General features: G+C 57.2%; 89 protein-coding genes and 1 pseudogene (1 of these 90 running past the window's edge). 19 read left to right on the top strand and 71 right to left on the bottom strand.

All coding sequences use genetic code 11. The features are described 5' to 3' along the window. From IDH41_RS01965 to IDH41_RS01930, 8 genes are all read right to left on the bottom strand, one after another. On the bottom strand, positions 1 to 1,280 hold the 5' portion of the coding sequence (locus IDH41_RS01965; protein ID WP_223829370.1) for an extracellular solute-binding protein. It extends 391 nt beyond the left edge of the window; 1,280 of the gene's 1,671 nt are visible here — the first part of the coding sequence; its start codon is at positions 1,278 to 1,280; the stop codon falls past the left edge of the window. Between the two features lie 91 nt (positions 1,281 to 1,371). Beyond that, positions 1,372 to 2,256: a carbohydrate ABC transporter permease gene (locus IDH41_RS01960; RefSeq protein ID WP_190857806.1), complete on the bottom strand. Its 885-nt coding sequence runs from the start codon at positions 2,254 to 2,256 to the stop codon at positions 1,372 to 1,374. Between the two features lie 12 nt (positions 2,257 to 2,268). Continuing rightward, positions 2,269 to 3,231, bottom strand: a complete 963-nt coding sequence (locus IDH41_RS01955; RefSeq protein ID WP_190857804.1) for an ABC transporter permease — start codon at positions 3,229 to 3,231, stop codon at positions 2,269 to 2,271. A gap of 170 nt (positions 3,232 to 3,401) precedes the next feature. Next, a complete protein-coding gene (locus IDH41_RS01950; protein WP_190857803.1) occupies positions 3,402 to 4,943 on the bottom strand; it encodes a response regulator transcription factor in 1,542 nt (513 codons plus the stop codon). Continuing rightward, positions 4,940 to 6,715 (bottom strand): cache domain-containing sensor histidine kinase, encoded by a 1,776-nt coding sequence (locus IDH41_RS01945; protein WP_190857802.1) that lies wholly within the window; start codon positions 6,713 to 6,715, stop codon positions 4,940 to 4,942. Before IDH41_RS01945 ends, IDH41_RS01950 begins: the two co-directional genes overlap by 4 nt. A 165-nt stretch (positions 6,716 to 6,880) precedes the next feature. Continuing rightward, the gene (locus tag IDH41_RS31885) at positions 6,881 to 8,869 is read right to left on the bottom strand and encodes a beta-galactosidase (RefSeq protein WP_190857801.1); all 1,989 of its coding nucleotides are present in this window, start codon (positions 8,867 to 8,869) and stop codon (positions 6,881 to 6,883) included. A gap of 16 nt (positions 8,870 to 8,885) precedes the next feature. Next, complete coding sequence (locus IDH41_RS01935; RefSeq protein WP_190857800.1) at positions 8,886 to 9,764, bottom strand: carbohydrate ABC transporter permease; 879 nt, start codon at positions 9,762 to 9,764, stop codon at positions 8,886 to 8,888. Positions 9,765 to 9,782: 18 nt separating this feature from the next. Next, complete coding sequence (locus tag IDH41_RS01930) at positions 9,783 to 10,742, bottom strand: ABC transporter permease (RefSeq protein WP_190857799.1); 960 nt, start codon at positions 10,740 to 10,742, stop codon at positions 9,783 to 9,785. A 156-nt stretch (positions 10,743 to 10,898) separates the two neighbouring features. On the opposite strand from IDH41_RS01930, the gene IDH41_RS01925 reads away from it, so the two are divergent. Both IDH41_RS01925 and IDH41_RS01920 read left to right on the top strand, forming a co-directional pair. After that, the gene (locus tag IDH41_RS01925) at positions 10,899 to 12,632 is read left to right on the top strand and encodes a sensor histidine kinase (RefSeq protein ID WP_190857797.1); all 1,734 of its coding nucleotides are present in this window, start codon (positions 10,899 to 10,901) and stop codon (positions 12,630 to 12,632) included. Then, positions 12,629 to 14,242, top strand: coding sequence for a response regulator transcription factor (locus IDH41_RS01920; RefSeq protein ID WP_190857796.1), 1,614 nt, complete (start codon positions 12,629 to 12,631; stop codon positions 14,240 to 14,242). The genes IDH41_RS01925 and IDH41_RS01920 overlap by 4 nt, the downstream gene beginning before the upstream one ends. 661 nt (positions 14,243 to 14,903) lie before the next feature. On the opposite strand, the gene IDH41_RS01915 is transcribed toward IDH41_RS01920, so the two are convergent. Beyond that, positions 14,904 to 16,586 (bottom strand): extracellular solute-binding protein, encoded by a 1,683-nt coding sequence (locus IDH41_RS01915; protein WP_190857795.1) that lies wholly within the window; start codon positions 16,584 to 16,586, stop codon positions 14,904 to 14,906. A 267-nt stretch (positions 16,587 to 16,853) separates the two neighbouring features. On the opposite strand from IDH41_RS01915, the gene IDH41_RS01910 reads away from it, so the two are divergent. Beyond that, positions 16,854 to 18,014 (top strand): acyl-CoA dehydrogenase family protein, encoded by a 1,161-nt coding sequence (locus IDH41_RS01910; RefSeq protein ID WP_190857794.1) that lies wholly within the window; start codon positions 16,854 to 16,856, stop codon positions 18,012 to 18,014. Here IDH41_RS01910 and IDH41_RS01905 read toward each other — a convergent pair. From IDH41_RS01905 to IDH41_RS01875, 7 genes and pseudogenes are all read right to left on the bottom strand, one after another. Beyond that, a complete protein-coding gene (locus IDH41_RS01905) occupies positions 17,994 to 18,746 on the bottom strand; it encodes a GNAT family N-acetyltransferase (RefSeq protein ID WP_223829369.1) in 753 nt (250 codons plus the stop codon). The two genes, IDH41_RS01910 and IDH41_RS01905, sit on opposite strands and share 21 nt — an antisense overlap. A 65-nt stretch (positions 18,747 to 18,811) precedes the next feature. Next, entirely contained in the window at positions 18,812 to 19,174 is a 363-nt protein-coding gene (locus tag IDH41_RS01900) for a cupin domain-containing protein (protein WP_190857792.1), read from the bottom strand. A gap of 36 nt (positions 19,175 to 19,210) precedes the next feature. Further along, positions 19,211 to 19,972: a sugar phosphate isomerase/epimerase family protein gene (locus IDH41_RS01895; protein WP_190857790.1), complete on the bottom strand. Its 762-nt coding sequence runs from the start codon at positions 19,970 to 19,972 to the stop codon at positions 19,211 to 19,213. Continuing rightward, entirely contained in the window at positions 19,963 to 20,964 is a 1,002-nt protein-coding gene (locus IDH41_RS01890; RefSeq protein WP_190857789.1) for a Gfo/Idh/MocA family protein, read from the bottom strand. The genes IDH41_RS01895 and IDH41_RS01890 overlap by 10 nt, the downstream gene beginning before the upstream one ends. A gap of 144 nt (positions 20,965 to 21,108) precedes the next feature. Then, a pseudogene (locus IDH41_RS01885) lies at positions 21,109 to 21,843 on the bottom strand (glycoside hydrolase family 88/105 protein); the annotation flags it as partial. Between the two features lie 10 nt (positions 21,844 to 21,853). After that, positions 21,854 to 22,750 (bottom strand): pectinesterase family protein, encoded by an 897-nt coding sequence (locus tag IDH41_RS01880; protein WP_190857787.1) that lies wholly within the window; start codon positions 22,748 to 22,750, stop codon positions 21,854 to 21,856. Next, a complete protein-coding gene (locus tag IDH41_RS01875; RefSeq protein WP_190857786.1) occupies positions 22,744 to 24,369 on the bottom strand; it encodes a glycoside hydrolase family 43 protein in 1,626 nt (541 codons plus the stop codon). The genes IDH41_RS01880 and IDH41_RS01875 overlap by 7 nt, the downstream gene beginning before the upstream one ends. A 195-nt stretch (positions 24,370 to 24,564) precedes the next feature. On the opposite strand from IDH41_RS01875, the gene IDH41_RS01870 reads away from it, so the two are divergent. The 5 genes from IDH41_RS01870 (at position 24,565) to IDH41_RS01850 (ending at position 31,598) form a co-directional block, all read left to right on the top strand. Then, positions 24,565 to 26,826: a helix-turn-helix domain-containing protein gene (locus IDH41_RS01870; RefSeq protein WP_190857785.1), complete on the top strand. Its 2,262-nt coding sequence runs from the start codon at positions 24,565 to 24,567 to the stop codon at positions 26,824 to 26,826. Positions 26,827 to 27,165: 339 nt separating this feature from the next. Beyond that, positions 27,166 to 28,122 carry an ABC transporter permease gene (locus IDH41_RS01865; protein ID WP_190857783.1) on the top strand — a complete coding sequence of 319 codons (957 nt, stop codon included), beginning with the start codon at positions 27,166 to 27,168 and terminating at the stop codon, positions 28,120 to 28,122. Between the two features lie 12 nt (positions 28,123 to 28,134). Then, positions 28,135 to 29,019, top strand: a complete 885-nt coding sequence (locus IDH41_RS01860; protein WP_190857781.1) for a carbohydrate ABC transporter permease — start codon at positions 28,135 to 28,137, stop codon at positions 29,017 to 29,019. Between the two features lie 118 nt (positions 29,020 to 29,137). Next, the gene (locus tag IDH41_RS01855) at positions 29,138 to 30,643 is read left to right on the top strand and encodes a DUF3502 domain-containing protein (protein ID WP_190857779.1); all 1,506 of its coding nucleotides are present in this window, start codon (positions 29,138 to 29,140) and stop codon (positions 30,641 to 30,643) included. A gap of 112 nt (positions 30,644 to 30,755) precedes the next feature. After that, positions 30,756 to 31,598 (top strand): helix-turn-helix transcriptional regulator, encoded by an 843-nt coding sequence (locus IDH41_RS01850; protein WP_190857778.1) that lies wholly within the window; start codon positions 30,756 to 30,758, stop codon positions 31,596 to 31,598. On the opposite strand, the gene IDH41_RS01845 is transcribed toward IDH41_RS01850, so the two are convergent. The 5 genes from IDH41_RS01845 to IDH41_RS01825 all read right to left on the bottom strand — a co-directional run bounded on the left by IDH41_RS01845 (position 31,595) and on the right by IDH41_RS01825 (position 39,155). Then, positions 31,595 to 33,187 (bottom strand): glycoside hydrolase family 28 protein, encoded by a 1,593-nt coding sequence (locus IDH41_RS01845; RefSeq protein WP_190857776.1) that lies wholly within the window; start codon positions 33,185 to 33,187, stop codon positions 31,595 to 31,597. The two genes, IDH41_RS01850 and IDH41_RS01845, sit on opposite strands and share 4 nt — an antisense overlap. A gap of 141 nt (positions 33,188 to 33,328) precedes the next feature. Next, a complete protein-coding gene (locus IDH41_RS01840; RefSeq protein ID WP_190857774.1) occupies positions 33,329 to 35,605 on the bottom strand; it encodes a helix-turn-helix domain-containing protein in 2,277 nt (758 codons plus the stop codon). Positions 35,606 to 35,687: 82 nt separating this feature from the next. Next, the gene (locus tag IDH41_RS01835; protein WP_317890668.1) at positions 35,688 to 37,280 is read right to left on the bottom strand and encodes an extracellular solute-binding protein; all 1,593 of its coding nucleotides are present in this window, start codon (positions 37,278 to 37,280) and stop codon (positions 35,688 to 35,690) included. Positions 37,281 to 37,357: 77 nt separating this feature from the next. Beyond that, the gene (locus IDH41_RS01830) at positions 37,358 to 38,233 is read right to left on the bottom strand and encodes a carbohydrate ABC transporter permease (RefSeq protein WP_190857772.1); all 876 of its coding nucleotides are present in this window, start codon (positions 38,231 to 38,233) and stop codon (positions 37,358 to 37,360) included. A 19-nt stretch (positions 38,234 to 38,252) separates the two neighbouring features. Further along, a complete protein-coding gene (locus tag IDH41_RS01825) occupies positions 38,253 to 39,155 on the bottom strand; it encodes an ABC transporter permease (protein WP_223829389.1) in 903 nt (300 codons plus the stop codon). A 354-nt stretch (positions 39,156 to 39,509) separates the two neighbouring features. Between IDH41_RS01825 and IDH41_RS01820 the strand changes: the two genes are divergently transcribed. Then, on the top strand, positions 39,510 to 41,543 hold the full coding sequence (locus tag IDH41_RS01820; protein WP_190857768.1) for a GDSL-type esterase/lipase family protein: 2,034 nt from the start codon (positions 39,510 to 39,512) through the stop codon (positions 41,541 to 41,543). A gap of 488 nt (positions 41,544 to 42,031) precedes the next feature. On the opposite strand, the gene IDH41_RS01815 is transcribed toward IDH41_RS01820, so the two are convergent. From IDH41_RS01815 to IDH41_RS01750, 14 genes are all read right to left on the bottom strand, one after another. Continuing rightward, positions 42,032 to 42,631: an ABC transporter ATP-binding protein gene (locus tag IDH41_RS01815; RefSeq protein WP_190857766.1), complete on the bottom strand. Its 600-nt coding sequence runs from the start codon at positions 42,629 to 42,631 to the stop codon at positions 42,032 to 42,034. After that, complete coding sequence (locus tag IDH41_RS01810) at positions 42,628 to 43,476, bottom strand: ATP-binding cassette domain-containing protein (protein WP_190857764.1); 849 nt, start codon at positions 43,474 to 43,476, stop codon at positions 42,628 to 42,630. Before IDH41_RS01810 ends, IDH41_RS01815 begins: the two co-directional genes overlap by 4 nt. 11 nt (positions 43,477 to 43,487) lie before the next feature. Continuing rightward, on the bottom strand, positions 43,488 to 44,303 hold the full coding sequence (locus tag IDH41_RS01805) for an ABC transporter permease (protein ID WP_190857762.1): 816 nt from the start codon (positions 44,301 to 44,303) through the stop codon (positions 43,488 to 43,490). Further along, complete coding sequence (locus tag IDH41_RS01800) at positions 44,300 to 45,334, bottom strand: ABC transporter permease (RefSeq protein WP_190857756.1); 1,035 nt, start codon at positions 45,332 to 45,334, stop codon at positions 44,300 to 44,302. Before IDH41_RS01800 ends, IDH41_RS01805 begins: the two co-directional genes overlap by 4 nt. Before the next feature lies 1 nt (position 45,335). Beyond that, positions 45,336 to 46,946 carry an ABC transporter substrate-binding protein gene (locus tag IDH41_RS01795; RefSeq protein ID WP_190857755.1) on the bottom strand — a complete coding sequence of 537 codons (1,611 nt, stop codon included), beginning with the start codon at positions 46,944 to 46,946 and terminating at the stop codon, positions 45,336 to 45,338. 310 nt (positions 46,947 to 47,256) lie between these two features. Then, positions 47,257 to 48,642, bottom strand: a complete 1,386-nt coding sequence (locus IDH41_RS01790) for an MATE family efflux transporter (RefSeq protein WP_190858181.1) — start codon at positions 48,640 to 48,642, stop codon at positions 47,257 to 47,259. Between the two features lie 75 nt (positions 48,643 to 48,717). Beyond that, positions 48,718 to 50,253: an AMP-binding protein gene (locus tag IDH41_RS01785; RefSeq protein ID WP_223829368.1), complete on the bottom strand. Its 1,536-nt coding sequence runs from the start codon at positions 50,251 to 50,253 to the stop codon at positions 48,718 to 48,720. Beyond that, positions 50,250 to 51,101, bottom strand: coding sequence for an SDR family NAD(P)-dependent oxidoreductase (locus IDH41_RS01780; RefSeq protein ID WP_190857753.1), 852 nt, complete (start codon positions 51,099 to 51,101; stop codon positions 50,250 to 50,252). The genes IDH41_RS01785 and IDH41_RS01780 overlap by 4 nt, the downstream gene beginning before the upstream one ends. Before the next feature lie 607 nt (positions 51,102 to 51,708). Further along, complete coding sequence (locus IDH41_RS01775; protein ID WP_190857751.1) at positions 51,709 to 52,974, bottom strand: FAD-binding protein; 1,266 nt, start codon at positions 52,972 to 52,974, stop codon at positions 51,709 to 51,711. Positions 52,975 to 53,034: 60 nt separating this feature from the next. Continuing rightward, positions 53,035 to 53,949, bottom strand: coding sequence for an NAD(P)-dependent alcohol dehydrogenase (locus tag IDH41_RS01770; protein WP_190857748.1), 915 nt, complete (start codon positions 53,947 to 53,949; stop codon positions 53,035 to 53,037). Between the two features lie 94 nt (positions 53,950 to 54,043). Next, on the bottom strand, positions 54,044 to 56,719 hold the full coding sequence (locus IDH41_RS01765; RefSeq protein ID WP_190857746.1) for a LuxR C-terminal-related transcriptional regulator: 2,676 nt from the start codon (positions 56,717 to 56,719) through the stop codon (positions 54,044 to 54,046). 197 nt (positions 56,720 to 56,916) lie between these two features. Then, positions 56,917 to 57,546 (bottom strand): hypothetical protein, encoded by a 630-nt coding sequence (locus IDH41_RS01760; RefSeq protein ID WP_190857744.1) that lies wholly within the window; start codon positions 57,544 to 57,546, stop codon positions 56,917 to 56,919. 127 nt (positions 57,547 to 57,673) lie between these two features. Then, the gene (locus IDH41_RS01755) at positions 57,674 to 58,267 is read right to left on the bottom strand and encodes a GNAT family N-acetyltransferase (RefSeq protein ID WP_190857743.1); all 594 of its coding nucleotides are present in this window, start codon (positions 58,265 to 58,267) and stop codon (positions 57,674 to 57,676) included. A 4-nt stretch (positions 58,268 to 58,271) separates the two neighbouring features. Beyond that, a complete protein-coding gene (locus IDH41_RS01750; protein WP_190857741.1) occupies positions 58,272 to 58,874 on the bottom strand; it encodes a TetR/AcrR family transcriptional regulator in 603 nt (200 codons plus the stop codon). 277 nt (positions 58,875 to 59,151) lie between these two features. Here IDH41_RS01750 and IDH41_RS01745 point away from each other — a divergent pair, with 277 nt between their 5' ends. Continuing rightward, entirely contained in the window at positions 59,152 to 59,799 is a 648-nt protein-coding gene (locus tag IDH41_RS01745; protein WP_190857739.1) for a transcriptional regulator, read from the top strand. An 882-nt stretch (positions 59,800 to 60,681) separates the two neighbouring features. Here IDH41_RS01745 and IDH41_RS01740 read toward each other — a convergent pair. The 9 genes from IDH41_RS01740 to IDH41_RS01700 all read right to left on the bottom strand — a co-directional run bounded on the left by IDH41_RS01740 (position 60,682) and on the right by IDH41_RS01700 (position 70,948). Continuing rightward, positions 60,682 to 62,124, bottom strand: coding sequence for a sulfatase-like hydrolase/transferase (locus tag IDH41_RS01740; protein WP_190857738.1), 1,443 nt, complete (start codon positions 62,122 to 62,124; stop codon positions 60,682 to 60,684). A gap of 51 nt (positions 62,125 to 62,175) precedes the next feature. After that, entirely contained in the window at positions 62,176 to 63,054 is an 879-nt protein-coding gene (locus tag IDH41_RS01735) for an AraC family transcriptional regulator (protein WP_190857736.1), read from the bottom strand. A 125-nt stretch (positions 63,055 to 63,179) separates the two neighbouring features. Continuing rightward, positions 63,180 to 64,592, bottom strand: a complete 1,413-nt coding sequence (locus IDH41_RS01730; protein ID WP_190857735.1) for a sulfatase family protein — start codon at positions 64,590 to 64,592, stop codon at positions 63,180 to 63,182. Beyond that, positions 64,589 to 65,152: an adenylyl-sulfate kinase gene (cysC, locus tag IDH41_RS01725; RefSeq protein ID WP_190857733.1), complete on the bottom strand. Its 564-nt coding sequence runs from the start codon at positions 65,150 to 65,152 to the stop codon at positions 64,589 to 64,591. The genes IDH41_RS01730 and cysC overlap by 4 nt, the downstream gene beginning before the upstream one ends. A 22-nt stretch (positions 65,153 to 65,174) precedes the next feature. After that, on the bottom strand, positions 65,175 to 66,176 hold the full coding sequence (locus IDH41_RS01720) for a Gfo/Idh/MocA family protein (protein WP_190857732.1): 1,002 nt from the start codon (positions 66,174 to 66,176) through the stop codon (positions 65,175 to 65,177). Further along, complete coding sequence (locus IDH41_RS01715) at positions 66,173 to 67,570, bottom strand: sulfatase family protein (RefSeq protein WP_190857730.1); 1,398 nt, start codon at positions 67,568 to 67,570, stop codon at positions 66,173 to 66,175. Before IDH41_RS01715 ends, IDH41_RS01720 begins: the two co-directional genes overlap by 4 nt. Before the next feature lie 35 nt (positions 67,571 to 67,605). After that, positions 67,606 to 68,409 carry a sugar phosphate isomerase/epimerase family protein gene (locus tag IDH41_RS01710; RefSeq protein WP_190857728.1) on the bottom strand — a complete coding sequence of 268 codons (804 nt, stop codon included), beginning with the start codon at positions 68,407 to 68,409 and terminating at the stop codon, positions 67,606 to 67,608. Between the two features lie 53 nt (positions 68,410 to 68,462). Next, on the bottom strand, positions 68,463 to 69,569 hold the full coding sequence (locus tag IDH41_RS01705) for a Gfo/Idh/MocA family protein (RefSeq protein ID WP_190857726.1): 1,107 nt from the start codon (positions 69,567 to 69,569) through the stop codon (positions 68,463 to 68,465). A 392-nt stretch (positions 69,570 to 69,961) separates the two neighbouring features. Further along, on the bottom strand, positions 69,962 to 70,948 hold the full coding sequence (locus tag IDH41_RS01700; protein WP_190857724.1) for a glycoside hydrolase family 43 protein: 987 nt from the start codon (positions 70,946 to 70,948) through the stop codon (positions 69,962 to 69,964). A gap of 166 nt (positions 70,949 to 71,114) precedes the next feature. Here IDH41_RS01700 and IDH41_RS01695 point away from each other — a divergent pair, with 166 nt between their 5' ends. Beyond that, positions 71,115 to 71,285, top strand: coding sequence for a MerR family transcriptional regulator (locus IDH41_RS01695; protein WP_190857723.1), 171 nt, complete (start codon positions 71,115 to 71,117; stop codon positions 71,283 to 71,285). An 83-nt stretch (positions 71,286 to 71,368) separates the two neighbouring features. Here IDH41_RS01695 and garD read toward each other — a convergent pair whose 3' ends face one another. From garD to IDH41_RS01645, 10 genes are all read right to left on the bottom strand, one after another. After that, a complete protein-coding gene (gene garD / locus IDH41_RS01690) occupies positions 71,369 to 72,937 on the bottom strand; it encodes a galactarate dehydratase (protein WP_223829367.1) in 1,569 nt (522 codons plus the stop codon). Between the two features lie 19 nt (positions 72,938 to 72,956). Next, positions 72,957 to 74,072, bottom strand: coding sequence for a glycoside hydrolase family 88/105 protein (locus IDH41_RS01685; protein ID WP_190857719.1), 1,116 nt, complete (start codon positions 74,070 to 74,072; stop codon positions 72,957 to 72,959). Between the two features lie 34 nt (positions 74,073 to 74,106). Next, on the bottom strand, positions 74,107 to 76,356 hold the full coding sequence (locus tag IDH41_RS01680) for a helix-turn-helix domain-containing protein (protein ID WP_190857717.1): 2,250 nt from the start codon (positions 76,354 to 76,356) through the stop codon (positions 74,107 to 74,109). Between the two features lie 98 nt (positions 76,357 to 76,454). After that, the gene (locus IDH41_RS01675; protein ID WP_223829366.1) at positions 76,455 to 77,978 is read right to left on the bottom strand and encodes an extracellular solute-binding protein; all 1,524 of its coding nucleotides are present in this window, start codon (positions 77,976 to 77,978) and stop codon (positions 76,455 to 76,457) included. 53 nt (positions 77,979 to 78,031) lie between these two features. After that, positions 78,032 to 78,913 carry a carbohydrate ABC transporter permease gene (locus tag IDH41_RS01670; RefSeq protein ID WP_190857715.1) on the bottom strand — a complete coding sequence of 294 codons (882 nt, stop codon included), beginning with the start codon at positions 78,911 to 78,913 and terminating at the stop codon, positions 78,032 to 78,034. 20 nt (positions 78,914 to 78,933) lie between these two features. Next, complete coding sequence (locus IDH41_RS01665; RefSeq protein WP_223829388.1) at positions 78,934 to 79,845, bottom strand: ABC transporter permease; 912 nt, start codon at positions 79,843 to 79,845, stop codon at positions 78,934 to 78,936. 309 nt (positions 79,846 to 80,154) lie between these two features. Further along, positions 80,155 to 81,426 carry an acyltransferase gene (locus IDH41_RS01660; RefSeq protein ID WP_190857711.1) on the bottom strand — a complete coding sequence of 424 codons (1,272 nt, stop codon included), beginning with the start codon at positions 81,424 to 81,426 and terminating at the stop codon, positions 80,155 to 80,157. Positions 81,427 to 81,529: 103 nt separating this feature from the next. Then, the gene (locus tag IDH41_RS01655) at positions 81,530 to 82,810 is read right to left on the bottom strand and encodes a glycoside hydrolase family 27 protein (protein WP_190857709.1); all 1,281 of its coding nucleotides are present in this window, start codon (positions 82,808 to 82,810) and stop codon (positions 81,530 to 81,532) included. Positions 82,811 to 82,937: 127 nt separating this feature from the next. Next, positions 82,938 to 83,819: a helix-turn-helix domain-containing protein gene (locus IDH41_RS01650; protein WP_223829365.1), complete on the bottom strand. Its 882-nt coding sequence runs from the start codon at positions 83,817 to 83,819 to the stop codon at positions 82,938 to 82,940. Between the two features lie 206 nt (positions 83,820 to 84,025). Beyond that, entirely contained in the window at positions 84,026 to 85,039 is a 1,014-nt protein-coding gene (locus tag IDH41_RS01645) for a DUF3231 family protein (RefSeq protein ID WP_190857707.1), read from the bottom strand. Between the two features lie 271 nt (positions 85,040 to 85,310). Between IDH41_RS01645 and IDH41_RS01640 the strand changes: the two genes are divergently transcribed. Further along, on the top strand, positions 85,311 to 86,612 hold the full coding sequence (locus IDH41_RS01640) for a hemolysin family protein (RefSeq protein ID WP_190857705.1): 1,302 nt from the start codon (positions 85,311 to 85,313) through the stop codon (positions 86,610 to 86,612). Positions 86,613 to 86,778: 166 nt separating this feature from the next. On the opposite strand, the gene IDH41_RS01635 is transcribed toward IDH41_RS01640, so the two are convergent. The 13 genes from IDH41_RS01635 to IDH41_RS01575 form a co-directional block, all read right to left on the bottom strand. Further along, entirely contained in the window at positions 86,779 to 88,779 is a 2,001-nt protein-coding gene (locus tag IDH41_RS01635) for a YjhG/YagF family D-xylonate dehydratase (protein WP_190857703.1), read from the bottom strand. A gap of 17 nt (positions 88,780 to 88,796) precedes the next feature. Further along, on the bottom strand, positions 88,797 to 90,269 hold the full coding sequence (gene gucD / locus IDH41_RS01630) for an alpha-ketoglutaric semialdehyde dehydrogenase GucD (protein ID WP_190857701.1): 1,473 nt from the start codon (positions 90,267 to 90,269) through the stop codon (positions 88,797 to 88,799). A 13-nt stretch (positions 90,270 to 90,282) separates the two neighbouring features. Beyond that, positions 90,283 to 91,194 (bottom strand): fumarylacetoacetate hydrolase family protein, encoded by a 912-nt coding sequence (locus tag IDH41_RS01625; protein WP_190857699.1) that lies wholly within the window; start codon positions 91,192 to 91,194, stop codon positions 90,283 to 90,285. A gap of 235 nt (positions 91,195 to 91,429) precedes the next feature. After that, positions 91,430 to 92,581, bottom strand: coding sequence for an MFS transporter (locus IDH41_RS01620; RefSeq protein ID WP_190857697.1), 1,152 nt, complete (start codon positions 92,579 to 92,581; stop codon positions 91,430 to 91,432). 19 nt (positions 92,582 to 92,600) lie between these two features. After that, positions 92,601 to 93,152 (bottom strand): PadR family transcriptional regulator, encoded by a 552-nt coding sequence (locus tag IDH41_RS01615; protein ID WP_190857695.1) that lies wholly within the window; start codon positions 93,150 to 93,152, stop codon positions 92,601 to 92,603. A 218-nt stretch (positions 93,153 to 93,370) separates the two neighbouring features. After that, positions 93,371 to 94,273 (bottom strand): carbohydrate ABC transporter permease, encoded by a 903-nt coding sequence (locus tag IDH41_RS01610; protein ID WP_223829363.1) that lies wholly within the window; start codon positions 94,271 to 94,273, stop codon positions 93,371 to 93,373. A 17-nt stretch (positions 94,274 to 94,290) separates the two neighbouring features. Next, entirely contained in the window at positions 94,291 to 95,262 is a 972-nt protein-coding gene (locus tag IDH41_RS01605; RefSeq protein WP_190857691.1) for an ABC transporter permease, read from the bottom strand. 66 nt (positions 95,263 to 95,328) lie between these two features. Beyond that, positions 95,329 to 97,080, bottom strand: a complete 1,752-nt coding sequence (locus IDH41_RS01600) for a type 2 periplasmic-binding domain-containing protein (RefSeq protein WP_190857690.1) — start codon at positions 97,078 to 97,080, stop codon at positions 95,329 to 95,331. Between the two features lie 97 nt (positions 97,081 to 97,177). Continuing rightward, a complete protein-coding gene (locus IDH41_RS01595; protein WP_190857689.1) occupies positions 97,178 to 98,131 on the bottom strand; it encodes a glycoside hydrolase family 43 protein in 954 nt (317 codons plus the stop codon). Between the two features lie 178 nt (positions 98,132 to 98,309). Beyond that, a complete protein-coding gene (locus IDH41_RS01590; RefSeq protein ID WP_190857688.1) occupies positions 98,310 to 99,074 on the bottom strand; it encodes an AraC family transcriptional regulator in 765 nt (254 codons plus the stop codon). Positions 99,075 to 99,391: 317 nt separating this feature from the next. Beyond that, positions 99,392 to 99,760: a DUF4180 domain-containing protein gene (locus IDH41_RS01585; RefSeq protein ID WP_190857687.1), complete on the bottom strand. Its 369-nt coding sequence runs from the start codon at positions 99,758 to 99,760 to the stop codon at positions 99,392 to 99,394. Between the two features lie 141 nt (positions 99,761 to 99,901). Next, entirely contained in the window at positions 99,902 to 101,233 is a 1,332-nt protein-coding gene (locus tag IDH41_RS01580; RefSeq protein ID WP_190857686.1) for a sensor histidine kinase, read from the bottom strand. After that, positions 101,230 to 101,922 (bottom strand): response regulator transcription factor, encoded by a 693-nt coding sequence (locus IDH41_RS01575; RefSeq protein ID WP_190857685.1) that lies wholly within the window; start codon positions 101,920 to 101,922, stop codon positions 101,230 to 101,232. The genes IDH41_RS01580 and IDH41_RS01575 overlap by 4 nt, the downstream gene beginning before the upstream one ends. A 219-nt stretch (positions 101,923 to 102,141) precedes the next feature. Here IDH41_RS01575 and IDH41_RS01570 point away from each other — a divergent pair, with 219 nt between their 5' ends. Both IDH41_RS01570 and IDH41_RS01565 read left to right on the top strand, forming a co-directional pair. Beyond that, positions 102,142 to 103,149, top strand: a complete 1,008-nt coding sequence (locus tag IDH41_RS01570; protein ID WP_190857683.1) for a DJ-1/PfpI family protein — start codon at positions 102,142 to 102,144, stop codon at positions 103,147 to 103,149. Position 103,150: 1 nt separating this feature from the next. After that, positions 103,151 to 103,795, top strand: a complete 645-nt coding sequence (locus IDH41_RS01565) for a DUF2306 domain-containing protein (RefSeq protein WP_190857682.1) — start codon at positions 103,151 to 103,153, stop codon at positions 103,793 to 103,795. A 92-nt stretch (positions 103,796 to 103,887) separates the two neighbouring features. On the opposite strand, the gene IDH41_RS01560 is transcribed toward IDH41_RS01565, so the two are convergent. Next, a complete protein-coding gene (locus IDH41_RS01560) occupies positions 103,888 to 104,466 on the bottom strand; it encodes a TetR/AcrR family transcriptional regulator (RefSeq protein WP_190857680.1) in 579 nt (192 codons plus the stop codon). 187 nt (positions 104,467 to 104,653) lie between these two features. On the opposite strand from IDH41_RS01560, the gene IDH41_RS01555 reads away from it, so the two are divergent. Next, positions 104,654 to 105,877: an MFS transporter gene (locus IDH41_RS01555; RefSeq protein ID WP_190857678.1), complete on the top strand. Its 1,224-nt coding sequence runs from the start codon at positions 104,654 to 104,656 to the stop codon at positions 105,875 to 105,877. Here the strand turns inward: IDH41_RS01555 and IDH41_RS01550 are convergent. Next, positions 105,825 to 106,130, bottom strand: coding sequence for a hypothetical protein (locus tag IDH41_RS01550; protein ID WP_190857677.1), 306 nt, complete (start codon positions 106,128 to 106,130; stop codon positions 105,825 to 105,827). The genes IDH41_RS01555 and IDH41_RS01550 overlap by 53 nt on opposite strands. Before the next feature lie 169 nt (positions 106,131 to 106,299). Between IDH41_RS01550 and IDH41_RS01545 the strand changes: the two genes are divergently transcribed. From IDH41_RS01545 to IDH41_RS01535, 3 genes are read left to right on the top strand one after another with little or no spacing between them, the layout of a single operon-like run. After that, positions 106,300 to 107,847, top strand: a complete 1,548-nt coding sequence (locus IDH41_RS01545; RefSeq protein ID WP_190857675.1) for a spore germination protein — start codon at positions 106,300 to 106,302, stop codon at positions 107,845 to 107,847. Continuing rightward, complete coding sequence (locus IDH41_RS01540) at positions 107,847 to 109,025, top strand: Ger(x)C family spore germination protein (protein ID WP_190857674.1); 1,179 nt, start codon at positions 107,847 to 107,849, stop codon at positions 109,023 to 109,025. Before IDH41_RS01545 ends, IDH41_RS01540 begins: the two co-directional genes overlap by 1 nt. Continuing rightward, the gene (locus IDH41_RS01535; RefSeq protein ID WP_190857672.1) at positions 109,022 to 110,107 is read left to right on the top strand and encodes a GerAB/ArcD/ProY family transporter; all 1,086 of its coding nucleotides are present in this window, start codon (positions 109,022 to 109,024) and stop codon (positions 110,105 to 110,107) included. The genes IDH41_RS01540 and IDH41_RS01535 overlap by 4 nt, the downstream gene beginning before the upstream one ends. Positions 110,108 to 110,152: 45 nt before the next feature. Here the strand turns inward: IDH41_RS01535 and IDH41_RS01530 are convergent, their stop codons facing one another. Together IDH41_RS01530 and IDH41_RS01525 are read right to left on the bottom strand one after the other, a co-directional pair. Further along, on the bottom strand, positions 110,153 to 112,237 hold the full coding sequence (locus tag IDH41_RS01530) for an alpha-amylase family protein (protein ID WP_190857671.1): 2,085 nt from the start codon (positions 112,235 to 112,237) through the stop codon (positions 110,153 to 110,155). A 209-nt stretch (positions 112,238 to 112,446) separates the two neighbouring features. Continuing rightward, the gene (locus tag IDH41_RS01525) at positions 112,447 to 112,737 is read right to left on the bottom strand and encodes a TFIIB-type zinc ribbon-containing protein (RefSeq protein ID WP_190857669.1); all 291 of its coding nucleotides are present in this window, start codon (positions 112,735 to 112,737) and stop codon (positions 112,447 to 112,449) included. 151 nt (positions 112,738 to 112,888) lie between these two features. On the opposite strand from IDH41_RS01525, the gene IDH41_RS01520 reads away from it, so the two are divergent. Next, on the top strand, positions 112,889 to 114,976 hold the full coding sequence (locus IDH41_RS01520) for a hypothetical protein (protein WP_190857668.1): 2,088 nt from the start codon (positions 112,889 to 112,891) through the stop codon (positions 114,974 to 114,976). Positions 114,977 to 115,343: the final 367 nt, after the last annotated feature.

The following is a 115,343-nucleotide window of genomic DNA, read 5'->3' as shown; positions in this document are numbered from 1 at the left end:
TCCGCATCGAGAATGGCGCTGCTCAGCATCTGGAAGTCGCCGTTCCATGCCACCTCTTCCTTGCGCTTATCCATGCTCGCCGGTTCCGGACAGCCATTGGCCCCAGCCTTCCAATGCTCGCCCTCGATCCCGTTTTTCAGCGTGTTCACCGTCTCCGGCTTCACCAGGAAGTCGACGTATTTCATGACCGCGTCGGGGTTTTTCGCGTCGGCGTTGACGACGGCCGTCGCTTGAACCGGATTCGAGAAGGCGGGATTGAACTGGCCGGCCGGGCTTTTCGGATAAGGAATCGGCGTCACGACGGCGTCCGGCACGTTCTTTTTGAGCGAGGTCAGTTCATTCTGGGCAAAGCCGACCCAGTTGATCTGAAGCGGATAAATGCCGACCTTGCCGTTCACGAAATCCTGCTTCGCCTTCGCGCCGTTCTTGTCGTTCAAGAAATCTTTGTCGATTATGCCTGCATCGAACAACCGCTTCTTGAAGTCGGTCACGGCCGTGAAGTTATCCCAGTTGCGGGTTACGGTTCCGTCCTTCACCACCCAGCGGGTCGCTTGAAAGATCTGATCGACCACCTGGCCGGATTGGAAGCTGATCGCGATCCCGTACGTATCGTTCTCGCCGTTGCCGTCCGGATCGTTCTCGGCGAACGCTTTGGCGACCTCGTACAGCTCCTCCGTCGTTTGGGGAATTTGCAGATTCAGCTTCTTCAGCCAATCCTCGCGGATCAGAAGGGCATGGATCGGATAGACCTCGGCCAGACGAGCGAACTCGTAAATTTTGCCGTCCGCCTTCGTGCCGACCTTCTTCAGCGCCGGATATTGCTCAAGCATCTGCTTATACGCCGTGCTATGCTCCTCGATCAGCTCGTCGAGCGGCATGAGCAGCCCTTGATCGATCAACGGGTTCTTAATATGAGGCGCATATTCGAAGATCAAATCGGGAGCGCTCGAGGAAGCGAACAGCACGTTCAGCTTCTGCTGCGATTCGAATCGCGGAACCGCGACGAACTTAACATTCGCCGGCCCCTGCTCGTTCAGCCACTTGGTCCAGCGGTTGTCTTCGATCGTTCCTTCCGCGGCGGGAACGGAACCGCGGTCGTAGACGGTTACGGAAATATCTTTTTTCGCTTCGGGCGTCGCCGCGTCCGTCGCCGCAGGCGCGTCCGTTCCGTCCTCCGGTTCGGGCCCGGCCGGCGTCCGGGAGCAGGCGGAGAGCAGCAGAACGAATGCGACGAGGAGCGCCGCGCATCTCGCAATCCATGGATTACCCGTGTTTTTCATCTTCATTCCCCTTTTTCGTTAGGATGGAAAACCATTCCGTCTTACGTATTCCTCCTTTTAAACGCTCATTCGCATCCCCCCTGTAACGACTTCACCCTTTTACCGAGCCCAGCAGCGCGCCTTGCACGAAATATTTCTGCACGAACGGATAGACGATGACCATCGGCGCCATTAACGTAATAATGCCCGCGGCTTTAATCCCTTCCGGCGTAATTTGGGCGGTGTCGTCGGCCTGCATCATTTGGGAGGCGACGACCTCCTGGAGCACGGATTGGCTTTGAATCATGTTTTGCACGAGCACCGTCAGGTTGTATAGATGCGTATCGTTAATATAGATCAGAACGGACAGGAACGAGTTCCAGAACCCGACCGCGTTAAACAGCGTCAAGGTAGCCAGCACGGGCAGCGACAGCGGAAGAACGATCGAGCCGAGCAGCCTCCACTCGCCGCAGCCGTCGATTCGGGCCGCATCCTCCACTTCCTCGGGCAGCCCGACGAAGAACGTCCGCAGAATGAGGAGATTGTACGTATTCACCAAAGCCGGCAGCCAGAGCGCCCAATAGGTGTTAATGATGCCGAGCGACTTCATGACAAGGTAACTCGGAATCGTGCCCCCGCCGAACATCATCGTGAACAGGAAGGCCAGCAGGAAGAAGCGTCTCCCGATAAAATATTTTCTGGCGAGCGGGTATGCGGTCAGCACCGTGACGATCATCGCGAGCGCCGTTCCTACGACCGTAATGACGACGCTGTTTTTGAACGAATCCATCATCCGCGTTCCTTGAAACAAGGATTGGAACGATTCCATCGTGAAGCCTACGGGCAGCAGCGATACTTTGCCGGACAGGATCGAATGCGCGTCGCTCATCGATAACGCCAGAATGTGCACCAAAGGCAGCAGGCAGCTTAATCCGAGCAGGAGCAGGACGATATAGTTCATGCCGTAGAACAGCTTTTCACCCGTGGTCGGTTTCATCCGCGCGCCTCCTTACCATAAGCCCTGATTGAATTTGCGGGCGAAATAGTTCGCCGACAAGACGAGCACGAGGCCGACGAGATTTTCGAATATGCCCATCGCCGCCGTCAGGCTGTATTGCCCTCGAAGAATGCCGATTTGGTAAATGTATAGACTGATGACGTTCGCGATGTCGGAGACGACGGCGTTCTGCAAATTGTAAATTTGGTCGAAGCCGACATCCATCACTTTGCCGACGGACAGGATCAGCAGCAGGATGATGGTCGTGCCGATGCCGGGAATCGTGATGTGCCGTATTTGCTGCCATTTGTTCGCGCCGTCGATGCTGCCCGCTTCGTACAAGTGCGGGTCGATGCCCGCCAAGGCCGCCAAGTAAATGATCGCCGCGAAGCCCATTTCCTTCCATATGCCGGAGCCCAAATAAATGATCAGCCAGGATACCTTCTCGTACATGAACGGATAGGGCTCGCTGAGCACGCCTTCCAGCCAGCGGTTGACCGTTCCCGACTCTAACGCGAACAAGGATAGGACGATTCCGCCGACGATGACCCAAGACAGGAAATGCGGCAAATAGACAAGCGTCTGCACGACCCGTTTGAACGCCATCTTGCGGACTTCGTTCAACAGGATGGCCAGCAGAATCGGCATCGGAAAACCGACGACGAGACTGAGAATGCTGATAATAAACGAATTGCGGATAATTTGGAGAGACTGCGCCTGGTTGAACAGCTGCACGAAATTGTCCATCCCGACCCAAGGGCTTCCGAATACGCCGTCGCGAAGATTAAAATCCTTGAAGGCAATGATGATGCCGCCCATAGGCGCGTACTTGAATATGACGTAGAACAAAAGTCCCGGCAAAAACATGATCATAAGCGGAATGTTTTGCTTGATAAGCTTGACGGTGCCGGCTTTAAGCCGTTTGCCCGTCCGGGGCGCCGAATCCGTCAGGCTTGACCGAACAGCCACCTGCATCACCTCGTCTGCGTATTTGAACCGCCGCCGTAGCGCTTATGCCTTTATGTTACCGGTATTTTGAAAGCGCTGCCTTGAATTACCTGACCAAAACCTGTAATTTTTTGAACCGGCCGATTTTTATGCAAAAATGCCGCTTCAAGGACGCCCTCGAAACGGCATGACGGTTACTAACGCTTGAACTGCTTGCGGTAATCGCTCGGCGACATTCGGTGGAGCAGGCGGAACACGTTCGAGAAGTAATTCGGGTCGTCGTAACCGACGGAAGCGGCGACGGCGGACACCTTCATGTCCGTATTCATCAGCAGAAACACGGCCTTTTGCATGCGGATTTTGGTCAAATAAGCGCTGTAATTGTCGCCGGTTACCTTCTTGAACAATTTACTGTAATACGCCGGGCTGACGTTAAACCGCTCGGCCATTTCCGTCAACGGGCATGTTTCCTGGTAATGCTCGTCGAGGTAATCGAGCGAAAGGCTGACGATGCTCTCGTTGTTGCGCTGTCTCCAATGCTCGAATTCCGAGAGGAATTTCCCCGCTTCGGCCAGCGCCCATTCCGCCGCGGCATGCCCCGACCGCAAACGCTGCAGCCGCTCGATCTGCTCGGCGAAGCCCGGCGCTTCGGCGGGCCGGTCCAGCTGCTGCCTGGCCGCGTTATTCATCGCGAAAGCAAGCGCCAGCGCCTCCATCTTGGCATCCTCGGCCGAAAGCGCGCCGATGCCGGACGCAAGCTCGCCTAATTGCTGCTCCAGCCTATCCGGCTGCCCGAGAAGGATCGTTCCGATTAGCAGCGTCTGGAGCTCCTTCACCCGATGCCTGCTTGCCGTCCCGCCGGACAAGGAGGCCGATTCCGTGCCTTTCCGTTTCGACGCCGGCGCTTCGCTCCTAATGAACGATTCGTAGAACGAAGGCGGATCGGTGAGACCCGCAGCCGGAGGGCTCAAGCTGACCGTAAGACCGATGCCGAGACAGGCCAGCACCGCTTCCTTCATTAAACCGCCGAGCGCGCTCGCCTCCCCGCCATCCTCGACAAGGAAGCAAAATCGGTCGGATTCGAGCGAAACGAACGGTCCGGTTAGCTGCCGCCGCTGCATCAGCTCCGTCAAAATATTGAACAAGGCGAATTGCAGCAGACCCAGATCGCCCGGCCCGTAATTTTTATGCTCGGGAAAATAATCGTTCACCGCAATGAGCAGCAGCCTGTTCCCGATTACCAATTCCTTCATTCTCCGCTCCTCTCCGCGGGTGGCGGGAAGCCGGAGAATTAACGCCCGCAGCAGCGCTTCCTCCTTCAAGCGAAGAGCCGCCTCCCTCTCCTCCCTTTTGCGAAAATCGGATTCCAGCCGCTGATGGGCCTTCTGCAGCACCTCCATCAACGCCCGATCGTCGCACGGCTTCAGCAGAAAATCGATGACGCCGAACCGGATGGCCATCTGCGCATATTTGAAATCGTCGTATCCGGTCAAAATGATCACGTCCGTATCCGCATGCATGGCTTGGATACGCTCCGCCAGCTCGATGCCGTCCATGCCCGGCATTCGAATATCCGTCAGCACCAGATTCGGCCGCAGCGCTTCGATCAGCTCGAGCGCGGCTTGCCCGTTCTCGGCCTCGCCGACGACCGTCCAGCCGAGGGCATGATCCTCGATCATTTTGCGGAGCCCTTTCCGGAACAACGCCTGATCCTCCACGAGCAGCAGTTTTCCGATCATCGCCCTTCCTCACCTCTCAGGGGCAAATATAAATGCACCGTCGTTCCTTGATCGGCGACGCTTGCGATTTCGAGCCGGTAAGGCTGTCCATACACCAAATTAATTCGACGCAGGACGCTTTGCACGCCAAGCGAGTCGCGTTCCCCGGCCATGCCGGGTGCGAGAATCGCGTCCACCTGCTCCTTGCTCATGCCGCAGCCGTTATCCTCGATTTCGATTTTCAGAAAATCGTCGATCCGGCAAGCGCGAATTTCCAGCACCTTGGACGAAGTCCGGTCCTTGAAGGCATGGACGAACGCATTCTCTACGAGCGGCTGCAGCAGCAGACGCTGAATTTCGCAATCGCAGACGTCCTCGTCCGCGCGAATGCGGGCATCGAAGCCGTTTTCCAGAAAAGCCTCCTGAATGCGCAAATAGTTTTCGACCTGCTCCAGCTCCTCGCGAAGCGTCGTTCTGTGGTGGATGCGCTCCAACGAATACTTGAGCAGCCTCGACAACGAGAACACGAGATTGGCCGTGTCCATGTCGTTCTGCAAATACAGCTTCCAATAGAGACCGTTCAAGGTGTTGTACAGAAAATGCGGGTTCAGCTGCGCCTGCAAAGCCTTTAGCTCGGCTTCCCTTTCGCTGATCTGGCTGACGTATACTTTTTGAATCATGTCCTGGACGCTCGCGGCCATGGCGTTGAAGCTTTCTCCCAAATAGCCGAGCTCGTCGTTCGAACGGGACCGGATCCGGATTTCGAAATCCCCTTCCCTCATCGTCCGCATCGCGCGTACCAGCTCCTTGAGAGGGGACAGCAGCCGGCCGCTGAGCAGCACAATGAGCAGGCTGCTTAAGCAAATACTGAGAAGCCCGAGCCATAGGCTTATATTCAGGATCAATCGGCTGTCTTGAAAAATATACGACAGCGACACCCGGCTGACGAGCGTGAACAAGATTTCTTTCGAGTAGGCGGAGGTATAAAAATAAGTCGTATCCCCCTGATCTTTCATTTTACTGCCGGTCGTGCCGATTAATAACCGTTCGGGTCCCTCCGCCTCTTCCGCAGACCCGTCGGTATAGAGCAGCGCGGCCCGCTGATCGAATAAATAGACGCGCCCGTCGCCGCCGCTTCCGATTTCCCGGAACGAGCGCGTCAGGAACGGTTCGTCGATGACCATGACGAGCAATCCGTAGGTTTTGCCATGACCGGCCTTCATCCACCGGGACGCGATAATGACGTCCCGGTACCCGCTTTTCTCGATTTGGCTCGGAATGGCTCTTCGCATCCATACCAATTCCCCGTTGGAAGAAGCCAGGGCGCCGTACACGTCGCAGAAAGCGGCTTCGCCGAGCGGCTCGACCGCTTCCTTCATCAGGCTGTAATAATAGTTCGTACCGGTCAAATCGTATAAATATAGCGAGAGCAGCTGCGGGGCGTCGAACTTGACCTGCCGGAGCTGCTCGGCGATCCGCTCCTGATCGAAGTGGCGATCCGCGAGCGATACCTCCTCCCCCGGGGAGGACAGTCTCGTCATGATTTTCTCGATTGTCGGATTGAACGCGATATAGTTCGAAATCCGGTACATCTCCATAATGCGAAGCTCCAGCTGCATCATCGCCTGTTCGCTGGCCTTGACATACTGTTCCGTAACCTCCTCCTCGAACAGCCGCAGGTGGGTGAGATAGGAGATAAGGCCGGACAGGTTGACCGTGAAGAAAATGATCGAGGAGATCCCGATCAGCAGCTTGCTTTTAAAACTGACCTTCTTCCTCCAGCCGGTCCACATGAAGGCAGCCCTCCCTTTCGCGCGGAGCAGGTCCGATACTATTCTTATATGCGGGCTGCGATCGTTTTTTTACAACGGAAGCCTGGCAGGGGATGGAATGGACGGCAAAAAGCCGGCGCGGCGGCCGGCTGATCGATCACGTATTTTTATTGCATCCATGCTCATTCAAAAGCCCGTCTTCGGAATCTCGGCCGGGCAATCGCGATACGGCTCCAGCTTGCCGATGCGGATCTCGTACATCCGCCCGTGCGCAAGCTTCATCGCCTCGACGAACGGCCGGTACGGTTGTTGGCACGCGTCGACGGCCCCGATCTGGTAGTTCTCGCCGTCGAAGCGGCCGAGTACCGGCTGATCGTTCAGCTGGAAGTAATGGACGCCGATCAGCTCCGGGATGGAAGCGGCCTGCTCGACGAAATGCCGGTAGGCCGCTCCGCGGTCCGCCTGCGTGGCCACGGCGCGAATGCCGTAAGCCGGCAGCCCGGCGTCCGCCGCGCCGAAATGAAATTCGCCGATCATGAGCGGTTTGTTCAGCCGTTCGGCGACATGGCGGATAAGCTCCCGCGACGGCTCGAATTGATAACAGTTGATGGAGAATACGTCGAAGTGCTCGCACCCCTCCAGCACGTCGTCGCTTCCGACCCATGCGTAGCGCATCCCCAAATTCAAATGGTTCGGATCCGCCTGCTTGCAATGCGTCGCCGGCACTTCCACGTAGCGCCGGATCATCAGCCGGTTGAACGCGGCGAAGTCCGCCTTCCGTCCCGGACTGTCCGGACACTTCTCGAGCCGCCCCCCGTCAAGCAAATCCTCGTACCGCTCCAGAGCGCTTCCCCAAGCGGCATTTAAACCGGCGACGTCGCCGTGCCTCTCCTTCAGCCATTCGACGAATCGCGCCTTGCTGGCGAATCGGACCGGCGAACGAAGCATCTGCTCCGTCAAGTCCAGGCCGTCGACGAACGCCCAATGCGGCTCGTTCCGCATAAAATAGCCGATCAGGCGGCGATCGTCCCGCAACGCGCGCAGCTGCTCCGCGAATTCGGCGGCGCCGCGCTCGTACGCCGGACTGAACACGTCGGGGAAGTCCCGGAAGATCGTCTGTTCCGTCGCCGGAAAGCCTTCCATCGGATACACGTACGGCAGGTCCGAATGGCGGATGAACGCCGGGCTCGACCAGTTGCCGATCGTGTTCATTCCCCACGACTTCATCCGGTATTCGGTAAGCTCCGCCCACTTCCCGTGCCATTCGTCGCCGAAGGCACGGATCAGGTTGGCGATGCCGAAGCTGTAGCCGCGGGCCAGCCAGGCGTCTCCGTATTCCCCGCCCTTGTCCGGAAGCGGCGGAATCAGATGCTCCATGCCGCCCGTACGCATCGCTTCGGCGGGATGGACGCAGTCCATGCCGGCGCTGAACAAGGCGCAGCCTTCCGGATCGACGAACCACCACCGCAGCCCGTCATGCTCCGTCCGGAAGTAACCGGTGGAGGCGAACCTGAGCCCCTTCCAGCCGCCGTAACGTCCGTATTCGGCTCGTACGGCGCCGTCCTCCCGCGAGCGCCGCCACTCCTCTGTCAAGGAGAGGACCAGCTCTTCGGGCGAGCCCGTCTTGCCCTCCCACTCCTTGTCCGCCCACTGCCCAAGCTCATCGATATAAGGCGTCTTATCGTACGGAAAGGACGGGACGGAGCGGCTCAATACCAGCTCCGAGACGTTCAGGCTTCTCGGCGCGACCGACGGGATGGTCTCGACCGAGAACCGCGCGATATCGCCCCGGTCCACGAACGCGTCCCCGCGCAGCACGGATTGCAGGACGCCGGGAAAGCGGTCCAGAAACAGCTTCTCTCCGTTCAGCGCCCGCAGCGGAAGGCAGATTCTTGTCTTTGCCCGCGGCAATACGCCGTAATGGACCGTGATCGAACGGCCGTCCCGATCGGCGAATGAGAACAAAACGACGAGCACGTCATGCGACTCATGGTAGACGTCTGCGGATAAGTAGCCGTACTCCGCCCATACGCCCGCCGGCAACGCTTCCGCATCAAGCCGAACGCTTCCGCCTTCCGGCGGCGTTTCCATGCGAAATCCGTGATCGCCCGGCAGCTGCAGCCTCGTACCGTCTCCGCAATGAAACCGTCCAAGCGGCAATTCGAAAGTTTCCACGCTCTATCACTCCCTATTATTCTTTGACCGCGCCAAGCACGATCCCTTTGACGAAATACTTTTGCAGGAACGGATACACGAGCAGGATCGGCAGCGCTCCGATAAAAATTTGCGCCGCTTTGACCGTCCGCTGCGACAAGTTTTCCATATCCTCGGGATTGATGCTCATCTTGCTGAAATCCTGCTGGACGACGACGGTTTGCAGAAACGTGGCGAGCGGATATTTTTTCGTATCCATCATGTAGATCAGCCCGTCGAACCAGGAATTCCAATGCCCGACCAGGGTGAACAGCGTAATCGTCGCGAGCGCGGGCGTGGAGACCGGCAGATGGACGCTGAACAGGATGCGGAACAGCCCCGCGCCGTCGATCAGCGCCGCTTCCTCCAGCTCCGCCGGAATCGTGCGGAAGAAGTTCATGAGCAGAATCATATTGTAGACGCTGAGCGCCCCCGGCAGGACGAGCGCCCATATCGTATTGATGAGCTGCAGCTCGGTAATGAGAATGTAGCCCGGCACCAGGCCGCCCGAGAACAGCATCGTGAAGACGAAGAACCACATATAGACGTTGCGGGACTTGAATGCCGCATTCCGCTTGGATAGCGCGTATCCGGCAAAAATAATGACGGCCATGCCGATCGCCGTTCCGAGTACGGTCCGGTATACGGAGTAGAACAGCGCCCTGACGAACGCGGGATTGTCGATCGTTTTCTCGTACGATTCCCACGTGAAGTCGACCGGCCACAGGTTGACGATATTGGCGGTCGCCGCGGACTTGCCGCTGAACGACACCGCAAGCACGTGCATGAGCGGCAAAATGCAAAGCAAGGACAAAATAATAAGAAACGTGTGGTTAAAAAGGCTGAATACTTTGTAGCCCGTTGATTTGTGATACATGCTCCATCCCCCCCGTGGTTAAAAAATCCGATAGTTGCCGAACCGGTACGCCAGCCGGTACGAGACGATGATCAGCGCGAAGCTGATGATCGATTTGAACAGTCCGACCGCCGTAGCGAAGCTGAAGTCGCCCTTAAGCATCGCCGAACGGTACACGAACGTGTCGATGACGTCCCCTTTGTTGTAGACGAGAGGGTTGTACAGGTTGAAAATTTGGTCGAAGCCGGCGTTCAGCACGTTGCCGAGCTGCAGCGTCGCCACGACGACGATGATCGGCAGCATGGCCGGCAGCGTCACGTTGATCGTCTGCTGCAGGCGCGTCGCGCCGTCGACCTCGGCCGCCTCGTACAGCGACGGATTCACCCCCGCGATCGCCGCGAGATAAATAATCATCGCGAACCCGAATTCCTTCCAAATATCGCTGACGACTACGACGAACCGGAACCAGTCCCCGTCGCCGAGGAAGAAGATCGGCTGGATGCCGAACCAGTCCGTCAGCATCCGATTGACGATGCCGCCCTTCACCGACAGGAGATCGATCAGTATGCCGCCCAGAATAACCCACGACAGAAAATGCGGCAAATAGACGAGCGTCTGGATGCCGCGTTTGATGCCGGTTTTGCGGATTTCGTTGAGCAGCAGCGCGATCGCGATCGGCACGAGGAGCCCGCATACGATTTTCAGCACCGATATGATCAGCGTGTTCCAAATGACCTGAACCGACTCGTCGAACAGGAACAACGACTCGAAATGCTTCAGGCCGACCCATTCCGATCGGAAAAATCCGAGCCAAGGCTTGTAGTCCTGAAAGGCCATGACGAGGCCGAAGATAGGCAAGTAATTGAAAATGATCGCGATCAGCGTCGCCGGCAAAATAAGCAGGTGAAGCGGCCATGTTTTCCTGATGCCCCTCCTCCAATTCGACTCCGGTTTGAGCGCGGCCGGCTGAACGACCGATGGTTGCGGTCCGCTTTCCATACGAAATTCCCCTCTCTACGATTGCCGTAATTGCACTTTCATCAGATCCTGCTACTATTATAGCAACGAGTTTTGACCCCACCTATGTTAAGGTCTTAACATCTATATCCCCTCTCATAACCTATTTCGGCAATCTCTCATAAGGAGGCGGAGCGCATGGTAAAATATAAAGTGTTTCAAAGACTGCTCATTATGCTGGCCTTTCTGCTCATTCCGGCGACCGTCCTGTTCGCGTACGCCAACCACGCCAGCAAGGATGTCGTGAAGAAGACGCTGGAAAGCTCGGCCTCGAAGCAGATGGAATTTACGATCCAGCAGATGGAGCAATCGCTGAGGCAGCTTGAGAAGCAGACGCTGCTGCTGGCGAGCGACGCTTCCATCCAATCGTATGCCAGCTCGTGGGAATTTCCCGAATATTTGAACCACCTGCTTATGCGCAAGACGATCGAGGAGAAGCTGGAGCTGCAAAGCCAGGCCGAGCCGCTCATTCATGAATTGACCGTCTACTGGCCGTCGATCGAAGAAGTCATCTCCACGTCCCGGCAGGCGCAATACGACTTGGAGGAGCTCGCGCGCAAGCCGGCAAACGAGTGGTTCGCCCAGGAGCGCGACGGGGTGCTTACGTTCCGTCTGCTGCTTACGAACCCGTCGATCGTCGCCCCCGATTGGAGCAATATCGTCTCGGTCGCGGAGACGGCCATCTCCGGCGACTACTTGCTGTCCGTGCTGAAAGGGCTGGATAAAACCGGCAACGGCAAATCGTTTTTTTACTTTGCGGGCCGCGGCCTGATCGCGAATGCCGATATCGACCGGAGCTTGCAGGACGCGCTGATGAAGGAGAACGTGCTCCAAGCCGGCGCATCGGCGCATCCGAACGTGACGGTGTTCGATATCGACGGCGTCGAATATTTGGTTCAAACAATGCACTCCCCGTCGTTCGGAGCGATGCTGGTCAGCTACATCGAATTGGACGAGTTCCTCGCCCCGCTGCAGAAGGTGAACTGGCTCGTCAACGGAAGCTTGCTCTTCCTGTTTATCGCCGGCGTTGCGATCTCGCTGCTGTTCTACCGGAATTTCCGTATGCCGTTCGGCTATTTGGTGCGCAAGATCGAAAATTTGGGCACGGGCGACTACGGCAGCAGGGCGACGCTTAAGACCAATACCGAATTCGATTATTTATTCGAGCGGTTCAACGACATGGCTTCCCGGACGCAGACGCTGATCGAGAACGTGTACGAGGAGAAGGTCCGAACGAGGGAAGCGGAATATAAGCATCTGCAGTCGCAGATCAATCCGCATTTTCTGTACAACTGCTTGTTCTATATCGTCAGCATGGCGAACAAATCGCCGGGGGCCGTCATTTCGATGGCCAAAAATTTGTCCGGCTTCTACCGCTACATTACCCGCAAGGCGGGGGAAACGACGACGCTCGCGGAGGAAATCCGCCTGATCGAAAGCTACCTCGAGGTGCAGTCGCTCCGTAACACGCGATTGTCCTACGCGATCGATATCCCGTCCGCCATGCACGGGCTGCCCGTGCCCAGCCTTCTGCTGCAGCCGATCGTCGAGAATGCCGTCGTTCACGGCATCGAGCAGAAGCGGGACGCCGGCAAAATCCTTATCCGCGGCGCGGCGAGCGGGAGCCTGTACGTCATTACCGTCGACGACGACGGGACCGGCCTTAGCGAGGAGGAGCTCAAAGCGCTGGGAGACCGCGTGCATGCCAGCTATCGGACGACCGACGAAATGGGCTGCGGACTGCGAAACGTTCACCACCGTCTGGCCAACCGGTACGGCAATCATTCCGGATTGTCGTTCTCGGGTAACGTTTGGGGAGGCTTCCGCGTTACGCTTCACATCACGAATACCAAGCAGGAGGAATCGGAATGAACGTGTTGCTGGTGGATGACGAGGATTACGTCCTCGATTATTTGGAGACCGAAATTCCGTGGGCGGCCCTCGGCGTATCCAACGTCTACCGCGCCGGCTCGGCGAAGGAGGCGCTCGACGTCGCAAGCAACGTCCCGCTTGCGGTCGTCATGACGGATATCCGCATGCCGGAGCGAAGCGGACTCGAGCTGATCTCGTCGCTTCAGCGGCATTGGCCGGAGACGAAGGTCATCCTGCTGTCCGGTTACTCCGACTTTTCGTACGCCGTGAAGGCGCTGCAGCTCGGCGCAGCCGACTATTTACTGAAACCCGTTACAGAAGACGAGGTGCTCGTCAGCCTGAAGAAGGTATTCGTCAAAATCGAGGAGGAGAAGCGGCGCCAAAAAAACCTGGAGGCGGCGAGCGACGTATTGAAGCTTGGGATCATCCGGATGCGGGAGCATCTGCTGCTCGATCTGCTGCTCGGCAAAAAATTCGGCGCGGATGAGCTGAAGCGCCATCTTCAGGCGCTTCAGCTGCCCCTCGAGCCGGATACGAATTGCGTGCTGGCTTTAATTCGGATCGAGACGGGCACGGAAGAGATGACGCGCGAGGATTACGGGCTGCTCAGCTACGCCCTGCTGAACATGGCGGAGGAAATCTATTTCGGGGAAATCGGCGAGATGCCTTCACTCTGGACATGCAAGGACGACCATCCATTCGTCATTGCCTTGCTGCCGGAAGGCGCGGCGGGCGACCGCCGGGAGCTTGTCGATCGAACCGGCAAGCTGCGGCAAGCCGTTCAAACGTATATGAAGCGGACCGTCTCCATCTTGCTGACGGAACCGTTCGTCTTCCAGCACGGGCTTCACCGTCAATATTTGCAGGCGATCAACGCGTTCTGGCGGTCGGTCGGGACGCGCTGCGGCGTCGTGCTCGACATGACCGGCGCCGGGAACGGGGAACGCGCGGAGCCCGCGATCAAGCCGCTCACCAGGCTTTACCAATCGCCGACGATGCAGCAGCTGATGGATGCCGGACGCTGGGAGGAAGTCGCAAGCAGGCTCGGCCATATTCTCGAAGAGCTCGATCAGCCGGATTACCGCACGCAGCAGCATTTGATGGAGGTTGTCTATTATTTGCTCAGCAGCTTCTCCTATATCGCTCACAAGCAGGGAGATTCGTTCGCCGAGATGGTCGACTCCCCTTCGCTGCAGCGCAAATCGTACCATTTTCAAACGACGGATCAAATGATGGAATGGGCGCTTCCGCTTATCGAGCAGTTCAAGCGGTCGCTGCAGGAGGTAGCGCCGAACCGCAGCCACATCATTCGGCAAATTCACGATTTCATCGAGCGCCATCTGCGGGAGGACGTATCGCTGACCCGGGTCGGCGAGCATGTGTACCTTCACCCGGTTTACCTCTCCCGCCTGTATAAGAAAGAAACCGGCGAGAGCTTGTCCGCCTATATTACGAGAACCCGGATGGAGAAGGCCGCCCGGCTGCTGAGCTCGACCAACATGAAGGTCGCCGACGTCGCCCGTGAGGTCGGCTACCAGAAGACGCAATACTTCATTCATATTTTCAAGGAGTTTTACGACTGCACGCCTCAAATTTACCGCAACCGATGATTCGATGGAAAGCGTGGGATTTGCGACTGTGCGGCAACCGCTGAATCTTCGCGCAAGGCTAGGTGAGTTGGCGTGTGGGCGTGGCGTCGCGCAACGGTGAGGTTGCATGGCGTGTGAGGGTGGCGTCGTGCAACGGTTAGGTTGATTGGCGTGTAAGCGTGGCGTCGTGCAACGGTGAGGTTGGTTGGCGTGTGGGCGTGGCGTCGTGCAACGGTGAGGTTGATTGGCGTGTGGATTTAGCGAATAGTGAGGCTGCCTCACTAATTTATGAGCTTAAGCTCACTAATTTAGTTCGATACTGGCACTTTACTCGAAATAATGAGGCAAACCTCATTCCCCATGAAGCCAGCCTCACGGGGAGTGAGGTTTGCCTCACTATTTCCTCAAGCTCAACGAATGACAACGAAAGAGTGAGGTTTGCCTCACTAATTAGAGAGGCTGCTTCACTACCAGCCGCACAACTTCCGTATCCGCGAAATCGTCGCACAAAAGTGAAGTTGGTTGGCGTGTGGGCGTCTCGTCGCGCAAGGTGAGGTGAGGTGGTGTGCGGATTTAGCGTATAGTGAGGCTGCTTCACTACCAGCCGCACAACTTCCGCAACAGCTAGACGAAGAGGCGGCCGCGAGCGCATAAGCACTCGCGGCCGCCTTTTGTCCGTCCGTTACGGATTTACGCTCTTATACCATTCGTTCACTTCCAGCTCGATTTGGTCGCCGCCCTTGCTCTTCCAATCCGAGACGAAGGCGTCGTATTTATCGAGCGGCTCGTTGCCGTAGATGATTTTGGCGAACGTCTCCAGCTCCATCGTTTTCAGGTTGTCGCCCTTGCTGCGCATCGTTTCGGTCGGCGCTCCGAGAAATTCGGTCGGCGCATTGATTCCGCTCATCTGATAGTTGAGCGACCCTGCGCGGACCATCTCCGGATCCTGGATCGAGATTTCCTTGTGCGCCCTGGTCTTCACTTCTCCGCCGTTGAAGATGTAATCGTAATCGGCGGAACCTTTGAACGGAATCGCCGGAACGTTCCAGAACAGGTTGTATTTGCCGGGCGAAGCGACTTTCTCAAGCGGCGTCGGAAATTTCGTCGAATCATAGACCGGCTCGCCGTCAACGATCGCATAATCGTAGCCTTCGAAGAAGCCGTCCTTGAAGTCGCCCGTTTCGAACGGATAATCGTAAATTTTATCGAAATAAGCGAAGAATGCATCCATATGCTTGAAATCTTTGTTGAACATCATCACTTTGCCTTCGTTTACGTAGCCGGTGTAGCGGGCGGACTTGCCGTCCGGGCCGGTCGGAAGCTTGTACGCCCTGAGCTTCGCGTCCGGGTTCGAGCCGGTCACGTCGCCGAGCGGCCAGCCGAACGCCCAGAACGGGGCGGCGATCATGCCGGACTTGCCTTGAATGAAGCTTTCCGTCGCCTTCACTTCATCGATCGCGGCCATCTCCGGATCCAGATACCCCTTCGCGTACCACTCCTGCAGCTTGCCGAGGCCGTCCTTGATCCCCGGCTGCACGGACCCGTATTTCAACGTGCCGTCCTCCGCCTTCTGCCACGTGCCCGGAATGTACTTGCCGGTATAGGCGCCGAATACGAAGCTGACGTCGGACATCCAGTTCGAGAAGCCGTTTCGGCCCGAGAGGCTGAAGCCGAACGTATCCTTCTTGCCGTTGCCGTCCGGATCCCCGTTCGTGAACGCGTCCATGACGGCTTCGAACTCCTCGATCGTCGTCGGCTCTTTCAAGTTCAGCTTCTCGAGCCAGTCCTGACGCACCCATAGAACCGGGTTCGTGCCGTCGCCGCCGGCGAAGATCGGGAGGCCGAGCAGCTGATCGCCCTTCTTCACCTGATTCATGGCCGCGCTGTTATTCGCATAAATGTCCTTGATCCGGCCGCTGGCGTATTTTTCGTAATCGTCGCCAATATCCTTCACCTTGCCGGATTGGATCAGGTCGGCGATCAAATTGGCGTCCTGCACGATGAAGACGTCGGGCAGCTGGTCCTGCGTCGTTAACGACAGCCTGAGCTTCGTATGGTAAGCGCCGTTGTCGGCCGTGTTCCACAAATCCTTGATCTCGATGCCAAGCTTCTCTTTCGCCCATTTATTATGGACGTTATTATTGATATCTTCCCCGTTAATGAACGTATAATCGGTTCCTACCGGGCGAGCGGTCGTAATCGTAACCGGCGGATCGAACTTGCCGTCGGCGTTTTGCGCGGATGGCGCGGCATCGTCCGGCGCGTTCGACGCGTCGCCGGCATTCGAACCTCCTCCGGATGAGCAACCGACAGCGCTTGCCAGGACAAGCGCAAGCATCAGTGAAACCCATTTCAGTCGTTTCATGTTTTTTCCCCTCTCTTCGACTATGCTACGGCTCTATCGTAACAAACGGCGCGAATTAGCGTACATGCCCCGATCTGAACAATCATAACCTCAAAACGATCGAACTTGCCAGGCATGCGATGCCATTTCCTTCGCTTTCCAGATCCATTGTGCCACGATATTAACGTCAAGCCGGCGTTCCGATCCCAGCACCCGCCCGCTTCGGACGGGATGGAGCCGTATCTGCTCAAAGTTGCTATAATGGAAGAAGAAAGGGGTGGCTTTGCAATGAGTCGACTTATCGATGACTATATACGCAGCGAGGATGAGAGAGCGAGGGCAGACCAAATCGATGAGCTGGCCGCCCGCTTCGCGGAGAGGGCGGCGCGGCACGACCGGGAAGGCTCGTTCCCGTTCGACAACTTCGCCGACCTGCGCGAGGCCGGCTATTTAAAGCTGACCGTCCCGAAGCAGTACGGCGGAGACGGACTGTCGCTGTACGAGCTCGTCCTGCTGCAGGAGAGGCTGGCCTGCGGAGACGGCTCGACCGCGCTGGCCGTCGGCTGGCATATCGGCCAGATTCTTCACCTCCGGACTTCCCGCAAGTGGCCCGAGCCCATGTTTGCCGATTTATGCCGTTCCGTCGTGAAGGACGGGACGATGATCAACACGTTCGCAAGCGAAGCGGGAACCGGCAGTCCCAGCAGGGGCGGCAAGCCGGAGACGGTCGCCGTCCCCTCGGAGGGGGGATGGCGGATTACCGGGCGGAAGACGTTCAGTACGCTGTCTCCGATTCTTGACCGGTTCGTCGTGACGGCTTATATTCCCGGCGAAGACTGCACGGGCGAGTTTCTCGTGCGCCGCACGGATAAGGTGAGCTTGATCGAAACCTGGGATACGCTTGGCATGCGCGCGACCGGAAGCCACGACGTGGTGCTGGATGACGTGTTCGTAAGCGAAGAGATGCGAATAACGGGGAAAGGCGAGGACGACGGAGGCGGCTGGCTGCTACATATTCCGGCCTGTTACATGGGCATTGCCGTTGCTGCCCGGGATTACGCTCTATCCTTCGCCCGTTCCTACCGGCCAAATACGCTGGAAGCGCCGATCGCCTCCCTCCCGTCCGTCCGGCATGCGATCGGCGAGATGGAGATCGAGCTGCGGACCGCCCGTTCGCTTCTGTACGCGTCGGCGGACCGGTGGGACCGGGAGAAGGACGCCCGGCCTTCGTTAAAGCCCGTGCTTGGCCTGGCGAAGTACGTGGCTACGAACAACGCCATTAGAGTAGTGGATCTGGCGATGCGGATCGTCGGCGGCGGAAGCTTGTCCCGCCATGCGCCGCTCGAGCGTTATTACCGGGATGTCCGCGCCGGACTGCATAATCCGCCGATGGATAACGCGGTCATTCAGACGCTCGCGGGCGCCGCTTTAGCGGAGACGGCCCTGTAACACAAATCCGCAAATACGGAAGCCAGCCTTCAGGAGAGTGGCCCGCGACGCCGCGTTCGAGATGCCGCAGCGCGCCGCGGGGACCCTTCCCGCCGAATAGCAGCGCTCCTTCAACCGCTGCACGAAATAGCTCCCGAACCCTTGAAGCCTGGCATTCTCTTTGACCTCCATGTACAGATCGGCGTAAGGCTTGTTGTAATGCTGGAGATACCCGCCGGTAGCGACGATCTCGCCCCGCGACGCGAGCACGAACTCGCCGACGGGCTCCAGCTTATGCTCGAATACGGCGTCGTCCTCCCTCCTTGGCCGAAATTCGGCATCCGGGATTCGCAGCCCGGCGGCCGCATCGTCTTCGAACAGGATCGCTTCCGCGCGGATATCGCGGCCGAACTGATAGAGCATGGAAGTGAGCAGCCGTTCGTTGCTCTGGCACTGGATGAAGGCCGCGCCGGAGGCTTCGAGCAGCTTCGGGAAGAACAGATGCGCCTTCGACCGGTAGGGAGGAAGAACATAAAACTCGAATATGGCGTCCCGATCCGATAATTGCTCCGCGCCTTTGACGGAGCCGTATCCGATGGGAGCGCCTTCCGCGGCGATCAGGTAAGAATCCGACATCTTCCGTTCATGGCACGCGTTGAAGCGAATCTGGAAGCGGTTCTCGCTCAAAAACAGCTCGCGAAGCGGCAAAATATGCTGCAGCTCGACTTGACGAACCATTATTTCGTTAACCATCCCATCCCTCCCAAAATGACTCGGGGCAACGCGGCGCTCGCCGGCGCCGCGTTGCCCCGAGGTCGTTATTCCCCGATCGTCTGCCGGTCCGGGGCGGAATACGCGATAATCATCCGGCAGGGCTCCCAGCTCGTCACCTTCGCGTTATGCGGAACGCCCCGCGGGATGCGCAGCATCATGCCCGGCTCCAGATGGATCGTTTCGTCGCCCAGCGAATGGTCGCATTCGCCCGACAGGACGAAGATCAATTCCTCGCAATTGGGATGAATATGCCGGTCGTTCGCTTTGCCCGCCTCGATGTAAACCATGCCGAACGTCATTTCCGCTTCCGGGTCGATCTCCTTGCCGCACAGCCACTGGATTTTTCCCCAGTCCATCGGCAAGACCCGTCCTTCCTCTTGTTTGCGCAAATCCGTGACCGTAGCCATCTGCTTTCACCTCGTTAAGCGTAATGATGAATCAATTTATAGACTCGCCCCGAACCCCCGCTTCATGAAAGCGAGGCATTCGGCCATCCCTTCCTCGATGCCGCCGCCGCTCTCCTCGTCCGCCGATACCCAGCCGCCGTAGCCGCTGCGGGCAATGGCCTCGAAGATCGGCCCGAAATCGATCCGCCCTCTTCCGAGCACCTGCCATTCCCCGTCCGCAAAATCTTTCAAATGATAGTTGTCGATGACGGTTTTGAAGCTGCGGATCACCTCCGCGCAATCCTCGATGCCCGATTTGACCAAGTGGGCCGTATCGATTGTAAGGCCTACCGTCCCTTCGCGGACGCGGTCGTAAAACCGGTCGAAGTCTTCCCGGTGCATAACCGGCTGGTCGTAATGATGGTGAAGCGAAAGCTTCAGGCCGTAATTCTGCGCTTCTTCGCCCGTATCTGACAACACGTCCGCGTAATTCCGGATATCGTCCGCCGTGACGCGGCTTCTCGGAACGCCGTGGCAGAATACGATCAGCTCCGTGCCGATCGCCCGGCCGAACCGGAACAGCTCGCGCAGCCGCCCCAGGCTTTCCTTGTCCAGGCTGCCGCCTGCAATAAGGGCGGATCCCGCTCCCTTCAGGCGCCCCCACTTCTCCAGAAACCGTTCGGGCTCCTTGACGTAAGGCGCGTATTGGCCCGCCTTCAGCTGCAAGCCGCCGTATCCCGCCTCGACGTAGCCGTTAAAAAGCCTGACCGCTTCGTCCTCCGACGCCGTCGGCCTGGAGAACGCGAACTTCACAGGCATGCCGAGCCTGCTTTCTTCAGCTGCACCGTTCTTTTTTCGCCCGCCGATACGTATGCGGCGTCAAGCATGGCGACGACGTTCAAATTGTCCTCGGCGCTGTTCGGCGCCGGCACGCCCGTCTCGATCCAGTCCAGCAGCTGTCCTACGTTTTCCAGGCTGTTCGTCTCCCTGGAGACGTCGACGATCCACCGCTCGGACGGCTCCCGGTCGCCGACGCGATGCAATTGAACCGAATGATGATTGCAGATTAAGGTGCCCCTCTCGCCGATGACGATCATCTCCGTCCGGTTCACCGCGGACGAGAAGCTTTGCGTATACGTGACGAACGCGCCGTTCTCGAATTGGATCTGCACCGTCGCGTCCGTTTCTCCCCGGCAGCCGATCGCGTCCGAAGAGCTCATCAAGCTCGTGACCGATTCCGCTTCGCAGCCGAGCGTTTGCCTGAAGCCGTCGAACCAGTGGATGCCCATGACGGAAAGCGCATGCCGCTCGCAATCGAGCCGCCAGCCGGCATCCTCCCGGAAAAACATTTGGTTGAATTGAATCGAAGTCACCTTGCCGATGGCATCGCCATCCACGAGTCGTCTTGCGACATCGAACGGAAAATGGCGCCTGAAGTTCTGGTTGACGGCAACCGGTATGCCGAGCCGCTTCGCCTTCTCCGTTATTTCAACGGCATCGGCAAGCGTGTCGGAGAACGGCTTCTCCACGAATACCGGAATGCCCGCATCGAGCAGCGGCATAACGACCTGCTTGCGGATCGAGGTCGGCGTGCAGACGACGGCGACGTCGATGCCGCTGTCCCGTATGAATGCGTCAAGGTCCGTAAACGTATTCGGAATGCCGTACTTTTCGGCGCGATAGCGAAGATTGTCCTCGTTCGGATCGCAAATCGCGACAACCTCGATCCGGTCCGGCTTGCCTTTGTAGCCTTCCAGGTGCAGCTCGGTAACGCCACCGGCGCCTACGAGTCCGACTTTAAATTTCTTCAAGCTTATCCCCTCCGTTCAACTACATACATTTAAATTCAACCGTGTTGAATTCATTGTACTCCACTCCCCATTATTCGGCAAGCGTTTTCATAAATTTGAAAGGGAAATAGAAGGCATGGGGGAGCGCCGGCGTTATTTTGCGGACTACTTCTGCTCCAAATTCCGCTCCACCTCTAGCGCCGCGAGAAGCAGCGGACCGACGCCCATATAATGATCCGAGACGACCGCTTCGGAAATGTAATAATCGAACGAGCCGTTGCGGTCATGGCTGAGGCCGGCTCCGTGGCAAATCTGGTGAAGATGAACGCCCTGCTCATCCTCGGTGACCAGCCGCCCGATAATGCCTTGATAGCCCTTCAGCATCACGGAACGCAAGCCGGAGTTCAAATACCCGAGCCGCTGTCCCTTCGCCATCGCATAAACGAACATGATCGAGCCCGTAGCCTCCAAATAATTGCCCTTCCGCTCGCCCTGATCGAGCACCTGATACCATAAGCCGGTTGCCGGCTCCTGTACACGCGCCAGAGCATGGCACATCCGCTCGAAGATGCCCATGATCGTTCCCCGTTTCGGATGCGTAACCGGATAATGCTCGAGGCAGTCGACGACCGCCATCGAATACCAGCCCATCGCCCGGCTCCAGAAATGCGAGGACAGTCCGGTCAGCGAGTCGGCCCATTCCTGCTCCTTCGATTCGTCCCAGCCATGATAGAGCAGGCCGGTGCGCTTATCGCGGGTTTTTCGCTCGATGAGCAGAATCTGATGCGCCGCCTCATCCATCAGCTCCGGCCGCTCGAACACTTTCGCATATTCCGCCAGGAACGGAGATGCCATATACAAGCCGTCCAGCCACATTTGGAACGGATATCTTTTTTTGTGCCTTCAAGATTTAGTAGCCCTCGGGATGCCAGCCGTCAAAAATGTGAATCACCCGGTAATCCGACGCTTCTTCCTCGGTCAGCTGACGCGACCAGGAAACCCGCCGACCCGGCGCGGCTCCCGCTCCTGTGCTTGCAAATTCCTCGTAGCGGCTGGTCGTCTCCCGGTCCGGCTGCCCCCAGTTATGCCAGCCCTCCGGCGTGATCGAGCCGTCAATGGCAGTGCGAATGAACGCCACATGGGCATAAGGCCGCCACGGCCTGCCCAAATAGACGTCGCGCACGCCTTCGCCGCCTGTAATCTCGCAATCCAGAAACACATAACCAAAAGCCGTGCCTTCCGGTGTCGACGCAGCCGTAATATAACCCCTCGACCGCTTGTTATGCAGTCTGCATCTGTCGAATACCGCAGTCGCTGCGCCAAAAATATAATCGACATCGCCTTCGATCCAGCATTCGTTGTAATACTGCTTTCCTTTGCCCGTATACAGCGTATCCTGGTCGCCTAGAAGGCTGACGCGGCGGAACACCGCCTGCCCGGCGTCGACGAAGGCAGCCACCGCTTGTCCCGTTCCCGGACCGGAGGTGTTGCGGATCGTCACGTTTTCTGCCGTGAACGATTCGGCGAAGATGTTCAGCGTTCCCGAGCGGAACGTTCCGAGCGGCTTGCCGTCCTCCCCCAGCGTATGGGCGTTGTCCGACCAGGTCAAAATCGTCTTGACCCGGTCCTCTCCAAGCAGAAGAATCGGCGGCGCGGAGGCTGGAACCGTCACCTTCTCCTCATAGATGCCTGGGCGTATGCGAATCGTAACCGGCTCCTCATACCCTTCCGGGATCGAGTCGATCGCCTCCTGCAATCGCACGAAATCGGGCTTATCTTCTGTATGTACAGATACGGCAATCAACATAAGGTCGAACTCCTTTCCAGTGTGGACGGAGCGGAATCGGCAGCTTCTTCTTCATGATCGAGAGATTCATAGCTGAACCAGTCGAAATCCGCATAATGCGTCCGGCCGGCCTCGCTGCATGCGGCGTACATGCCCATATAGGCGCCGGTGAAGCCTCCGGCAACATCCGTGCTCAAAATCGTGCCGTCGGCTTCCTCGGCCAAAGCCTTCCACGGCTCCGATTCATTCGTGCGCCAGTAAAAGGCGTATCTCTGGCCATGCGCCTCCGCTTTCAGCAGCAGGCTGTCGCCGCCATACGGAGCCGCCCCCAGCACCGACTCTTCTCCGCCCCTCCGCTCTGTAAGCCGAATTTCCGTAACGCCGTCAAAGCTTCCGTATTCCAGGCGGAATTGGTAACTAGCGTTTTGCAGCAGTACCAGCCCCGCCTTGTCACCCGATTGCTCCGGCGCGAAGCGCATCGAGGTTTCGGCGCGGAAGCTCATATGCTGCTGTCTCCGGCCCACGAAGGAAGAGTTCCCGTCGGCAGTGATGGACGCCTGCTTCAGCATAAGGCGCAGCGAGCCGGGATTGTCCGTCAAGCTCCAGAAATCACCGTGCGGCGTACGGATAAAGTTCCAGACCGGCGCCAGCTCCGCACGGTCGAAGTCGTCACGCGCAGGCTGCTCCGGCCACTTCGTCTCGGGCAGATCCGGCGCATCCGCGATCTGCTCCACGACCCCTTTTCCCGGACTGACGACCGGCCACTCCTGCTCCCATATTACAGGCACAAGGAAGGTTTCGCGGCCGAGGTTCCGGTAGTAACCGCCATATGGCCGCGAAGCGAGACAAATCATCCACCAGTCTCCCTTCTGCGTCTCGATCAGCTCGCCGTGGCCGACGTTGACGATCGGATAGCTGCGTCCCAGATGACGGTGAGTGAGAATCGGATTGCCCTTATAACCCTCGTAAGGTCCCGCCGGCGACTCGCTGCGCGCGATCGTAATCGCATGCGTATGTCCTGTGCCGCCTTCGGCGATCATCAAATAATACCATTTGCCGATTTTGTACAGATGCGGCCCTTCCTGGGCGTGTCCGACCTTGAGCGCTCCTTGCCAGACGCTCGTCTTCGGTCCGACGAGCCGGCCGCTCGCCAAATCCAGCTCCTGCTGCCAGATGTCCATATGCTTTGGATACAGCTGCCCTCCCGGGGGAACCCGGTTGCCCGTGTAATAGACTTTGCCGTCGTCATCGAAGAATAGCGAAGGATCGATACCCGGCGCATCCTCCAGCCACACCGGATCGGACCAGCTGCCGGCCGGGTCGGTTGCCGTGACATAAAAGTTATGGCACTCCTTCTCGTTATCGACGAAGGTTGTAATCAAATAATAGACGCCGTTATGGTAGCGAAGCGTCGGGGCCCAAATTCCCCTTGAAGGGAGAATGCCGTCCAGATTGAGCTGAGACGGGCGGTCCAGCACATGGCCGATCTGACGCCAATGCACGAGGTCTTTGCTGTGGAAAATCGGAACTCCCGGAAAAAATTCAAAGCTGGACGTGACCAGATAATAGTCTTCTCCGACGCGTACAGCGGACGGATCGGGATAAAAGCCCGGCAGCACCGGATTTTGAAACTTTCGCATGCTTCTGCCTCCCGTATAATCTGAAATGTAAGCTATTACAAGTATAGTTCAAGAAAACATCATAATCTTGAATCATTCATGCTTATTTTCTTGTTTCTTATATATCCATGCTTTTTCTCAATTCCACACTTCTGTGGGACAGTTAACTTCCCTTGCAATTATGTGTATAGTTAATACCGTAAAGGAGCGATAGCCATGAGGGGAGAAAGACAGCTGAAATTCCGTTTTTTTATGAGCCTGACTTTAATATCGGTCTGTTCGGTGCTTGTGCTGGCCAGCGCCTTGTTCTTCTGGTTCAGGGAAAAAACGGTCGATCATGTCAATCAGGTAAATGAAAGCGTTCTCCTAAATACAGAGACCGTGTTTACGAAGTATATGGACATGGTCCAGAACTATACGATGGATTTCTACCGCAATCCGAACATTAATACGGTCATGCAAAACGGGGACAACGGCTGGAGCGATCAGCTGTACAGCGCGCTCAGCCAAATGCGCGGCACAATTACGGTTAATGCGTTTCTGGAAAACGCCTATATTATGGGACAGGACGGTCCGGCGCTTATGTTTGAGAACAATCCGCTCAGCCCTTCGGCGAAGCGGGAGCTGTTCGAGCTCGTCCGCGACGGGGAGATCAAGCAGTCGCCGTTCGTCTGGAACGCGACGCTGAACAGCGGCGAGCAGGAGAGGCTGATGACTCTCTTCTACAACGACCGCGCCTTCGGCAGCAGCGAGTACCACGGCGCGATCGCCATGACCGTCAATTTGCGGAAGCTTCAGGAAAATATATTCGGAAGCAGCGAAGACGGCGATACGCGCTACGCTGTTCTGGATGCCGGGGGGCTTCTCCTGATGCAAAGCGGGCTGCCAAGCGCCTCCTTCGACGAAGCCATGCTGCGGCAAATCGCAAGCGGAGCAAGCAAAGCAGGCACGTTGATCTGGAAGGACGGCAGCGGCGCCAGGAAGCTGGTCGCTTACCGCCAGGCGCGGCAGGGCGGGCTTTGGTTTCTTTCGGAAACGTCCTACAAGGATAGCGTACGCGACATTGCCAATGCCTTGAAGCTCATGATCGGCCTTTGTCTGGCGCTGATCGCCGCAGCAGCAGCCGTTGCCGCTTTCGTCTCGCACCGCATGTACAAGCCGATCGGCACCCTGTTCGGCAACATCCGCAGCCTGTCCGGCGACCGCCTCGCCTTCGCGAAAGACGGAGGCTTCGACGAGGCGAACCGGGAGCTGGAGCGGATCGCCGGAGAATTCGGGGAGCTGAAGCGCGAGAAGGAGGACAGCGCCTTGCTGCGCTGGCTGACCTCACCGTATCGCTCCGGCGATCAGCTCCCGTCCGCCCTGCCTCCCCTGCAGGATTCTTCCGGCAGCGCGGCATTTTGCGTGGCGGTGCTGCGGTTGAACCGCACCGGCGCGGACAACGGAGTGATCGATGAGGAGAAAATAGAGAGAATCAGAAGCTTGCCTCAGCTGAACGAGCGGCTTTTTGACGGCAAGGCGGCCTGCCGCGGATTTTTCCCGCATCCGGATGCCGCCGTGCTCATTGTGAGCGAGACGGAATCGGGCAGCTTCGGCGATAACGGTCTCGTCCGCGAACGGTGGGAGCAGCTCAGCGAGGAGATCCGGTCTTGGCCAGGCACGGTCTGCTCGATCGGCGTCAGCCGCCTGTCCGCCGATGCCGGACTGCTGAAGCAGCTGTACGACGAGGCGAACGACAGCCTGCAGTACAGAAAGCTCCGGCCACAAGCTGCCGTCATCTATGCGGACGATACGTTTCACCTGAACGGCAGTCCGATGCCGGACAGCTCGCTCGAAGCCGTGCTGCAAATCGTGAGAAACCGGGAGTATAAGCTGATTCCCGGGGCAATCGAGCGTCTGCTGGCGGCGGCCGGCAGCTACCGGGCGGAGCAGGCGACGATCGCCTTGTCCAGGCTCGCTCTGGAGCTGGACAAAATAGGCGATACCGGTCTTGCGAACGGCATCGCTCGGCACTCGGACTTTCTCATGCATTATCAGCGGATTTGGCGGATAACCGATTATGTGGAGCTTGGAGTATGGCTGGAGCAGCTTTGCCTGAACGCCTGCGAGAAGCTGGACGAGCTGAATACGGTGCAGACCCGCAGCGCAGCGGACGAAGCGATCGCCTATATCCGCAAGCATTATAACGATCCGACGCTCTCCTTGAACGGCCTGGCGGACAAGCTGGCGATCAGCCCTCCCTATCTGAGCCGCATGATTACGGAAGCGACGGGCAGCAGCTTCCCGGACTTCGTCCATCTGGTCAGACTCGAGCATGCGCGCGCCCTGCTCATAAGCGATCCGGAGCTGGATATTCGTGAAATCGCGGAGATGTCGGGCTACAGCAGCAGCACCTACTTCACCACGCTGTTCAAAAAACGCTACGGCGTGACGCCGTCCAAATGGCGGTTGAACCATATTTTGCAGCAAGGTGACTAAATCAGGGTACCTGTCAGGAGAGATGATGGATCAGGCAGTTAATCTTAATGTCGTTAAATTGAATAAATCAGTCAGTCCCGATGCCAAGCTTCGGGATCTTTTTTTTGTAGATGTGCTGGCCTTTAGGCTGCAAATACAGCTAAAAGCCAGTTTTTTTATGCGATTTCACTTTTTTTAAGCCGGCTTTGAGCCCTTCATTTAAGCGTTTTCACTTCTTTGTGATAGCGCCTTCATTCCCAGTGGAGATATGCTGAGTGCAAGCAAAAGCTTCCTCCTCCCGCACCCTGCGACCGGCGGAAGTCCCCATTATACAGAGATCCTTAAAGGAGTGAATCACCTATGTCAGACGAAGCCTTACAGCGGTCCATAACGGCCGGCCGCAAGAGCCGGCTCCAAGCCTTGCGCAATGACAGCCCGCTGCTGCTGCTGGCCCTGCCCGGCGTTATCGTGCTTGTGCTGTTCGCCTACCTGCCCATGAGCGGACTCATACTCGTATTCAAAAACTACAATTACAACGGCGGCATCTTCGGCAGCCCTTGGGCCGGCTTCGATAATTTCGACTTTTTCTTCTCCAGCATGGACAGCGCAATCCGCGCCACTCGCAACACGGTCATGCTGAACGTGCTGTACATGCTAACCGGCACCTTCTTCTCGGTGGCGATCGCCATTATTCTGAACGAGCTGAGAAGCAGATCCTTCATTAAAATCACGCAAAGCGTCATGTTTTTTCCTTATTTTATTTCCTGGATCGTCATCGGCGCCATTCTGTTCTCTCTGCTCGACTTCGACAAAGGGCTGCTGAACCGCTTGTTCGAAACGGTCGGCATGCAGCCCGTCGACTGGTATTCGAATCCGTGGTTGTTCGTCGTCATTCTGGTCGCCGCGAATATATGGAAGAGCGCGGGCTACGGCGCGATCATTTATTATGCGGTGCTGCAGGGCATCGACACCTCTTATTATGAAGCGGCCCGAATTGACGGCGCTTCCAGAGTGCAGCTGATGACGCGGATTACGCTGCCGCTGCTCATCCCGTCAATTATTATGCTTACCCTGCTCGGCATCGGCGGCATGCTCAAGGGCGATCTTAGCATGATTATGGGGGTTACGTTCCTGAATCCGCTGCTGCTTCCGACGACCGATATTATCGACGTCTATGTGTACCGCACGGCGATCCGCTCCGGCGAATTCGGCTTTGCTTCGGCGATTACGCTGTACCAGTCCGTATTCGGCTTCCTGCTCGTCCTGATCGCGAACAAGCTCGCCGGCTGGTACGACAAGGAAAGTAAACTATTCTAGGAGACATGTGATATGGCTAATCAAGAAAATCGGACGCTTATCGTAATTTTCTATTTATGCATCGGCGTTTTTGCTCTTATCTGCCTGGCGCCGTTCGTGCTCGCCGTCTCCGGCTCGCTGTCGACGGAGGCGAAGCTTGCGGCGGAGGGCTACTCCTTCCTGCCCCGCAGCATCACCTTGGACACGTACAAATTTATGTTCGACTCGAAGGCGGAGCAAATTATCCAGGCTTATGTGGTGTCCGTCGCCGTGACGGTCATCGGCACGGCCAGCGCCGTTCTCGTCACGACGGCCTACGCTTATGTCATCACCGCAAAAGGCTTCCGCTACCGCAATTTCTTCGCCTTTCTGGCGTATTTCACGATGCTGTTCAGCGGGGGCACGCTGCCTTGGTATATTTTGAGCACCAAATATTATCATCTCGACGATACGCTGGCGGGGCTGTTCGTTCCTTACCTGCTCAATGTGTTTCTCATGTATTTGCAGGCCAACTATTTCAAAAGCATCCCGCATGAGGTCATCGAGTCCGCGCAAATCGACGGCGCCGGCCATTTCCGTATTTTCTTCCGAATTATGCTGCCGCTCGGCCAGGTCGGTCTCGTCACCATCTCGCTGTTCTATGCGCTGCAATTCTGGAACGACTTCTACCTGTCGCTGATGCTGATCTCCGACGAGAGACTATATACGATCCAGTACATGATGTACTTCATGATGGCGAACATCCAGTATCTCGCATCGGGCAACAGCGCGCAGATCGGCGGCGCCGTGGTCGCCCCGCCTCTCGAGACGGCCAAGATGGCGATGACCTGCCTGACCGTTCTTCCTATCGCCATTTTGTATCCGTTCCTTCAGCGTTATTTTGTCAGAGGCATTATCGTCGGCTCGGTTAAAGGCTGAGCCCCTGCTATCGCAGGTTGTACATGGTATGATGGAAGCGTGCGTTTCTGCAGAGTATCGGGCTTCCATCCGGCCATTGAACAATAAATAAACAGATCCATCACAGGAGGGTATACGCATGTCAAAGAAAAGGGTATGGGCAGTTTTGTTCCTCGCAACGACGCTTCTCCTCTCCGCCTGCAGCAAAGGCGAGTCCGGAGCCGCCACGGAGAATGCCACGGGCGAAAATAATGAAAGCGCTGGCAGCGGGCTTAAGCCGGCCAAGCTGAAGATCGTTCTCTACGGGGACGAATCGGCGCGGATGAAGGAGCTTGCGAAGACGGAGTTCAAGGATATCGTCAAGAAGGAGATCAACGCCGAGGTGGAGTTTCAATTCATCCCCTGGACCGAATACGGCGGCGGCAAAACCGACCTGATGCTGTCGACCGGCGAGGATTTCGCCACCTACACCGATACCAACTATATGGTCAAATCGGTGGCCAAAGGGCTGTACGCGGACTTGACCCCGTATATGGACAGCGCTGCGGCGGATATGAAAAAAACGGTGGATGAGCATTCGTTCAAAGCGTTCCAGCTCGGCGGCAAGCAGTATGCCGTCCCGGTCGGCAATAAGCCGAATTCCGGCGAATTCTACAGCGTGCTGGTACGCCAGGATCTGCTGGAGGAGGTTGGCATGAGCGGCGTTTCCTCTCTGACGGAGCTGGAGCAATTTTACGAAAAGGCGCTTGCCGCCCATCCGGAGCTTGTCGGCTACGCCAGCACGGACGCCCGCAGGCTGCTGATGTACGAATATACGGACAAAAACCTGTACTGGCAGAACGACTTCCTCGCGCTCGACGAGTCCGCCCAGGACGATAAAATCATCAGCTGGTTTGAAAGCGAGGAATTCAAGGCCTATACTCAAATAATGAGAAGCTGGTACGAGAGGGCCATCATTCCGAAATACGCCGCGACCAATACGCCGCAGCTGCAATCCGACTGGAACTCGGGCAAGGCCATGTTCTGGGCGGGAACCGCCGCGCGTCCGTTCGAAGGCGCCGCTACGATCTCGCAGGCCGTTCCGGACGCCAAGCTGACGAATTATTTTCTGAGCAAAGACCTGCCCAAGATCAGCCGCGGCACGTACAGCACCGCCTGGTTCGTATCGGCGAGCGCCGCGGATCCGGAGCGCTATGTGATGTTCTTCAACCTGCTGCAAAAAAACCAGGAGCTGTACGATCTGTTCGCATACGGCATTCAGGATAAAGACTATACGGTCGATGAGAACGGCCGCCTGACGCGCCTCACGACCGATGCGCTCATCCCCGATTGGCTGATGATGAACAAAAACTTTATGCGCTTCGACAAATCCGTGCCCGACGATTTCATTGAGCAGTATAAAGCCTGGGACGACGAAGCGGTCATTTCTAAAGGCGCGGGCTTCAACTTCGACAATACGCCGGTCAAAAACGAGGAAACGAAGATGGGCGGCGTCTTCTCCGAGTTTCTGGCCCCGATCGCCAGCGGCTTCCTCGACTACGACGAGAATTTCCCGCGGGCGCTGGAGAAGCTGAAGGCTGCGGGCTTCGACAAATATATCGCGGAATATCAGAAGCAATTTTCAGAATGGTACGCGGCGAAATAGCGTCGTAACGACAATGAGGCGAAACAGCAGCTTCCTCAAGCTCTGTTTCGCCTCTTGCCGCCCCGTAACCGATGCATGCTTCACAGCCGGATGACCAAGGAGGTCCTGCCAGATGAACGACCTGATCGGAAAAAAACATTCTCTCGAAAACGACGCCTTCGCCATCCAGCACATGCGCCGCTCCAGCTCCTCGGCGATGCCGCGCGCCCACTCGCATTCCTTTTATGAGCTGTACTGCCTGCTCGAAGGAGAGCGGGTCTATCTGATGAACGGCAAGGTATATACCGCGCAAAAAGGCGACGTCGTCGTCGTGATCCCCTACGACCTCCACTCCACTGCAAGCTCGCAGGTGGAGTTCTTCGAGCGGGTGCTTATTCATTTCACTCCGTCCTTTCTTCGCGGAGAAGACGAACGCCTTCTTCAGCTTCCTCCCTTTCAGGAATCCACCCTGCTCCGGATTCCCGGCAAAGAGCAGCCCGAGATCGAACGCCTCCTTGTGCAAATGGTCGCGGAATGCAAGGAGGAGCAGCCATTCAGCAAGCAATATGTGCGCCATCTGCTCGCCGAGCTGCTGATCCGGCTGAACCGGATGCATGCGGTCAGCCCCGCTGCGCCCGGCTCGAATCATCCGATGCATCAGAAGGTGTCGGAAATTACGACCTATATCCATTCGCATTACCGCGAAGCTCTGACGCTGGAGCAGATGGCCAAGCAGTTCTATATCAGCCCGGCTTACTTAAGCCGCGTCTTCCTGAAGCTGACGGGCATTCACATCGGCGAATATGTGCGGGTGGTCCGCATCCGCGAAGCGCAGAAGCTGCTTCGTACGACCCGCTTGAAGGTTCACGTCATTGCCGAGCAGGTCGGCTTCGAGCATATTTCGCATTTTAACAAGACGTTCAAGAAAGTGGCAGGCATCACGCCCGTCCGCTACAGGCAGACTCACAGCTATTAGCTCAACCGGACCGCTTTGACGTCTGCGCCTGCGGCCGCCGTTACGTTCCGGAGCGAAGGCGCCGTCTGCGGGTCGCGGCATTCGATGCGCGCGGATAAATCGCCGGACACCGCCAGCATCGTACCGGCCGGCTCCCCGCTCTCTCCGCCTAAGCGAACGAGCTCTGCATCCCGGCTTTGATGCAGCTTCACAAGCGGCCCTTCGGCTGTGTTCAGCCGGACATCCTCCAGCGTCAGCCGCTTCACATGATGACAGATGACGCCCTGCCGCGACGCAGCGGTGAAGCCCCGAACCGTCACTCCTTCCAGCGGCATCTCCGCCAGGCCGTTCACGAGAAACGCCTTTTCCGCGCCGTCGCATGCGACATCCTCGATGTGAATGCCGCGGAACACCGGCGTCTCGACCGTGACCGGATAACGCTCGTCGCGTGCCGATCCCGAGCCTTCCACTCCTTCATAGAACAAGTGAAAGGAAATCGCCTCGCCGGCGATGTCCGTCATGCGGATGCGTTCAATGACGATATCCTCGACGACGCCTCCCCGTCCTCTGGCGCTCTTGAACCGCAGCCCGATATCGGTGCCCATGAACGTGCAGTCGGCAACGTGCACGCGCCGGACGCCTCCGGACATCTCGCTGCCGATAACGAAGCCCCCGTGCCCATGGTAGACGGTGCAGTGCTTGACCGTAATATATTCGCTCGGCATGCCGAGCGCGCGTCCCGCCTCGTCCTTCCCCGACTTCACACAGATCGCGTCGTCGCCCACGTCGAACGAGCAGCCTTCCACGACGGCATAGCGGCAGGAATCGAGATCGAGCCCGTCGCCGTTCTGCCCGAACCACGGATTGCGCACCGTCACGTTCCGGATCGTAATATGCTCCGACGCCCACGGATGCAAATTCCACGCCGCCGAGTTCTGGAAGGTCGGCCCGTCCAGCAATATGCGGCTGCATCTCCGGAAGCTCAGCAGGTTCGGACGCAGGTAATCGCGGCAGGGCAGGAAATCCGAAGCCTCGCGCTTCCCTTCGCCAAGCAGCCGCTCGACCCGGCCGGCTCCTTCCATCGCTGCCGCAGACGGCCACCACATGCCCTCCGCCTCATCGACGATTCCGCCGGAGCTGCGCAGGCTCTCCCACTGCTTCTCCGTCATTTTCCAGCGCTTCACGGGACGCCATGCTTCTCCGCCGCCGTCGAACACGCCTTTCCCCGTAATCGCCAGATGCTCCGCGTCTTCGGCGTCCAGCGGCGACTGGCAGCGGATCGACGGCTTCCCTTCGAACTGGGAAGCGATCAACGGATAGTCCTCGAACCGCTTGCTGAACCGCACAACCGACCCGGCCTGCGTATGCAATTCCAGCCGGCTCGTCAGCTTCAGCGGTCCGGTCAGCCAGATGCCCGCTGGGATAACCACCCGGCCTCCGCCGGCGCTGGCGACCGCTTCGATCGCTTGACGGAAGGCTTCCGTATTGTCAGCCAGACCGCCCTCCACTGCGCCAAAATCCGTTATACTCACCGAATGCGGCGGAATTTCCGGAAGCAGCGCCTCCGGCATTGTCCAATGCAAGCCTGTTATCGATCCCTGCGATTTCATGGCCTTCCCTTCCCATCTTCCTGAGTCTTATGATTGCTTTTTTATTATAAACAAGATCAAATTTGCTGACTTGGCACATGCTTGTCTAATTCAGGCAGGATTGAACATAATTGACCGATTGCAATAAAGCTTCTATCGCTTTTATTGCCGCCCGGGCAAGCCGCCCTCCTTCGAGCCGGCGCGATATTCGCCCGGCGTCATGCCCGTCAGCTGCTTGAACCGGCGGATAAAGCTGCACACATTGTTATAGCCGACATCCTCTGCAATCGCTTTCAAGGTATGCGGCGTGGAAACCAGAAGCTCCTTAGCATCCGCCATCCTTAACGATGTTGTATATTCCAGCGGCGTCAGCCCGTTATTTTCCTTAAAGTAAGAGCTTAGATTCGGCAATGCCATTCCGTAGTGGTCGGACATGTCCTGCAGCGAAAACCCGCTGTTCCTGTAATTCCTTTGAATATATTGAAGCATATCTTCCGCCGAACGGGCCCCGGAGGGCTCCTCCGCTGCCGGACCGCAGTCGAAGGCGCGGCTTAGATCGGCGCTGACCGAGAGCATCAGACGCTCAAATTCGTCAATCGTTTCGAGACGCTCCAAATCGAAAATATCGGGATATTCGGACGGACTTTGTTCGTTCAGACCCATTTCGCGCCAGCCTCCGTCGACGATACGGATCATGTCAAAGCACAGCCCCCGCACAACAGCCAGGGGCGGCTGCCTCTCGCGAATAAACCCGATAATTCCGGAGATGGAGCCGTTGATCTTGCCGGTGTTCCCGGACTTTATCGCCAGCTTGAGAACTTTGAGATTCTTATGCGGATACTCCTCAGCCACCTCCGACCGGACCGGAATGTCCTCGTAAAAGATCGTCCGATTCACTCCCTGAATAAACCGGTAGCCGATCGCCGTCTTGGCTTCCAGGTAAGAGCGCGGGGCTCCGGTAATATCCGAGATGCTGCCCGCCCCTACAGTAACGACGCCGCCGGCGGACGCGCACAGAGCATCTCTGAACTGGTTCAAGGAGCTTCGGAATTGTTCCGGCGACAGATCCCGCTTATCCGTCATGAACACCAGCACATAACGGTTCATTTCAAAATGCTCCATTCCGTAAGCCCGAAACGGAGCAGCGGCCAGCTTTTCCATCTCTTCCGCGGACGGATACGCCCCGGGGCTCGCGCCGGCCGGGAATTCGACGATTGCCGTCGCAAGCGGAGAGCCGGATATCGGGAAGCCGTTCTCTTCCCCATAGACGCGAAGCTCGTCCTCCGTATCGAATTCCCCTTTCAATAAGGCCAGAAGCAGCTGCCTCTTCACGGCTTGGGACTGGGATTTGACCCGTTCGCCGAGCAGACGGTTTTGGCTGGACAACGTATCCAGAGCGTATTGCACCGTTTCGAGCTCGTTCAAGCCTTTCGTTCGTGCCGGAAGCACCCGGTCGCTGGCCAGCCTCAGCCGGTGAATCGGCCAATAGTTCCAACGCAGGCTAAAGAAAATAATAGCCCCTCCGAAGGCAAGAATACATACGACTCCGTACAAGTAGAACTGTCGTGCCTGTTCCACCTTCTGCATCGCTTCATTGACCGGCAGCACCGTCACGTATTTCCACCCGGTAAGCTCCGATTGCACTAGAAAAAAGTAGTATGATTTGCCGTCTATGGTCCATTCCTGGTTTGGATCGTCCCCTTGCAAAGCCGCATGCTCGGCTACGGAGGCTCCCGCCGGACCTAGCTCCGCTCCGATACCGGTAAGCGGCCGGCCGTTCTGGTCGAGTATCCATACGGCTCCGCTGGAGGGGGTGTAGGTCTCCATCAGGCTGTGCAGGGAGGCTTCGTTAATGAGAAAAACCATCGTGGCATCGGTATAATTCTGATAAGGAAACAGCGGGACGATCATACGCATATAACGCTCGCCGGAATTCAGATCGGTCGCGGGCGGAAGAATCGTCGTACGGGTTTCGGCGTTCAAATCCTGAAGCAGCTTCTCCTTCGGCCAGTCCTCGAACCGGTAGATCCGGTCAGCCAGCATCGACCGGGAGTACACGCTGCTGCTGGTGTACACCACTTCCTCTCCCCTGTAGGAGAGCCAAATTTCTCGGACAAACGGGGTGTGCATCCGGAAACGTTTTAATTCCCGGACGATGCCGAACGATTTGTAACCCCAGTTGTCCGAAATCCGGTACGGATACAAGCTGTTGTCCTCCACGACCAGCTGATTGGTCATTTGCTGAACCTGCTTCAGCTGCTCATCCATCGAATAACGCACTTTATCGAGCGTATTCAGATTGCCGGCGATCAGCTCCTCCTGAAGTCTGTCGACAAAGAAACCGAATACTACGAACGTCGTAATCGTAATGGGAACGAGCAGCAGGACGAGATGGGAAATCAGATATTTAAGAAAGATCCGGTACGTAATCGTTTGCAATGCAAGACCCCCTGTTTCGTAAAAAGGGTGAAGGGCCGGATACCCTGCAACGATACCCAACCCCTTTTGTGCCGCCGCTTCTTTATTTGGCCTGATAGCGGTCATAAGCCGCTTGATAGATTTTGATCGCTTCCTCGATGTTCATCTTGTTCAGCGTCTCGGTATATTTGCCGAACTGCTCGATCGGCTCGTTGCCCATGACGAATTTGAGGCGCATTTCCTGCACATAGGTATCCACCTCGCTCATAATGCTGCTGATCTGCTGGCTTTCATCCCCTTTGAACAGCAGAGGAGGCAGGAGCAGCGTCGAGTCCGCATTAAACCACAATTCGTTGGCTACCTTTTGAGCCGGCTGCTTCAGTTCGAAGGCCGCCCACGCATCGAAATCGAAATTTTGCGCCATGCCGTTCGTCGGATGCGCGTATTTGTATACGGCTTCCCAAGGGAGGAGGCCATCGGGATTATTCATAATTTCATCCGTAAATTTCTTTTTGCCGTCGACGACCGTATAGCTCTTCCCTTCAATCCCCCAGTTTTGCAGCAGGCTGCCTTCCGGACCGATCATAAAATCAAGCAGCTTGACGGCCGCGACCGGATCCTTTGCCTGCGAGCTGACAACGACGCCGTCCAAAGGCACATTTTGCACAAGCCGCGTGCTTTGGCTGTAAGGCTTGCCCGCCGGCCCGACAGGAGGGCTGACGCCGATCAGATTAAAGTCCGGAACGGTGCTTGCCAAAAGCTCTTTATAGGTGTTGATGCCCGTAATCGTGCCGCCGTACGCCCCTATCGTATTGTTGGAAAATTTGGCTTCAAACGCCTTTTTGTCAATGGCCGCGAATTCGGGGTCGATGAGACCTTCCTCATACCATTTGCGCATCGCCGTCAGGTAGTCCTTGTAGGCTGCTTCGTACGGTCCGAACGTAATTTTGCCGGTCGCGGGATGTACCTGGAAGCCGTTCAGCAATCCAAATGCCCCTGTAAAAGAGTTCAGGCTGCCGGCCCCCGTCTGGTCGCCAAGCGGGATTTCATCCGCCGCGCCGTTGCCGTTCGGATCCTTTTCCTTAAACGCCTTGAGCGCCGTATACCAGTCGTCGATTGTAACCGGCGCCGGCAGGCCTACCTTATCCAGCCAATCCTGGCGGATCAGATGGCCGCTCCACGCGTTCCGGCGCAGATCCAGCGCGAGCTCGGGGAATTTGGCGATCGTCCCGTCGTCCAGGGCAATTTGCCTTTTGACCTCCGGGTTCTCCTCAAGGATTTTTTTGAAGTTCGGTGCGTGTTGATCAATAAGCTCGTTCAGCCTGATTACCACTCCATCCTCCACCAGCTTGGCAATCCCGCCGGGGTAGGAGCCGCGCACGTACATCACATCGGGATAGGTACCCGACGCCAGCATAATATTAAACTGCTTGTCATCCGCCGCCTCCATGAAGTTGATCTTCGTGCCCGTCCTTTTTTCGATTTCCTTAAACGATTCCATATCGGAATAGCTTTTGATCACCTTGGAATTCACCTTGCCGTTCGTAAAAAAGGAGATTTCCACCGGCTTATCGCCGCTTTCTCCGCCTGCTCCCTGAGTATCGTTTGTGGTGCCGGACCCTCCCGAGCAGCCCACCAATACAGCCGCGCCGATCGCCGCCGTCAAAGAAGCCTTCATCCATGCCGTTCTCTTCACGTGATTTCCTCCCTGAATCGTTTATTAACTTCCTTTACTTTTAAGGGCATGACGCATGTGTACCGCTAAAATGGCCATCAGCCCTTCAGCGCTCCGACCATCACGCCTTTGGCGAAATACTTCTGGATAAACGGATAAATAACGAGAATCGGAAGCGTAGCGACGATGATCGTCGCGTATTTGACCACTTCTCCGAGAAACGGGTCGCTGCTGGCCGAAGACAACGTCGTCTCCGACGTCTGATTGTTGATCAGGATCTCGCGAAGGATCAGCTGCAGAGGAAACAGATCCCGATCCTGCAAATAAATGAGCGCCCCGGACCACGCATTCCAATGTCCGACTCCGTAGAACAAGAACATGACGGCGAGCAGCGGAACGGATAAAGGGAGAATGACCTGCGCGAATACTCTGAAATCCGTCGCCCCGTCCATCTTGGCCGCTTCCTCCAGCTCATATGGAATGGACTGGAAGGAGGTCCTCATAATAATCAGATTCCACGTCGCAATGAGCCCGGGAATAATAAGCGCCCACCTCGTATCGAGCATCCCCAGCTCCTTCACCAGGATATAGCCCGGGATCATGCCTCCGCTGAAAAACATCGTAATGACGACCATGATCATCATATGCTTTTTCCAGTACAGGTCCTTGCGGGACAGCACGAAGGCAAACAGCGAGGTAAAAAATACATTGAGCACCGATCCGACCACGACGTAAAAAACCGTATTTTTGTATCCGCTTACAATCATGGCGTTCTTTAGAACGAGCCTGTATCCTTCCAGGAAGAAGCCCTGCGGCTTCCATAGAATACCGGAGTGCTTCACAAGCTCGGACGGCACGCTTAATGAGGCAAAAACGACATACATAAATGGATATAAGGTGACCAGCATGAGGCCGCACAAAAAGATCGTATTGCAGGCATCGAATATTTTGTCGCCCAGGCTTCGCTTAATCATCTGTACAGAACCTTCTTTCTTACCAAAGGCTGGTATCGTTGATTTTTCGGCTTAACCGGTTTGCCATAATCAGCAGCAGGAAGTTGACGATGGAATTGAACAAGCTCACGGCCGTGCTGTAGCTGTAATTGGCCTCCAGAAGCCCCCTCCTGTATACGAAGCTGGAGATCACATCCGCCGTTTCGTACGTTTGCGAATTATAGAGCAAAATGATTTTCTCGAAGCCTACGTTCATCATGCCGCCAAACTGCAAGATCAGTAAAATGACGATCGTCGGCATAATACCCGGCAGCGTAACGTGCCACATCTGCTTCCACCGGTTGGCCCCGTCCACGGTAGCCGCATCGTACAGCTGCGTATCGATCGACGTCAGCGCCGCGAGATAAATGATGGAGCCCCATCCCACCCCCTGCCAAATGCCGGATGCCACAAAAATCGTCCGGAACAGGGACGGATCCAGCAGCAAATTGGCCGCTTCTCCCCCGAACAGACCGATGATCTGGTTGAACAAGCCTGTAAGTCTGGAAAAATCGACGATCATCCCGCATATGACGACGATGGAGACGAAATGCGGAAGATAAGTAACCGTTTGCACCATTCTTTTGAAAAAAGCTTTTCTTACTTCGTTCAGCAGCAGAGCCAGAATAATCGGAGCCGGAAACGCGAAAATCAGTTCATATACATTGATCAACAGCGTATTCCGGAGCAATCTCCAAAAGTAAAAGCTCTGGAAGAAGCCGGTAAAATGATCCAATCCGACCCACGGACTGCCCATGATTCCCTTGGTAGGCGCATAATTTTTGAAAGCGATAATGACGCCGTACATCGGAACGTAGCAAAAGATGAGATAGTACGCCAATCCGAACAAAGCGAGGACATATAAATATTTATTTTTGAAAAAGTCTTTTTTCAGCATGGCCATGTAACCGGACAGGCCCGAGCCCCGCTTGGCCGGCGCTTGCTTCCCCTGTAAAGATACGGTTGTTTCTGACATGCATTCACCCCCTGTCGTATTGAAGTTAGAAGCAGCCTGACTATAGCATCGTTGGCAGAAGGCCCGCAATTTCCAAAAATTATATATACAAGTTTTATATACGTCCCCATTATAAAACAGGCATTTTGAGGCCCACTGCCATATTCCTTGTCCTATTCCGGCCAGATTGTACATTCTTGTTCAATTCCGGTTGGCAACGCTTTCTTTCTTGACTTCGATGCTGCCGTCATGAAAAATGGGAACGTATAGCGGTACTAGATTGAGAGAGGGGATAGCGTTCATATGAACAAGCATGAGCCAGGGAATACAGCAGGCTATAAATTCAACTTTTCTTGCACGCCAAAAACCGGTTATACGCAGGTTTGCAGCGACGCCGGCGGCCGCGTTCCTTTGTACGATGAAGCTTCGGGCTTAGGATTTGTGGAAGAAACCTGCGCCGTCCCTCCAAGAGCCGTTCATGCGGACAGCATTCGGATGACCGAAGAGGGCTGCGTCGTTTGCGAAGCGGAATTTATGGAGGAGCCCGGCTTTGAGAGCGAGCACTACAATCGTTTCGGCATGGCGTTTCGGATGAAGGCTCCGGCGGGAGCTTATGAGATCCGCGTCAAAACCGCAGGAGCCGGGGATGCGGACATATCGGTGTCCGGCATGCATGGCGGCAAAATTCTTGCCGGCGGCTATTGGGACGTGGCGGGTCTCGTGCCGATCCGCTCCGTCGCCTCCGCAAGCGGCCGGGACTGGACGTATACGTATGTGAACGGCAGAGCGTTTATCGATATTGAAATCGAACCGAAGCAGATCGGCCTGGATGTGGGGCTTGCCGAAATCGAGCTTGTGCCTCTGCCGCCGAAGAGTCGCCCTGCGGGCGCTTTGCCGACGATTTTCACGCTGGGGGATTCTACGGTCAAATCTTATACCTTCGAAGAAGCGCCGATGAGCGGCTGGGGGCAGGTGTTTGACGATCTGTTCGATCCGGAGCGCGTTAACGTCGTTAATTATTCGATGGGCGGACGCTCCTTCAAAAACGCCTATTGGGAAGGCCGCTTGAACGATATATTGCTGACGGCCAATGCCGGAGATTATTTGCTCATCCAATTCGGGCATAACGACGAGAAGGAGGACGAGCTGCACCGGTTTGGCAGAGGGTCGCTGGAGGCGTCTTACGAGGCCTGGATCAAAGAAGCGTATATTCCCGCTATCCGCGCCAGAGGCGTTCACCCCGTGCTGGTCACGCCGATTTCGAGAATTAACGGGGAAATGAAGGTGACGGATGAATTCGTTAACTCCTTTAACCATCGAAAATTCCCGGACATTATGAAGCGCGTCGCCGCCGAGCTCGGTGTGGATACGATTGACTTGAACGCGGAGAGCCTTCGCTACTATCGGGAAATCGGCGCGGAAGCCGCGCTCGCCATCGTGATGTCCATCGAAGCCGGAGAAACGCCGGGCAAAACGAATGATGGCAGCTATGCCAACGGGCATCCGGCCAATAAGATCGACGGGACTCATTACAAAGAAGCGCTGGCCAAGCCTTTTGCCCGGATCGTGGCCGAAGGACTTGTTCTCCTTGAAGCCTCAGGCAGCTCTGCGGCAGCCGAAATGGCGGCCTGCTTGAAGGCTTCTGTCAAAGAGGCCATCGCTTCCGGCGACTGGTCGCACATTTATCCGGAGATGGCCGCTGATATCACGACTGGCCGCGGCTCCTATTACCGCAATCAGATCGAGAAGCTGCTGCAGCTCGGTGTGATGACCAAGGATGCAAACGGACTCTTTCATCCGGAGAGGGTCATGACCGTGCAGGAGTTTGTCTCCGCGCTGGCCCGCCTGATGAGGCTCGAGCAGCGGCTGTTCGCCGGCTTTGCGCCGGGCGGTCTGACTCGCGAGGTTATGGGCGCTATTCTCTTGGCAGCGTACGAAGCGGCCTTCAAAGCCCCTCCGAAATACATGACCGACTACAACGGCAGCACGGCCGTTCCCGGCAGTCCCGGCTACGATCCGAATCTCGATTCCGGAGCCCAAGGAGCCATGTACGATCCTCTTGTACCTTTTGACCGGCTGACGGATACGGACACGGTCGATCCGGCATTGGCTGTGCGCGTGAAAGCCGCGTACGAGCTCGGCTTGATCCGGTCGGAGGCCGGCATTGCAAGAGGACGCATGGTGAACGGCACCGAGCTGGAACCGAAGAAGCTGGTAACCCGGGAAAAAGCGGCCAAAGCCCTTTACTATATGTGGGTACTTGTACACCCCGTCCGTATTGAAAATGACTCGTCGCGGTTGGACGACGCTCTAGAAATTCCCCGTACGGTTACATAACTACGATTTCTGGGATTTGCGACCTCATTAGGCCGGCAAGTTCGAGCGGTTCGAGCAATGAGCCGATTATTCGGGACCTGGCCATTGGCCGGATTGCGACATGCTGCCGCTCGGGCGAATCGGAATCGACGGAGAGTATATGAAAAAACCTCCTACGAGAGTAGGAGGATGTGAATTTGGATGGTACGAGGAAAGCCTTGTCTCATCAGCCTCAGCGAATCCCGAGAGGCTATATATTTTCAAAAAATGAAACTAATTCTTCCCCATCTCCCCACACTTCCGATTTAACTTCAGTCTTTGAAATTAAATGGAAACATTCGGGTTATTCCATTTGGAACCAGCTGCTTTTATTTCAAAATTTGAAACAAATTCGCCAAAATCGTTCCTGCTTTTGCTCATTGTTTCAGTTTTTGATATTAAATCCCACTTGACACCACGAATCGATTTTCAGCAGCCCGTGCTTGTATAAAAAACGGACAACCTCGCCCTTATTGCATAAAAACCTTTCTCGTACAGATGGCGCCCGCCAAATGCTCGTTGTGGGTAATCGCCAAAATGCCGATCCCGTATTGCTTGGCATAGTCCAGGACGACATGCCAAATTTGGGACTGCGTAATGACATCGAGCATCGTGCTGATTTCGTCGGCGATAAGGAAGCGCGTTTCCGGCCGGAGCGCCCGCATGACGCATATTCGCTGAAGCTCGCCGCCGGAGAGCTCATTTGGATAACGGTCCAAAAAATGCGTCTTGACCCCAAGCTCCCTCCTTAGGCCGTCGTCGTATTCCCCTGCTTCCGCGAGTGTCTTGCCAAGCTTCCATCTCGGATTGACGGCAAGCTCGGGATGCTGGTAGATGAGTTGAACGGGCGAGTAGATCCCTTTCGGGACTGGCTTTCCGCCGAGCAGGACGTCGCCTTTGTACCCGCCGATTTGACCGGCCAATATTTTGCCGAGCGTGCTCTTCCCGCGGCCGCTTGTGCCGATCAGACCGACGACCTCGCCGGCTCGAATGTCCAGCGAGATATCCTCCAATAGCCATTCCGCGCTTCCGCCGTATTTGAAGTAAATATGATTCGCCTCGAGCTTCATGCGTCGTCCTCCTCTCCCGCATCGCAGCCGGCGTCGATTTCCTCCCCGTAGTCTTTGCCCCGGACGGAATGGAACCCGTTCTGCGGCAGCGCATGCCATAACGCTTTGCTGTAAGGATGCTTCACGTTGTCCGGGGAAGCCTCGAACGCCTTCGCGTCCGCCACCTCGACCGTCAACCCTTTATTGAATACCGCGATCCTGTCGGCAACGACAAAGGCCAGGTCGATGTCATGGGTGATCATCAGTACGCCTCGGCCGAGAGCGGCAAGCTCCTTCAAGGAGCCTAGCGTCTCGTCCACCATCGATTTATGGAGGCCGGGCGTCGGTTCGTCCGCGATAACGAGCTCGGCGCCCGAGGTGAGCGCGGTACCGATGAGCACTCTTCGCGCCATGCCGCCGGACAGCTGGAACGGGTATTTGTTCTTCGCGTCATCCCCGAGCTGAAACCGGTTCATGACGCTTTTTACGGCGTTTGCCGCCTTTCTGAGCGGACTTTCGATTTGCTTGCCCGTTGTCATCAGCGGGTCCAGATAGCTTACCGATTGCGGAATGAGCGAAATTTCCTTGCCGCGCAGCCGTTCCTTCAGGCTCTGGCTAAGCTCCTCCCCTTTGAATTTTAGGCTTCCGCCGGTTGCGGCATTGGATGGAAGGATGCCGAGAATGGCATGCGCGAGCAAGCTTTTGCCCGAGCCGCTTGCGCCGACGACCGCTACGATCTCGCCCGCATGCACATCGAGCGTAAAACCCGATATAACCCGCGTCTCGATCTGCTTCAAGCCTCGGCCGTATTGCTTGAACTGAAGCGTGAAGTCCTTCACTTCGAGCAGAGGTATTCGTTGTCCCATGCTTGCATCTCCTATTCGTGAGACTTGTATGGATTGTAGAGCGATTGAATGCTGTCTCCGAGAAGGTCGAACAGCCTGACGATGACGAGCAGGGATAGTCCCGGCATGAGGGCGGTCCACCACTGCCCCGCGCTCAAATAATTAAGCGATTCCGACAAAATGACGCCGATGCCCGGCTGATGGGGCGACAAGCCGAAGCCGAGAAAGGTCAAGGACGCCTCGTGCAAAATCGTATGCGGGAACATCAGGATGAGCCCGACCAGAAATTGCGGATACGCATGGGGAAGAATATGACGCAGGGCGATATAAGCATTGCTTTTCCCCATGCTTCTGGCGGCGATCACGTATTGGCTTGACTTCAGCTGCAGCACTTCCGCCCGGACGACGCGCGCCAGGTACGTCCAATGCGTCAGGATCATGCCGACGATAATGCCCTGGGGCCCTTTGCCGACGATAAAAGAAACAAGGATCAGAAAAATAAGCATCGGCACGCCCATGACGACGTCGATCAGCCAATTGACGCAGGCGTCGACCCTTCTTCCCCCGATCGCGGCCGCCGTTCCCATCATGAGAGCGATCAATCCGCTCCCGATCGTCGACAGCGCCCCGATTACGATGCTAAGCGACAGGCCTTTGACCGTTCGGATAAACATATCGCGCCCGAACCAGTCCGTTCCGTAAATATGGCCAAGCGAAGGCAGAAGGTTTTTGCGGGCGAAGTCGACCCGCGTCGCCTCCTCGGTCAAGAAGCTCCCGGCCGCCATGACGGCGATAAGGAGAAACGCGGAGAACGATGCATAGATTAACGTTTTTTGGCGCCTGTTCATATCCGTCGAGCCCCCTCCCTTATGCGGGGATCGACCGCGGCATATAACAGATTGGCAATAAAATTGCCAGCAAAAACGAAGGCGGACGCGAACAAGGCGATGCCGACGAGAAGCGGCAGATCGGCCCTGATCCCCGCTTCGACGACGGCTTTGCCGAGCCCCGGATAGGAGAAGATGCCTTCGGCGAGCGTTGAACCCCCGAATAATTCGGCGATCGTTCCGAATTGAAGCGTAATGGCCGGCAGCAAAATATTTTTGAAGCCATGCCTTTTGAAGAGCAGCCATTTGCCCGCTCCCCTCGCCTTGGCGAATAGGGCGTAATCGCTGTCCAGCACGTCGATCAATTTCTGCCTTGTATGCAGCGCGATACTCGCGACGCCGGTCAAGCTGAGCGTCAGGGCGGGCAGAATCAAATGGTATAGCCGGTCGCCCCAGGTCGCTTCGGCGGCCGTCGCGTCGATCGGCGCGCTCAGTCCGATCGGGAACCAGCCCAGCCAGACGGAAAAGACGATCAATAACAGGATGCCGACCCAGAAGATCGGCGCGGATGCGAGCGTCAGGCAGTACAGCTTGATGAATTTATCGACGAGCTTCCCTCTGTTCAGCGCCCCGATAATGCCCATGGAGAAGCCCAGAATGCCCGATAACGCCCACGACGTCCCCATGAGCAGCAGCGAGGCCGAGAACTTCTCCGCGATGACATCCGCCACCGGTTGATTGTAAACGATGCTCGTTCCCATATTTCCTTCGAGCAAGCCTCTGATCCATTTGACGTAGCGAACGGCAAAGCCGTCGTTAAGCCCCCAATATTCCCGCAAATGCTCGATTTGCTCCGGAGGCAGCGAGGCGTGCTCGCCGCCGATGTAGGCTTCGATCGGATCGATCGGCGAAAACTTCATGAGCACGAAGCATACGACCGAAACGGCAAACATCAGCAGCAGCAGCCTGAGCGCCTTCTTCCCCGAATAGCGAAGCAGGATGACGAAGCGCGGGAGGGCAAGCGGCGGGTTTGGCTTCAGCGGAATCGTCATCTTAACGCTTCACCCAATCTTTAATGTTTTCGACGGTGATCCAATAGGCGCCCCGGTGCGGAGCAGGCCGGAAGTCGCCGATTTCCACGCCGTCTTTGATATAGAACGTATGATGGAAGGCGACGATCGGCACGAACGGGCTGTCCCCCAAGGCGTTCGCGCCGTGCTCGCCGTCCCACTGCGCTTTCTGCCAGTAAGCCATCGCCTCGTCCTGATCCGTCGTCTGTATCGCCTTATTCAAATAGTCGTCCACGATTTCATTCTTGTAGCTGGGCGAATTGGTCGTGCCCTTCGCAATCCGGTCCGAGCTGAAGTTCGTGTAAATTTCAAACGGGCTGTCGGCGCCTTTGCCGAACAGGTAGGCTTCCTTGTAGATCAGCTTCTGCTTGCTGATTTCGTCCCATACCTTCGCCTCGAGGTTCACCTGGATCCCGATCTTCCGGGCGCTCTCCTGAACGCCGAGCACGACGGCCTGCCTCTCCACTTCGCCTGGCGTGTAGAGCAGCGTGAACTCCGCCATTATCCCGTCCTTCTCGACGATGCCGTCGCCATCGGAATCCGACCAGCCGCCTTCCTCCAAAATTCGCTTCGCCGTATCGATATCCGCGTTCGGGATGACGTTCGCTTCGTTATCCCAAGGCATGCCCGGGTTATGGGAATAGACCGGGCGCGTTCCGCCACTCAGCGCGTCCCTGCTTATCCCTTCCCGGTCCATCCCGTAGGACAGCGCCCTGCGGATCGCGCGATCCGCGGTTACGTCGTTGCCGATCGGCATGCCGTCCATCTCGTAAGTCCCCGTCCTGACGGTGGGTAGGCTGAGCGAGACAATATCCATCGTCTCGATGCTTCGCTGCGTGTAGCCTGGAATTTCCTTCCCTATGTAGTCCATGCTTACGCGCGCGATGTCGATCTCGCCCCGCTTCGCGCCCGCGAAGCTGGCGTCCATGTCCAGATACAGGAACGTGACTTTGCCGATGTTCGGCTTTTTGCCGTAATAGAGCGGATTCGCTTCGACAACCAGCTTTTGCCCCTTCTGCCACTCCACGAATTTATACGGGCCCGAGCCGATCGGATGCTGGGCGTAATCCGGGCCGTAGGCGTGCTCGGGGATAATCGCGATCCGGGTCAGCGTATATTCGAAGGTGGAATCCGGATGCTCCAGCACGAATTTGACGGTGTGATCGTCCACGGCAACGACCTCTTTGACATTGGACAGATCGATGTACGAGGTCGTCTCCCTCACCTTCCCGAACGTGAAGACGACGTCGCTTGCGGTGAACTTGACCCCGTCCGAGTACAGCACGTCGTCCCTCAGCTTCACCGTTAATTCCTTTCCATCCTCGCTAACGGCGCGCTCGACCGCCAGATCGTTGACCAGATACATCTCCTTGTCGAAGACGACCAGCTTGCTTTGAAACAGCGCTTCCCCGAGCCCGGGCCAGTCGAAAGCGGGATCGAAGCCTTTGGCCGGCTCCCCCTTGATCGAGACGACGATTCCGTCGGAAGCTTCTCCGGACGCCGTCTTCGCCGGCTCCGGCTTCGCCCCGTTCGAACAAGCGCTTATCGCGGCAGCCAGCGTCAATAGCAAAAATAGTTGCAGCTTTCTTCTCATCTTGCCCTCCTGAATATGGATTGGTCGGATATAATGTCCGAGATAATAGTAATTATTACGATTAAATTTGTCAATAGTAATCATTACGAATAATCCCGTCAGCAGGCTTAATTCTGCGTAAATTCGGCCATCGCTCGCGAAATCGGATGCCGTTCGCATCTCGTGCGCGCGCTTGCCGCATTGGGCGAATCGCAGCACAAACAGGCTGCCGAGCAAAATTCTCGGCAGCCTGATATTGTGCAACGCAGCCGGAGCCGGTCGCCTCAACCTTCTCATGAGATGGACCATCAGCACTCTCCATTGACCAAAACTAGATCAGCTTATGCCTGTACCATTTGTCCCCTCTGAAGCGCCAGAGGAAGATCGCCCCGCGCACGCCCCATTCGGCGACCATCGCCAGCCAGACGCCCATGATGCCAAGCCCGAGCGTTATGCCCAAAATATAGCCGAGAATGATGCGGAAGAGCCACATGGTGAGCAAGGAAGCGATCGAAGTGAACTTTGAATCGCCGGCCGCGCGCAGCGCAGACGGCATGATGAAGCTCATCGACCATAAAATCGGCTGCGCGACCGATATAAGCACGATTAACGCAAAAATATCCGGCACGATCTCTTTCGGCGGCGCGTACAGGCTTACGAGCAGCGGGAACAAAAGCAGCAGAATTACCGTAATCAGCACGAAAAACACCGTGGACAGCCATAGGAACGATTTGATGAACAGCCTGGCGTCCTCGATGTTTTTGCGGCCGATGCACTGTCCGACGACCGTCACGACGGCGACGCTCAGCGCGGTTCCGCCGATTTGAAACAGCATGGACAGCGAGCCGCTGATCGCGTTGACCGTAATCGCCAGCGTTCCGAGCTGGACGATGAACGTCTGCGTGAGCAGCTTGCCTCCGTTGAAGAACATTTGCTCCGCCGCAAACGGGATGCCGATGAACATAATCTTCTTGAGCAGCGACAGATGGAGCTTGAACGCGTCCCGCAGCTGGAAGCGGAGCGATTGGTTGTATCTCGTCAAATAAAAGACGGCCGCCGCCATGCCGAGCACCCGCGCAGCGATCAGGGCGACGGATAGCCCGACGACGCCGAGGTCGGCGAACTTGACGAGCGCGACGTTGAGCAAGAAGTAGGACGCGTTCAGGATGACCGACAGGACGAGGCTCGCCTTCGTGTCGGCCACTCCCCGGAGCACGCCGGTAACCGCTTGGTACACCGCAATGAACGGATAGGAGATGCAGCTTCCGATCAGGAAGATTTTAGCGTTATGCATGACGTCCGCTTCCGCCCCGCCGAACAGAAGGTCCAGCGCGGACGCGTGAAAAATAATGACGAGCGCGCTCATCAGGACCGAGGCGACCGCCACCGCGGATATCGCCTGCGACGCGGCCTTCGATACCATCTCCTGGTTGCCGCTGCCCTTGTATTGCGCCACGATGACCGTTCCGCCCGTCGCGATGGCGGCGAACAGGTTGATGATGAAAATATTGATCGAGTCCACCATGCTGACCGCGCTGACGGCGGCGACGCCGGAGGAGCTGATCATCGCCGTATTGAGCAGGGCCATCAGGACGATGAACGCCGAATCCACGAAAATCGGGACGATGATCGCGAAAACTTGTTTGTAGTCCATCGTGCTGCCGCTGAAATAACGGCTTAATACCGATACGCTTTTTTGTTGCATTCTGGCTCGCATTTGCTGCACTTCATCATCACTTCTTTTCTTGTTCTTCAGGTGTAATCGGCAGGATCGATGTGCCCTTCGGGCCCGTTAATCGAGCTGCTTCTTATCCTGTTTCCCCAGCCGGGTATAGGGGATTTCCCGTACGAATACGATTTCCCGCGGCATTTGATACCTCGCGGCCCGCGGGCGCAGCCAGTCCATTAACGCTTCCTCGGACAGGCCGGCAAGCTCGGCCGGCTGAACGTACGCCTTCAGCCTCTGGCCGAACATTTCGTCGCGCACGCCCTTCACGGCGACATCCTCCACGTCCGGGTGCCGGATGAGCAGCTGTTCGACCTCGATCGGATAGACGTTCTCGCCGGCCGATACGACCAGGTCATCCGCCCTGCCGCACAAGTAGTAATAGCCGTGCCGGTCCCGGTATCCGATATCGCCCGTCTTGATCCAGCCGCCTCCAACGCCCTTCGCCGACCATTTGTTTTTGACGCAAATTTGTCCGGCTATCCCGGCTTTCTCTTCCGTCCCGTCGGCATTCGCGATTCGAATCCGTGTCCCGACAATCGGACGGCCGACCGTCCTCGCGTCATGCGCCAAATCCTGCGGCGTCGCAACGAGGTTGAGACCGGCTTCGGAGGTGCCGTACAGGTTGTACAGAACCGGGCCCAATTTATCCAAAGCCTCCTCCGCAAGCTTCGGATTCAGCTCCGCGCCTCCCGACGCGACGCAAGCGAGCGTTTTCAGATCGCCGGCGCCGAGCTTCAGCATTTTGCTCAGCATGAGCGGCACGACGGTTACGACGTCGACGCCGTGACGCCGAATGAGGGTGCATGCCCTCCCGGCTTCGAAGCCGCTCGTCAGCACGATCTTCTTGCCGAGCGCGACGAACAGCAGCAGAATCGCGATGCCGTACCCGTGAAAGATCGGCGTTGCGATATAGGCCGTGCTGCAGTGTAGCAGCTTCAGCTTCGACAGCAGCTCCCCGAACGGTTGCAAGTAATTGAACAACGACGGCTTGTGCGCGATTTTTTTCGGTTTGCCCGTCGTACCGCCCGTCAGCAGCATGATTTTGCCGGAAGAAGCCCGCCTGCGCGGCCGATTCGTCTGTCTCGCTGCGCGCAGCAGGTTATCGACGGCGGGCAGCCGGTCATGGTAGCTGAGCAGCGCAGCTTTCGCATACGCCGATTGCTCGACGGCCGGCGTCAGCTCGGCATCGTGGATAAGCAGGTCGAAATCATAGTCGGCCGTCAGCTGCTTCAGCTGGCCGGCGCTCATCTCGGCGCTGAGCAAATAAAGATCCGCTCCCGTCATGGAAGCGGCGAATACGGACTTCACCAAAGAAGCATGGTTGCGGCACATCAACCCGACCTTCCGGCCTTGGCCGATGCCGTAGTTGTCCGCCAGCAGCCCGGCAAGACGTTCCGACTCGGCAGCCAATTGCCGGAAACTCAAACTTTCGCGGTCATCAGTCAGGGCGGTCTTCCCGCCATGCGTTCTCTCCGCAAGCCCCAGCAGCGCCATCGGATTGACGCCGTATCGATAGACGGCCGCGGCCAAGCCGTACAAGCCCTTTGGGGACAGCATGCCAATCCGGTACATGACGCGAGCCAGCGTAACGATGCTCAAGCGTCGGTTCCCCTCTTGCGCAGCCGGCCCGCGATGGCCGCTTCCAGAGGGCTCCGGAATGCGACGGAAGCGAGCTCGCCGAACGGCAGCCACCACGGCATCGCCCTTCTCCGCCTCGTATACATGCATCTTGCGATAAGCCGCGCCGCCTGCTCCGCGCTCATCGCGGGCATGCTCCGGTAGGCGGCCGTCGGAGCGATCATCGGCGTCCTGACCAGCGGCAAATAAACGGATGTCGCCGCGATGCCCCTCGCATGCAGCTCGGGCGCGGCGGACCGGAGCCATGTGTCGAACGCCTGCTTCGAAGCCTGATAGGCGGCGAAATAAGGGAACGGAACGAGCGACGTGTTAATCGTGGAGACGTTGATGATCTGCCCCTGTTTTTGTTCAAGCAGCGGAACGAGCGACAGAACCAGCCGGACGGGCGCGAAATAATTGATCGCCATCGTCCGGGTGAAGTCGTGATAGCGGTCCAGGGAATCCCCGATCGAACGCTTGATCGACAGGCCGGCGTTGCTGACGACCGCATCCACCCCGTCCGGCAGGCGACTAAGGAACGTCAAGAACGCGCCCAGTTCGTCCTCGTTCCGAAGGTCCGCGGCATATACGCTCACCCGCGCCGCCCCCTGCTCGATCTCCCGCTTCATCGCATCCAGCCGTTCCGCTCTTCGGGCCGCCAATAGGAGATGAACCGGCAGGCGGCCGAGCAAATAAGCGAGCCGCTCCCCGATCCCGGAGCTCGCCCCCGTAATGACGACCGTTTTCCCATTCAGGGCGTGAGCCAGCTTCTTCTCGTCCAACTGCACCCGCGGGAACAGCACGCTTTCCAACCAGTCAAGCTTGCGCATCGGCAGTATCCTTTTCCGTAAGGTTATGCTTCTATTGTCCTCCAATTGGTTGCGGGGCACAAGACAAAAAAAAGCCAGCAAGAAAGTATTCATTCTCTGCTGCCGTTCTAACGTCCAAATGATGCGTGATGGCCTTGCAGTTGAGCAGTCGATCAGATATTGGCGCCTCTGCGCGGGAGGTTATTTCAATAATTGAAACTAAGCGCGAAAGAAGGCAGCAAATAGAGATTTTGTTTCAAATTTTGAAATAAAAACGGTTAATAGCAAAGTGAAAGGCTCGAAAGGTACCGTTTAAGTTCAAATACTGAAACTACATCGTGAATAATTGGGAATAAGACCGATTTAGTTTCATTTTTTGAATTTATCATCGCCATCTCGTGGCTAAACGTCGTCGAAGAAGGTGGGCGTGTTTGGGAAGCGCGAAAAAGAGGGGCTGAACAAGAGAACGGGAATTTTTTCTCAGAAAATCAAATAGAGCTGTCCCTAAGGTCGCTTTTTATGACCTCCCGAGACAGCTCCATCGGCCGAAGCCTCCCGTCCGATTCACGTTACGTTGATCGGGATCGGCCCCGGTATTGGTATATTTGGTTTTGTTTTTTTTGGGCTATTAGGCGTTGCCCAGAATATAGGTGTCCAAATAATCGTTGCGGAACTTTCCTTGCGGATCGCAGCGCTTGATCAGCTGCCGGAACGCCGGCAGCTTCTCGTACAGCGATTGCAGCCGTGCCGGAGCCATCGCGAACAGCTTGCTCCAATGCGGACGGGCATCGAAAGGCGCCATCCGTTCTTCGATCAGCGGAAGCAGCTGCCGAACGGCCTCACCGTCCGCTTTCCACGTGAAATGGAACGCAACCGAATCCTGCTTATAGCACGGACTCATCCAATGATCGTCCGCCGCTATCGTGCGTACTTCGGATACATATAGAAGCGGCGCGATGCGCTCCTTTAACCGGTCGATCTCGCACAGCGCTTCGTAGGCGTCTTCGCGGCGCACGAAATATTCGCTTTGCAGCTCTTCGCCGGCGCTCGGGGTGAAATCCATGCGGAAGTGAGGCATCCGCTCGTACCAGGGACCGGGAACGCCAAGCTGACGGCTGCAGTTGTCCGCGCCTAAGCCCGGCACCGGATGCCGGTGCTCCGCAGCGGGCACCGCGGCGAAGAACGGGCTTTCCGGCTGAGCCGCCTTCGGATCGTCCGTCCTCCGTTTCACCCAAACTTGATTAAACGCCGATTCCTTCCAATCCGAGAACAGGCTGACGCTGTAAGCGCTTGAGAATACGGCGTCCAGGTTGTCGCGGAGCCGCGAGAGCGGCAGATTCTCGTAGACGCGCTGGCTCATCTCGAAGGCCGGGACCACGTCCAGCGTCAGCTTCGTCACGACGCCAAGCGCCCCAAGCCCGACGACCGCCCCGGCGAAGTCGCCGTCTTGGCCGCGGGTGAAGACGGCCGTCTCCCCGTCCGCCTTCACGAGCTCCAGCGCGTAAACCGCCGTCGAGAGGCTGCCGTTCCGGTCGCCGGAGCCGTGCGTCGCCGTCGCGCATGCGCCGGCCACGGTAATGTGCGGCAGAGACGCCAGATTGTGCAGCGCGTAGCCGTTGTCGTGAAGATAGCGGCACAGCTCGCCGTAGCGGATGCCGCCTTCGACCGTGACGCGGCGATTCGTCCGATCCAAATCGACTACGCGGTTAAGCTTGTGCAGCGAGAGATGGGTTGCGGTCGTATCGGCGATTCCATTAAACGAATGCCGGGAGCCAAGCACCTTGACCCGGCTGCCGCGGGCAACCTTCTCCCGCAGCTCTTCCATCGTATCGGGGGCGTGGAACTCCGCGGCGTTATATGCATAGTTGCCTGCCCAGTTTCGTTCGTTTTCCACTCGTTTGCGCATCTCCTTATCCATTAACGTACTCGTCTTCAGTATAGCACGGGATAGGATTCATGCGTCCACCGCAATGACCACGTTTCCTTTTTTGCGCCCCTGCTCCACATAGCGGTGAGCCTCGCGGATTTGTTCCAGCGGATAGCGCCGGTCGATGACCGCTTTAAATTTTCCCGCCTCCATAAGCTCCTTAAGGAAAATCAAATCCTGCGCCAGCTCCCTCGCGACCCCTTGCCCCTCGACCGAGACGAATTTTCCGTCCGTGGCCAGCGCGGCCTTTCCTTTGGCTTTCGGGAGCTTCCCGACGGCATCGAAGACGATATCGTAACGGTCTCCCCTTTCCGTAATATCCTCCCTCGCGTAATCGATGACCCGATCGGCCCCAAGGGATTTCACCAATTCCGCATTCGCCGCGCTGCACACCCCGGTCACTTCCGCCCCGTAGCACCTCGCCAGCTGTACCGCGGCAGTGCCGACCGCGCCGGAAGCGCCATAGACCAGCACCTTGTGCCCGCTTTGGATTCTTCCTTTTTTCAAAAAATGGATCGCCGATGTTCCGCCGAAAGGAAGCGCAGCGGCTTCCTCAAAGGTCGCATTGGCCGGCATGGCGGCCACAACGCCGTCTTCGGGCAGGCAGACGTATTCGGCATGGGCGCCGAAGCGCATGCCCGATAAAGCGAAAATCCGGTCGCCCGGCCCGAACCGCTTAACAGCTTTTCCCGCCGCTTCGACCTCGCCGGCGAGCTCCACGCCGAGAATCGGCTTTCTCGGTTTCCTAATCCCCAAGACGAGCCTCATCGGAATCCAATATGCGGGCGGGCATCTAAAGCCTCGAACCCGGCAGTCCCCCGAGGTCACCGTCGACGCGCGCACTTTTACCAATAGTTCATTGTCCTTTGGGACGGGCTTTTCGACAATCTGAAGCTCCAGTACGTCCGGCGACCCGTATTTTGTGCAAATAATCGCTTTCATTCGCTTCCCTCCTAAACGGCTTGCGCCATTTACAAGTAGTTTAGCTTACGAACCGGTATGGTCGCCTAGCTACTTAAGTAGGGGCGTTGCCGGATTACAGCAAGCCTAGCGAGCGGGCTCGCGCCACGGCTTCGGTTCTCCTGCGCACCTGCAGCTTGCCGAAAATTTGCTGGTTATATCCTTTCACCGTGCTCAAAGCAAGGAATAAGCGGTCGCCAATCTCGCGATTCGAACGGCCTTCGGCAATGAGCCGCAGCACCTGCAGCTCGCGTTCGCTTAGCGGCTCCATAAGAGGCTCAGCCGGTACACTGGAGTGTTGATCCGGCTGTCTGCCGCCTCCTTCTCCCTCTTCCGGCGGAAAATTCGCCAGAAGCTTCTTTATGTAATCCGGCTTCTTGCTTCGGGCGGCGGCTTCGCCCAATAACTCGGCCATTGGAAGGCCTTCGTCCACGAAGACGCGAATAAAGCCGCCGGGCTCCGCGAGCGTCAGCGCTTCGGCCAGCAGGCTCAAAGCTTCGCCCTTCTCGCCATGCGCATCCAGAACGACCGCTTTCAGGACGATGAGCCTCAGCCGCTCGTCCGCCCATTCTTTTTCCTCCGCCTGCCGAAGCATCGGCTCAATCGCCGCAAGCGCGCCCGGCGTATCTCCCGCAGCGAGGCATGCCCGGGCCATGCCAAGAATAAGCCCGCGGGTTCGGGCCAGCCGGCCTGCGGAAGCCGCATCGCCTTGGCGCAGCAGCGCCTGCACGCGTACGGCATCGATTTCCGGCATCCGTTCGGCGAAGTTATGCAGCCGCGAGAGCCGCTCGGCTTTCGCCGCCCGGGCGGCTGCGCCGGGCGCGTCTCCCTTTGCGAGGCTAAGGCGCGCGAAGAACAGCTCGCAGGCCACGACCCTATCCGTGTTTTCGATTAGCGGCGCAAGAGCCAGACTCCGTTCCCCGTAGCGCTCGGCGGCATCCAGGTCGTTCCATTCGCAATGAATGCGAGCCAATCCAAGGTATGCTTCGCAGACAGCCGGAAGCGGCGAGTCCTCGCCTGCGAGCTGCAGGACGTGCCGGTACGTTTGGGCCGCAAGCTCAAGCAGGTTGCCCGCTTCTTGCATTTGGCCGAGTCCCGTCTCGGCCATTACCCGGATGATGATATGCCCGATCTGCCGGCTAACGGCCGCTGCTTCGCGGTAGGCCTGGAGGGCTGACGCGCGATCTCCCTTAAGCTGGTAAGCGTACCCCAGCGCCCAAGTCGTGGCCGTCCGTACGGGCAGATTCGCTTCGCTCAAATTCGCCAGCGCAAGGCGGGATTGATAAAGGATGTCTTCCGCCCGATGCCGGCTGACGGCCATCGTTGCCCGTATGGATGCGATATGCCCGGCCAGGTCCCGGGCCGTTTCGCCAGACTCCCCTGCCTGCAGCGCTGCTTCCGCAGCTTGCAGCTTCGCTTCCACGCCCGTTGTTTCGCCGGCTGTCAACAGCACCGAAGCATAAATCACCCAAAGTGAGGGCTTCGCATTCATGACGCTTGGATGCAGCGACTCCAGCCAGCTCCGCACGGGCGCCACGATTCCGCGAAAATGGAGCGGCATCCCCCTCCCTTCGATCAGGCGCGCCGCTCGCTCCACGTCGCCCGCGGCGACGGCATGGCGGAAGGCATCGAGCTCCAGGCCGTTCGCTTCGTACCAGCCGCTGGCGCGCAGATGCAGCGCGGCATCGTCCTTCTCTCCGCTGCCAGCCGGCGAGCAGGAAGAGCGTTGCTGCCTCTGCCGCAGCAATTCGGCGAACAGATGATGATACCGATACCAGCGCCGCTCGTCGTCCAGCGGGACGACGAATAGGTTGGCGCGTTCGAGGTATTCCAGCATGTCTTGCCCGCTCGCCCGATCCGCGTCTCCCGCTTCTTCGCGTAGAACGGCATCGCAAAGCGGGCCGCACATACGGTCAAGGATCGACGTCCGCAGCAGAAACGTCTGGATGGCCGCAGGTTGCCGCTGCAGCACTTCTTCAACCAAATAGTCCGGCACGAGCCCTCGGCTGCCGCCGAATGTCTCGATCAGGCCGGCGGCGGCCGCATCTCTCCGAATCGAAAGCGCGGCTAACTGAAGGCCGGCGATCCAACCTTCCGTGCGGTCTTCGAGAAAGGCGACGTCTTCCGCCGACAGGCTCAGCCCCATGACTTGCCCGAGAAATTCGGCCGTTTCGGAGGCGGTAAACCGCAGGTCTGCGGCGCGCACTTCCGTCAATTGGTCACGGACGCGCAGCTTGGCAAGAGACAAACGAGGCTCTTCTCGCGTCGCGATAACCAGATGCATCTGCTCCGGCATATGCTCGACCAGGAAAGCGAGCGCGTCGTGGACCGGCTCGGCCGTTATGACATGATAATCGTCAAGGACGAGGACAAGCTTGCGCGGAATTGCGGCGACATCGTTCAGCAGGGCCGTAATAACCGTTTCCATGGGCGGCGGCTGAGGCGATTGCAGCATGCCGTGCGCGCCGTCCCCGACGTTCGCCTCGACCGTCCGCATCGCAGCGAAGAGGTAGTTCAGGAATCGCGCGGGATCGTTATCCGCTTCTTCCAGCGACAGCCAGGCGGCCGGCCGCGGGAAGCCGGAGAGCCACTGGCTGACCAGCGTCGTTTTGCCGCTGCCTGCGGAAGCGGAGACCAGCGTAAGCTTGCGGCGCATGCCATCGTTCAGACGCTCGGTCAACCGGGTGCGGAGGACGGCTTTGGGCCGGGGAGGAGCCATATAGAGTTTTGTGGTTAGGAGGAGCATGGACATGGTTCGTAATCCCCCGTTCCGCGCCGCCTGACGCAGCGCTCTTAGATATGGTAATAGGTTCGACGGTTCGTCCCTATTTCCCTTTCCCGGGGACCGGATCCTTCGCCCGCCATGCCGCAACAAAAAAACACGCCGCGGCGGCGTGTTTTTCCGTATGGCGTGCCTATTCAAATTTCTCGTTCCTCGACCGACGCAGCCTATGCGAGTCCATGTTCTTCGCGAATGTTGTACATGCCCTGCAAAAGCACCTCCGAAGGATCCCGATTCAGCAGCAGGTGCGTGAACAGCAGATGCAGCGGTACGGCGCATACATTGTTGCCGTCCTTGATCTCCGGGAATCCAGCCTCGAATACCGGGCCGTGCTCCTCGTGCAGCTGAAGGCCGGCGTGAACCTTCTCCCCTTCGAATTCCTCGCGTACGGCCGCCATGCATTGCGGAATTAGCACCTTGTCGATGAGCGCCTTGGCTTCGTCCTCGCTCGCAGGGGGCGTCGGCATCGGCCGTCCCCCTTCGGTCTTCATAAGCTCCACGAAGAACGAAGACATCCATGTTGCGGGATCGTTGCCCGACTGGAACTTCGCCACCAGCTCGCCCAGAAAGAAACCGCATGCATAAACGTTGCCCGATTCGTCCTTCACTTGATAAATAAAGACCGGGCCGTAGTTTTTCTGGTTCATGACCTGGCCCTCCACCTCGTCGAAATGCATTTTCAATGCGACGAGGCCGTTATGATGGACCGCCTTGACCAGTTCGGCCAGCTTTTGTTGCTGATCGTTGTCGGCTGATGGATTGCCGTTTACTTCTTCGTTCTTTGTCTCATTTGTCATCGTCGCTTCACCCGTTACTAAGTATAGCATTCGGTCATTTGAACAGTCCAGCCGCCTCGGACAAACCGTAATGTAAACTTATGGAAGGCGATCAAAGCCATAAAGTCCGGATGCCGCCGGTCGCCCGTCATTTCTCGTACTTCAGCGACACCATGTAGTTGATGCCGATTTGCGCTGCCCGCTTAGGCGGGATCGCGCTCCGTTTGTATTCCGTGAAGCCCAGCTTCTCGTATAGCCGCATGGCGGGAATGTTCGTGTCGGCGACCTCGTCGATCACGTACACCTTGTGCGGGAAATGATCAAGCAGATGGCGCAAAATTTGCGACGCCGCGCCTTGCCCCCTGTATTCGGGCGCCGTCCCGACTAATCCGATCGAGCACGCTTCGGAAGGGGGGAGCTCGGGAGGACGTTCGAATTCTTTTTTCAGAAAAATCGCGGCAAGGCTGCCCTTGAACAATCCCAAATGCTTTCTCAGCTCTTTGGCGTCCAGTCTTACCGGCAGCGCCTCGCTTTGCGTGAATGAAGCCATCGCGGCCACTTTGCCATCGGAGACCGCCACGTAGAACTGGTCCAACACGAACATGTGGGCAAACGCTTTGGCGATTCGGTTCTTGTCCTTGGAGAAAAAGACGAGCCACTGCGTAAAGCCTTCCGCGAACACGCGGGCGATCTGCTCCCTTGCTTCCGATCCCGCCCGATCGGCCCTCATAACGGTAAACATGGCGCTACTCTCCTTCCTTGAATAGAAAAGCGGTGAGAATGGACGGCGACGGCATGACGAAGCCGGATTTCAGCGTAACCTTCATGACGGCCAGCCCGTGCAGCGCGGAATAAAAGTAAAGCGCCAGCTCGAGCGGATCGCCGGGACGGAATTGCCCGAGCGCTTGCCCTTTCTCGATCATGCCGGACGTAGCCTGGAACATTTTGCCGCTTAGCCGCGCCGCCTCGCCCGGCTCCGATCCCCCTTCCGACAAAATCGACTCCGCCATCAGGATCAGCAAATTCGCGAGCTCTTCCCCCGTCGTCATATCGTTGTAGATTTCGTCGACGAACCGTCCGATCATCTCTTTCGGCGAGCCGTCCGACTCGAACATCGCGATCATTCGGTTTAGGCCCGCAAGCGCGAATTCCGCCAGCTCCCGGAACAAGCTCTCCTTCGTCTTGTAATGCCGATACAAGAGACCGATGCTGATTCCGGCCCGATCGGCGATGTCCTGCACGCTCGTTGCGCCGAACCCTTTATGAACGAAAAGGTGCATGGCCGCTGCTTCGATTTTTTGTTTCGTGGCGTTGCGCATTTCTTCGTACTGCTCTTTGGTGCGGGGCATGTTGCGCCTCCTGGTTTTTGAATGAATTTTCACTCATTATAAAACGAAATGAACGGATTGTAAAGTGTACTAACTTACTAACTCATTTGAGACCATTCACTTGCGATTGTAATTGCGATTGCGATTTCCGGCATTCTCGATGGCGAGACTATTGCCTGATAGCCGGATTCGCGCTACACTATTTTCAAATGGTCGTGAAGAACACGCCGCTTCGATACATCGTATCGGGGCGGCTTTTCTTATTTCCCGCTGAAAAAAAAGGAGTGGCGATTTGTCTATGTTATTCGAACGGAAGTATGAAGAATGGATGCGACTGAACATCGCGCAAGAAACGAATTCCAGAAGACGGGAATTGCTCGAGAAAGGGTTGGGTCACGGGACAATCGAGTTTTTGCGAGCCATATGGTTCCCTGCCGTTAAAAACTTCGACAACCTGCATCCCGAATGGGAAGTGCGCGATTTCAACAACGGATACCGTTACGTCGACCTGGCCTATCGGCCGGGCGGCATGAAGGGCGGCATTGAAATTCAAGGCTACGGACCTCATGCAAGAGATTTGGACGTTAGCCGATTTAAGGATTTATGCTGGCGGCATAGCCTGCTGGCGCTTGACGGATGGGTCTTTTTGCCGATTGCCTACCTTTCCGTCAAAGATGAACCTGCACGATGCAGGCAGCTCATTCTTTCCTTTATGGGATCCTTCGTCTCATCGAACGTGCCGCCCGAATTGACCTGGCTGGAGGCCGAAGCCGTTCGTTTCGCCCGTCGACTGCTTCGTCCTTTCACGCCAACGGAACTGGCAGGCCATTTGCGGATAACGGACCGCTACGTCAGGCGGATCTTGCACGGCTTGACCGAACGGGAGATCATCCTTGTCAAGAGCGGAGATAAACGGTATCGCACGTATGGCTTGCGATCCGAATAGATAAGTTATCCGACCGCTTGCCGGTCACTGGCCTTTCGAATGCAAGGAGGCTGGTCTCTCGGGGCGCCGTTCTTCCTTATGAAGCAGACTGGTCACACTCTCGGAGCACGATTCTTTCAGAATGAAGCGGACCGGTCACCTTCTCGGAGAACGATTCTTTCAGAATGAAGCGGACTGGTCACTCTCTCGGAGCACGGTACTTCCAAAATGAAGCGGACTGGTCACTCTTTCGGAGATCGGATCGTCAAACAAAGCGCCTACACCGCAGGCTCAATCGGCTAAAGAACTGAGCAGACCTTATTTGATGAAAAAACGAGCTCGAATCCATCTAACGGACTCTAAAGCCGCTATTTGTCCGATTCTGGCATCTTTTCACGGCTCGGGCGGGGAATAACGGCGCTGGAGTCCGTTAAAATGACGGTAAGCGCTTTAGATCCCTAATAGCGGCTGTGAGGTCCGTTAGAACAAAGACCATTAGACCGTTCGAGGTCTGTTTCAGCGATCGAGGTTGGTTTGAACAGCGAGGACTGTTTGAACAGCGAGGAGTGTTTGAGTAATCGAGGTTTGTTTGAGCAATCGAGGTTCGTTTGAACAGCGAGGACTGTTTGAGCATTCGAGGTCTGTTTGAGCAATCGAGGTTTGTTTGAACAGCGAGGTCGGTTTGAGCGAACCAGGTTCGTTAGTTGAGCAAGGTCCGTTGTAGAGCGAAGACCTTTAGAGGGGGCGACAATAACATTATAGGACAACGCCCTGTATTGAAAATAGAGTTTTTCACTTGCGAGGATGGATTATTATTGTCGACCTCGGACGGCGCAACGCAAAAAACCGCATCCATTCGGAGCGGTCGCCAATAAAAGATATTCGCATTGCGGCCGGAGGCGATTACCCGCGGCCGGCTTGCCCGTCATCGCCGCTCAGCTTCGCGTTCCCCAGCAGCTGCCGCCGCGTCCATTCGTTGCCGGCAAGCGGATCGCCGTCCGCCGTCAGCTGCCCGTGCAGCCGAAGGCGCAGCTCCGCAAGCGTCGCGGCAAGGTCAGGACTGCCGATTCGATTGACCAGCTCGGCCGGGTCTTCCTGAAGGTCGTACAGCTCGTCGATATCGGTCGTGTTCCAGACGTATTTCCACCGCGACTCTCGTATCATGCGCTGCGTATACAGGCCGAATTGCTGACCGTTATAGCTCGATACGACCGCGTCGCGCCAATCTTCGGGGGCGGCTCCGTCCGCCAGGAGCGGAAGCAGCGATCGTCCTTGCAGGTTGCCTGGATCGCAGCTATGCAGCCCGAGCAGCTCCAGCAGCGTCGGCGGCAGATCGAGAAAATTGTAGACGAACGCGTCGCTCGCGACGCCGCGCGGACAGCGGCCCGCAGCAGCCGGCAGCCGAACGACGAGCGGGACCCGCACGACGTCGTCGTACATGACGTAATGCTTATCCATCATCCGGTGCGATCCGCACAAATCGCCGTGGTCCGACGTAAAAATGACGAGCGTGTCGTCAGCCGCCCCCAGCCTCGCAAGCGCGTCCAGCACGCGGCCGACCGCGTCGTCCATTTGGCTGACGACGCCGTAATACCGGGCCACGATCTGGGCCCAATCGTCCCAATCGAAGCGCTCGACGCCCCAGCTCAGCAGCTGCTGGCGCTGGATGTACGGCTTGCCCTCGAACGTTTCGCGGAAGCCGGCCCATTCCGGCACCTCGGACGGGTCGTACATCGTCGCGAAGCGGCCGGACGGACGGGACGGCAGATGCGGCGCGGCAAAATGCAGGGCGATATGCCATGGACCGCCCGCCTCCTGAAGCTTCTCCATCGTCTCGACCGCACGCGCCGCGAACCAGTGCGTGTCGGCGTCCTCGACCGGAATCGGATTCGTCTCGCCGAAGTAGCCGTTCGCGAACCGTACGTCCGGATATCGCTCGGCCGCGAAGCGCCGGTATTCCGCCTCGCCGACGACTTCGCGGTAACCGAAGGCGGTGGCGTCGTGAACCGGATTGACGCCCCACTTGCCGAAATAAGCCGACGCGTAGCCGCTTCGCGCAAGCGTCTGCGTCCACGTATAGGCATCCGGCTGAAGCGCGGCGACCGGCAGCGCGCCGTCGTAGTTCCATAAGGCACCGAACGTCTCGGGTCTGCGCCCGTGCAGCAGCGATTGCCGAGCGGGCCCGCACACGGGCAGCACCGAATACGCATGCGAGAACGCGGTTCCCTGCGCGGCCAGGCGATCCAAATTCGGCGTGCGGACCGGGTAGCCTTTGGCGTAGCCGACGCAATCATGCCTCAGTTGGTCGGCCGTTATGAGCAGCACGTTATACGGGGCCCTCTTCATACCGTAATCCCGTCCTTTCGTTCGTTTCGTCCCGGCCGGGACGGCCGTCCCTTACGACCCGGCGCGGTATTCGCGCGGCGAACAGCCGGCGTGGCGCGCGAACAGGCGGCTGAAAAACGACGGATCGTCGTAGCCGACCATCGTCGCGACGGCGATCACCTTCTCGTCGGATTCGAGCAGCAGCCGCTTGGCGTGCTCGATCCGGATGACGTGCAGCAGGTCGAACACGCTCTTGCCGTATTCTTCTCCGACGAGCCGGTTCAAATGCCTCGTACTGACGTTGAATAGCGCGGATAGCGATTGGAGCGTGATCTTTTTGTCGTAGTTGCGTTCCAAATAGCCGTATATGCGCCTTGCGGTCAACACGCGGTCAAGCTGCCTGGACGCATCCTGGCTCCGCGCATGCCGCGTCATCGCGTAGCAGCGGGAGAGCAGCAGAAGCAGCTCCACCAGCTGCAGGCGGATGAGCGGCGCGTAGCCGATGCCGCGCGCGCTTATTTCCCCGATCATGCGCTCCAGCAGCGACAGGACGCTCGCCGCGTCCTGCCCGTGCAAATTCAAGTGATGATTGAACCTTGCTTCCTGCCCGAGGAACGGATGCACGTAGTAATAGTCCATCGATCCGGTAATCTCCAGATCGCTTAGCAGCGCGTCGGGAATAAACGACGGCATGAAGAGGCAGTTGATGATTTCCAGGGAGCCGTCCCCTTCGACGGTGTAGGCATGCGTCTCGCCGGGGTTGATGATGAACACGTCCCCCGCGCGGATGGCGAATTCGGCCCCTTGGAAAATATGAAACCCTTTGCCGCGAACGACGAATACCAGCTCGACGAATTCGTGACCGTGCTCGTCGACGGAACCGTGCGTCATGCGCGTGATCCAGAACGGAAATTCATCCTTCATGTAACGCTGGCTGCCGATGACCTGCATGCCGATGCCACCTTTCGCATATGTCGCCGCTTGCGCCATCTCCTGAATACGCCCGTCGGCCTGACGGCCTCGAGGCGCCCAAGCTTCCGCCGATCGCCCGGCCGTCGATGGACGGCTCCTTCGAGTCACCGGCGAACGGCCCGGTCGAATACTTCCCTTCGCGGATCCCGCCGCCAGTCCTCCCAAGTCAATCCCGCTTCGGACAGGATAAGCTCGATTCGCCTGCGGAACGGCAAGCCGGCTTCCCGCAGCTGGAGCGCGATCGGATCTTCGCGTCCCTGCAGCTTGCCGGCGATCCACGCTTCCAGCTCCCGCTCGAGGCGGTCTGCCAGCTCCGCCTGCTCCTCCGCCAGATTCACCGTCTCCTCCGGGTCCGTACTTAAATCATACAGCTCCCTCGGCGGCCTGTCGAACAATCCGGCGTCGTACGTGCGAATGAATTTGTACCGGTCCGTCCGGATGCCCCGCGCGGCTTGCCAGGCGCATTCGCTCAAGTAGACCCGCTCGTGCGCGCCGTCGCTCTCCCCCCGAATGGCGGGCCATAAGCTCCGGCCGTCCATGCCGTCCGGGCTCTGCAGCTTGGTCGCGTCGATGCCGGCCGGCGAGGCGCTTCTGGCGGCCTCGAGAATCGTCGGCATCAGATCGGCCTGCTGTACGAGACCGGGAACGCGCCGTCCCGCCGGAATTCGCCCTGGCCAGCGCATGATGACCGGAACGTGCACGGTCGGCTCGTACAAGCCGCAATGGTCCCAGTAAATGTCGTGCTCGGTCAAGCTTTCGCCATGGTCGCCGAACAGAACGAGCAGCGTATCCTCCCGAATGCCGAGCTTCTCCAGATGCTCGTCGAGCTCCCGCAGCCGGTCGTCCAAGTAGCGGATTTCTGCGTCGTACAGCGCGTCGTAATAATCGCTGTCCGTCACCTGCCCGATAAGGTCGTAATGATGATGCTTGAAGAACGGATAGGCCTTATGGTTATAGGCGCGTTCCATGCTTTTATTAGCCGGGTCGAAGGGATCGCGCCCGGCATCGTAGAACGACTCGACGTACGTCTCCGGCGGAAGATACGGCGTATGGGCGTCCCAATAATGCAGGAACAGGAAGAACGATTCGTCCTTGTGCTGCTCGATCCACGGCATGGCCAGCTCGTTCACGGTCCGTCCGTCGATCCACCGCTTATCCCCGACGCTGTTGATGTAGTAGCGATAGCCGCGGGCGAACCATTCCTTCAATTGAAACAAATTGTCCACAGCGCCGGTCGTGAATCCCGCGGAGCGCAGCAGCGACGGGAGCCAAGGCGTCGATTTGGGCAGCTGCATCCGGTCCGAGCCGTGCGAGACGACGCCGGTCGTGAGGCCGACCTTGCCCGTAAAAATGCCGGTATGCGCTACTTCGGTCGGAATGTCGGCGGCATACGCGCGTTCGAACAGCGCGCCCTCCCCGGCGATGCGGTCCAGATGCGGGCTGGTCGGCTTGCGGTAGCCGTATGCGCCCAGCCTGGAGGCGCGGAGCGTATCCAGCGACGCGAGGATGATCTTCATCGTTCGTCTCCTCCAATTGCCGCCGCTGCCGGGCGCTGCTCCCGGTTGTCGAGCCAGGCCAGAATGGCGGCGGTGTTGCCATCGATCGATCCGGCGGCCGTATCGATCGTAATGTCCGGGCTTGCCGGTTCCGCGAACGGATCGGTAATGCCGGTGAAATGAGCGATTTCCCCGCGGCGCGCCTTCGCGTACAGCCCCTTGACGTCGCGCCGCTCGCACTCGGCAAGCGGGCACTTCACGTAGATTTCCACGAATGCCGGCAGCTGCTCGCGGGCGTAAGCGCGCATCTCCCGGTACGGCGTAATCGCCGATACGAGCACGATGACGCCGTTGCGCGCGAGCAGCCCCGCCACGTACGTAATCCGCTTTATGTTCTCCAGCCTCTCCTCCCGGCTGAAGCCGAGTCCCTTGCATATCGTCGCCCGAAGCTCGTCGCCGTCCAGCAGCTCGACGCGGCGGCCCCGCATGCGCAGCTTCGCCGCGACCTCCCGCGCCGTCGTCGTCTTGCCCGCGCCGGACAAGCCTACGAACCATAATACGGAACCTTGCTCGGTGTCCATGTGTGTACGACCTCCTGCTGCCTTAGTAGGCTGGCACCTCGACGGGAACGCCGCCGGATTGTTGCGACCGGATGGCCGCTTCGATAATTTCCTGCGCGGCCAGCGCGTCGGCGCCGGAAGCTTCGACCGCTTCCGGCGGATCGCCGGCCTTGAGCTGCTCGATGAACCGTCCGACGCGATGCGTGAACGTATCGTCGAATCCTTGCATCCCGCCGAAGATCGGATTGCGGTATACGGTCAGCTCGTCGGACTGATGCGGGTAGAGCGTCGCGCTCTCGTAGACGTTGTCGATGACGAATCGCCCCTCGCTGCCCGCCGCTTCGCACCATTCGATCGGATGGCGCATCGACATGTCGTAGCTGCCGGTCAAATGCCCGACGAGGCCGGAAGCGAATTCCATGTTGACCGACGCGGTCGACCAGGAGGAGCGTCCCGGCGCCTTCGTCATGAAAGCCTGCACCCGCCTCACGTCGCCCGCGAAATAACGCATGACGTCGATCGAGTGCGGATGAAGCGCCCGCATGTGCAGCCATTCCGTATCCTCCTGCGGATTGCGGATCGTCAGGCGCATGTTCAGGAACAGCAGCGACCCGAGCCGGCCTTCCTCGATCCAGCGCTTCGCCTTGGCCGCGGCCGGCGTGAAGCGGTGGTTCAGGTTGCACGCGAGCCGCACCGACTTCTCCTTGGCGAACGCGACCATGCGGCGCGCTTCCTCGATCCGGTTGGAGATCGGCTTCTCGACGAGCACGTCCTTGCCTGCTTCGATCGCCGCCATGGCCGGCTCGAAGTGATGGCTCCCCTTCTCCTCGCCGGCCGTCGCCACGACGACCAGGTCGACCGTTTCCTTGCCGAGCAGCGCGCGCAGATCGGTATACGAAGGAACGCCGTACGCCCGCCCGGCCGCGTCCGCGCGCTCCTGCATCAGGTCGCAGACGGCGGCGAGCTCGGTGTCCGGGTGCTTTTTGTAGACGCCGCAGTGGATTTTGCCGATATGGTTCACTCCGACTACCGCGACCCGGATCATTGCGCGTTAGCCGCCTTTTCTTTGGCTTGGAGCGAACGCGCGACGACGATATTGCCGATATGAAGCGTATCGTAGGCCTCCTGCGAGGTCGCGAACGTACGGCCGGTCCCGTGCCAATTCAAATTCGTGTAAATCGGGTTCGTCCGGTTCGTCTCCTTCTCCCGCCGCGCGATGTGATCCTCCATCCGCTTGGTCAGGAACACAACGACTTCGGGCTCACGCTCCGCCACGTTGACCTTCTCCTCCGGATCGCTCACCAAATGGTACAGCTCGACCTCCGGCTTGAAGTGGAAGTCCGGCTCGAGCGAGCGGATCAGCTTCCATTCCGGCGTCCGCCAGCCGTGCTTGCGCATCCAGGTGCACTCGGTCAAGTAGATTTCGCTGATCCGCGCATGCTCCTCGCCGGCAATCGCGCGCGTCAGGCTCCGGCCGTCGAACGGCAGGCCGCTGTCGATGCCCATCAGCTCCAGCACCGTCGGCATGATGTCCGAGATGACCGTCGCGCCTTCGACCCGCGTGCCGGCCGGTACGCGTCCCGGAAACTTGATGATGAGCGGAACGACCAGCGTGCAATCGTACAAGCCGTGATGGTCGAAGTAGCAATCGTGCTCATACAGTGTCTCCCCATGGTCGGACGTAATGACGACGAGCGTCTCCTCCTCGAGGCCGAGCGCTTCAAGCTTGGCAAGCAGCGTCTGGATGCAGGCGTCCATATAGGCGATCGCACCGTCATATTGCGCGGACACGTATTCGTGATCGGTGACCCCTTCGGGAATCCACGATTTCAGGAAATCCGCGAACGGCTTGAAGCCGTAGACCGGCTCCATCGACTTGTTCGCGGGATCCTTCTCGTCGCCGCCGTAGAACATCCGCTCGTAAGGGGCCGGCGGCAAATACGGCGAATGCGGATCCATGTGCCGGAGGAACAGGAAGAACGGCTTATCGCTCCCCGCAAGCCGCTCCAGCTCGGGTACGGCAACGTCGTTCAAATTTTGCGCCTTGGGCGTCCGGCCGGTCTCGTCGGGCACCCACGATTCGTAATCGATGTACGTCCGGAAGCCGCGCGAGGACGGGTTGCCCGTGAAGCCGATGCAGGTCGTGTCGTAGCCGTTCTCCTCGAGCACCTCGGCGAGCGTCCTTACATGCCCGCCGAGCCCCCCTTGATGCCGGAGCGCCACGACGTCGGTGCCGAAGACGTCCATGCCCGTCAGCATCGAAGCGTACGCCGGCGTCGTCGGAATGCCGGGGCTGAAATGGTTCTCGAACAGCGCGCCTTGCCGCGCGATTTTGTCCAGATGCGGCGTCGTCAAGCGGGAATAGCCGTAGCCGCTCATATGGTCGCGGCGAAGGCTGTCGATGCCGAATACGATCAGGTTCGGATGTTTGTTGGCCATATCGGTTACCTCCATAATGTTCGGGATAATGTTCGCTACCGCGCGTTCAGCCGCTTCAGCAGCGCGTTCAAATAGCCGTACGATTCGGCCGCGACGATCGATACCTGCGCAAGCGAATGCTCGGGCGTCGCGCCGATCACCTCGAGAACGACCGGCCCGTCGTAGCCGCCGTCCGCCATCGCCTTGCAGTAGCCGTACAGGTCGATGTCGCCGCGTCCGCAAGCCTGCAGCTCGATCGGCCCCGGTCCTTGCTCCCGGCCTTTGCAATCGCGGATATGGATATGCCGCACGCGGCTCAGCACGGCCGGCAGCGCCTCCTCGGCATTCTCCCCGGCCCGGTGAATGTGGCTCGGGTCCATATCGATGCCGAACGCGCCGGACGGAATCGCCTCCATCGCCCGCAGCGTCGTCGCCGTATCGTAAATCGCGTTGCCGACATGCGCCTTCACGCACAGCTTGACGCCGTACGATTCGGCCCGCTCCGCCATCCTCGCCAGCGTCTCGATCGACGCCCGCAAATCCTCCTCTTCGCCGAGCTTGCCGCCGGGCCCGACGTTCACGATCGGGATGCCGATTTCCGCGGCGGCCTCGAACGCCGGCAGCAGCCGCTCCTCGTTCAGCGACGCGACCTCGGTCGACAGGAACGCGAGTCCGTTCTCCGCCGCGATCGCCTGCAGCTCGCTCTTCTGCTCCTTCCAGCGGCTAAGATCCAAATGCTCGCACATGCCCGCAATAGCGGCGATCTCGACGCCGTCGTAACCGGCGAGCGCGATCTGGCGCGCGGCGGTGGCAAAATCGAAGTGCTTGAACAGCACGGAATTGACGCCCAGCTTAATCATGTTTCGTTACCTCCCGTAAATGGTGATGGCGGATTTGAGCGCTCCGCCTTGTATTAAAGCAGCACATGCGGATCTCCGTGGAACGGCGGCAGCGGCTGCGGGCGGACGACCTCGCCGCCGCGCTCGTACGATTCCTGAACGGCGTGCACGTACTCGAGCACGGCCAAGGCGTCGCGTCCGCTGGCGCGCAGCCGGTCGAACGACACCTTGCCGCTGACGTCCTCCAGGAACGCGTGCAGCCGATGGTTGAACGTGCGGCCGAAGTCGCTCGTCCCGAAGTCGGTCACCTCCGGCGCGGGCTGGACGCTGATCGGGGCGATGCCCTTCTCGGCCTTCCAGAACGACACCTTCTCCACGCAATTCTCGATGCAGAACGTGCCGCGCGAGCCCGCGACCTCCAGGCTCCACCAGCCGCCGAGCCCGTACACCGCGTCGCCGCGCTGGCTGAGCAAATAGCCGACCGCGCCGTTCGCGAACTTCACGTGAATGCTGTTGATCGACACCATGACGTCACCCGCGTTCCGCCGGAAGCCCGGACGGTCGGAGAACGTTTGAATATGCGTGATGTCGCCGCAGAAATGGCGCATGACGCTGAACGGATGGGTCAGAAACGCGCGCATGTGGAAGTACGGATGGCCCTTGATTTTATCCGAGCCTGCAAGCGCGTAGTTCATCTCCCCGCCGTTGAAGCCCATCTTCGCCAAGCAATAGACAAGCTCGCCGACCTCGCCGCTGTCCATGTATTGCTTCGCCTTCTCGGCCGGCGGCGTGAAGTAGTGGTTCAGGTTGCAGCCGAGGTACACGTGACGCTTCTCCGCGAACGCGACGAGCTCCCTGCCTTCGCGCACGTCGTTGCACAGCGGCTTCTCGACCAGCACGTGCTTGCCGGCGGCGATCGCCTCCATGGCCGGCTCGAAATGCCAGCTGCCGTTGTCGATGCCGCCGGTCGTAATATCGACGACCTCCAAATCCGGCTCGTTCTCGATCATGTCCTTCAAGGTGTAGTAAGCCTTGACCCCGAACCGTTCCGCCGCCGCGTCAGCCCGCTCCTTCACGACGTCGCATACGGCGATGACGTCCGCCAGCTCGTCGTCCCGATAGCAGGCCGCGTGGTTGTTACCGATTCCGTTCATGCCGACAATGCCGATTTTCACTGCCATATCCTTCACATCCCTCTCCTTGACCGCAATTGGAAAACGTTTTCTGTTTCCATCATAATCCACTTAAACGCCGGATTCATGGCCGATCCGGACAATAACCGTTCCGATCAAGACCAGTTTCCGCCGCCTGTCGGAGCACACCCTGCCTTATCCCTTCACCGAACCGGTCGTCATGCCGGCGACTCATTGCATCCGCCTCCCGTCCTATGGTTAGCTTCATCATAAAAGGAATCGAAAGCGCTTTAACGGGGTGTTCGCGCCAATCGTATGCGGTGAATCCGACATCATGCCGGCGGATTGACCGTATTGGCGTTCGGCGGCGTTGTCTGCCGGACATAGCAAAGAGCCCGCTTGCGCGGGCCCCATGCGGACAGATCCATTTTATTCGAAAGCTAGGTTTGCGGATAAGGATCGATCGTCCGGATCGTTCCGTCCTCGTTGTAATGCAGCTCCGTATATTTGACGCACCGCTTATGGTTGACGCCGCCGGACAGGGAGCAGTCATGATAGAACAAATACCATTTGTCTTCGAACCGGACGATGGAGTGATGGGTCGTCCAGCCGATGACCGGCGTAAGGATCGTCCCTTTGAACGTGTACGGGCCCATCGGATTCCGGCTGACGGCGTACACGAGCTTATGCGTCGTGCCCGTCGAGTAGGACAGGTAATACCAGCCGTTATGCTTATGCACCCAAGGCCCTTCGAAATAGCGGCGATCCTCGTCTCCGGCCGCGATCGGCTTGCCGTCCTCGCCCAAGATCGCGATTTCCTGCGGCGCATCCTGGAACGACAGCATGTCCTCGCTCAGCGGCGCGACCCGCGGGCCGAGCGCCGGCGCGTCCGCGGCCGGTTCCCCTGCGTCCGGCTCGAAGACGCCGTTCTGCCATTTTTCCAGCTGACCGCCCCATAGCCCGCCGAAATAGATGTAGGATTTGCCGTCCTCGTCGACCAATACGGCAGGGTCGATGCTGAAGCTGCCCTCGATGTAATTCGGCTCCGGCGTGAATGGGCCGGCCGGCGACGGGCTGGTCGCCACGCCGATGCGGAAGATGCCGTCGTGGTCCCGAGCGGGGAAGAACAAGTAATAGGTGCCATTCTTGAAGGCGGCATCCGGCGCCCAAAGCTGCTTGGATGCCCAAGGGATATCGTTCAGATGAAGAACCTGCCCGTGATCGACGATCGGGGATTCGAAATTGTCCAGCGACAGCACATGGTAATCCTCCATGGCGTATTGATCCCCATTGTCGTTGGAGGGTCCGTCGTGGTCGAGGTCATGCGACGGGTAGACATAAATTTTGCCCTCGAATACATGTGCGGAAGGGTCGGCCGTGAAAATATGAGTGACGAGCGGTTGATTCGGTTTCGGTGCTTGATTCATGCGAACGACTCCTCTACTAAGTTTAATGAATAAATTAAGTTTAGTCTAAAATGTATGCGGATACAAGCATTCGTTTCGAAATAAAAGATTGACTTTCCTGCAGGGGGAAGGTTTATGGTTAACGTAAGCGATTCCGGCCGGAATTTGTTTAGAAAGGGTGTCTTCGTTGAAAATTGGTGAATTCGCCGCACGGAACAACGTTACTGCAAAAATGCTGCGGCACTATGACGAGCAAGATAGCGGTGCTATTCGCAATTTAATCGAGGATTCCACCGAAACCATTAACGAGGCAAGAAATATGGGACCAAACTCCGTTACCATTAAAGCTTATCCATGAAGCCGGCAGAGCTTGTCATTCCAAGGCATAAAGAAGGGCACTCGCCTATGAGTGCCCTTCATTTGACGATTGCTTCAATCCGATCAAGTCACCGGAGCCGGATTAAAAAGGGTCAATGAATTGTGCAGCCCCCAACGGTCTGCCCACGTTTGCTTGCGGCCGCTTGCAACATCCAGAATCGTGCGGAACAGCTCCCAGCCGACGTCTTCGATTGTCGCTTCCCCCGTCGCGATCGTTCCGGCGTTCACATCGATCAGATCATGCCATTCCTCGGCCAACAGGCTGCGGGTCGCCACTTTGATGACCGGCACCACAGCCAGTCCGTACGGCGTGCCTCTGCCCGTCGTGAATACCTCCATATTCGCGCCCGATGCAAACTGAAGCGTGCCGCATACAAAATCGCTGGCAGGCGTCGCCGCATACAGAAGCCCTTTGCGGGCCGCTTTTTCGCCTGGGGATAATACGCCCGTTATCGGACTGCTTCCCGATTTGACGACCGAGCCAAGCGACTTCTCCACGATGTTGACCAAGCCTCCCCGCTTGTTGCCCGGCGAAGGATTGGCGCTGCGATCGGCCTCTCCTTTGTCCAGGTACTCGTCGTACCACTTCATCTCCCGGATCAGAGCGCGGCCAACCTCCTCATTCACCACTCGCGGCGTTAACAAATGCACCGCATCGCGCACTTCCGTCACCTCGGAGAACAGCACCGTCGCACCCGCTCGAACGAGCAGATCAGCGGCATAGCCTACCGCCGGATTCGCCGTAACGCCCGAGAAGGCGTCGCTGCCGCCGCACTGCAAGCCCACGACCAGATCGGATGCGGAGCATGTTACGCGTCTTCGCTCATTCAGCTTCATCAGCTTTTCTTCCGCTGAAGCCATAATCGCCTGAATCATGCCTTGGAAGCCATGATGATCCTGCAGCGAAACGACGCTGCCGCCTTTGGCCGGAATCAATCTGTCGGGTACAAGCTTCTCGCAGCCAAGACCGATCACAAGCACCTCGCCTCCGAAATTAGGATTGGTCGCCATATTCGCGATCGTCCGGATTGGTATGATTGCGTCCGGAGCGCCGATTGCGACTCCGCAGCCATAATGGTGGGTCAAAGCGACGACATCCTCGACATGCCCATACCTTGGAAGCAGCTCCTCTTTCATCCGTTTTACCGCATAATCCAGCACCCCCGCTACGCACTGGACGCTTGTTGTGATGCCAAGTATATTTTTTGTGCCGACGCTGCCGTCCTCATTGCGGTACCCCTCGAAGGTATAGCCTTCAAGCGGCGGCAGCGCAGGCGGCACTTGATTGGCCAGCGGCAGCTCATCCAGCGCGGGAGGGGCGGGGAGCGTGACAAGCTGCTCCTTCACCCAGCTGCCGGCGGAAATCGGATCCCTCGCATAGCCGATCACTTCCCCGTAACGAATAATCGGCGCGTTCCGCGGCAAATCGGTCAAAGCGACTTTATGTCCTTGCGGGATGCTTTCCCGGAGCTTCAGGCCGCAGGCAAAGCTGGTCCCCGCGGGCAAGTCGCCGGTATTGACGATAATCGCCACATTGTCTTTGGCGTTCACTTTTATATATAAAGGCGCTTCCTCACCGCTATTCGCGCGTTCTGACATCGCTCCATTCCCCTCCGTCGCAATTGCATCCATAGCCAACAGTCCCTTCGCTTTACGATTTCGCTAACCGCTTGATTTCGTTAAATGCCATCAATAGAGGAGCTACGCCATGCCCGTTATTGTCCGCGACCGCCTCTCCGAAAATATAATAATTCAGGCTGCCGTCTCGCATCTCGCCCGTTTCCGGTTTTTTCCCGAGACCGGCGCTGCGGCAAATGCCGCCGAGCAGCACCTCGCCCGCCTCCTCGCGCAAATAACGGGCAAGCGTACCTTCAAAGGCCTCGACACCGTATTGTCTATAATCCGAAGACAAATAGCCGAGGCGCACGCCTTTCAACAGCGCATAAGCCAGCATTAGAGTACCGCTCGACTCCAGGTAGTTGCCCGGAGCGTCCGCCCTGTCGACCACCTGATGCCACATGCCGGAGCTATGCCTGTGCGGCAGCATGTCATCGGCAAGCTCTTTGAGATAAATACGCAATTCGCCGGGTTCGGCCGGTTCTCCTTCCAGCAGCTCCAGCACATCGACGAGGGCCATGGCGAACCAGCCGATCGCGCGCAGCCATACATTCGGCGATTGTCCCGTCTCCTTGTCGCACCATAACATGGCGCGGCTCTCATCGTAAGCATGGCTGTACAGCCGCTTCCCGCCATGGTAAATAAACTCGCGGACATTGCGGAATTGCTTCACCGTATCGGAATAATCCTTACGAGCGGCAAATTGCTTGATATACTGCACCAGAAACGGTTGTCCCATATACAAGCCGTCCAGCCACACCTGATAAGGATAGTTTTCCTTGTGCCAGAACGATCCGGCTTTCGTACGCGGATATACGGCCAGCTGCCCGTAGAGGCCATCCAGAATTTTTTTGTACCGCGGGTCCCGCTCCCGCTGCCATAGCGGAAACAGGCATACCGCCATCCGAATTTGGTCGATATTATAGCTGTCGGTTCGAATAGCGGGAATATCGCCGTTCTCATCGAATTGCCGATCGATAAATCGCTTGACGAAGCCGTAATCCCGCTCGGCGCCGCTTTGCTCATAGCTGTCCAAATACGCCTTCATAATGCAGCCCTCTATATAATGCCATCTAACGGAGAACCACTTTGTGTCCGTTCGGTACTGCTCTTTCAGTATCTCTACCATCTCTACCAGTTCTCGGCTCATCTGCAGCGCCCCCAATCCGTTCATCGTCTTGCAGCTATTGCGCGCGGGCATGCTCCTCCCGATATTGCCCCGGCGTCATGCCCTCCGTTTTGCGGAACGTGCGGATGAATCCGGTCGAATGGGTATAATTGAGGCGCTCCGCTATTTCGGTAATTTTCAGATTGCTGTCTCTAAGCCACAGCTTGGCCATATTCATGCGATAGTTCGTTAAATAATCAATAAACGTCATACCCGTCTCTTTTTTGAATACCCGGCTTAAATAGACCGGATGGAACCTGAACTGCTCCGCGCACCTCTCGAGCGAAATGTCCTGGTCGTATTGTTCCCGAATCAGCTCGACCATCGACTGGGCAATATTCATATATTGCGAATCGATGCGGCTTTGCAAAAAAGCAAGCGCGGGAGGAAGCAGCTGCGTCTTGAACCACGCCTTGATCTCCTCGGCCGTATGCAGCTTCATGAAGCGCATCGTGACCGACTTGCTTCCGACCAGCCCGTCCAGCGTTCCTCCTTGCTGCTGCACGAGCTGATAGATTTTCGAGACGAGCTGGAGCATCAGCATTTGAAAATCGTTAAACGAGACATTTTTTTGCAAAATGGCCGTCGTATATTGATTGAAATAGTCATACGTCGAAGCGGACTCGCCCGTTTTGAGCCCTTCCAGCATGCAATCCTCGAAATGCTGCCAGGATGCGGCGGGCTGAACGCTGCTCCGGCCTGCCGTTCCGATGTCCTCGTAATGCAAGATCAGCTGAAAGCCAAGGCTGATTCGCCGTTTGAGCGCTTCCAGCGCTTCCGAATAGGCATCCATCGCATCCGTATACTTGTGAAAAGGCCGGCTGATGCCGATGCTGATTTTCAGCTGAAGCAGTTCCTTCACCTTCGACTCGATCAGCTCCGCCATCCGGTAGAAATAGTTTTTGAGCTCGTCCGGGTCCTCCGATTGGCCAAGCAGCAGCGTTACCTGCGACTGGTCCAGCAGCAAATGGCCCAGCATGCTCTCGCGGGGAATCAGCTCTCCTACAACGTTATTGATCGCAAACAGCAGCAGCTCCTTCTCGCTGTCATTGTAGCGGGTATCCTCCAGCGAATCGATCTGCAGGGCGAGCACGCCCAGCGCCTTGCCCCTCTCTCCGAAGCCGTACGTTTCATACTTATAGGCAAACTCGCTCTCCGACACCTGCCCCATCAGCAGCTTCATCAGGAAAAAGTCCTTCACCTGTCCGCGCTGCGCCTTCAGCTGCCGCTGAAGCTCGTTGCTTGCGCTGAACAACGAGGAGAACCGCTCTTCAATGAGAGCGAATTCATCCCTTTTCGTTGTACCGGCACTTTCTCCTCCTAACGGCTTCGTCATATTGAACAGCTTGCGGATCGGCCTGTACATCCGGCGCGTTCCGTAGAAGGCGGCACAGGCTAGAAGCAGCAAGATGACGATGCATGTATTTAACGTAATAAAAGCAATTTTTTTCATCTCGCTTGTAATCGCTTTCAACGAAACGGTTGAAGCGTAGGTCCAGCCGTTATAAGCCGAAGCCCGATAATTGACGGCCATTCCCGCAGCTTCAAAGCCGCCTGTCCCGTCTGCGGCCGCTTGCAGCCGGCGGACGATGGCAGGCTGAACCCGCTCCGTGCCGGAGCCGGAAAGGAACGGCTCCCCGGCCCGGTTCAACACGTATATACGGCCTAGCTGCTCGGATTGCGTCAAAGTCGTCAGCAGCGATTCCTTCGACAAGTCGATAATGAGCAGCGCTTTATGCCTGCTGCCTGAAGCGATCATCGGCAGCTTGATCACAAGCTGAATCGTATCCTGCCCGGACAGGCGGTCGGCGCCGGCCGTCCAGAACAAATGCCGCGGCTGATTGGCGAATTCGCCCAGCAGCTCCGGATCGACTGGCTCATCCCCTTTCGAGAAGCCTATACTGCTGATCATCCAGTTATGCTCCAGATTAATCAGTCTCGTTTCGGCTACTCCCTCCAGCGAATGAAGATTGTACAAGCCTTTGGACAGAGAGTTGATCACCTGGAAATCATCATTTTCCAAGTTATCGTACAGATAATCGCTTACCAGCGACGAGCTGCTGTATTGTACGGCTCCCATCTCCGCATTTTTTAAGACCTGCTCGATTCTCATCTGATTTTGAAGCAAAATTTGGGCATTTCCGTCATTCACCTTCTCCCCGATGTCCCGGGAGGCAATGTAATAGGATATGAGTCCGATGGAAGCGACGGATACGGTGCTTAGCAGCAGCGAGAACACAAGCAATCGATACAAGTATTTAGGCAACGGTGACCTCTCCTTCCTATTCTTGCAAGGCTTATCGCATTACCATTATACCAGAGCTTGCCAGGTTATCGCCGCTTGCCGTCAGTTAGCGGGCAGGTTCACTGCTTTTGCTTCGCATAAGCGGCCGTATATTCCTCGATCACTTTATCTCCGCCGGCTTTTTTCCAGTTATCCACCTCGGCCAGCCAGCCGGCTTCATCCATTTTGCCCATAATAAATTTGGTTTGCGCATCGCGTATGAGGGTATCCAGCTCTCCGCCCTTCTCCAGGTAGGTGGCCGAGCTTAGCGTCAGCGCGAGATTAGGAACGACGTTCGGCAAATTTCCGGCGACCACCTCCCAGCCCTTCTCCTGCAGCGGGGATAATTTCAACGGCAGTCCCTGTCCGGTTACCTCGAATGACGGCAAGCTGTCGCGATAAGGCTTAACCTCCAGATTGAACAACGACAAATCCTTTAATTCGGCTTTCCCGTCGGCTGTTTTCGTATAATGCTTGCCTTCAAAGCCGCGCGTCAGCAAGGTGGACATTTCAGGATCGAGCAGCTTATCGAAGAAGCCAAGCAATTGCTCAAGCTCTTCCTCCGACGCCACGCTCGATTTCGGGAAGACGAAGAAGCCGTTATTCCCAGGCTCGGCCGGCACGCGATTGCCGAAGGGTCCGATATACGGCTCCACGTCGACAATGGAATCGGGCACCGTTTTTTTCAAATTTTCATGAGAAGTCGCGGCGGCCGAAGCTACCGTATTCACGCGTATGGCTGCCTGGCCCGCATTCCATTTGTTGTCGGCGTCCGCCGCCTGCACGACGGAAAAGTCCTGGTTAATCAGCTTTTCCCGGTACAGCTCACGCAGAAGCTTCATCGCGTTCAAATAAGGCGTCGTCATAAACTCCGGAATCAGCTTGCCGTTCTCTTCGCCCCATTTATTCGGCGCTCCCTGCGACACCGCAAGCCGGGTAAGAAACGTATTGCTGCCGGCGGGATCATTGAAGGATTTGTCCAGAAACAGGCCGTATGTGTCCTGCTCGCCGTTTTTGTTCGGGTCCTTCTCGGCCATCGTTTTCATCATCGCGTACCAGTCATCCAGCGTGACCGGCAATTTCAGGCCCAGCTCGTCGAACCAGTCCTTCCGGTAGACAAGGCCGGCTCGCCCCGTGTCCCGGTACAGCGGCAGCCCGTACAATTTGCCGTCCACTTTAATATTGTCATAATAATAATCGTCGAGCGCCGAGAGGTTTTTATAGTTTTGGAGCAGCGGTCCGATTTCCCAGAATAAGCCGGATTGAATGGCGGCCAGCGTCGTGGCGTTTGACGTAATTTTGAACGCTTTCGGCATATCGCTGGACGCAATCATAATATTTTTCTTATCCTCGAAGGCCGCGCCCGGAATCCATTGCATATCGATTTTGGAATTCGTATATTTCTCAATGGCCAGCTCCACCTCGCTGTCCTTCTTCGGAGCCTCGCCGACCTGGGGCGTTGCGATCGTAACGATGAGCGGCTTGCTGCCGTCCTGCTGAGCCGGCTTGTCCGTCTGCGGGCCTCCATTACCCGCGCAGCCCGCCAGAACGGCTGCAACGGCCAGCAAAGAAACGGACCCCTTCATAAAACGCTTGCGAAACATAGCGAATTTCCCCCTTTGAGTGGTTTATAGCCAGCCTTGCCTTCGAACAACCTTCAGCCCTTTACCGAACCCAGCAGCACCCCTTTGGCGAAATGCTTTTGCAAAAACGGATACACGAGCACGATCGGAAGCGTCGCCACGACAATCGAAGCCATCCGGATCGTCTGCGGCAAATAGTCGGTCGGATCCTGCTGCGAAGTCGTATCGCCGATCTGGTCCTGCGACAGCAGCACGATTTGCCTCAGGATGACTTGTACCGGAAACTTCTCCGAATCGTTGATATACATGACCGCGTTGAAAAACGTATTCCAATGGCCAACGGCGTAGAACAGCCCGAATGTCGCCATCGCCGGCATCGACAGCGGCAGGACGATGCGGAATAAGACGCCCAGATCGTTCGCGCCGTCGATTTTCGCCGAATCCTCCAGGCTGTCCGGAATTTGCTGAAAGAAGTTTTTGAGGACAATCAGGTTAAACGCGCTGATCGCCGTCGGAATCATGAGCGACCAATACGTATTGATCATGCCGAACGCCTTCACGACAAAATAAGTCGGAATGATTCCGCCGCTGAACAGCATCGTCACCAATATCATCAGCAGAAACAGACGTCTTCCTCTTAATCCGGCTTTTGCCAGCGGATATGCGGTAAGCGAGGTCAAAATCAGATTAATCAGCGTCCCGAAAACGGTTACATAAATCGAAATTAAGATTCCTCTCAGCATCGTATCCGTTGAGAAAATGTATTTATAGGCTCCGAGCGTAAACTTCGACGGGAACAAGAGCAGACCGCCCTTCGCCACCTCCTCGGAAGCTGCAAACGATACGGACACGATATATAGAAACGGAACGACCGTAAAGATCGAAACCAGAATGAGCAGCGAATAATTAACGATCGTAAAAAGCCGGCTGCTCCATTGCTTTTGTTCCGCGAGCATAGCGGCACCTCCCGACGCTTCTAGTAAATGCCTTCTTCGCCGAACTTCTTCGCCGCCCAGTTGGCTCCGAGCACAAGCACGAGCCCGACCAGCGATTTGAACAGCCCGACTGCGGCGCTGTAGCTGTACTGCCCCTGCGTCAAGCCCTTCATGTATACGTACGTATCGAACACCTCTCCGACTTCCCGGTTCATCGAGTTCAGCATCAGGAAGATGTGCTCAAACCCCGTATCCAGAAAAGAGCCGAGCCGCAAAATAAACAAAATGACGATCGTGCTGCGAATGGCCGGAAGCGTAATATGCCAAAGCTGACGCCAGCGGCCTGCTCCATCCATGCGGGCAGCCTCATAAAGCTGAAGATCGACGCCGGCGAGCGCAGCGAGGAATATAATCGTGCCCCATCCCGCTTCCTTCCAGATCGACTGGCTGACAATCATCGTTCTGAACCAGTCTTCGCTAAGCATAAACGGAATTTTTTCAAAGCCGAGCCTTGCAATGAATTCGTTCACGATGCCGCCTTCCGTCGTAAACAGGATATAGAAAATGCCGACCGCTACGACCCATGATACGAAGTGCGGCAAATAGAGCAAGGTCTGAGCAAACCGTTTAAACAGCTTCTGGCGGACTTCGTTCAGCATGAGCGCCAGTATAATCGGGAGCGGAAAGAAAAACACCAAATTATAAATCGCTAACAGAATCGTATTGCGGAACAGCATCCAAAACTGAGGCTCGGTGAAAAATCGTTCAAAATGCTTGAATCCTGCCCAGGGACTGTTCAGAAAACCCAAATGCGGCTGATAATGTTCAAACGCCATTATCAGGCCGAACATCGGAACGTATTTGAAAACAACAAAGTACAATAGGCCTGGCAAAAGAATCAAATACAGCCATCGGTCCCGTATCAGATCCTTCAGAAGCAATGCTTGCTTCATCGAATGGCGCTCCTGATTGCTTTGCAGCCGAACCGCCTGTTGCCCCTTCATCCGTCCTCCTCCTCTGCATGTATGTTGTGCGCATCGATCACACTCCAACTATAAATTTCAGGGCTCCGACAGGCAATAGTACTGATCAAACCATCTGCCTAACACACGGCACACGCGGGATAACGCTTATCGATTCAGAGCTGCAGCCTTCAGATAATAGAAGCGATTACCATTCTTTGCAGGGGATCGTACGAATTTAACCGCATCCTTCGGGCAGATATGGAGCTTCTCCTAAATAAAAAAGCTGAGCAAATTCGCTCAGCCTCTTATGGAACCTTTTAAACCCTCCAGACTTTCCGCTGCGGACCGGTCCGCAGCAGCCGATTTCGGCTTGCGGCGGCCCGCAGGCCCGACCAGCCATCGTCCGAAGGGCAGCTTGCCGAGCAGACTGGCTAGTCCGATCGCGCCAGCCGCAACCAGGACGAACGTGATCAACGCCGCCGGCAGATGGGCCCCGCTTAGCGTCATGGGCCGCGTTACCGCGCTCGCCAGCATAAGCACGAACGCGTGGGACAGAAATCCGCCGAACGAATGTCGGCCGATAAACCGCAGCATGCGGTAAAGCGCGCCCTTGCGTTTCTGTAGTAGGAGCGCGAACCCGTACAGCAGAAGCAGCTGGGAGACGATGATCAGGAACGTGGTAGGTTTTAAATAGTTGGAAACCTGCAAATTCATCCGCTCCGTCGAGAAGCGCAGTACATCGTAACCGAGCCAAATATAAGCCCCGATGAACACGAACGTCGTCCACCCCATCGCATCGGCCGCAAACGCCCGAAACCTGGCCAGGCCGAAGGCGCATACGCCGCCGATCAGGAAGTAGAAGACGTACATGACGAAATAATAAGAACGGTACGTGATCAGCCCTGCCCAGAAACCGTCCGCGGAAGCGGCCCAGCCGGGCATTTTGTAATAGGACAGCCACAGTAGCGCGCCGTACGTCAGGCAGAGCGCAACGGATGCCCACAAGGCCATTCGGAACGCTCCTCCTTCCGAATGGAGGGGCAGACGCTTCCGGAACGATGCGACCGCCTTGGAAAACAGCGGGAATAACAAATAAAACTGAAAGATCATTACAATAAACCACAGATGGTAGCCGTTAGTCGGCTTGACGAGCTGCAGGAAAATATTCGGCCAAGCCGAAGGCTGCATCAGCTTGGAGCCGATAACCCCTTCCACCGCGATCCAATAAACAAACGTCCAGCATAGGAAAGGAACGAAAATATCGCCGAACCTTTTGCGAATGAACGAACGATAATCCAGCTTCCCGCTGTAATTGTAAAATAGGATGAGACCGGACAGGAACACGAACGTCGGCGTTCCGAACCGGGTGAAATGAAACAGCATCGCCAGCATGATCGAGTCCGCCTGCATAATGTCCGGCCGGTAAATATATTCCGCTATGCAGTGCTGGAGCGTTATCGCCAGAAAGGCGAACGCGCGAAGCAGCGTCACTTCTTCGATCCGTTCTTTTTTCCGGCGAATATCCGGCTCGGACGCCTTTCTTCCATTTCCCTCTTGCGGATTAATCATCGCTCCCCCTCAATTCTTCATTGCAAATGATATTCAAATTGTAGCGGGCAAACCTTAGCGCAAGATGAAATAGGGAAATGAAAATTATTAAAATCGGGTACGATTATTCCGCGGTCAGTCTGTACAAGGCCGCCCCGTGCGGCGGAATCGCCGCCGAGAGCGCATCGTTCAGCGGGCCGAGCGCCTTGCCGGTCCACAGCTCCTTCGCGTCCGCCGCGCCGTCTATGCCTAGCTCGGCAAGCGTTACGGACACTTCCGCCGCCTCCTCGCCCGTATTGAAGAGAGCCGCGTAGCGCTCCCCGTCCGGCCCTTCGGCGACCCACACGACTTTGCCGCCGATGCGGCTCGCCCGGCGGGCGCCGAAGCTGCTGCGGTGCATATGCAGCACGTCCCGGTTCGTCAGCAGCGACAACGTCCACTCGTCGTTGTCGCGCATCTCGCCTCCGAACATGAGCGGCGAGCGGAAGATCGTCCACAGCGTCATCATCGTCAACTGCTCGTCCTTCGTAAAGTTCGTCATTCGATCGGGATGCGAGCAGCGCACGCCGATGCGTCCGAGCGGCAGCATGTCGCAATCCGGCCAGCTGCCCGGCTTCGGCCGCCCTTCCCACGCCTCGCAGCGGTCGAACATATCCAGCAGAAGCGGCCATCGATCCCAGAAGTCGTCGGTCATCCGCCACAGATTGGCGTTCGCCTCGAAGAAATCGGCATGCTTCACGGGAGCCGGTCCCGGCGACAGGCTCAACACCATCGGCCTGCCGGCATGGTCGATCGCCTTGCGGATCAGTTCGATCTCCGCCAGATGCGTCCCGCCGTGCAGCCACGAATCCGCGATATCGTCAACCTTGACGTAATCGACGCCCCACTCCGCATAGAGCTCGAATAACGAATTGTAGTATTCCTGGGCGCCTTCCTTCTTGGCGTCGACGCCGTACATATCGGTATTCCACCCGCAGAAGGAGCAGGTATGCGCGATGTCGCGCGCCGTCCTGTCCGTCCCCTTGATCGGCGTATCGTCATGGACCGCCTGGCGCGGAATGCCGCGCATAATATGGATGCCGAATTTTAGCCCAAGGCTGTGCACGTAGTCCGACAGCGGCTTGAACCCTCGGCCGCCTTCCGCGGAAGGGAACCGGTTCGCAGCGGGGACGAGCCGCGAATAAGCGTCGGTTTCCAGACGGACGAAGGGCCGGTAAAGGTCGGAGACCGCTCCGGGCTCGTACCATTGAATGTCGACGACGACATACTCCCAGCCGTACTCCTTCAGATGGCGGGCCATATAATCGGCGTTCCCGCGCACCTCTTCCTCGGTGACGGTCGCGCCGTAGCAGTCCCAGCTGTTCCAGCCCATGGGCGGAGTCGGGGCAAAATCCCGATGATTCATGCGTTAACCTCCTCAGATACGATTCCATAGTAATATATTGCAAACCTACTATCAGAATAACCGCTTGCATAATTATGATCCACCGTAATTTTGGTTCATAAATAGCACTATATTGCCGTTCCGCCCTTCAATCGAAGAAGAGACGGCTGTAAGGAAGCTCGGTGCCCGAACGGAATTGGGCGGGGGTTTGGCCGGTCAGCTTGCGGAACACTTTGATAAAGTAGCTGCCGCTCGAATAGCCCACGGAAGCGGCGATTTGTTCGATGCTCCGGTCCGTTTGGCGGAGCAGCTCGACCGCCTTCTGGATTCGTATCCGGCTTAAGTACTCGCCCGGCGTCATGCCGACGAACCGGGCAAACGTGCGGAGAAAATGGTATTTGGACACGCCCAGCTCCATGGACAGCTGCTCCTGTCCGATCATTCGGTCGAAATGCCGCTCCATGTACCGGACGGCATCCTTTACGGCCGGCGGCCACATCGCGTCCGTCATGCCTTTGTTCGCCGAGAAACGCGCCAGCTCCATCATGAATCGGTAGGCGTGCGAGGAAGCGGCGTACGGGTCCGTAATTCGCCCCGCCCTCGCTTCCCGGTACAGATCGTTCAGCGCGGCAATCGGACCGCTGCCTTGCGGCAAGTAGGGCAGCTCGCCAAGCCTGGTCTTGGCTTCGTCCCACAGCGGGCCGACTAGCCGCGGACGAAGCAGGATATAGAGAAATTCCCAGGCTGCCGATCCGGCGGGAAGACGGTAACGATGATTGCCCGGGATCTCCACGAGGAAGGCTCTGCCCGGCTCGGGCCGGTAGAGGCGTCCGTCGATCTCGACTTCCCCGTATCCGTCCAGCGTATACTGAAAGAGCAGCAGCGGCCCGTCCGTTCGCGTCAGTCCGTTCCAATCGTAAGCGGCGCTGCTCTCCCGTTCATGCCCTACGGCGAACAGCCCGCACAGCGGCCGATCGGGCGATTCGGCAAACCGAAACCCGTAGGTCCCCCTCAGATGTCCCAGCGACAAAGCTGCATGCCTCCCTTCCAAAATCATCTATATTACTATCATCCTACCTTCCTGCCGCGACAGGGTCAATGATATTTGGCAGCCGAATCGACAAAAACCGCGCCGTACGGCGCAGTTTTTGATGGGTTCGTGCTTCTCATTTCCGGTGTTTACGCAAGAAGCCCGCCGACCAACGGTCGGCGGGCTTCTATCTCCTCTTTCTCGCTTCAAGCTTTAACCAGCTTCCTGCGGTCCGGCGACTGCGGCGGTTCCTCGAGCCATCCGTTTTCGATCATGAGCTTGGCGCCATGATTCGCATAGGCCGCAATCTCGGCAGTGAGCTTGACGTAGTTCGCGGCCACGTCCTTCCTCGGGCTCGCGGCCATGGATACGGCGTAGTTCGCCGTGCCTGCGGTAACCAGCAACGATACATGGAACAGAATGAGTTTATCGGAAAACGGAGGTTCCGTGGAGTCCATCACGTCCGGATCCCAAGTCATCGGCACCGGGATATCCTCGTCGAGGCATGTCTCGGAAAACGATTTGATATGGTTGTTCGAAATTTCTTTGCCCGTCAGCAAATAGTCGCGTATTTCCTGCGACCTGACGACTTGGGCGAATCCCATGAGCAAAGCTTTGCCGAGCGAATTCGTTTGAATATTGGCGAACAATTGACCGATTTCCATCGATAACAGAGGACGCTTCTCCCCGAATCCGAAAAATCCGCCGAACAGGAACGATTGGTTTTTCACGAAATCGATATGGTCCGGGGTCGGAATGGAAGGCGGCCTAATGTATAAGCCTTTGTTTTGCAGCACTTGGGTAACTTTTTTATCGAGCGTCATCGTCTCTCGAAGCGCGTCGCCGAAGAACGTCCGGGTATCGGCGCGCGATGCCATGGAATACGTCATGCCGTACGTCGTCAGGCCGACCTTGGACATATTTTTGATGTAATACAGAAAGAAGCTGTCCGAGAAGAGGCGCCTCGCATTCACGTTCACGTCTTCGCCGGTAAACCCGAGCGGAATCGGGAAATTCTCGGATTGAAACAGCTCCGTCAACTGCCCGATATGCGTCTCGGAAATCGACAGCGCCAATTCAACGACTCCTTTAATTTCCTTATCCTCGACTTTGCTGAGAAAGTAGCTCAATACGCATTTGGCCAACGTATCGTTCTGATAAGTCGTCCAAAGCGCGGCGATTTCCGTCGACGTTAAACGAATGTTATGTTCGGTTTCCATGATGCCCTCCAATTTCTCGAACGTGTTTAATAAGGTTGCTCCTCCAGGCGAATAATATTCATGTCATCGTCGTGCGAGCAGGAGCGATCTATCGGGACGTACTATTACCCTGCATAGGAAATGAATGAAATGATGCGGCAATAATCGTTCATTTCGCGATTTTGAGCGTTTTTTGGAGGAATATCGAATTTGAAGATCTTATAAATAAATCCTATAATAAGTTCATATGAACTTATCTATGATTAGTTCAAATTATTACTGGAGGTAAATTATGACTCTCAATATCGTACTCATCATTATTCTGATCGCGCTCACCGCCTTTTTCGTCGCCACCGAATTCGCGATCGTGAAGCTTCGGGCCAGCCGCGTCGATCAGATGGTGATCGAGGGAAGGAAGAACGCTTTAGCCGTTCGGAAGGTAACATCCAATCTTGACGGGTATTTGTCGGCGTGTCAGCTAGGCATTACGATTACCGCATTGGGACTTGGCTGGCTGGGCGAACCGACGGTCGAAAAGCTGCTGTATCCGCTGTTCCAACAAATCGGACTCGGCGAAAACGCCGGCCACATCGTCTCCTTCGCCATTGCGTTCGCTTTGATTACGTTCCTTCACGTCGTCGTAGGCGAATTGGCGCCCAAATCGATTGCCATTCAGAAAGCGGAGCTGGTATCGGTCTGGACCGCGCCGCTCATTATCTTCTTCTATAAGCTGATGTATCCGATTATTTGGGCGCTCAACGGATCGGCCAACGCGCTCGTGCGGCTGTTCGGCTTAAGAGGAGCGAGCGAGCACGAAGACGCCCACTCCGAGGAAGAGATTCGGATTATTTTGTCGGAAAGCTACGAGAGCGGGAAAATCAACAAAACCGAATACGGCTACGTAAGCAACATATTCGCCTTCGACGAGCTTCTGGCAAGAGAAATCATGGTACCCCGCACCGACATGGCCTGCTTGTACACGGACAACTCGCTCGCGGAGATCATCGCGATTATCAAGAAGGAGCAATACACGCGCTTCCCGGTCGCAAGCGGGAGCAAGGACAACATGATCGGCTTCATCAATACGAAGCAATTTTTTCTGCAGTACGGGAACGAACCGGATTTCGATATGAAATCGCTCATTCAGCCGCTTCTGACCGTACCGGAAGTGACGCCGATCAAGACATTGCTGACCAAAATGCAGCAGCAGCGCGTCCATATCGCTTTGCTTCTCGATGAATACGGCGGCACCTCCGGCCTGATCACGATCGAGGACATATTGGAGGAGATCGTCGGAGAGATCCGGGACGAATTCGACGCGGACGAGAAAAAGCCGATCGAGAAAATCGGCGATGACCGCTACCTTGTCCAAGGCAATACGTTAATCGACGAAATCAATCAGCTGCCCGGCATCTCCATCGATGACGCCGAAGTGGATACGATTGGCGGCTGGCTGTTCACCCAAAGCCCCGACCTGCAAAAAGGCGAACAGTTCCTTCACGGCCCGGTTACGCTCATCGTTCGGGAAAGGGAAAAGCATCGCATCAAGAAGATCGAGCTTGTCGTCGGCGCGGAAGCGCCGGCGGCGCATTAAATAGAGGAAGGCCGTCGCTTTGGGACGGCCTTCCTCTATTTGATGCGGTCGAATGCCTCTGTTCTTCCAGCTACCGGTATCGAATCTCCCGCGCCCGATTTGTTGCCGAACGAAAAAAACCGGCAGTCCGGTTAATCCGGCTGCCGCTTGTTATTGGATGTACGCGTTATAGGATCGATTCTGCTTTGCCGTCTTCCGCGGCAAGCGCGCGCATGCCCGCTTCCAGCGTCTTGATGATGCGGTCCGTATCGTAAACGCAGCCCTTCCACGTTCCGCCGCTGACCGACTGCAGCGCGGCCCATAGACGGGAGTCGTCCGGCAAATCCGGATCCTCCGCGAGGCCGGGATGCGGCGGCCTTCCGGCGAGGACGGCCGAACCTGCGTCCGGCGTATCCGGCCGCTCGCCGCAGCCGACCATATGGATCCATCCCTCCAGCCCGCGCGTATCGACGCGGATGTCGACCCAATCGCCGTCGCGAAGCCGGCCGACCGGACCTCCAGCGAGCGCTTCGGGCCCGATGTGGCCGATGCAGGCGCCGGTCGACACGCCGGAGAACCGGGCGTCGGTCAGGAGCGACACCTGCCTGCCGAAGGACAGATGCTTCAGCGCCGACGTCAGTTGGTACGTCTCCTCCATCCCCGTTCCCGACGGCCCGCGCCCGATAAGCGCCAGGATGTCGCCGGCGGCAATGCCGCCGGTCTTGATCGCGCGGATCGCTTCGCGTTCGGTCGTGAATACTTTCACCCGGCCGACATGCCGGAATACGCCGTCCGCGTCAAGCGCCGACGGATCGATGGCCGTCGACTTGATGACGGAGCCCTCCGGCGCGAGGTTGCCGGTCGGGAACGTGACGGTCGGCGTCAAGCCGGCCTCCTTCGCCCGGTCCGGGCTGTAAATGACGGTATCCGGATCGATGCCTTCGCGATCGGCGAGGTAGGCGCGCATGCGCCGGCGCCGCTCGGATGACTCCCACCAGTCGAGCGTCTCGCCGAGGGTGAGCCCCGCCGCCGTAAGCACGCTCTGGTCCAGCACGCCGAGACGCCGTAGATGCAGCATGACTTCCGGCACGCCCCCGGCGAGAAACACGCGCACCGTCGGATGCGGGACGGGACCGTTCGGCAGCACGCTGACCAGCCGCGGGACGCTCCGGTTGACCGCCGCCCAATCCCCGGCGTCAGGCGCCGCGAGACCCGCCGCATGGGCGATCGCGGGGATATGCAGCAGCAGGTTGGTGGAGCCGCCGAAGGCGGCGTGCACCGCCATGGCGTTGCGGATGGACGCGTCCGTCAGCAGGTCCTCCATCGCGAGCCCCCTGCCGGCAAGCGCCATCGCGGCGCGGGCGGATTGGCGCGCCATCGCCGTCCAGACGGGCTGGCCCGAAGGCGCCAGCGCGGCGTGCGGCACGGTGAGGCCCAGCGCCTCGGCCACGACCTGCGCCGTCCCCGCCGTGCCGAGGAATTGGCAGCCTCCGCCCGGCGTCGCGCAGGCGCGGCAGCCGAGATCGGCCGCTTCCTCGAGCGATAGCTCGCCGTTTGCGTAACGGGCGCCGATCGTTTGAATCTTCCCGGCGTCCTCGCCGTGCGTCGGCGGCAGCGTAACGCCGCCCGGCACGATGACGCCGGGAAGCTTCTTCATCCCGGCGAGCGCCAGCATCATCGCCGGCAGCCCTTTGTCGCAGGTGGCTACGCCCACGACGGCCGCGCGCGTCGGCAGCGAGCGGATCAGCCGGCGCATCACCATCGCCGCGTCGTTGCGGTACGGCAGCGAATCGAACATGCCCGGCGTGCCCTGCGAGCGGCCGTCGCAAGGATCGCTGACGTAGCCGGCGAACGGGATGCTGCCGGCGGCCGCGATTTCTTCCGCGGCCGCTTTCATGAGAAGTCCGATCTCCCAATGCCCGGTATGATAACCTAGCGCGACAGGCGTGCCGTCCTCGCCCCGGATGCCGCCGAGCGTGCCTAACAGGAGTACCTCTCTGCCCGTCAATCGATCCGCCCGCCAGCCCATCCCGACGTTCTGGCTCCATCCGAACAGGTTGCCGCTCGGCGCGTTCAGCAGCAGCTCCGGCGTTAGCGGCAGCTTGCCGGCCGGACCCGGCGCATGCGTCTCCACTTCGAAATAGGCCTCGTCGTCCGGGCCCATTACGGCTTGCAATTGATCCTGCATTGCGCATTCCCCTCCGGTCAAGGCTTGATGAACACCGTTTTCACCGACGTGTAGAACTCGATCGCCGCCTGTCCCTGCTCCCTCGAATGGGAGCTGGAGCTTTTCATGCCGCCGAACGGCGCCTGCAGCTCCACGCCCGCCGTCTCGGCGTTGACGCGGACGAGCCCCGCCTCCGACTCCTGCATGAACTTCAGCGCGCTTGCGATGTCGCGCGTATACAGCGAGGCGCTGAGCCCGAATTCCGTGTCGTTCGCGAGCGCGATCGCTTCCTCCAGGTCGCGCGCCTCGATCAGCGCCAGCACCGGCCCGAATATTTCCTCCCGCGCGATCATCATCGACGGCGTCACTTTATCGAACACGGCCGGCGTGACGAAATAGCCGTCCGCGAGCGCCGGATCTTCCGGCCGTCCGCCCCCGACGAGCAGCTCGGCGCCTTCTTCCTTGCCCTTGTCGACGTACCGCAGCACAGTTTCGTACTGCTTCCGGCTGGCGCACGGGCCGAGCCAAGTGTCGGCGTTCAAGCCGTCGCCGACCCGCAGCGCCTTCACCTTCTCCAGCAGCTTCGCCCGGAACGGCTCGTAGACGTCGCGAACGACGATGACCCGGCTCGTCGCCGTGCATTTCTGGCCGGTCGAGCGCAGCCCTCCGCTGATCGTTGCGTCGACCGCCAGGTCCAGATCGGCGTCCGCGGCGATCACGATCGGATTTTTCCCGCCCATCTCCAGCTGGTACTTCGCCCCGCGCGCCAGAGCGGTCTGTCCGACGCGCTTGCCGACGGCGCCCGAGCCCGTGAACGTGACGCCGTGAATGCCTGGATGCTCGGCGATAGCCTGCCCGATGACGGCGCCGTCGCCGATGACCATGTTCACCGCGCCTGACGGAAAGCCGGCGTCATGGAAGCACGCCATGATAAGCGACGCGGTGACGGACGTCTCGAGCGCCGGCTTCCAGACGACCGCGTTGCCGTAGATCAGGGCCGGAGCCATCTTCCAGATCGGAATGGCGACCGGAAAATTCCACGGCGTAATGACGCCGACGACGCCGAGCGGCGCGCGCGTCGTGAACATAAGCGCGTCCGCGTCCGTCGACGGGATCACGTCGCCGACCGGCCGCATCCCTTCACCCGCGTAATAGCGAAGAATGGCCGCGCCGCGGGCCGTCTCGCCCTTCGCCTCGCCAAGCGTCTTGCCCATCTCGCGGGTCATCGCCCGTCCGATCTCCTCCATGCGGCTCTCGAGCAGATCCGCCGCCTTGAACAGCAGCGCGCCGCGCTGGGCGCCCGTCAGCTTGCGCCAGCTGGGCCGCGCCGCTTCGGCGGACGCGACCGCCCCGTCCAGATCGGCGCGATCCGAGGCCGGCGCCTGCGCGACCGCCTCGCTCGCGCGGGCCGGGTTGACGCAGGTCACCCATCGGCCCGTCGCCGGCTCCTTCCACTGCCCGCCGATATAGTTATGAACCGTTATCGTTTCCGTGTTCGTTGCGTTTGCCATCGTTGTCTCCTCCTTAGACGCGAAGCGGAGCCTGAGCCGACTCCAGCTCATGCGTGCCGATTGCCGTATTCGTCAGCGTGCCGATGCCTTCGATTTCGATCTCGATCCGGTCGCCGGAAGCGAGCGTGAACTGGTTCGGCGGAACGAGACAGGTGCCCGTCAGCAGCACCGTGCCGTCGAACAGCTCGTTGTCCCGCTTCAGGAAGGCGACCAGCTCTTCCAGCTTGCGCTTCAGCTGGCCGGTATTTGCCGTCTCGTCGACGACCTTGACTCCGTCCCGGTAAATGCGGCAGGCGATCGCAAGCGCGTACGGATCGTCCACCGTCTCCGCAAGCCGAACGTAAGGGCCGATCGAACAGGAACGCTTCCAAATTTTCGCTTGCGGCAAATAGAGCGGGTTCTCGCCTTCGATGTCGCGGCAGCTCATATCGTTGCCGGCCGTATAGCCGACGATGGCGCCGGCTCGGTCCAGGACGAGTCCGAGCTCCGCCTCGGGAACCTGCCACGAGGAATCGCTCCGCAGGCAGACCGGCTCGCCCGGTCCGACGGTGCGCGCGGCGGTCGATTTCATGAACAGCTCCGGCCGCTCGGCTTCGTATACTTTGTCGTAAAACGTATCGGCGTCCAGCCGCCCTTCCGTCGCCTCGTAATTGCGCGCCTCGCGGCTGCGCTGATACGTCACGCCGGCCGCCCATACTTCCGGCGCATCCAGCGGCGTCGCCAGGTTCAGCGCTTCCGCCGGAGCTTCGATCGGCGCGAGGCCGCCCGCCAGGGCCGTCACGTACGCCGCGGTCGATAGTCCCGCCGCGCGGGCCGCATGCACGAGCGTCATCAAGTCCGGCGCGTCGAGCCGGTACGCCTCCCCGCTTTCTGTAATCGCTCCCAAATAGAGGCGCGAGTCTTCCTTGTAACGAAAAATACGCATAATGGCCAACCTCCTCAAGAATCGTTTTACATTATAAAACCTCGTTCTGACTTAAATGCGCGATTCGGCATAACTGGAACGCTCGCGTCTGTCCATTCGTTTCAATGTTTTATAATATAAAACTATGTTCTATTATATTTTATCAAACGATAGACTTGGCCGTCCAGTCGATTTTTGTTTTGCGCCGGTTACGGGCTTCATAGAGGCGGCACCGCCGGGTGCCGCCCGGATAACGTTAACCCGCGGCCACCCGTTTCTCCGCCAAGCGCCGGCCGACCAAGGTTAGGAAGACCATGGCGGATACGAGTACGGATCCCGCGCAGACGATGAACAGCGTCTCGTAACCGGCATATTGGGAAACCCAGCCGAGCAGGATCGAGCCGAGCCCGATGCCGAGGTCGAACGCGGTCATGAAAGAAGCGCTTGCCACTCCCCTCTTGTCGTGAGGTGCGAGCCTCAGATTTGCCGCTTGCAGAGCCGGCTGGGCGGATCCGAACCCGATCCCGTACAGCGCGGCGGCGGCGGCCACGCCGGCCAGCCCTTCCGAGAAGCCCAGAACGACAAGCGAAATGACGGTAACGACAAGTCCCGGCAGGATGATGCTCGCCTCGCCGAACCTATCGGACAGCTTGCCCGCAATCGGCCTTGCCAGCGTCAGCGCGAGCGCATAGACGAGGAAGAACGTACCGGGATTTACCCCGATCGAATTCCCGAACAACGGCACGAACGTCGTAATTCCGCCATAAGCGACGGATAAGAAGAAGAGCGAGACCGCCAGCGGCAGCACGGATTTCTCGAACAGCACGATTTTCCCCGAGGACGATTTGGGCTGCGTGGGCAGCGAGGTCGTGAATACGAGCAGCAAAGCGGCGATCGATAATCCCGTCGCGAGCCAGAACAAGCCGTGAAACGCCCCGTCGCCCAGCACCCATATGCCCAGCGTCGGCCCGATCGCCATGGCGACCGTCATCGCCATGCCGAACCAGCCCATCCCCTCGCCTCGGCGCGACACCGGAACGATGTCCGTGACCGCCGTACTGACGGCCGTCGTCGACAAAGCCCATCCGACGCCGTGCAGCACGCGCAAGGCAAGCAGCACGGCGACCGTGCTTACCCAATTGTACAGCCCCATAGACAGGATAAAGAGCAGAAGCCCTCCGATCATGAACGGCCGTCTGCCGTAACGGTCAAGCAGTCCGCCCACGAACGGCCGCAGGACGACCGCGGTCAGCGTAAACGCCCCCGCGGCAAGCCCGACCTGCGACTCCGTGCCGCCCATGTCTGCGATAAACAGCGGCAGCGTCGGCAATAGCAAATAAAATCCCGTAAATAACACAAGCATGCCCAGCGTCATTTGAATAAAGGATTTTGACCATAAACGTTCCATCGCGATTCCTCCTTGCGGCTTATTCCTCTTGCCGTTCCTTGATCCGCTCGATTTCGTCCTTGATCCACCGAGCCTCGACCTCCCCAAGCCGTTTGCGGTGATCGAACACGCGCAGCAGCTGGACGCGCTGCTTCTCAGGCTCGGGCTTGTACGCGATCAGATCGGCCTCGAATTGCGAGACATGCTTAAGGTTCTGCTCCAGCAGCCGCAAATATTGCTTCAGGCAGGCCAGCCGCGCCTCTCTGTCCACGTACTGAAAATAAACCATCTTCAAGCGCAGCGTATTTTGCGCCTCGGCATCCGGCGCATCGAAAGGCTCCGCCATCAATTGACGGAAGCGATCTTGTCCCGAGGCGGTGATACCGTATATTTTTTTCGTGCGTCCTCCCTTCGTTTCCTCCTCCTCCCGCAGTGTGATCCATCCGTTCTCCGTCATGCGGGACAGAAGCGGGTATAACGTTCCCGAGCTGATCTTTCTTCCGAGCCCGACCGCTTTCTTCAGCACTTCCTGCAGCATGTAGCCATGCTTCTCCCCAGTCATCAGCTCGCCTAACACAAACAATTCGTACACGTTCCAAACCTCGATTCCGTAATTCGTTATATGTCGATTCGACATATTCATTATATATCGAATCGACATATTTGCGCAACGGTGGTGCCGGAACGAAATTTTCCGCGCAAAAGAAAAACCACGCCGAATCGGCGTGTTTTCATTGACGTGTATGCCTCTCTTCGCACCGCGCGCAGCTCCCGGCGCGCGGTGTTAAGGTGCACGACGGCCGTCGGGGCTCAGCCCTTGATCGAACCGACGTACACGCCCTTTACGAAATACTTTTGCAGAAAAGGGTACACCATCAGGATCGGCACCGTCGAGAAGACGATGGCGCAATATTTAACCAGCTCCCGGAAGGCGGTCGAGCTCTCCGCGCTGTTGATGACGACGCCGCCGGCGCTGCCGATCGTCGTCGCGGTGGCGTCGTTGGCAACCAGTATCTCCTTGAGCAGCAGCTGAAGCGGGAACAGGTCCCGGTCCTTGAGCAGCACCATCGCGTTGAACCAGGAATTCCAATTGCCGACCAAGTAGTACAGGAAAATAACGGCCAGCGTCGCCTTCGACAGCGGCAGGATGACGTTCGTCAATATTTTGGCCTGACTCGCGCCGTCGATCGTAGCCGCTTCCTCCAGTTCCGCCGGAATCGCCTGAAACCCGGTCCGCATAATGATCATGTTCCACGTATTCAAAGCCGTGGGCAGGATCATGGACCATAAATTATTGTAGAGGCCGATGTCCTTCATGAGCAAAAACCAGGGAATCAAGCCGCCTCCGAAAAACATCGTAATCGTAATGACGATCATAATATGGCTTTTGAAATATAAATCCCGCCTCGACAGCACGAACGCGCCCATAATCGTCATGACCATGTTGACCAGCGTGCCGAGCCCTACGTATAGGATCGTGTTGCCGTAACCGACCAGCAGGCTGTTGTCCTTGAAGATCAGCTTGTAGCCGTCGAGCGTGAAGCCGAGAGGCCCTAGCAATAGGCCTTTGTGGGCAACGAGCCGGACAGGATCGCTGAACGACGCGAACACAATATGCACGATCGGATACAGGCAGCATAGCGTCAGCATAATGAGCAGCAAATAAAGGACCGTGTCGAACGCCCGATTGCCTATGGAATAATGTTTCTTCATGATCATCCGCTCCTTTCCTACCATAAGCTGGTTTCGGAGTGGCGTCTCGCCACCCGGTTCGCCGCCCAGAGCAGCGCGAAATTCACGATTGCGCTGATTAAGCCGACCGCGGTGGAGTAGCTGAGGCTCGCTTCCCTTAAGCCGCGCCGGTAGACATAAGAGGCGATGACATCCGCCGTGTCGTACGTCAGCGGGTTGTAGAGAAGAATGATTTTCTCGTAGCCCGACGCCATTAAGCCGCCGATCGCGAAGATGAACAGGATGACGATGACGGGACTGATCTGGGGCAGCGTAATATGCCACATCTTCTTGATTCGCCCGATACCGTCCATCTCGGCCGCTTCGTATAAGGACGGATCGATCGAGCTCATGGCCGCCAAGTAAATAATGCTCTCCCATCCGATGCTCTGCCAGATGCCCGAGAATGTATAGATCGGCCTGAAGAAGGAAGAGTAGCCGAGCAGCGACGTATAGTCCTTGCCCGTAAAGAGCTGCAAGAGCTGCGTAATGACGCCTTCATCGGCCGTGAAAATATGGATCATGCCGCACACGACGACCAAGGAAATAAAATGCGGCATATAGGTAATGGTTTGCACCGTTTTTTTGAATATTCCGGCACGGATTTCATTCAGGATCAACGCGAGGATGATCGGTGCCGTAAACCCGAACGCGATGCCCCATACGTTAAGGAGCAGCGTATTTTTGACGACGCGCCAGAAGTAAGGCCCCTCGAAAAAATCGATGAAATGCTTCAGCCCCACCCAATCGCTTTCGGCGAACCCGAGCAGCGGTTTGAAGTCCTTGAAGGCGATCATCACGCCCCACATCGGTCCGTAACAGAAAATAATGAACCACGCAATGACCGGAACGGCCAGCATATAGGCAAACCAGTTTTTTTTGAAGTCTTTTTTGATGATCAGTCGTTTCTTGGGAGGAGGGGGGACAGCCAATCGGCTGCCCGTCTCCTTGTTATCGCGAACGATTTCCATCCATCAACCACCTCATTCCAAGCTCTTCCCCAAACATTCGGGGCATCGACCTTCGGGACGTTGGATTTATCTTTTGTTGTAACGTTCGAGCGCCGCTTGATGGATGCTCAGGAACTCGTCCAGTCCCATCTTCTGCGCCTCGCTCAGGAACTTGTCGTAGGCGTCGACCGGAAGCTCGCCCATTATGATCTTGGCGAAGTACTCGCCGCGAAGCGTCGACAGCTGGTTCCCGAGCTCCGCTTCCCGCGACGCTTCCTCCTGCGTGAACGTAATCGGCGGCATCGCCATGCTCGTGTCCATGTTCTCCGTCCAATACTTGCGGATCTCGCCGGAATAGCTTCCTTTCGCCACGATCAACGGGTTCGAGTTATGCTCGTCGCGGATGTTCGGCCACGAGTGCATCCGGTACTTCACGATCGTCGTCGCGACGGGCTGCTCTTCCGGATCCTTGTAGATGTAGCTGTTTTCATGGAAATACGGCTTCCCGTTCTCATCCACCAGATGGACCTTGCCGTACTCGCCGTAGTTCGCGATCTCCCAGCCTTTTTTGCTGTAGTTGAAATCCAGCCACGCCATCGCGGCCTCCACGTCTTCGGCTTGGGTCGTGATCGCGGCCGACCGGCCCGTCCTCATAAAGTTTTTGTACGTCGTCGCCGCTTGGTCCCCGTCGCTTAGAATCGGGTTCAACGCGCCGACGAAGTCGATGTTGTTCTGCTGCTTCCAATAGCTCCACATCGTGTCCGGCGAATCCATCATAACGGCGGTTTTGCCAGAGATGGCGCTGGCCATACGCTGGTTGAAGTCGGCCGTCGCCCAGTCGCGGTTGAGCAAGCCTTCCTTGTTCCATTGCTGCAGGGTTGCCAGATACTCCTTCGCCTTCGGCTGAGCCGGACCCCATTGCACTTTGCCGTTGCTGTCGAGGAAGGTCCAATCCCATACGCCGAAAGCCCCGTTAATGATGCCCGTAAAAATTTGGCCGTACTTCGATCCGTAGTTCAGCGGCTCGTCGAAGCCGACTTCCTTGCATTTTTTCAAGAAGGCGTGCCATTCCTCGATCGTATTCGGAACCTCCATGCCGGTCTTGTCCAGCGCTTCCTGCTTGATCAGCATGCCGAACCAGATCCATTCCGAATAAGGCGAGATGCCGTAGAAGCCAAGCAGCCTCCCGTCGTCCGTCACCGTCGTTTTTCTTCTCATCTCGTTGGAGTTCCGCCATTCGGAATAGTTGGGGGCGTGCTTCTCCATCAAATCGGTCAGATCGAGGAAGGCGCCGTCGTTGACGCCCGCTTCGAGGCCTCCGGGGTACCGGTTCGGCTCGATGATGATGTCGGGCAGCTCGCCCGACGAGATCATCAGCGTGAAGGCGTCCGCTTCCTGCCCCACCGGCGGCGTAATGAAGTTCACCTTGATGCCCGTCAATTGCTCGATTTGCTTCTGAACGGCTTGATTGTTCATGTCCGGGATGTTGGAATCGGCGGGCACCCAGACGTCCAGCGTCACGTCCTTCTTGTACGGGTAAGCGGAGTAATCGTTCGGAATGACTTCTTCGTACAAATCGCCCAAGTACGTATCGTTCAGAGTCGTATTTACTTCGTCCATCTGCTCCTGCGTCGGCGCCGTATTTCCGCGAATGTTCTGGCTGATGTCGGCGAAGCTCGCCGCTTCGGTCTTCGCATTGCCGGCGTTGCCGGCGTTCCCGTCGTTTGCGGCCGGATTATTGGCCCCGTCGTTCGTATTGCCCGTGCATGCCGCCAATGTCGATACCGCCAAGCCCGATACGAGCAGCAGGCTTAGAAACCGTTTTTTCATCGTTCCCATATAGACCCTCCCGAATAGAAAAATTTTGCCACTTGTTGAAAACGCTTTCACAAAGGCGTGAGGCTGCCCGCAAGCGGCCCGTCAAAGACCGCCCGCCTCACTCCCCCGACGGAATGGCGATCGCCTGAGCATCGCCAAGCGGAATGCCGAAGTCCGGCGTTCCGTCCGGCTTCCAGCCGAACGGCTGTATGCGCGTCGCGCGCAGCGACGTTGCCGCGCCGGGAGCCGGCAGCGCATGATAGACGATCCAATCCTCCCGGTCGTCCGGCGATTTGGTGAAGCTGTTGTGCCCCGTTGCGTAGACGCCGTTCTCGACGCTCTTGCGGAACACGGGCCGCATCGATTTCGTCCAGGAAGACGCCGACATCGGATCGGCTCCTTCCTCCATCGTCAGCATGCCCAGGGCGTAATCCTCCGACCAGGTGGTGCTTGCCGAATAAACGAGGAAGACGCGCCCGTTCCGCCGCAGGACGACCGGTCCCTCGTTAATGGCCATGCCGCCCTGCTTCTCCCAGTCAAGGGTGGGCGCCGTAAGCAGCGTCTGCTCCCCTTCCAGCGTCCATGGATCGTTCATGGCCATCGCGTAGATCGCCGAGCCGTAATCCGGGAAATGGCCGTACCCGGCGTACAGAAAGTACAGCCGATCCCGCAGCTCCATCACTGTGCCGTCGAGTCCCGGAACGGGCGTCTTCAGCGCCCCCTTCCATGTCCATTCGCCTTCCATCGGGTCGGCCCCGACATTCTCGAGCACGCAAATTCGCCGCGACTCGTCGCCGCCGCCGTCGTTGGCGGTGTAGTATACGTACCATTTGCCGCCCAAATAATGGAGTTCCGGCGCCCATAAGTGATGGCTGTAGGAACCGCCCGGCTCCGGCCGCCAGATCGTTGCTTGACGCCCTGCGGCAATTCCGCTCAAAGTGGACGATCGCGTAAGCACCAGGCGGTCGCCTCGGGTGGCCATAAAGTAGTAAGAGCCGTCGCTATGCTTGTACACCCATGGATCGGCCGCCCGCTCCGCGACGGGATTGCAAAAGGTCGTGCGCTTGTCCATCCGCTCTCTCCTACCCCTTCTTGTCGTCATTTGCTTTCCTTGCGTCCTTGCCCTTCCATTATCCAAGACAACCTCCGCCGCAAGCAATTGCGAAAGCGCTTCAATTCCGATGCAAAAAACGGCAGAGCCTGATCGGATTCGTCGGTCGGAAAAATAAAAAACCGTCTGCGGGACGGTTTCAAGTCGACACTTTATCGAGCGATTGATTGCGCCATTCGAGCGGCGTGACGCCAGCCGATTTGACGAAATAATCGTAAAACCGGCTGGACGAGGTGAAGCCTACCTCGGTCGAAATCGATTCGATCGCCTTGTCGGTCTGCCGCAGCAGCCGCTTCGCTTCCTGGAGGCGCAGGTTGATAATGTACTGCTTCGGCGAGACCCCGATCGCTTCCGAGAACTTTTTGCGCAAATTGCTCTCCGACAAAAAATGCTTCGCGGCGAGCTCATGGACCGTGAGGTGGCCGGAGAAGCGGGAATGGATCTCCTTCAACACTTCTTGGACGATCGAGTCGCCTCCTGCGTTCCGATCCGCCGGCTTCTCGCTCCCCTTGCTCCGCTGGAACAGCATCAACGTCGTCTCGAAGGCAACCCGCATCAGGTTATCGGAATCGACCGTCGGCTCGCCCGCTCTCCACTCCTTCTCCAGCTGCTGGCAGCTGATCTCCGCCCATCGCCTGTCGTCTTCGGTAAGACGAGTACGATGGATCCTGCCGGACCCGCGATCCGAATGAAACAGGTACTGGCAGCGACTCGGCAGCTTGTCGCGGCGAAAATGGACGGACAGCCCCCGCCAAGGCTCGGTGCAGACGAATCCGTGATGAAGCCCGGAAGGAATCAGGATAAGATCGCCGGCGCCTACTTTGATGTTCTGCTCGGGAGAGCTGTAGTAGCCTTCCCCGCCTAGAATAAGCGTCAGCTCGTCATAATCATGCGAATGCGACATAAAGATCCCGTCTCCTTCCACCGAGCGAAAGGTATGCGGCTTAAAGCGATCGATGCTGATTACGAAACTTTCCTTGCCCTTGTACAATTTTCCATCTCCTCTTTCCTTGACGTCTGGAACGGCAGTCTGTTTTCCCTATCGTCACGATCGGAACCCTTCATCCCCAATCCTGTACAACTTCCATTCGGATAAACGAAACTCCTCCCTTCATCCGGCTTCCCGTTCGCGCTGAAGAGGCCGCCAAGACGCAAAAAAACGCCTCTTCCCGTATGGAAAGGGCGTCCTTCTATGACACTGGCAAACGTCCCGTCTCTCGCCTACTTCAGCAAGCTCAGCTTCTCGATCGCATGCTCCTCGGTCGGCACGAATAGGAAGGAGGCGCCCTTGTTGCATTCGAAAATGAAGGCTTGCATGCTCTCGCTCGCATACGCGGAGAAGTCGCCGACGACGGCAAGCTTCACGTTGTAATTTATGAACTTCTGGAGAATTTCGCCTGCCAGGCCGGTCTTCAAGTCGAAGAACTTTTCGCTGATCAGCGATTTGGGCATAACGATTCGATCGCTTTCCTTCACATGCCATGCGGTTGCGATCAGGTCCAGCGCCGACTGGACATCCGCGATGACCGTCTCGCTGCCGCTTGCGACGGCAATCTTCACGCCGTTACGTTCCTCTATCGATAAATTCATCCACTTTACCCTCCCTTAAGAAATCCGTACACATCGACTTCGCCTATCGTCCGGCGGCGACTCCTTTGGAGCAGTTTACGCAACGATAGCCCTCTTGTCAAGCCGCGGATATCGAATGTTCATCCAAGTTTTATCGGAAGCCTACTGGTTTGCGCCAGGCAGCCATCCCGTCAGCAGCGCTCCCCCGTACGTATCGTTGCCAACGGCAAGCTCGCCCCCGTGCTGCAGCATGATTCTTCTGGAAATGGTCAGCCCGAGTCCCGCGCCGCCCGTCGACCGGTTTCTCGACGCCTCGCCGCGATACAGCGGCTCGAACGCGCGTTGAAGCTCCTCCTCGGAGAAGCCCGGTCCCGTGTCCCGAATCGCGAACGCGACTTTCGCCCCGTCCTTGCGGCACCGGACGGAAATTTCCCCATGCGGGGATGTGTGCCGGACGGCGTTGTCGAGCAAATTGTTCATGGCGCGCTCCAACAAATGCGAATCGCCGACGACGGCGAGCTCCTCTTCGGCATACTCCGCAGTCACGGCGACATGCTTCCGTCCGGCTTGCGGGCCTAGGCTCTCTATCGCATCCCGCATAACCCGGTTAACGTCCACCGTGCTTCGATGAAGCTCCGCATCCAAATATTCCAGCTTCGTAAAGGTGAACAAGTCCTCGACCAGCCTGTCCAGCTGCGCCGACTTTTCCTTGCAGACCGCCAAATAACGGGCCAGCTTCTCCGGCGACCGGGCGATGCCCTGCTCCATGCCGTCCAAGTAGCCGCGCAGCGCGAACAACGGCGTCCGCAGGTCATGAGCGACGGCGGCGATGACGAATCGACGCTCTTCCTCCAATTCCGCTTGTTTGCGGGAAGCTTGGCGAAGTCCCTTCACCATGACGTCGAAGCCGTCCCGCACCTCGGCGATTTCCTTGATTCGGGACGAGGGCAGCCGCGCGTCCCAATCGCCGTCGGCGATTTGCCGCGCGGCGAGACTCATTCGCTCAAGCGGCTTCAGCAGAAACCTTCGCAGTTCGAAGCCGACGATAAAGAGCGCCAGCAGCAGTCCGGCGATCGCCGCGACCGCTTGAAGCGCATTCGAACCCGGCAAGTAGAGGACGACCCTTCCCAGCAATTGGCCGTCCGCTACGACGGAGAACCTCTCCGTCGCCGCCATAGGACCGTCCCGCTCAGGATCGGAGCGGAATAGCTCCTCATCGGACGCCGAGTATATCGCCGCATCCATCTTCGCTTGGCGCAGCCGGTCATGCAGCCGCTCCTGCCAATCCGGATCCGACCATTCGCCGGCGCCCGATTCGATCAACCGCATCATCTCGGCCGCTTGGCCGCGAAGGAGCCGTTCGTGCTGCGTATCCGTCGCGAAGCGGATCGTACCGTTCTCCATGTAATAAGCCGCAATATAAAAAATCCACGGAATCATAAAAATGGCGTACAAGCCTATAAAGGTAAACGTGCGAATGCGGATCGTCCTCATCCCTGTCCTCCCTCGAAGCGATACCCTACGCCCCATACGTTAACCAGGTATTGCGGCCGATTCGGGTCGGCTTCGATTTTGTCGCGGAGCCGGCTGAGATGGACCCGAATGGTATGCCTGTCGCCGACGCCTTCCCAAAACCGGTCGAGCAGCTGGTCGTACGTAAAAACTTGCCTCGGATGCTCGGCGAACAGCCGCAGCAGCTCGAACTCCTTCGGCGTGAGCGGCACGCTTCGCCCTTCGACGAACGCTTCCCGCGAGGTCAAATCGATCTTGAGCCGCCCGTCGCCGAGCAGGTGGCCGCCCGCTTCCCACCGGGAGCCTGCGCGCCGCAATACCGCCTTCACCCGGGCTACGATCTCGCCCGGCGAGGCGGTTTTGACGATGTAATCGTCGCCTCCGAGCGTGAGCCCCCGAATCTTGTCCACGTCGTCGCCGCGAGCGCTGAGGAACAGGATCGGAACGTCGCTCTCCGCCCGGATCCGCCGGCATAATTCGAAGCCGTTCTGTCCCGGCATCATAATGTCGAGGACGATGCAGTCAATCGCATGCTGACGGAATGCGGAGAGCGCCTCCATCGCATCGCAAGCGGTTTGAACCGTAAAGCTGTCGTTCTCCAAAAAATCCCTCAATAGCTCGACGATGCTCGGATCGTCGTCCACGACCAGAATCGTTCTGCTTTCACTCACGAATATTCCACCTATCCTTCGCTGCTCCCATTGCCGCGAGCTTTGCGCGCGTTCTCGTCCTAAGTCTATCACTTTTGTCGCGAGAAGAAACTTTGCCGCTTGTTTTGTGACGAAAAGTTTATCGTTTTGTGACTTTTATGCGGCCTCGTTCGTGATGTTCCGTTGGTATTCTACTAAGCAGAGATCCGGTAATCACAGCAGAATGAGGAGGAATAACGAATGCAGCAAGTTCAAATCGTGCTTTTTGACGGCTTCGACCTTTTGGATGCCATTGCGCCCTACGAGGTTTTCTGCGCAGCCGAATTTATGGCCCGCGGGACGCTTCGCGCGGAATTCGTCACGGCGGAAGGACCTCGGCTCGTGACGAGCGGCATCAACGGGGTGAAACTCGAAGCAACCGGCAAGCTGGACCCGAATTGTGGGGGAATCATTATCGTCCCCGGGGCGTCCGGCGAGGTATTCGGGGACGGTCCGAATTCGATTCCGGCCATACTGGGACGGGCGATGCGGACGGCATTGACCGGGCAGGTCGGAGAGGCGCTCGGACGGCAGAATACCGTGGTCGCCACCGTATGCGGCGGCTCCCTGCTGCTGGCCATGGGAGGACTTCTCGAAGGCCGGCCCGCCGTCACGAACCGTTTGGGAATGGATGTGCTCGGGGCGACCGGAGCGGTCCCCGTCTCCGCGCGCGTCGTGGACGACGGCAACCTGGTTACCGCGGGCGGCGTCACGTCTGGGCTCGATCTGGCGCTGTACTTGGTCGAACGCGAGCTTGGGCCGCGAATCGCGCATGCGGTCGAGCAGCTGTTCGAATATGAACGGAGAGGAACGGTATGGCGGGAGCAAGGGATGGCGCCCGATCCCCCCGCCGCGGCTGACGAAACGGCGGCGATGCATGGCGCACGGGAGGACAACCTCGCGGAAGCCTCCGGCTTCGACGGAGAATGGGACGCGATTATCGCTACGCCGGTCGGGAAGCTGACGGCCAGACTCCGGATTTCGACGAGCAATGGCGCGATTCAAGGTACCGCGACGCAAGGCGACGAGGTGAGCCCGTTTATAGACCCCGAGCTTAGGGGCGATAAGCTTAGCTGGTCTCAGCAGGTGACCAAACCGATGCGCCTTCATTTGAAGTTCGAGGTTGCCGTAAGCGGCGATCGCATGACCGGCACCGCCAAAGCCGGCGTCTTGCCGGCATCCAAGTTGACCGGGACGAGAGTAGGCTGAAATGGAGAGACGAAAATACGTATACGGGCTGCTAGCCGGCGTCAGCATCCTGTTTATCGTGTACGCCTTGGTCAAGAACTATATGATCGATCCGGGAGCCGAGGCGTTTTTAAGTCATAAAACCGATCTTAAGCGAGAGCTCAAGCTGCCCGTCTGGCTGAACGTCATGTACGTCCACGTCGCGTTTGCCTGCCTCGCCATGGCGGCGGGGCTGATCAACTTCGCGAGGCGCGTCTATGAGAAACGCCGCAAGCTTCACCGCGCGAACGGCTACGTCTATATCGTGTCCGTCCTGATCGTCGTGCTGACCTCCGGCTACATGGCGCCTTACGCCACCGGAGGCAAGGCAAGCAGCATGGGGTTCAACGCGCTGAACATCCTTTGGCTGATCATAACCGTTACGGCGCTTGTCCAGATCAGAAAGAAGCGGATCGTCCGGCACAGGGAGTGGATGATCCGAAGCTACGCCTTCTGCTTCACGAACATGATGATCCACCTGATCTCGACGGCGTTCCGTCAAGGTTTCGGGCTCGATTACGCTTCAAGCTACACGATCGGCATTTACGCCTCCATCGCGCTGCTGCTGATCGTTCCCGAGATCGCGATTCGGTCGAACAGGCAGCGCGCAAAGCCGGAGCAGGCATAAGCTCCGGCTTTGCCGCTTGCGCTGGCGGCTTCCGGCCGCAATAGGCGGCAGCCGGCCCGGCCGGGACCCGGCAGCTTCCTCCCTCCGCGCCTTCAAGTCGCGCGGATCCCTTCAAACCCGCTTGTGACCAAATACCGCACGTACGAATCGTCAAGCGGTTCGCCCGTGACGAGAAGTCGATAAAAAATCGGACCGTATAAGAGATCCGTGCATATGCCAATGTCCAGACCGCTCTTCAATTCCCCCCGCTCTACCCCCCGCTGGATAAGCTGCCGGGCCTCAAGCCGGCGCGGCCGGAAGAAGCGTGCCCGGTACTCCTCGGCCAGCGCCTTATCGAGCTGCCCTTCTCCGATAATTTCCGTTATAATGATCCCTTCGCGGCTCGTCAAGAACCGGGTTAAATTCGTGGCATGAATAAGGATGTCCTCATAGACGGAGCCCGAGTCCGGCACGGGCAGCCTTGCCGTCGTGGCGGACAGAAAACCGTCCATCACCACGGCCCCCTTGTTCGGCCACCATTTATAGATCGTCGCTTTGCTGACTTTGGCGCGATCCGCGATTTTTTCGACCGTCACCGCCGCGAATCCGTTCTCCAGCAATAAATCGTAGGAAGCGGACAGAATCGACTGCTGCGTTTCAAGATTACGCGGACGCCCTCTTTTGCCTTGCATCCGAACCCTCTCCTTCTGCGGCTGATTGCCTGTTCATCTATAAAGTAAACGATACGTTCAGTATACTCAAAAACGATCCGAAAGAAAAACGAGGTTCGCTATTTACAATACGATACGTACAGTATATTATTTAATTATCATTTAATGTACTGTACGTACAGTATTTCATTGGGAGCGGAGGATGAACATGAAAGAAAAACAAATTCAAAAGGATAACCAAATTTCAAGCCGGCTGGTCTTTCTTCTCGCGGCCGCTTGCGGATTGATCGTTGCCAATCTCTATTACGCTCAAACGCTTGTAGGACCGATCCGCATCGATACGGAACTCTCTTCCACGGCGGCCGGCTTGATCGTCACGGTGACGCAGATCGGATACGTCATCGGCCTGCTGTTCATCGTTCCGGTTAGCGATATTGTCGAAAATCGCCGCCTGACGGTCGTCTCGCTGCTGGCGGCAGCCGGTTCATTGTTGACGGCCTCCATCGCGACAAACGCGCCGTTATTCCTTGCCGCATCTTTGTTTATCGGTCTGGCGTCCGTAGCCGCTCAAATATTGGTGCCTTTCTCCACCTACCTGGCTGCCGAAGAACAGCGCGGCCAAGTCGTAGGGAATGTCATGAGCGGCCTCCTGCTCGGCATCCTGTTCGCCCGGCCGCTCGCAAGCCTTTTAACAAGCATCTGGGGCTGGCGCTCCGTCTTTGCTTTGTCGGCGATCGCGATGGCGTTATTGGCGGTTCTGCTGTCGCGCGTTCTTCCCCGGCGGAATCCGCTGCCTGCGGTATCCTACGGCAATCTGATCGTCTCTTTAGGAGCCTTGCTGAGACGAACGCCGGCGCTGCGCCGACGTGCGCTCTATCAAGCCTGCTTGTTCGGCGCGTTCAGTCTGTTCTGGACGGTCGTTCCGCTGCGCTTGGCGGACGATTTCGGCATGTCCCAGCAAGGCATCGCGTTGTTTGCTTTGGTCGGCGTGGGCGGCGCGGCCGCGGCGCCAATTGCCGGGAGACTGGCGGATAAGGGCTGGAGCAGTCGGTTAACCGGACTTGCTATCGTCGTGGCTGTCTTGTCTTTTGTCGCCGTCCATCTGTTTCGCGGCCATTCCGCCCTCTCCCTCATCCTGCTCTTCGTCTCGGCGATTACGCTGGATATGGCCGTATCGGGCAATCTTGTGCTCGGGCAGCGTACGATTTATGCATTGGGAAGCGAAGCAAGAGGACGGTTGAACGGGCTGTTCATGTCGATCTTCTTTGTCGGGGGAGCGCTCGGCTCTGCACTGGGCGGCTGGTCCTATGCCTACGGCGGCTGGAGGCTCGCTTCTATGATCGGCTTCGTCCTGCCGATGATCGCATTGCTTTATTATTTCACCGAGAAACGGACGGCGGAAGTCGGCGTGAGCGAAAAAAAGAGCGGATAGCCGGGAAATCCGGCTTCCGCTCTCGCTTGCGAATGCTCGTTCTTGCGGCCTTCCGCCCGGCGTGAGCCTCCTGCACCAGACGCTCCTCGCAATGCTTCAGATTGATCCGGCCTCCCAGAAAGACGATGTCGTCCACGCGCTTCTCCCGCATAATGCTCAAATACTCCGATTCCTTGGCATAATCCCCGATCGAATTGCCGAGCAGGAACGTATAACCGGCCAGCTGCGCCTCCGCCTCGGCTCCTGCGAACACCTAGGGGAAGAAGGGATTCGTCAAGGATTATAACAAATTCGAACTTTCAATTCGATTGCTTGCTCCATCCATCATACGAATAGTCGAAAGCGGATTGAGTCATCCTATAACTATTGCTAATAATCGCCAATTCATCCGAGTCATAACGCTCTCAAGGAGGTGGAACCCCATGTCTAGCGCGCAAAATTCAAGTTCATCTCCCGAAAAATCGCCCGACCACCCGTTAAGCGAATCGTTAGAGAAAAACGAACGCGCTCTCCGTCATATTTTTGAAAATTGCTACGATATTGTTTTTCGCCGGGTACACATCTTTGGACAAATCGATGTTCTATTGGTCTATTTGGATGGCCTGGTGGATACCAAGACGTTAGATAACGTGCTGCTGAAGCCATGGATGTTGGAAACGCCTCGTCCCGGCCTCGGCGAGATAAACGCCGTAGATTCGATGTTGGAGCAGCTCGTTTCCGTCGCAAAAACAAAAACAACGGAGACGATCGATGAGCTTGTTCAAAGCCTTTTATCCGCAAATGTCGTAATCCTGCCGGATGGCGTAAACGTTGCGGTGATCGCCGAATTGAAAGGCTTCGAGCAGCGAGCCGTCGAAGAGCCCTCCGTCGAGACGACGCTTCGGGGTCCGAGAGAGGGCTTTACCGAAAACCTTACCGTGAATACAAGCCTCGTTCGCAGGAAAATTCATAGCGCTAAACTTAAAATGGAGTCCGTAACCGTCGGCAATCTTTCGAAAACCACGATTGTCATCGCCTACTTGGAAGGCATCGCCAAAGATTCGATCGTCGAGGAAGTGCGAAATCGAATCCGTCGAATTCAGATCGATACGGTGCTTGGCGCAAGTTTTATCGAGGAGTTCATCGAAGATCACCCGTTCACCTTATTCCCGCAGGTGCAGAACACGGAACGTCCGGATATCGTCGCCGCCTGCCTTGCGGAACGAAAAGTCGCGATTTTCATCGACGGCACGCCTTTCGTCCTGATCGTCCCCTGTTCCTTATGGAGCGCATTTCAGTCGGCGGACGATTATTACGAGCGGTTTTTATACGCTACCGCGATCCGTTGGCTGCGGATGCTGTTGGTGATCACTTCGCTATTTTTGCCTTCAATTTATGTTGCGATCACGACGTTTCATTCCCAGCTGCTGCCTACTAATTTTTTGCTCAGCATCACCTCCGCCCGCGAAGGCGTTCCCTTTCCGGCGGTCATTGAAGCCTTAATGATGGAATTTTTATTCGAGGGCTTGCGGGAGGCCGGAATCCGAATGCCGAGACCGGCCGGTTCGGCGGTCAGCATCGTCGGGGCACTCGTTATCGGCCAAGCGGCCGTACAGGCGGGAATCGTATCGGCTCCGATGGTCATCGTCGTTTCCCTGACGGGAATCGCTTCGCTCATCACGCCAAGGTACAGTATGGGAATGCCGTTTCGGATACTCCGTTTCCCGATGCTCGTTTGTTCCGGCATGTTCGGCTTATACGGCGTTACGATGGCTTCTTTGTTCCTCCTCGTTCATCTGACGAATCTGGAGTCGTTTGGCGTTCCCTATTTAAGCCCGATCGCTCCGCTGACCGGAACGGAACTGAAGGATGTATTCATCCGCGCGCCAAGGTGGAATATGCATACCCTCCCGTTGTCCGGTTCCGCCCGAAACCCATTACGAATTCCCAAAGGTCAAAAACCCGGCGGGAGTCAAGGAGACGAAGCCTAATGAACCATCGCCCGGCAGCCTTCCTTCTTATGATACTGTGTATCGCTTTGACGACAGGTTGTTGGGACCGCGAGGAACTGACCGACAGAGCCTTCGATCTTGCCGCATCGGCCGACTTGAAGAAGGATGGGACGTATTTGACCGCCGCTCAATTTATTATCCCAGCCCGATCGGAACAAAGCTCGACGGGAGGCGTCGGCGGCGATAAATCGTTCTTTATCGAGACGGGCAGCGGCAAAAGTATTCTCGAATCCATTCAAAAGGCGCGGCAAAAGCTTTCTCGCATCATAACGCGAGGTCATCGGCGCAATTTTTACATCGGAGAGGATCTGGCCAAACGCGGAATCCAAGATATGCTGGATACGTTTTCCCGCGATCCGGGCAACCGGATTCGGCTGGACCTTTGGGTCGTCAAAGGAAATACGGGCTTGGAAGCTTTGCGAGTGTCCTACCCGCTGGAGAAAATTCCTTCCGTCGCGTCCGTCAAAATTCATAAAGCGGTAGGAGGCACGACGGGCACGTCCTATCTCGACTTTATGATGGCCTCGAGCGCCGAAGGGAGCTTCCCAACCTTGCCTGCGGTTGACCTCGTACAGGGGGCCTCTCCGCAACAAACGATCCGATTTTATGGCAGGGCTATTTTTAACCGCGATTTTCGTTTGGTCGGTTATTTGGATTTCGTCGAAGGCGCTTATCGGCAGTGGATGCTTAACGGAATCTCTTACTTCGACCTGGCGGAGGACATTCCCGAAGCGGGCGGGAGCGTTGGCGTCATTGTGACGAAGTTCGCAAGCAAGCTCAGGAGCAGCGTATCGAAGGCGAATAAGGTGAAGATGGAGATTACGCTAACCGGAGTGGGACATGTAGGAGAGAACAACACGAACCTGGATCTAAGCCAGCAGAGAAATTTGCAGTTCGTTCGGGATAAGATCAACAAGAAAACGAGCGAGCATGTTGTCGAGATGGTCAAGAAAGTCCAAAAACAATTCGGCACCGATGTACTCGGTTTCAATCAAGCCTTGAACCGTCAGCATCCGAAGGAATGGCACCGATTAAAAGGACAGTGGGATACGATTTTTCCGGACATCGAAGTCACGGTCAACGTCAACGTAAATTTAAAACATATCGGCTTGGTTGGGCCGTCGCTCCAATTAAAAGAAAGCGAGATAAAAAAATGAAAATTTCCGGCTATCAGCTCTTTTGGCTCATTTTCACGATGATATTCGGGATGACGGCCATATTCACCGTCTCTCCCGCCGTTTTTCTTGCCAAACAAGACACTTGGATTTCCATCATCGTCGCAACGCTGATCGGCTTGTTTCTTACGTTTGTTGCGGTCAAATTAAGCCTCCTGTACCCGGAGCAAACCTTTATCGAGTATAGTCAGACGATTCTCGGAAAGTGGCTGGGAAAAATCCTGCTTATTCCTTACTTCCTGATGTGGATTTCCGTAACCGGAATTATCCTTAGGGAATATGCGGATTTTGTTTTCATTTCCTTATTCAGTTCGACGCCGTTGTGGATGATTATTCTTATTATGCTAGGCGCTGTCGTATATGTTACCTGTACGGGAGGTCTCAAAAGCATCGGCCGATGCGGCGAAATCATCGGTCCCATAAGCGCGATAGGCTGTCTGCTCATCTTTATTTTTAGCGTGAAGGATTGGAACTGGCTTCGAATACTTCCGGTTTACGCCAACACGGGATTTCTGCCCATCGTGAAAGGAAGCTTCATTCCCGCCTCCTTCCTGGCCGAGTCCTTTATGGTCGTCATGTTAATCGCCTTTATGTCCAATCCCCGGAGAGCCATGCTCTCTTCCTTGGCCGGGGTCGCTGCCGCTTCCGTCGCCGTTCTGGCCATGACGGTCATCGTAATTCTCGTCTTTGGTCCGAATTTGCCGGCTAAATTCATTTATCCCCTTTATTCCGTCGTAACCTACATTTCCGTCATGGAATTTATCCAGAATGTCGATGTATTGGCCGTCTTGCTTTGGATCATCGGGATTTTTATTAAATTGTCCCTTTATTTCTTCATCACCAGCTACGGTACCGCGCAATTATTTCGCATAAAAAGATGGAAGCGCGCCGTCTGGCTGATCGCGCCTATTGTTTTTGTCATTTCGCTGCTGCCGCGAAACACGAACGACACGATGGATTACGCGAGGTTTTGGCTTGCGGCGGTCTTTCCCGTCAATCTCATTGGCATCCCTTTATTATTGTGGATGATCGGTACCATTCGCCAAAAAAACAGGGCGCACTAGCCGTCTCGCTGCATCCAGCCTGGTATGTCCGGACTGGACTCGGATCTACCGAGCCCCTCCTCCATTGAGATGGATAAGTTCCAGATCGGCGTGCGCCTTCTTCATGATGTTCACCATATCCGTATACGGCTGATCCTGCTGATTGACCAGGCCGAGATTGTAGCTCTCGCCGTCCGGACGCCCGGTAACGGGCTGATCGTAGTACGAAAACCAGCCAGAGCCGACAAACAACGGATGCGCGGCCTGGCTTTCCGCAAAGGCCCGGTAGGCCAGTCCTCTTTCCGCTATGCTTGTCGTCATCGTGACCACATTGACCGAGGAGAGCCCGCGTTCGGATACGCCGAATGAATGCTCCAAATTCAACAAGGGCTTGCCGAAAGCTTCGTATCTGGAAATCCAGCTTGCGTCTGTTGCATAACTGTCGACGGAGAAGGCATCGACGAACGGCATGGCCGCCTGATCCCACTCCAGGCTCGTTCGCCAGGTAGGAACGATGGACGTGCCCAGGAACAGATGGTTCGGATCGTACTTTTTGATCATGTCCCTGATCATCGAATAATACGTTGCGGACGCGAGCCTGATATACTCCGATACGTCGGCCGCCGGAACGTTGGCGATATCGATTCGGGTATCTTTCAAAGCTTCGAACGTGGCTGCATTCGTGCCCAGAGCCCGATTGACCTCGGCGAGGCTGCCGTTATAGCTCTGCGCGACAAAATCAACGAATGCGCTCTTTGCCGGAGAGGATGAGGTATAGTTGAGTACCTCCGCTACGACGTCGGCATTCCAGCCCGCTTCGTTATCGTAGGTATAGCCGATCAGCCACTTGCTGTTTTTCGCGTTCTGAAGCTGGGCCTTCAGCGCGTTCTCGATGAGGGGTCCGCTCTGCGGATCGAACACGTCGTACGTCCATAGAATTCTTCTCAAATTCGAAGGGTCCTGCAGCGATTGAATGTACGGAAAGACGATATTTCTCGGTTTGGTCCACTTGCTGAACGCATTGAAGCCCCAATCGATCAGACGCTTCCGGGTTATATCCTCCCATTTCGCCTCGAAGTCTGTTCCGTATTTCTTCATGGCATTGGCGATGACGAAGCTGACATATTCGCCATTCGCATCCTTGGTGTAGGCGGGAGCGTAATCGGCGCGATCGGGCAATTCCTCGAAAATCTCCTTCGGAGTGCCGTCCGCTTTCAGAATCGGCGTCTTGTAGCCGTACTCCCACAAGCTTGCGGCATCGATCCCTTTCAGAATAAAGGGATAGCCGTCCGGCGTTATAAACCACCATTTGCCGTCGATGGCCTGAAGCCTGAAGAACCCGGTGCTTGCTTGCTTCCCTAAGCTTTTGATGCCGCCGTACGGATCATATTTTGTCGTATCCAGCGAAACATCGGCCAATTCGGCAGCCTCGTCCGCATATTCCTGCTGCAGCTGCGAGTCGGAGGTCACCTTGTCCGGCCAGGCTTCACTCCTCCATTGACCGTATTTGTCCGCCGCCAGCGCTTCCTTCGTAAGTTCGGCTTTCAATTGTTCCGCGCTAAGCGCGGTTCCCGGAATGAGCTTATCAAAGCCCGTACCTCTATAAATTTCGACCTCCGTCAGCGGAATATGTTGAAAGGAGTGGGTACGCCTAATGTTCAATACGATAAACCTGGCCGTCTTGCCCGACATCGGGACGGTTACCGCGTAGTTCAAATCGGTTCCCGTTCTCGCATGTCTGTCGATCATGTAATAACCGGCAGCCGACTCGGGACGATACTTGATCGTAATGTCTTTAAAACCCCAATATTTGTTCGGTGAATTCATCACCAAGCGGATCTGGTTCAAGGGATAATCCTCCAGCAGGTCGATAACGACGCTGACCGTCGAGGGAGATGTCGCGCTCCCCATCCAGCCGGCATAGAGCGGTTCTCCGTCGAATAACACGCCATTGGTCGCAGATACATCCCCGGCTTCCTTCCAGTCGGGGGAGTTCCCTCCGTTAGGAGCATGACTGTAGATATAATTTCCCGTTTGCAGCAAGGTGCCTTCCGCTTCGATTTTACCGATCGGGACAAACACGGCGGTAACGACCAATGCCAGCAATAACGTGAAAATACAGCTGCGACCATACTTAAATCTTGTATTCATAGATGCAAAGCCTCCGGTTGATGTGATACTACGTTTATCGTCAACCGGGACGGCTATGTTTATAGTTATGAAAAAAGACCCGGTGAAAAAGAACGATTTTCCCCGATCGAATACGGAAGGCCGCCGAACATGGGCTTTAACGACCAGAACATAAAAAAACCGCGTCCATCGGACGCGGCGAAGGGTTATGACTTTTGTATCGTAAACGGTTAAAATAAATCTTCGAAAAGATCGAACACGGTATGTTTCTTCTTTTTGTGCTTCGGATAATGATGATGGTTATCTGATCCGTATTGCCCTTGCGGCGGAGAATACGGCCGCTGCGGCGGAGCTTCGTACCAATCGTCGTATTCCTTGCGCAGCTCATGCACGTCATTCGTTAACTTCTCCAGCTCTCCGCGGTCCAGCCATACGCCTTTGCAATCCGGGCATACGTCGATGTGCACCCCGTTCTTCATCACTTCACGCATCCTTACATCATGGCAAACCGGACATTTCATCGGTCTTCCTCCCTTTTAGATGAATGGAATACTACTATTCTACCTGATTTCACCCTTCGCGGCCATTCCAATAAAATAGGTCGCTTAACCCTATTATGAACCTTTCGGGATGACGATAAACGGAGTATCACACTAGCCGGAGGCTCTATATATGATGAAGACAAGATTCAAGTATAATCGCAATGGTATTTTGACGTACTTGTTGGCATTCGTCGTCGCAGCCATTTTCGTCCCAATCGGTACGATTGGAGGGGAAGGCTCTATGCTGAGGACAGGGAACTATCTTCACAGTCCCGCTCCGAACGGAGGGAATTCTCCCGACTGGAAGGGATCCGGGGTTATATCCGCGGCGGACGGCGTCTTGTTCGACGGAACCACCGCTTACGCAGGCTGGATGGGCAGCGCAGACTCGCATCCAACCGTCAATGTCGTGATCGATCTGTTGAAGGACTACCCGCTGGGCCAGATCCGCGTCGTGCTCAATTCCCCCAACAAATATTGGGGATTTAAGGACATTACCGTCAAGTACCGTCCCGAGTCGGCGACGGGGTATTACATTGCAACCAGACACGTAAGAACGGGAACCAATCTCAACTATTCGGTAACCGTCCCGATGTCGGGCAAGACGGCAAGGTTTATCGTGCTGAACATTAAGCGTACCCAAGCCTTTCAACATATTCCGCTGACGGAAGTCGAGATTGATAGAGGTACGGGCGCAGATAAGCTGCTTCCGGGACCCGCGCTTACCGCGGAACAATTGCAGGCCGAACTGAAGAAAGAGGCGCTGCTGGCGGACCGATTCGGCCAATGGATGAATGAAGCCTGGCCGGGCAAAGTGACAACCGAAGCTCAGCTGCGGCTGGAATATGCGGATGAGGCCGCCGCCTTGGCGAATGTTTCGCTGGATCCCGCATTATATGATCCATATGGCGGCATCAAAGGCTTAGGAAAGCAAGCAAGCACCGGCTACTTCAGACTACAGGTGATCAACGGAAAATGGTGGTTCATTACGCCGGACGGCTATCCCTTTATTGTTAAAGGAGTCGATGCGACAAGCTTGTGGGAGTCCGGCTACAAGACGCCGATTCTGAGGGCGGACGGAAACGTCAAGCAAATTTTCGAGGAATTGCCCGATCGGACGGCTTACGCTCCCGCCTACACCAAGGATGCGAACGGCGAATATGTCAGCTTCGTCGTCGCCAACGTCATGAAGAAATACGGCAGCGACTTCGAGGCGAAATGGGAGGAGATGACGAAGAAACGATTGATCCAGTGGGGCTTCAACACGTTCAGCAAGTGGACCAAACCGAAAAACGTCACGTTCCCGTACATTCAATCGCTGCAGGACCCCTCAAATTTGAGAAGGATCCTGTGGACGTACGACGTGTTCGATCCGCAGAGCGGGCCCCTCATCGAGAACGCCCTGAAGGCGCAGCTTCAGAACGCGAATGATAGCAAGTGGCTGATCGGCTATACCTACGATAACGAAGCGGGCTGGAATGCCGACATCGTAAAAGAGGTGCTTACCTACTCATCGTCTTCCCCGGCGAAAAGCGCATTCGTTGATTTTGTCGAGCAAAGCTATAACGGCAGCCTCGCCGCGGCCAATCAGGCTCTGGGCACGAAGGCGGCCTCGTTCGACGCTTTGAAAAATACCCGGATCGATATCGCCAAAGTTCCCGCGGCCGTCGTATCGGAATATATAAAGCTCGCTTCCGGAACGTACCATTCCATGATCAGGGATATAATCAAAAAATACGATCCGAACCATCTGTTTCTGGGCACGTCCATCGTTCCTACCTGGCGCACCAGCCTGGAGTGGGATCAGGCGGCCATGCCTTTTGTCGACGCCTTCTCCGTCGACAGCTATTCCAGAAACGCAAGCTGGATATCCAGATACGAAGCATTCGGCAAGCCCTTGTTGAATCTTGAGCATTCATTCGGCTCGTCCGAACGCGGACTTTCCTATATCAATGTGGGAACGATGACTATGAGCGTAAGGGACAGGGGATTGGCGTACCGGACTTTCGCGGAAAGCCAGGCCGCGCATCCGTTGTTTGTCGGTTCGGGCTGGTATGCCTATTACGATCAGCCGATTACCGGTCGTCCGGACGGCGAGAGCTATAACATCGGCCTCGTCAATCAGCAGGATCAGCCGTATGCGGAAATGGTCGACATTATGAAGGCGACGCATGCCAATTTGGAAAAGGTTCACCTTAATGGGCTGACCTCTCCTTGACCGTTCCGCTTAAGTTGAATGCCCAGATCCGAAGGGGCTGTCTCAAAGGCCGTGAAACAACATGAGAGTCAGCCCGTTTTGGCTTCGTCGGCCATGAGAGGGCGATTCAAATTTCAAAAAATGAAACTAAATTGCTCTTAACTTCACGCCTACCTTATTTAGTTTCAATATCTGAAATTAAACGGTTTTAAACGCGCTTCACCTTCCCCTATTAACCGATCTAATTTCAAAATTTGAAACTAAACGTCCACGAAGTCTCCTTCTTTTGTATTTTATTTCAGTTTTTGCACTAGCCATGCGACAAACCTAACATGATCTGAAAGTTTTCCTTTTCAAAAACAAAAAAGTTCCCTATTGTGAGAGTATG

The sequence above is a fragment of the Paenibacillus arenilitoris genome, from assembly GCF_014705655.1.
In the GTDB taxonomy this organism is placed as follows: Bacteria; Bacillota; Bacilli; order Paenibacillales; family Paenibacillaceae; genus Pristimantibacillus; species Pristimantibacillus arenilitoris.
Note: the sequence above shows the minus strand (reverse complement) of the source record. Positions and strands in the feature narration are given on the sequence as shown.

Coding starts and splice junctions, on each gene's coding strand:
- IDH41_RS01960 (WP_190857806.1), bottom strand. CDS start 2,256: ATGAAACCGACCACGGGTGAAAAGCTGTTCTACGGCATGAACTATATC.
- IDH41_RS01955 (WP_190857804.1), bottom strand. CDS start 3,231: ATGCAGGTGGCTGTTCGGTCAAGCCTGACGGATTCGGCGCCCCGGACG.
- IDH41_RS01950 (WP_190857803.1), bottom strand. CDS start 4,943: ATGATCGGAAAACTGCTGCTCGTGGAGGATCAGGCGTTGTTCCGGAAA.
- IDH41_RS01945 (WP_190857802.1), bottom strand. CDS start 6,715: ATGTGGACCGGCTGGAGGAAGAAGGTCAGTTTTAAAAGCAAGCTGCTG.
- IDH41_RS01935 (WP_190857800.1), bottom strand. CDS start 9,764: ATGTATCACAAATCAACGGGCTACAAAGTATTCAGCCTTTTTAACCAC.
- IDH41_RS01930 (WP_190857799.1), bottom strand. CDS start 10,742: ATGGAAAGCGGACCGCAACCATCGGTCGTTCAGCCGGCCGCGCTCAAA.
- IDH41_RS01925 (WP_190857797.1), top strand. CDS start 10,899: ATGGTAAAATATAAAGTGTTTCAAAGACTGCTCATTATGCTGGCCTTT.
- IDH41_RS01920 (WP_190857796.1), top strand. CDS start 12,629: ATGAACGTGTTGCTGGTGGATGACGAGGATTACGTCCTCGATTATTTG.
- IDH41_RS01915 (WP_190857795.1), bottom strand. CDS start 16,586: ATGAAACGACTGAAATGGGTTTCACTGATGCTTGCGCTTGTCCTGGCA.
- IDH41_RS01910 (WP_190857794.1), top strand. CDS start 16,854: ATGAGTCGACTTATCGATGACTATATACGCAGCGAGGATGAGAGAGCG.
- IDH41_RS01905 (WP_223829369.1), bottom strand. CDS start 18,746: ATGGTTAACGAAATAATGGTTCGTCAAGTCGAGCTGCAGCATATTTTG.
- IDH41_RS01900 (WP_190857792.1), bottom strand. CDS start 19,174: ATGGCTACGGTCACGGATTTGCGCAAACAAGAGGAAGGACGGGTCTTG.
- IDH41_RS01895 (WP_190857790.1), bottom strand. CDS start 19,972: ATGCCTGTGAAGTTCGCGTTCTCCAGGCCGACGGCGTCGGAGGACGAA.
- IDH41_RS01880 (WP_190857787.1), bottom strand. CDS start 22,750: ATGTTGATTGCCGTATCTGTACATACAGAAGATAAGCCCGATTTCGTG.
- IDH41_RS01875 (WP_190857786.1), bottom strand. CDS start 24,369: ATGCGAAAGTTTCAAAATCCGGTGCTGCCGGGCTTTTATCCCGATCCG.
- IDH41_RS01870 (WP_190857785.1), top strand. CDS start 24,565: ATGAGGGGAGAAAGACAGCTGAAATTCCGTTTTTTTATGAGCCTGACT.
- IDH41_RS01865 (WP_190857783.1), top strand. CDS start 27,166: ATGTCAGACGAAGCCTTACAGCGGTCCATAACGGCCGGCCGCAAGAGC.
- IDH41_RS01860 (WP_190857781.1), top strand. CDS start 28,135: ATGGCTAATCAAGAAAATCGGACGCTTATCGTAATTTTCTATTTATGC.
- IDH41_RS01855 (WP_190857779.1), top strand. CDS start 29,138: ATGTCAAAGAAAAGGGTATGGGCAGTTTTGTTCCTCGCAACGACGCTT.
- IDH41_RS01850 (WP_190857778.1), top strand. CDS start 30,756: ATGAACGACCTGATCGGAAAAAAACATTCTCTCGAAAACGACGCCTTC.
- IDH41_RS01845 (WP_190857776.1), bottom strand. CDS start 33,187: ATGAAATCGCAGGGATCGATAACAGGCTTGCATTGGACAATGCCGGAG.
- IDH41_RS01830 (WP_190857772.1), bottom strand. CDS start 38,233: ATGATTAAGCGAAGCCTGGGCGACAAAATATTCGATGCCTGCAATACG.
- IDH41_RS01825 (WP_223829389.1), bottom strand. CDS start 39,155: ATGGCCATGCTGAAAAAAGACTTTTTCAAAAATAAATATTTATATGTC.
- IDH41_RS01820 (WP_190857768.1), top strand. CDS start 39,510: ATGAACAAGCATGAGCCAGGGAATACAGCAGGCTATAAATTCAACTTT.
- IDH41_RS01815 (WP_190857766.1), bottom strand. CDS start 42,631: ATGAAGCTCGAGGCGAATCATATTTACTTCAAATACGGCGGAAGCGCG.
- IDH41_RS01810 (WP_190857764.1), bottom strand. CDS start 43,476: ATGGGACAACGAATACCTCTGCTCGAAGTGAAGGACTTCACGCTTCAG.
- IDH41_RS01805 (WP_190857762.1), bottom strand. CDS start 44,303: ATGAACAGGCGCCAAAAAACGTTAATCTATGCATCGTTCTCCGCGTTT.
- IDH41_RS01800 (WP_190857756.1), bottom strand. CDS start 45,334: ATGACGATTCCGCTGAAGCCAAACCCGCCGCTTGCCCTCCCGCGCTTC.
- IDH41_RS01795 (WP_190857755.1), bottom strand. CDS start 46,946: ATGAGAAGAAAGCTGCAACTATTTTTGCTATTGACGCTGGCTGCCGCG.
- IDH41_RS01790 (WP_190858181.1), bottom strand. CDS start 48,642: ATGCGAGCCAGAATGCAACAAAAAAGCGTATCGGTATTAAGCCGTTAT.
- IDH41_RS01780 (WP_190857753.1), bottom strand. CDS start 51,101: ATGCGCAAGCTTGACTGGTTGGAAAGCGTGCTGTTCCCGCGGGTGCAG.
- IDH41_RS01770 (WP_190857748.1), bottom strand. CDS start 53,949: ATGAAAGCGATTATTTGCACAAAATACGGGTCGCCGGACGTACTGGAG.
- IDH41_RS01765 (WP_190857746.1), bottom strand. CDS start 56,719: ATGTCCATGCTCCTCCTAACCACAAAACTCTATATGGCTCCTCCCCGG.
- IDH41_RS01760 (WP_190857744.1), bottom strand. CDS start 57,546: ATGACAAATGAGACAAAGAACGAAGAAGTAAACGGCAATCCATCAGCC.
- IDH41_RS01755 (WP_190857743.1), bottom strand. CDS start 58,267: ATGTTTACCGTTATGAGGGCCGATCGGGCGGGATCGGAAGCAAGGGAG.
- IDH41_RS01750 (WP_190857741.1), bottom strand. CDS start 58,874: ATGCCCCGCACCAAAGAGCAGTACGAAGAAATGCGCAACGCCACGAAA.
- IDH41_RS01745 (WP_190857739.1), top strand. CDS start 59,152: ATGTTATTCGAACGGAAGTATGAAGAATGGATGCGACTGAACATCGCG.
- IDH41_RS01740 (WP_190857738.1), bottom strand. CDS start 62,124: ATGAAGAGGGCCCCGTATAACGTGCTGCTCATAACGGCCGACCAACTG.
- IDH41_RS01735 (WP_190857736.1), bottom strand. CDS start 63,054: ATGCAGGTCATCGGCAGCCAGCGTTACATGAAGGATGAATTTCCGTTC.
- IDH41_RS01730 (WP_190857735.1), bottom strand. CDS start 64,592: ATGAAGATCATCCTCGCGTCGCTGGATACGCTCCGCGCCTCCAGGCTG.
- cysC (WP_190857733.1), bottom strand. CDS start 65,152: ATGGACACCGAGCAAGGTTCCGTATTATGGTTCGTAGGCTTGTCCGGC.
- IDH41_RS01720 (WP_190857732.1), bottom strand. CDS start 66,176: ATGATCCGGGTCGCGGTAGTCGGAGTGAACCATATCGGCAAAATCCAC.
- IDH41_RS01715 (WP_190857730.1), bottom strand. CDS start 67,570: ATGGCCAACAAACATCCGAACCTGATCGTATTCGGCATCGACAGCCTT.
- IDH41_RS01710 (WP_190857728.1), bottom strand. CDS start 68,409: ATGATTAAGCTGGGCGTCAATTCCGTGCTGTTCAAGCACTTCGATTTT.
- IDH41_RS01705 (WP_190857726.1), bottom strand. CDS start 69,569: ATGGCAGTGAAAATCGGCATTGTCGGCATGAACGGAATCGGTAACAAC.
- IDH41_RS01700 (WP_190857724.1), bottom strand. CDS start 70,948: ATGAATCAAGCACCGAAACCGAATCAACCGCTCGTCACTCATATTTTC.
- garD (WP_223829367.1), bottom strand. CDS start 72,937: ATGGATGCAATTGCGACGGAGGGGAATGGAGCGATGTCAGAACGCGCG.
- IDH41_RS01685 (WP_190857719.1), bottom strand. CDS start 74,072: ATGAGCCGAGAACTGGTAGAGATGGTAGAGATACTGAAAGAGCAGTAC.
- IDH41_RS01675 (WP_223829366.1), bottom strand. CDS start 77,978: ATGTTTCGCAAGCGTTTTATGAAGGGGTCCGTTTCTTTGCTGGCCGTT.
- IDH41_RS01670 (WP_190857715.1), bottom strand. CDS start 78,913: ATGCTCGCGGAACAAAAGCAATGGAGCAGCCGGCTTTTTACGATCGTT.
- IDH41_RS01665 (WP_223829388.1), bottom strand. CDS start 79,845: ATGAAGCAAGCATTGCTTCTGAAGGATCTGATACGGGACCGATGGCTG.
- IDH41_RS01660 (WP_190857711.1), bottom strand. CDS start 81,426: ATGATTAATCCGCAAGAGGGAAATGGAAGAAAGGCGTCCGAGCCGGAT.
- IDH41_RS01655 (WP_190857709.1), bottom strand. CDS start 82,810: ATGAATCATCGGGATTTTGCCCCGACTCCGCCCATGGGCTGGAACAGC.
- IDH41_RS01645 (WP_190857707.1), bottom strand. CDS start 85,039: ATGGAAACCGAACATAACATTCGTTTAACGTCGACGGAAATCGCCGCG.
- IDH41_RS01640 (WP_190857705.1), top strand. CDS start 85,311: ATGACTCTCAATATCGTACTCATCATTATTCTGATCGCGCTCACCGCC.
- IDH41_RS01635 (WP_190857703.1), bottom strand. CDS start 88,779: ATGCAGGATCAATTGCAAGCCGTAATGGGCCCGGACGACGAGGCCTAT.
- gucD (WP_190857701.1), bottom strand. CDS start 90,269: ATGGCAAACGCAACGAACACGGAAACGATAACGGTTCATAACTATATC.
- IDH41_RS01625 (WP_190857699.1), bottom strand. CDS start 91,194: ATGCGTATTTTTCGTTACAAGGAAGACTCGCGCCTCTATTTGGGAGCG.
- IDH41_RS01620 (WP_190857697.1), bottom strand. CDS start 92,581: ATGGAACGTTTATGGTCAAAATCCTTTATTCAAATGACGCTGGGCATG.
- IDH41_RS01610 (WP_223829363.1), bottom strand. CDS start 94,273: ATGAAGAAACATTATTCCATAGGCAATCGGGCGTTCGACACGGTCCTT.
- IDH41_RS01605 (WP_190857691.1), bottom strand. CDS start 95,262: ATGGAAATCGTTCGCGATAACAAGGAGACGGGCAGCCGATTGGCTGTC.
- IDH41_RS01600 (WP_190857690.1), bottom strand. CDS start 97,080: ATGGGAACGATGAAAAAACGGTTTCTAAGCCTGCTGCTCGTATCGGGC.
- IDH41_RS01595 (WP_190857689.1), bottom strand. CDS start 98,131: ATGGACAAGCGCACGACCTTTTGCAATCCCGTCGCGGAGCGGGCGGCC.
- IDH41_RS01590 (WP_190857688.1), bottom strand. CDS start 99,074: ATGTCGCATTCGCATGATTATGACGAGCTGACGCTTATTCTAGGCGGG.
- IDH41_RS01585 (WP_190857687.1), bottom strand. CDS start 99,760: ATGAATTTATCGATAGAGGAACGTAACGGCGTGAAGATTGCCGTCGCA.
- IDH41_RS01580 (WP_190857686.1), bottom strand. CDS start 101,233: ATGAGGACGATCCGCATTCGCACGTTTACCTTTATAGGCTTGTACGCC.
- IDH41_RS01570 (WP_190857683.1), top strand. CDS start 102,142: ATGCAGCAAGTTCAAATCGTGCTTTTTGACGGCTTCGACCTTTTGGAT.
- IDH41_RS01565 (WP_190857682.1), top strand. CDS start 103,151: ATGGAGAGACGAAAATACGTATACGGGCTGCTAGCCGGCGTCAGCATC.
- IDH41_RS01560 (WP_190857680.1), bottom strand. CDS start 104,466: ATGCAAGGCAAAAGAGGGCGTCCGCGTAATCTTGAAACGCAGCAGTCG.
- IDH41_RS01555 (WP_190857678.1), top strand. CDS start 104,654: ATGAAAGAAAAACAAATTCAAAAGGATAACCAAATTTCAAGCCGGCTG.
- IDH41_RS01545 (WP_190857675.1), top strand. CDS start 106,300: ATGTCTAGCGCGCAAAATTCAAGTTCATCTCCCGAAAAATCGCCCGAC.
- IDH41_RS01540 (WP_190857674.1), top strand. CDS start 107,847: ATGAACCATCGCCCGGCAGCCTTCCTTCTTATGATACTGTGTATCGCT.
- IDH41_RS01535 (WP_190857672.1), top strand. CDS start 109,022: ATGAAAATTTCCGGCTATCAGCTCTTTTGGCTCATTTTCACGATGATA.
- IDH41_RS01530 (WP_190857671.1), bottom strand. CDS start 112,237: ATGAATACAAGATTTAAGTATGGTCGCAGCTGTATTTTCACGTTATTG.
- IDH41_RS01525 (WP_190857669.1), bottom strand. CDS start 112,737: ATGAAATGTCCGGTTTGCCATGATGTAAGGATGCGTGAAGTGATGAAG.
- IDH41_RS01520 (WP_190857668.1), top strand. CDS start 112,889: ATGATGAAGACAAGATTCAAGTATAATCGCAATGGTATTTTGACGTAC.